The organism is Streptomyces sp. NBC_01433, assembly GCF_026340105.1.
Classification (GTDB): Bacteria; Actinomycetota; Actinomycetes; order Streptomycetales; family Streptomycetaceae; genus Streptomyces.
This window is the reverse complement of the sequence record NZ_JAPEPM010000001.1, coordinates 1262617-1377959: the sequence shown is the minus strand read 5'-3', so window position 1 is coordinate 1377959 and position 115343 is coordinate 1262617. Positions and strand designations below refer to the sequence as shown.

The window sequence follows — 115343 nt, the reverse complement described above, 5'->3', positions numbered from 1 at the left end:
CTCATCACCGACACGATCTACAGTGCCAACGGCACCATCGAACGCACCAACAACGGCTATTACGCCGAGGGCGGGCCGCAGTCCGTCATGTTCGAGGTCGACTCGGACTTCAAGATCCCGAACGCCACCCTGTACAAGTACGACGGCCAGGGCCGCATCCTCGCCGAGACGCCCTACGAGGCGGGCACCACCAATCCGGCCAAGGCCACCCGCTACGACTACGGTTACGACTGGTCCACCGTCATCCCGCCCACCGGCGGTGCCGCACAGCGCAGCTGGAGCGACGCTCTGGGCCGCACCGTCCGGGTCGACTCCTTCACCGACGCGGCGCGCACATCCTTCCGCTCGACGTCGTACTCGTTCGACGCGCGCGGTGACCGGATCAAGGCCGAGGACTCCTCGAAGAACGTCTGGTCCTGGACCTACGACGCGCTCGGTCGGCAGGTCACGGCCACGGACCCGGACACCGGGACCACCCGCACCGAGTACGACGTGCTGGGCAGGCCCGAGCTCACGACCGACTCCCGCGACGTGAAGGTCTGGACCGGTTACGACGCGCTCGGCCGTCCCGTCGCGCAGCGGCGCGACTCCTCCGAGGGCGAACTTCTTTCCGAGGCCGACTACGACAAGGTCATCGGCGGCATCGGCCTTCCCTCCTCCTCCACCCGCTACACAGACCAGAAGCCGTACATCTCCACGGTCACCGGATACACCGCCGACTACCAGCCGACAGGTTCGAAGCTGACCCTGCCGGCGACGGTCGCCGCCGCTTACGGGCTCCAGGAGACGTACTCGTACGCGTACGAGTACGGCAAGAGCGGCCAGCTCAAGTCGGCCTCCCTCCCGGCGGCGGGCGGGCTGGGGCCGGAGAAGATCGTCACCCGGTACAACGATGACGGCCTGCCGATTTCCACGTCCGGCCTCGACTGGTACACGGCGGAGACCAGCTACAGCGTCTACGGAGAAGTGCTCCGGGCGGTCACGGGCGAAAATCCGAACCGGGTCTGGACGACGAATCTGTATGACGAGTCAACCGGTGAACTGACGTCCTCGATCACCGACCGGGAGTCGAAGAGCGACACCTCGGCGGTGCTCGGCAACCGTGTCAACGCACGTTCCTACGCGTACGATCCGGCCGGAAACGTCACCAAGATCGAGGACACGGTCGACGCGTACACCGACCGCCAGTGCTTCAGCTACGACCCGCTGGGTCAGCTGACGCAGGCGTGGACCACGCACGACAGCGCATGCGGCGTGAAGACGGACGGCACGCCGAGCACGGTCACCATCGGCAAGTCCGCCGACGGTTACCGCAAGACCTACACGTACGACGCCATGGGCAACCGGAAGACGGAGGTCGACCACTACCTCGGTCTCGTCAACGGCAGCACGGCGGTCGACCCGGCGAAGGACGCCACCACCACCTACTCGTACGGCAAGGCGGACGGTTCACAGCCGCACACCCTGACCGGGATGTCCTCCACGTATGTGACGGACGCCGGAGCGAAGGTCACCGAGGCGTCGACCCGTACGTACGACAAGGCCGGCAATACCGAGACACGGATCGACGGCGGTGACGAACAGGGCCTGAAGTGGACCTGGGACGGAAAGCTGGAGAAGGTCACCGGCTTCGGCGAGACCGGGGCGGGGGCCTGGACCGGCCTCTCCGGCAAGTGCCTCGACCTGTCCTCCTCGTCCACGGTCGCCGGAACGGCACTCCAGCTCTTCTCCTGCAACGGCACCAGGGCGCAGCAACTGCGGATCGACGGCTCGACGCCGACCGACTCCTCCAAGGGCGCGCTGAAGGTCCTCGACCGCTGTGCCGTACCCAAGGGCGGTGCCGGCGCTGACGGCACACCCGTCGTGATCGCGGACTGCACGGGCGCGGCGGCCCAGGAGTGGACCGCCGTCGCCACCGGCCACAAGCTCAAGCACGTGGCCTCGGGCAAGTGCCTGGTGGTACCGGGCGCCAACCCCGCTGTCGGCACCGACCTCCAGCTCGGCGCCTGTGACACGAACGGCGCGTCCCAGTCGTGGGCCCCGGCGGACGAGACCACGTACGTCTACGGCCCGTCCGGCGAACGGCTGATGGCGCTCACCGCGAATACACGAACCCTGTTCCTCGGGGACACCACGGTCTCGGTCAACAGCGACGGGACGCCGGCCTACACCGAGCGCTACTACCAGCAGCCGGGCGCACCGGTCGTCATGCGGTTCAAGCAGGGCGGCGGCGCCGAGCAGGTGTCGATGCAGGTCACCGACCAGAACGGCACGGCCTACATCAACGTCCAGCTGGCGGCGGGCAACGCGGTCAAGTTCGACAAGACCGACCCGTTCGGCGCCAAGCGAAACGAATCCGCCAACTGGTCCTCGCACAAGGGCTACATCGGAGGAAACGACGACAAGGCCAGCGGTCTGATCCATCTGGGCGCGCGCGAGTACGAACCGGAGACGGGCCGTTTCCTCTCCGCCGACCCGGTCCTTGACCTGGCCGATCCGGTCCAGATGAACGGGTACGTCTACTGCGAGAACAACCCGGTGACGTTCGCCGACCCGTCCGGTCTGGCATCGGACGGCGGCGGCGTGTCCGGTTACGGCGGTGGTGGTGGCGTCGACAGTGCTGAGGAGGCGTGGGCCAAGAAGCAGCTGAACACGTCGCTGTCCGACATCATCCTGAACATCGGCTGGGCCGTGTTCAAGGAGTTCGTCGGCTGGAACGACGTCGTGAGCTGCTTCTCGCGCGGCGACATGTGGGCCTGCGGCTCGCTGATCATCGACGCCATCCCGTGGACCGCGGTCTTCAGCAAGGGCAAGAAGATCTGGCGCGCGGTCGAGATGACCTTCAACGCGATCAGCGCCTGGCGCAAGGCCCAGGAGAAGGCCCGAAAGATCATCGCGATGGCCAAGGCAGCCCGCGAGGCCGCGAAGAAGGCAGCCGCGGCGGTCAAGGCGGCGGCGAAGAAGGCCGCGCAGGCGAAGAAACGAGCACAGGAAGCGGCCACCAGACAGGTCAAGAAGGCGGCCGAGAAAACAGGCAACGCGGTCCAGAAGACCAAGAGAGCCGCCGCCAAGAGCAATGAGAAGCCAAAGAGCGCCGCGGCTCGCAGCAGCGGGAAGGAAGGCGGCGGCAAAAAGAGCGGCGGCAGCTGCGCGGTAGGCAACAGCTTCGTCCCCGGCACCCAGGTGGTGATGGCGGACGGGTCGACCAAGCCGATCGAGAAGGTCAAGAACGGCGACGAAGTTCTCGCGACGAACCCGGAGACGGGCGAGACGAGCGCCGAGACGGTCACGGCCGAGATCGAGGGCAAGGGCGTCAAGCACCTGGTCGGCGTCACGATCGACACCGACGGCGACAAGGGCGACGACACCGCCTCGGTCACGGCGACGGACGGTCACCCGTTCTGGGTCCAGGAGCTGGGCGAATGGGTCGATGCCGCCGACCTCAAGTCCGGCGAATGGCTCCGCACCAGTGCCGGCACGTACGTCCAGATCACCGAGGTCGAACGCTGGACTGCTCCGGACGAGACGGTCCACAACCTCACTGTCCGTGATGCTCATACGTACTATGTGGTGGCGGAGGCTACTCCGGTCCTGGTCCACAACTGTGGAAAGAAGCTCACCGATGTTGCCCTCGGAACGTCGGACAATAAGCTGGAGGAATGGGCGATTGAAAAAGGCTACACCCATTTCATGAGGGAGACGCGTGATGGTTCCATCTCGAGCGCCGCAGATGCGATGAATTACCACCCTGAGGCCACCATCCACGTACGTCTTGACGGATTCACGTTGGAGAACAAAAGGTCGGGAAATCCGGCGGAGGTATTCGACTACGCAGTGCAGCAGGGGCACGGCGACAACTGGTTTACGACGCAACGGGAGATGGCGTTCCTGGAGCGAGCTTTCCGGGTGGGGAACCTTGACAGCAGTCGACTCAGGTTTTACCTGGGGGGTAGTAATATCACATCGGAAGTCCTCAAGGGTTCCAAGTACCTAGGAGGTTCGTAGTGACCTTGGTCGCGGCCTGGGAGAGGCCGTTCCGCATGTGGCATTTCTCGGTGAGCTTCAACTCGCTGCTGCTTCGCAGCCTCCGCGATGACGCCTCTCCGGCTCGAGTGGATGTTCTTTTCTCGAACGTCTTCTTTCTTCAGATGCCCACGACGTGTTCGCAACTTGAGATTCGTACGGGAGAAGGCATTGATGCGCCGAAGGTGGAGATTCCGGCCGGTACTCGTGGGCAGTGGTACACCATCAATTCAGGGAAGGGGTACCTCTATGCCACCCATTGCGAATGGCACGAGGACGAAGGCACCGCGATGTCCCCGTCCCGCTTCGGTCCTCTGAGGAGGACGGACTAAACTGAGTCTCCCGAAGTCGCCTCGATCAAGAGGTGAGCAAGGGGGTCTGTGAAACGGGCCGCATCATGTCAGCAATGACATTATGCGGCCCGTCGGGCTTCGGCCTGCTGGTTCCGGGGCGGTCGGATTCGGGTGTCTGTCGTGATCCGTTTTCGATGAGCCGAATGGGCGTGAATCCATTACGGGGTTCATGGATTTCGCTCCTGGGGATGAAATAAATCTTCCCGGGTCTCGACTGTATATTGCTGACGGGAATAAGGGAACCGAGGAGATAAGGACCTGGGCATGCCTGTGCGGTCCCCTGAATCACTGCCGCTGGTGTCCTGGCTCGGCTGCTGGAGCGCTCAGGAGAGGGTCGATGCTTTGACGCTCTGATTGGGGAGGGTGAGGATGCGGGGCCTCTCTTCTTTCCGGCCGGGTCTACGCCTGACCTGGCGCCCCTTGAAGAGCTGGAACTGGGAGATCAAATTTTCACTCCGGTGGTACTTGGCGGTGGGCGGCAGGATAGGCATGCGAGCGTTTTGGATCTTGCTGTCGAGGGGAATCTTCGCACGCGGATCATGAGCGTGGGCTAGCCTTGATGCCGGCGGGTCGGCGTGGGGGATTGAGTGGTTCCTGTTTCAGGCCCTGAACGGTCATCTTTGGTAAAGTTCGCATATTTGTTTGTGATCTCTTCCGAGGGGTGATCTCCGAGAACGGTGAGGGATAGATTTTTTGGCGTGGAATCGTCAATAACCCGCCTGCTGCCCGCGGCAACAGCTTTGAGGACTTGTCAGGTGTGGAGTGAATTACCGAGGTCGTCGCAACACATGATCACTGACGTGTGGTGGCGAATGGCATCGACAGACGCTCGGCTTGGGATTCCCGGTCGAGCGTCTTGCGTAACGGCTGTTGAGTTCGGTGGCGACGGTATTCAGATGCTCACGGGCATGGGTGGCCAGGTTGGTGCCCTTGGGGACGTACTGTCGTGGTGGACCATTGGTGTTCTCGGTGTCGTCTTCCTCGTACAAGTACCTGGATGCGCCGGAAGCCGAAGCCTCCACTCGGTTCGGAGGCTTCGGCTTCCCTGTGGGCGGCGAGTGCCAGCCGTTGCGCGATCTCTTGCCGGTCCGCCGGTTGATGCCGACTATCCGGCCGGCCTCTCCGTTGCCGTAGCCCTGTGCATGAGCTGGAAGTATGCCTCCCGATCACCCGCCAGATGGCAGCCTCCGCCTACCTCCCGGTCATCCCGATTTTGAAGTCCACTACTTCCCCTGAATTGGGGTGTTGCGGCGATCACTGGAACTCAAGGCGCTCTGGTGGGCTTCCGCGTTGGGTGGCGGCAGTAATGGTCGGCAACGTCAGTGGATGAAGCTGGTGCAGGTGGCTGTTCATCGCTGTTTGGTTAGTCGTCTAGGCGGCCTGCGGTTCGGATCAACTGTTTTCCTTCTGGCCTCAGTTGGAGCGATCGCGGTGTCGTCGATGCTTGTCGGCAGGTGGCCCCGAGGTGGTAAGCCGAGCTGCTCATCCCTCGCGCCCAAGCCTGGCGGCTCAGCGTGTATCCCGCATCAGAACCCACCCTTGGCCGGAACCATCCTCTTGACCCGGCCATGTCACGACACGACCATATGCGCGTCGCACAGGTCCATCCCCCCACCCATCCGGACTCAGGAGACTCCAGCATGCGACTTCTCCACGCACGGAAATCCCGGCCGACGAGAACCAGGCGGAACGCCACCCTCGCCGTCCTGCTCGCCCTCGGACTCGCCGCTCCCGTCACCGCCGTCGCCAGTGCCGACACCTCGGCGCGCAGCGCGGTCGTCGCCGCGGACGAGCAGACCTCCCAGTACGAGATCACCGGGCGCACCACCGCCGCCGCCCGCACCGAGATCGCCCGCACCGGGGTCTCGATCGACGAGGTGCACGACCATGGCATCGTGATCACCGCGGACGCCGCCCAGGCCAGGAAGCTCCGGGCGCGCGGCCATGTGCTGGCGGCGCTGCCCGCGCCTCAGGCCGAACCGGTCGCGGCGGGTGACGCCGGGATCCTCGACTTTCCGCCGTCCGACTCCGGCTACCACAACTACGCCGAGATGAACGCGGAGATCGACGCGCGCATCGCCGCGTACCCCTCGATCATGAGCAAGCGGGTGATCGGGAAGACCTACCAGGGCCGGGACATCGTCGCGATCAAGGTCAGCGACAACGTCGGCACCGACGAGGCCGAGCCCGAGGTCCTCTTCACCGCCCACCAGCACGCCCGCGAGCACCTGACCGTCGAGATGTCGCTCTACCTGCTCCGCGAACTCGGTGAGGACTACGGCACCGACTCCCGGATCACCCAGGCGGTCAACGGCCGCGAGCTGTGGATCGTGCCGGACCTGAACCCCGACGGCGGCGAGTACGACATCGCGTCGGGCTCGTACCGCAGCTGGCGCAAGAACCGGCAGCCCAATTCCGGCTCCAGCTCCGTGGGAACGGACCTCAACCGCAACTGGGCCTACAAGTGGGGCTGCTGCGGTGGCTCCTCCTCCAGCACGTCGTCGGAGACCTACCGCGGGGCCGCGGCCGAATCCGCGCCCGAGACGAAGGTCGTCGCCGACTTCGTCCGCAGCCGGGTGGTCGGCGGGAAGCAGCAGATCACGGCGGGCATCGACTTCCACACGTACAGCCAGCTGGTGCTGTGGCCGTTCGGCTACACCTACGACGACACCGCCACCGGCATGACGGCCGACGACCGCAACGCGTTCGCCGCCGTCGGCAAGAAGATGGGTGCGAGCAACGGCTACACCGCCGAACAGTCCAGTGACCTCTACATCACCGACGGGTCGATCGACGACTGGCTGTGGGGTTCGCAGAGGATCTTCTCCTACACCTTCGAGATGTATCCGGGATCGGCCGGGGGCGGCGGCTTCTACCCGCCCGACGAGGTGATCGAGCGGGAGACCTCGCGCAACCGGGACGCGGTGCTCCAGCTGATCGAGAACGCGGACTGCATGTACCGGTCGATCGGCAAGCAGGCGCAGTACTGCTCCTGACGGCCGGACGGGCGCGGTACCGCGCCCGACGGCCGGACAGGCCGAAGCGCGGGGCGTGATCGGCTGCTCCTCGGGGCGCGTCCGGGACTTGCGGAACCGGTGCGTCCGAAGGGTGGCTGATCCGTCCCGCGTGCTCCTCCGCCTGTGAGGTGGCTGCGGCCTTTAGGGTGCCGATATGTGCGGAATCGTGGGTTACGTCGGTGGGCAGTCGGCGCAGGACGTCGTCGTCGCAGGTCTCAAGCGCCTCGAATACCGGGGCTACGACTCGGCGGGTGTCGCCGTTCTCGCGGACGGTGGGCTGGCCGCCGCGAAGAAGGCGGGCAAGCTCGTCAATCTGGAGAAGGAGCTGAAGGACCGGCCGCTTCCGGCCGGGCACACCGGCATCGGGCACACCCGGTGGGCCACCCACGGGGCGCCCAACGACATCAATGCCCATCCGCATCTGGACAACGCGGGCCGGGTCGCCGTCGTGCACAACGGGATCATCGAGAACTTCGCCGCGCTCCGGCACGAGCTCGTCGGGCGCGGGCACGCGCTGGGGTCGGAGACCGACACCGAGGTGGTGGCGCACCTGCTGGCCGAGGCGTTCTCCGGGTGCGGGGAGCTGGCCGAGGCGATGCGGCAGGTGTGCCGGAGGCTGGAGGGGGCCTTCACCCTCGTCGCCGTGCACGCCGATCAGCCCGACGTCGTGGTGGGCGCCCGGCGCAACTCGCCGCTGGTCGTGGGAGTGGGCGAGGGCGAGGTGTTCCTCGCCTCCGACGTCGCCGCGTTCATCGCGCACACCCGCGCCGCGATCGAACTGGGGCAGGACCAGGTCGTCGAGCTGAGCCGGGCGGGCGTCGTCGTCACCGGGTTCGACGGGCGGGCCGCCGAGGTGCGCGAGTACCACGTGGACTGGGACGCCTCCGCCGCCGAGAAGGGCGGCTACGACTACTTCATGCTCAAGGAGATCGCCGAGCAGCCCAAGGCCGTCGCGGACACCCTCCTCGGGCGGATCGACCAGGAGGGCTCCCTGCTGCTGGACGAGGTGCGCATCGCGCCCGGTGTGCTCCGGGAGATCGACAAGGTCGTCGTCGTGGCCTGCGGGACCGCGTTCCACGCCGGGATGATCGCCAAGTACGCCATCGAGCACTGGACCCGGCTGCCCTGCGAGACCGAGCTGGCCAGCGAGTTCCGCTACCGCGACCCGATCCTCGACCACCGCACCCTCGTCATCGCCATCTCGCAGTCCGGCGAGACCATGGACACGCTCATGGCCGTGCGGCACGCCCGCGAACAGGGCGCGAAGGTCCTCGCCATCTGCAACACGAATGGATCGACCATCCCCAGGGAGTCCGACGCCGTCCTCTACACGCACGCCGGACCCGAGGTCGCCGTCGCCTCCACCAAGGCGTTCCTCACCCAGCTCGTTGCCTGCTACCTCGTCGCCCTGTACCTCGGACAGGTGCGCGGGACGAAGTGGGGCGACGAGATCCGGACCGTCGTACGGCAGCTCTCGGCCATCTCCGAGCAGGTCGAGCGGGTTCTGGCGACCATGGAGCCCGTACGCGCGCTGGCGCGGTCCCTCGCCGACAAGAACACCGTGCTCTTCCTCGGACGCCACGTCGGCTACCCGGTCGCCCTCGAAGGCGCGCTGAAGCTCAAGGAACTCGCGTACATGCACGCCGAGGGCTTCGCCGCGGGCGAGCTCAAGCACGGGCCGATCGCACTCATCGAGGAGGACCTGCCGGTCGTCGTGATCGTGCCCTCGCCGCGCGGCCGCTCCCTGCTGCACGACAAGATCGTGTCGAACATCCAGGAGATCAGGGCCCGCGGCGCCCGCACCATCGTCATCGCCGAGGAGGGCGACGAGGCCGTCGCTCCGTACGCCGACCACCTCATCAGCATCCCCGTTACGCCTACGCTGCTTCAGCCGCTGGTCTCCACCGTGCCGCTCCAGGTCTTCGCCTGTGAGCTCGCGACGGCCCGCGGCAACGAGGTGGACCAGCCGCGCAATCTGGCGAAGTCCGTGACCGTGGAGTGAGACGGAGAGGGGCAGGAAGCATGACAAGGGGAGTGGCGAGGGTGAGCTCGTGATCATCGGGGTGGGGATCGACGTGGCCGAGATCGAGCGCTTCGGCGCGGCGCTGGAGCGTACGCCCCAGATGGCTCAGCGGCTCTTCGTGCAACGGGAGTTGACGCTGCCGAGCGGGGAGCGGCGCGGCGTCGCCTCGCTGGCCGCCAGGTTCGCCGCCAAGGAGGCCCTGGCGAAGGCGCTCGGCGCACCGGCCGGGCTGCACTGGACCGACGCCGAGGTCTGGGTCGAGGACTCAGGGCAGCCCCGGCTGCGGGTGCGCGGCTCGGTCGCGGCGCGCGCCGCCGAGCTCGGCGTACGGAGCTGGCACGTGTCCCTCAGCCACGACGCGGGGGTGGCGTCGGCCGTGGTGATCGCGGAGGGTTGACCGTATGCGACGTGCGTACAGCGTGGAGACCGTACGGGCCGCCGAGGCGGCACTCCTCTCACGGCTGCCGGAGGGCGCCCTGATGCGACGGGCCGCCGCCGGGCTCGCCGTGGCCTGCGGCGATCTGCTCCGGCGCAACGGCCGGGTGTACGGCTCCCGGGTCCTGCTCCTGGTCGGCAGCGGCGACAACGGCGGCGACGCGCTGTACGCGGGGGCCCGGCTGGCCAGGCGGGGCGCGGGCGTACGGGCCCTGCTGACCTCGCCGGACAAGGTCCACGCGGGCGGGCTCGCCGCGCTGGAGGCGGCCGGTGGGCGGGTGCTCGACAGCCCGGACGGACTCGGCGCCGTCGACCTCGTCGTGGACGGCATCACCGGGATCGGCGGGCGCGGCGGGCTGCGCCCGGAGGCCGCCGCGCTGGTGCGGGCGGTGACCGGGTCACGGGCCCCGGTCCTCGCGGTGGACCTGCCCAGCGGGGTGGAGGCCGACAGCGGGGAGATCCACGGGACGGCCGTGCGGGCGGACGCGACGGTCACCTTCGGCACGTACAAACCGGGTCTGCTCATCGACCCGGCCGCCGAACGGGCGGGCGCCCTGCGGCTCGTGGACATCGGCCTGGGGCCCGACCTGCCCGAGCCGCCGGACCTGGAGGCGTTGCAGTACGCGGACGTCGCGGCCCTGCTGCCGGTTCCGGGCGCCGAGAGCGACAAGTACCGGCGCGGGGTCGTCGGTGTCGTCGCCGGGTCGGAGCGCTACCCGGGCGCGGCGGTGCTCGCGGTCGCGGGCGCGCTGCGCGGCGGTGCCGGGGCGGTGCGGTACGTCGGACCGGGCGCCGACGCGGTGATCACCCGCTACCCGGAGGCGCTGGTGCACGCCGGGCCGCCGTCGAAGGCCGGGCGGGTGCAGGCCTGGGTGGTGGGGCCGGGGCTCGGGGACGGTACGGCGGCCGGGGCGGCGGTCGCCGACGTGCTGGCCTCGGACGTCCCGGTACTCGTCGACGCGGACGGGCTGCGGCTGATGGACGCCGACGCCGTCCGTACGCGCGGCGCCGCCACGGTGCTCACCCCGCACGCCGGGGAGGCCGCCGCGCTGCTAGGCGTACCGCGCGAGGAGGTCGAGGCGGGCCGGCTCGCCGCCGTACGGGAGCTGGCAGCCCGCTACCGCGCCACGGTCCTGCTCAAGGGATCGACCACCCTGGTCGCCGAGGCCCGTGACACACCCGTACGGGTCAACCCGACCGGTACCTCCTGGCTCGCCACCGCGGGCAGCGGCGACGTGCTCTCCGGGCTGACCGGGTCGCTGCTGGCCGCCGGGCTCGCCCCGCGCGACGCCGCGTCGGTGGGCGCGTACCTGCACGGCCTCGCGGCCCGGCACGGCTCGGACGGGGCACCGGTCGCCGCCCAGGACGTCGCCGACCGGATCCAGGCAGCCTGGCGCGACGTGCGGGCCGGGTGAGATGCGCGGGCCGGGTGGGACATGCGGGCTTGGTGGGACATGCGGGCAGGGTGGGACCGCTTCAGGGTGGGGGGAGCGGGGGCGGGCGGAGAGGCGGTCGGTGCGGTGAGCGGTTCGGACGCGGATTCCGTACGCGTACGCAGGGTCTACGACCCGCCCGAGGACGGTGACGGCACCAGGGTCCTGGTCGACCGGCTCTGGCCGCGCGGCGTGTCCAAGGAGCGGGCCGCGATCGATCTGTGGCTGAAGGACATCACCCCGTCGGACGAGCTGCGGTCCTGGTACCACCAGGACCGGTCCGGCGCCCGGTACGACGACTTCGTCGACCGCTACCGCACCGAGCTGGGCGACCCGGCCCACACGGAGGCCGTCGACCGGCTGATCGCCCTGGTGCGCGAGGGCGGACCGGTGACCCTGGTCACGGCCGTGAAGGACGTACCCGCCAGTCATGTCCCGGTCCTGGTCGACCATCTGGAGCACGCGCTGAAGTACCACTGACACCTCGACAGGGGCCTGCCGGAGCCTCGGAGGTGTCGTTCCGCACGACGGCGGGACCGGGGTTCGAACGGATGACCGGGAGACGGTTGACCGGGCGGGCGGACGGGCGGTGACGGGATGCCGCCGTACGCCTCTGAGAGACTGGGCGCGATGAACGAGACAGCGCCCCTGAGAGCCCGTGCCGAGATCGACCTCGCCGCGCTGCGCGCCAACGTGCGCGTCCTGCGCGCGCGGGCGGGCGGAGCGCACCTCATGGCCGTGGTGAAATCCGACGCCTACGGGCACGGCGCGGTGCCCTGCGCGAAGGCCGCCCTGGAGGCGGGCGCGACCTGGCTGGGCACCGCGACCCCGCACGAGGCGCTGGCCCTGCGGGCCGCCGGGCTCGGCGGCCCGCTCCTGTGCTGGCTGTGGACGCCGGGCGGCCCCTGGCGCGAGGCGATCGAGGCCGGCATCGACGTGTCGGTCAGCGGCATGTGGGCGCTGCGCGAGGCCGTCGCCGCGGCCACCGCGGCCGGCCGCCCGGCCCGTATCCAGCTCAAGGCCGACACCGGCCTCGGACGCAACGGCTGCCAGCCCGCCGACTGGCCCGAACTGGTCGCCGAAGCGCTCGCCGCCGAGACGGCGGGCCTGGCCAAGGTCACCGGACTCTGGTCCCACTTCGCCTGCGCCGACGAGCCGGGCCACCCCTCGATCGCCGCCCAGCTCGGCGTGTTCCGCGACATGGTCGCGTACGCGGAGAAGGCGGGCGCCGAGCCCGAGGTGCGGCACATGGCCAACTCCCCGGCCACGCTGACCCTCCCCGAGGCGCACTTCGACCTCGTCCGGACCGGGATCGCGATGTACGGCATCTCGCCCAGCCCCGAGCTGGGCACGTCCGCCGACTTCGGGCTGCGCCCCGTGATGACGCTCGCCGCGTCCGTCGCCCTGGTCAAGGAGGTCCCGGCCGGCCACGGCGTCAGCTACGGGCACCACTACACGACCTCCGCCGAGACCACCCTCGGCCTGATCCCCGTCGGCTACGCGGACGGCGTCCCGCGCCACGCCTCGGGCCGCGGCCCGGTCCTCGTCGACGGCAAGGTGCGCACGATCGCGGGCCGCGTGGCCATGGACCAGTTCGTCGTCGACCTCGATGGCGACCGGCCGGAGACCGGCGCGGACGCCGTGCTGTTCGGGCCGGGGGACCGGGGCGAGCCGACCGCCGAGGACTGGGCGGTGGCCTCCGACACGATCGCGTACGAGATCGTCACCCGGATCGGGGCACGGGTGCCCCGGGTGTACGTGAACGAGCGGGACGAGCCGCACGAGACCCCGACCGACAACGACTAGGAGCGCGGCACGGTGAGCGAGAGCAGCGCGGGGGACGTGGCGGCGGCGACAGCGGCCGCGGCGGCAGGCTGGCGCCGGGCGGGTGTCGCGGGGGCCGCGATAGGAGTGCTCGCCGCGGGTGCGGCGGCCGGGGTCGCGGTCGAGCGGCTCACCGTGGGGCGCGGCATGCGCAAGCGGGCCCGGCTGGCGCTGGACGCCACCGGCCCCTACGGCTCGCTGCGAGGCATGCCGGGTCGGGCCCTCGCGGACGACGGGACCGAGCTGTACTACGAGGTCGACGAGGTCGAGCCGCCCGCCCCGGAGACCGGGGCGGGCGGGAGCGGCACCGGTTCGCGGCGGCGACGGCTCTTCGGACGCAAGGCTCCCGGACCGGTCACCGTCGTCTTCAGCCACGGCTACTGCCTCAGCCAGGACTCCTGGCACTTCCAGCGGGCGGCGCTGCGCGGTCTGGTGCGTACGGTCCACTGGGACCAGCGCAGCCACGGCCGCTCCGAGCGCGGCCGGGCCCAGGCCGACGGCGTACCGGTCGGCATCGACCAGCTCGGCCGTGACCTGAAGGCGGTCATCGACGCGGCGGCCCCCGAGGGCCGGCTGGTCCTGGTCGGGCACTCGATGGGCGGCATGACGATGATGGCGCTCGCCGACCAGTACCCGGCCCTGATCCGCGACCGGGTGGCCGCCGTCGCGTTCATCGGCACGTCGAGCGGGAAGCTCGGCGAGGTGAGCTTCGGGCTGCCGGTGGCGGGCGTGAACGCGGTGCGCCGGGTGCTGCCCGGGGTGCTGAAGGCGCTCGGTTCGCAGGCGGAGCTGGTGGAGCGGGGGCGGCGGGCCACGGCCGACCTCTTCGCGGGGCTGATCAAGCGGTACTCGTTCGGGTCGAGGGACGTGGACCCGGCGGTGGCGCGGTTCGCCGAGCGGCTGATCGAGTCCACCCCGATCGACGTGGTCGCCGAGTTCTATCCCGCCTTCACCGAACACGACAAGAGCGGGGCGCTGCCCGCGTTCCGCGAGGTCCCGGTGCTGATCCTCGCGGGCGACAAGGACCTGGTGACGCCCAGCTCGCACAGCGAGGCCATCGCGGACGTGCTGCCGGACGCCGAGCTGGTGATCGTGCCGGACGCGGGGCACCTGGTGATGCTGGAGCACCCGGAGACCGTCACCGACCGGCTCGCGGACCTGCTGGTGAGGATCGGCGCGGTGCCCGCGGCGGCTAACGTTGGCGAGCATGGAAGCACCGCACAACAGCCCGGCCGCTGAGGTCCCCGAGGGCGCCGAGTCCCGCACCGCGGACGTGGAGCCCCGTACCGCGGACGGGCAAGCCGTCACCGTACGGATGACCGTCGAGTCCCCCGAAGAGATGCGGGAGCTGGGCCGCCGGCTCGCCCGCGTGCTGGCCCCCGGCGACCTGGTGATGCTCACCGGCGAGCTGGGCGCCGGAAAGACGACGCTGACCCGGGGCCTCGGTGAGGGGCTCGGGGTGCGCGGCGCCGTCACGTCCCCCACCTTCGTGATCGCCCGGGTCCATCCGTCGCTGGGCGACGGTCCCGCACTGGTCCATGTCGACGCGTACCGCCTGGGCGGCGGGCTCGACGAGATGGAGGACCTCGACCTCGATGTGTCCCTGCCGGATTCGGTGGTGGTCGTGGAGTGGGGCGACGGCAAGGTCGAGGAGCTGTCGGACGACCGGCTCCAGGTGCTCATCGGCCGGGCGGTCGGCGACACGGACGACGAACGCCGCGAGGTGACGCTGGTCGGGATCGGGGCGCGCTGGGCGGGGCTGCGGGAGGAATTGGCGTAAGGCGGCGGTGCGGGTGTCCCGAGGGGCTCTTTCCGACAGGCCGTCGGTAAATTGTTGCGCGGGGGACGGTGGGCGTGGTCACATGGAGAGGAGACCTGGTTAGGTCTACCTAACCAGGTCTCCTCAGCGGAGCCCAGGAGGCATCCATGCCGACGCCCGAGCGTGAAGAGCGGCCGCAGTCGTCCCCGTCCCCGTCACCCTCCACAACGTCACCGTCCACAACGACGACGTCGACAACGACGCCGTCCGCCCTGTCGATGAAGGATCTGCTGGCCTCGTGCGCGGCGGCGACCGCGGTCTCGACGCCGCCGTGCGCGCAGGACGAGCCGGACGAGGGTGCGCCGGACGCGGCGCCGGTTCGGCGCCGGGCCGCGTAGGGGGACCGGTTCCGCTCCGGGTCCACGGGACAGTTCCCGCTGCCGCTCCCGTTACGGGACGACGACGACCTTCGCGCTGACCGTCGCGAACGTCCACATCGCGTTGCCGTCCGCGCGCTTCATGCGTACGCCGCCGGTCTTCGTGGTCGGGTTCGGGCTCTCCATCGAGCCGTCCTGTGCCGCGCTGAAGCCCACGGACACGTCGCCGACGTTCGCGAAGCGCACCACGTGCTCGATCAGCACGCCGTCCGAGCCCTGGATGCTGCCGGAGCGCGAGGTGACCGCGTAGGTCCCGGGGAGCGGGCTGACGGTGCTCGGCATCACGGTGAACGTCCGGCCGGCCTTCTCACCGGCGTTCACCAGCCACACCCGGCGGTCCTTCAGCGCGTACACGACGCGCACCCCGGTGCCGGAGTCGGCCGGGATCGCGAGGGGGTCGGTCTTCGGGGCCTTGGGCTTCGCGGAGGGGTGGAGCGAGGCGGAGGAGGACGCCTTCGGGGTGACGGCGGCCACCGAATCCGGTGCGTTCGCCGATGCCTGGTAGGCGAGGAAGCTGACCGCGACGACAGCCGCCGCAGTGAGCCCGGCCACGATTCCCGAGCTTCCCCTTGCCACCGTGAGCTCCCCTTTCGGATGCGGACTGCCGCATGTCATACAAGCGTTTACGTCGTACCCGTGTATCCCCGGTGACGGTAGCAGCCGGGGCGGGGCAGTTCGGGACGACGTACGGACGCCATGCCTCCGTCGGCGGAGCCGTAGGCTGTTTGCGTGCTCTTGCTCGCCATGGATACCGCCACCCCCGCCGTCACCGTCGCCCTCCACGACGGGAGATCCGTCGTCGCGGAGTCCGGTCGGGTCGACGCCCGCAGGCACGGGGAGCTGCTGCTGCCCGCCGTCGACCGGGTTCTCGCCGAGGCCGGGGTGAAACTCGACGCCGTGACCGGTGTGGTCGTCGGCGTGGGCCCCGGCCCGTACACCGGGCTGCGGGTCGGCCTCGTCACCGCCGCGACCTTCGGCTCCGCCCTGTCCGTGCCGGTGTACGGGCTGTGCACGCTGGACGGACTCGCGTACGCCGCCGGGCTCGCCGGTCTGGAGGGTCCGTTCGCCGTGGCGACGGACGCGCGCCGCAAGGAGGTCTACTGGGCGCGGTACGAGGACGGACGTACCCGAATCGGTGAACCCGCCGTCGACCGGCCCGCCGACATCGCCGACCGGCTGGCGGGCCTTCCCGTGGTCGGGGCGGGCGCGCTGCTGTACCCGGACGCGTTCGGCGACGCCCGTGAACCCGAGCATGTGGCGGCCGGGGCGCTGGCCGCGCTCGCCGCCGAGCGGCTGGCCGCCGGGGCCGAGCTGCTGCCGCCGCAGCCGCTCTATCTCCGCAGGCCCGACGCGCAGGTCCCGAAGAACTACAAGGTGGTCACCCCGAAGTGACGACCGCGACCGCTGTGCTGCGCGAGATGCGCTGGTGGGACATCGATCCGGTGCTGGCGCTGGAGCACGAGCTGTTCCCGGAGGACGCCTGGTCGGCCGGGATGTTCTGGTCGGAGCTGGCGCACTCCCGCGGGCCGGGGGCCACCCGCCGCTATGTCGTCGCCGAGGACCCGGCCGACGGGCGGATCGTCGGCTACGCCGGTCTCGCGGCCGTCGGTGAGCTGGCCGACGTCCAGACGATCGGAGTGACCCGTGAGTACACGGGTGCCGGTCTCGGCTCCGAACTCCTCACCGATCTGCTGAAACACGCCACGGCCTTCGAGTGCGCCACGGTGCTCCTCGAAGTCCGCGTCGACAACACCCGGGCACAGAAGCTGTACGAGCGCTTCGGCTTCGAGCCGATCGGCTTCCGGCGCGGTTACTACCAGCCGGGCAACGTCGACGCGCTCGTCATGCGCCTTCACGTACAGGAACACGAGCACGTACAAGTAGACGAGCCTGTGCACGTACATGAGCACGTACAAGAACATGAGCACGTACAAGAAACTGAGACTGACTGATGGCTGACGAACCGCTCGTACTCGGCATCGAGACCTCCTGCGACGAGACCGGCGTCGGCGTCGTGCGCGGTACGACGCTGCTCGCGGACGCCGTCGCGTCCAGCGTCGACACGCACGCCCGCTTCGGCGGGGTCGTCCCGGAGATCGCCTCCCGCGCCCATCTGGAGGCGATGGTTCCCACCATCGAGCGTGCCCTGAAGGAAGCCGGGGTCGCCCCCCGCGACCTGGACGGCATCGCCGTCACGGCCGGTCCCGGGCTCGCCGGGGCGCTGCTCGTCGGCGTCTCGGCGGCGAAGGCGTACGCGTACGCCCTGAACAAGCCGCTCTACGGGGTCAACCACCTCGCCTCGCACATCTGCGTCGACCAGCTGGAGCACGGCCCGCTGCCCGAGCCGACCATGGCGCTGCTGGTCAGCGGCGGGCACTCCTCGCTGCTGCTGGCCCCGGACATCACGAACGACGTACGGCCGCTGGGCGCGACCATCGACGACGCGGCGGGCGAGGCGTTCGACAAGATCGCCCGGGTGCTGCACCTCGGCTTCCCCGGCGGCCCGGTCATCGACCGGCTGGCGAAGGAGGGCGACCCGAAGGCGATCGCGTTCCCGCGCGGGCTGAGCGGTTCGCGCGACCCGGCGTACGACTTCTCCTTCTCCGGCCTCAAGACCTCCGTCGCGCGCTGGATCGAGGCGAAGCGGGCGGCGGGCGAGGAGGTGCCGGTACGGGATGTGGCGGCGTCCTTCCAGGAGGCCGTGGTGGACGTGCTCACCCGCAAGGCCGTCCGGGCCTGCAAGGACGAGGGCGTGGACCACCTGATGATCGGCGGCGGGGTCGCGGCCAACTCGCGGCTGCGGGCGCTGGCCCAGGAGCGGTGCGAGCGGGCCGGGATCCGGCTGCGGGTGCCGCGGCCGGGGCTCTGCACGGACAACGGGGCGATGGTCGCCGCGCTCGGCGCGGAGATGGTGGCCCGCAACCGGCCCGCCTCGGACCTGGAGCTGTCGGCGGACTCGTCGCTTCCGGTGACCGAGCCGCATGTGCCGGGCCGCCACGGTGACGGTCACGGTCATACTCATGGTCACGACCACGATCACGTGCACGAGATCAGCAAGGACAACCTGTACTCATGAGCGAGCCGACCGTCGCGCTGATGTGGGAGGCCCGTGCCACCGAGGGCCGGGGCGCCGAGCTGCTGGAGTGGGCGCGGGCCCGGACGGGCGAGCTGTCCCGCGAGCCGCTGCGCAGCGAACTGCTCCGCGCCCCGCAGGACCGGGTCCTGGTGATCACGTGGTGGGTGGGGGAGTACGGCGACGAGCTGCCCGAACTCCCCGAGCCGGACGCCGGACTGATCACCCGGGCGGTGCACCGCTGGCGCTTCGAGTCCCTCGGCTGATCAGCCCGCTGATGATCGCGTCGAGTTCGTCGGCGACGTCGTAGTCGGCGGCGTACTCGTGCCACCGGTCCTTGACCGCGCTGAGCCGCGGCAGCGTGGCCGCGTCCTCGTCGGTGACCATCTCGGGGAAGTACTGGACGCGCGGCGGATTCTCCGCCCGGCGCGCCGCGGCCCTGCGGAAGATCAGGTCGCCGTAGACGTAGCTCCAGATCGTCCGGTAGGCGCGTACCGACCGGGCGGGGGAGAGCCCGCAGGCGAGGGCGGAGTCGAGGATCTCCTCCACCATCCACAGCGCGTTCTTGTCGGTGAGCCCGCCCAGCGCCAGGATGTCCAGCACCCATGGGAGCCGGCCGAGGATGTCGTGCATGTGCACGGACACGGCGAGCAGCCGCTCGCGCGGATCCGCGGGCAGTTCGGGCCGCGGGAATGAGTCCGCGGTGCCGGACAGGGTGAGCATCAGCAGCTCGTCCTTGTCCCGCACGTAGTGGTAGAGCGCCATCGGCGTGCTGCCCAGCTCCTTCGCCACCCGCCGCATGCTCAGGGCCGCCACGCCCTCCTCCTCGACGATGCGGCGCGCGGTGGCGACCATCACGTCGGGGTCCAGCTTGCGCGGCCGGCCCACGGATCGCTTCGCCGCCGCCGGTTTCTTCTCTGTGCCTGCCACCGGGGCATTGTCCCCCGCGCCCTTCGCCACTTCCGCGCCTCCCCGGCCATGTCCGCGTTCCGCAGCACCGGCGTACGCCGTTCCGCCATACCCCGCGCCTGTCGGTCCGCCGCACCGTGATTAATTTCTATACGCGTATAGTAATGATTCGAAGGGTGACAGCGAGGGAAGGGTAAATCGTGAACAATCAGGCGAAGCAGGTGCGTTGGCTGCTGGTGGTGGCACTCACCGTGCAGTTCATGGTGTCGTTGGACATGTCCGTGGTGAACGTCGCGCTGCCCGACATCCGCGGCGATCTCGGCTTCGGCCAGGACGGACTCCTGTGGGTGGTCAACGCCTACGCCCTCGCCTTCGGCGGGCTGCTCCTGCTCGGCGGCCGCCTCGCCGACCTGATCGGCAGCCGCCGCGTCCTGACGGCGGGACTGGTGCTCTTCGGCGCGGCGAGTCTGGCGGGCGGTCTCGCGCAGTCGCCGGGCGCGCTGGTCGCGGCGCGGGCCGTGCAGGGGGTCGGCGCGGCGGCGCTCGCCCCGGTGGCCTTCGCCCTGATCACCCTCGCCTTCCCGGCCGGTCCCGCCCGTTCGCGGGCCCTGGGGCTGTGGGGCATGGCGGGCGCGGCGGGCGGCGCCGTCGGGGTCCTGGCGGGCGGGCTGCTCACGGACGCGACGAGCTGGCGTTCCGTGATGCTGGTGAACGTGCCGATAGTCGCCTTCGCGCTCGCCGTGTCGGTGCGTACGGGACTCGCCGCCCGGCCCGTGCGGACCGGGGACCGGCTCGATGTGGCGGGGGCGCTGCTGGCCACCGTCGGTACGACGCTGCTGGTTCTCGGGCTCGTACGGACCTCGGACCACCCCTGGGGCTCCGCCACCACTCTGGGCACGCTCGGCGCCGCGGTGCTGCTGCTGGTGACCTTCGTCGCCGTCGAGCTGCGGACCGCGTCGCCCCTGCTGCGTCCCGGTCTGCTGAAGGGGCGGCCGGTGCTGACGGCGAACCTGATCTGCCTGCTGCTGGCCTCGGGGCAGTTCGCCGCGTTCTACTTCGTCTCGCTCTATCTCCAGCTGGTGCTCGGTTACGGGCCGACGGCGGCCGGTGCCGCGTTCCTGCCGTTCTGTGTGGGCGTCGTCGTGGGCTCGGTGATCGCCGCCCGTACGGTCACGGCGCTCGGCACCCGGCGGCTGCTGGCCACGGGCGCGGCGGTGGCCGCGCTCGGCATGGCCGGGTTCGCCGCGACGGCGACGGCGGACGGCGGCTTCCTCTATTCGATACTCGGCCCGTCCCTGGTGACGAGCGTCGGCGTCGGCCTCTGCTTCGTACCGCTCGGCACGGCCGCCACGACCGGTGTCGTGCCCGGCGAGACGGGCATGGCGTCCGGGCTGCTCAACAGCTCCCGCCAGGTCGGCGGCTCGCTGGGGCTGGCTTTCCTGGTCACCGTCGCCGCCCAGGTGACCGGCGGCGGCTCCGGCCGCACCGAACTGGCCTCGGGGTACTCGTCGGCGTTCTGGGTCTGCACGGGGCTGCTGGCACTGGCCGCGGTGACGGCGCTGGTGCTGCTCCCGGCGGGTGAGCGAGCGGTGGCCGCGGCGGAGCCGGAGGGGGCGACGGGCGTGTCCCGATGAGTCCGGGGGCCGTCACGGGTCTACCTTCCACAGCGTCCGGCGCCTGAGCGCCCGGTGCCCCGATGCGCGGCGCCTCGGCGTCCGGTGCCCCTCCGGACGGCTCTACGAGGAGAAGACCATGCAGAAGATCACGACCTTCCTGTGGTTCGACGGCCAGGCCGAGGAGGCGGCGAACCACTACGTCTCCATCTTCGGCGGTGACTCCCGGATCCTGGACGTCACCCACTACACCGCGGCGTCCCCCGGCGAGCCCGGATCGGTGATGACCGTCCGGTTCCGGCTCGCCGGCCAGGAGTACGTCGCCCTCAACGGCGGCCCGCAGTTCCCGTTCACCGAGGCGGTCTCGCTCTCGGTCGACTGCGAGGACCAGGCGGAGGTGGACCGCCTGTGGGCCGCGCTCACGGAAGGGGGCGAGGAGAGCATGTGCGGCTGGCTGAAGGACAAGTACGGCCTGTCCTGGCAGATCGTCCCGCGCGCCCTGGCCGAGGTGCTCGGCGACCCGGATCCGGCCAAGGCGGACCGGGCGATGAAGGCCATGCTCGGGATGCGGAAGCTGGACATCCAGGCGCTCCGGGACGCCTGACCGCCGCCCGACCTGCCTCCCCGGCCGCCCGGCTTTCCGCTGGTCCCGTCCCGTCCCGGCCCCGTCCCGGCGGTCAGGGGGAGGTCAGGAGGGCCAGCAGCCGGGCGGGCGCGTCCTCCTGGACCGTGTGGCCCGCGCCGTCCACCCAGATCAGCTCGGACCCCGGAATCCGGGCGTGCAGCCGCTCGGCGAACTCACCGACGAGGAGCCGGTCCTCGCGCCCCCAGATGATCCGGGTCGGCACCGACACCTCGCCGAGGAGCGGCTCGAACGCGTCGGACTGCGCCTGCTCCAGATCCCGGTACTGCCGGTAGAACGCCGCCTGGCCGACCGGCCCGCGCCAGGGGGCGAGATAGGCGTCGAGGACGCCGGGCCGGTATCCCGTATGGGTGGCGTACCGCAGGTGGCTCGTGACCAGTGCCTCGTGGGCGTAGTCGGGGAGCCGCTCGAAGACGCTCGCGTTCTCGCGGATGAGCTTGAAGAAGCCCGTGCCCCAGTCGCCGCCGCCCACGGCGTCGACGAGCGTGAGGTGCCGGTAGCGGGCGCCCTCCAGCAGCAGCGCCCGCAGCGCGACGGCGCCGCCGATGTCGTGGGCCACCACGTCCGGGGCGGACAGCCCCCAGTGGCCGAGGAGGGCGGCGAACCGCCGCCCCTGGGCGGCCAGACCGACGTCCTGGCCCGCACGCTGCTCCGAGCGGCCGTAGCCCAGCAGGTCGAAGACGAAGACCTGACGGGTGCGGGCGAGGGCCGGGGCGATGTCGCGCCAGATGTACGAGGAGAACGGGGAGCCGTGCAGCAGCACGACGGGATCCCCCTGCCCGAACGAGTCCCACCGGATGGCTCCGTCGGGCGTCTCGAAGGTCTTGCCGAGAGTCCAGGTCATGGGGTGGTGCCTCCTGCTTCGGGGATGCTCGACCACTTCGGTGAAGTTACCAGAAGAAGCGTTTAACAGGTAACGGTCGGAGGGGGTGGGAGTGACCCGCCGGTAGTGTCTGGGTCATGTCACGCCGTTCGCCGCTGCCGCCGTCCCCGCCGCCCGTGGAGATCCGCTCCTGGCCCGACCGTGAAGCGCTGCTCGCCGACCGGGACGTGGTCCTGGGCGAGCTGGTCAGGATGCATGTGGGGCTGGGGCGGCTCGGGTTGCTGTGGATGTGGGCGGCGCTCGCCGCGCTCGGCTGGTCCCTCGTGGGGACCGGGCTCATCATGTTCGAGGAGACGTACGACGTGGTCAGCGCCATCGGCGCACTCGTCAGCCTCGTCATCGGCGTCGCACTCCTGGTGCCGTCCGCCGTCTTCGTCCCGCTGGGCCTGGCCCGGGACCGGAAGGTCCGTCAACTGCTGCTGGAATGGGGCGCGCTGGACCGCGACCCGGCCCGCGACGTGCGGCTGCGCGGGCCCGGGGCCAGCCTCGCCTGGCTGCTGATGTCCTTCGTGCTGTGCGCGGTCGGCCTGTTCGCGTGTACGGCCGGACCGGCGGGTGCCACGGCGGGTGACCCGTACGGCCTGGTGGTCCTCGTCATGGGCGTCGGTCTCATCGCCTGGGTGACCGGCCTGATCGGCATCACCAAGGCGATCTCCCACCGCCGTTGGGTGGTACGGGTCCTGATCGGCGCCGTATCCCGGCCGCGGGTGCCGGCGGGCGGCGGCCCGCACCGCTGACACCTCACCACCTCACCGGCCCACGGGGTGGCCGATCAGCATCGTCGGGGCACCGGCCACCCGGGTCAGGAACACGGTGGCCGAGTGCGGCCCCCGAAGCTTCATGCGGCGGCGCAGCTCCTCCGGTTCGACCGCCGAGCCACGCTTCTTGACGGTCAGTACGCCGACCTCCCGCTCCCGCAGCAGGGCCTTCAGCTTCTTCATGCCGAACGGGAGCCGGTCGGTGATCTCGTACGCGGTCGTGTAGGGCGACACGTACGGCGTCTCGCTGGTGACGTACGCGATCGTCTCGTCGATCAGCCACCCGTCGCACCGCTCCACGATGTCGGCGACCAGATGGGCGCGGATGACGGCGCCGTCCGGCTCGTACAGATAGCGGGCGACGGGGCCGACGGGCGGGGCGGGGAGCGGGGCGTCGGCGACCAGAGTGGCCGCCGACGGCAGGAGCGTCGCCCGGAACGAGCCGGGCGCGAAGCCCTCGCCGAACCAGAGCACCGCCTCCTTCACATCGCCGCCGTCCGAGATCCACTCCGCCTCCGCCCGCGGCCCGATCGCCTCGTGCGGGACTCCGGGGGCGATCTTCAGCGCCGCCCTGGGGGCCTTCAGAGCGGCCGCGGTCGCCCAGGACAGCGGCGGTGAGTACGCCTCCGGATCGAAGATCCGGCCCCGCCCGCCGCGCCGCGCCGGGTCGACGAAGACCGCGTCGTACGGGGAGGTGTCGATCTCCGTGACATCGGCGCACCGCACCTCGATCAGGTCCGCCAGGCCGAGCGCCGCGGCGTTGGCGCGGGCGACCTCGGCGGTCAGCGGGTCGCGGTCCACGGCGAGCACCCGGATTCCGGCGCGCGCCAGGGCGATCGCGTCGCCGCCGATCCCGCAGCACAGGTCCGCGACGCTCCGTACGCCGCCGAGCCGCGCGAACCGTTCGGCGCGGTACGTGGCGACCGATGTACGGGTGGCCTGCTCGACGCCGTTCGGCGTGAAGAACATCCGGTGCGCGTCCTCGGCACCGAACTTCGCCACCGCCCGCTGCCGCAGCCGCGCCTGCCCCAGCGCCGCCGACACCAGATCCGCCGGGTGCGAACGGCGCAGCCGGGTCGCGGTGGCCAGCTCCCGCGCGGGGTCGTGGTCCCGCAGCCCGGCCAGGAGCTCGGCGCCCTCGGGCGTGCGCAGGGCGGCGAAGGCGGCGAGCGGGTCCGTGGGGCCGGCGGGACCGGTGGGGGTAGTTGCGTTCACCCGGTCCATTGTGAGCCAGGCGGGGGACCGGGCGAGTCCGGTGGCGGTGTCGGGGCGGGGGCCCGGTGACGGGCTGGCAGGATGCGGCGCCATGCAGCCAGTACGACAAAAGGAAAAATTGGTCATGAAGAGGCGCAGACCGGGTCACATGGTTCTGGCGGCCCTGCTGGTCGCCGCCGTCGGCTCCGGATGCGCCGCCGGATCGGACGGCGGTGGCGCGGGCGCCCCCGACAGGTCGGCCGAGCCCACAGCCGGACAGCGGGGCGGGCCGCCCGCCGGCCAGCCCGGCGGCCCGGCCCGGCAGGCCGGACCCTCCCGCGCCCTGGACACGTACGCCCAGGAACTCAAGCGCAAACAGGCGGCCCGGGTCGTCGCGGCGAAGAAGTGGGGGCTGGCCGCGGTGCCGCTGCCCGCCCCCGCGCCGCCCGCCGTGAAGCCGCACATCACCTCCCGCGAGGGCTTCGAGGTCGCGGACGGGGACGAGCTGCCGCCCGTCTTCACCACCGTGCCCACCAAGGAACGGATCGTCTTCCTCACCATGGACGACGGGGCGGAGAAGGACCCCGAGCTGCTGCGGATGATGACCGAACTCGACATCCCCTACAGCGCCTTCCTCAGCGACTACGTGATCAACGACAACTACGGCTACTTCGCGAAGATGCAGAAGCGCGGAGTCACCCTCAACAACCACACCCTCAACCACCGCTATATGCCGGGACTCTCCCGAGAGGAACAGCGGACGGAGATCTGCGACCAGCAGGCGAAGATCCAGAAGCGCTACGGGAAGCGGCCCACCCTCTTCAGGCCGCCGTACGGCAACTACAACCGCGACACCCTGGTCGTCGCGAAGTCCTGCGGGGTCACGGCCGTACCCCTGTGGTCCGCCGAGGCGTTCCCCGACCACATGGAGTGGCGCGAGTGGGACCGGGACCTGCACCCCGGCGACATCGTCCTGACCCACTTCCGGGGACGCGAGGACTGGGAGGGCTCCATGGCGGACATGGTCCGCCGGGTCATGAAGACGATCACCGACAAGGGATACGCGGTGGCCAGGCTGGAGGACTACGTATGAGCCGCGCGCACCGGCTGCTGGCCGGGCTGCTGACGGCCGGTGCGCTGTTCACCGTCACCGCGGGGTGCGCGCAGTCGGTGGACCCCATCGAACGGCTGGGGCGCAAGGCGGCGCAGAAGGTCGGCCCGCGGTCGCCGTCGCCCAAGGCCACCGTGCTCAAGGGCAGTCACGGCGCGTGCGGCCGGCGCCCCCTCTCCCTACGGCTTCCCGCACGACGCGAGGGTGGTGAATTGGCACTCCGCTTGACCGAGTGCTAATCGCGGTCATAGTCTCGGGTCTGGCACTCCCCCCTGGAGAGTGCCAGCACCACTGTGCGACAGGGCAGGTCCGGCACCCGCGACGACGGATCGACCTGGTCGCCGACCAAAGACTGTTAAACCCCGTGAGATCTCCGAAGGGGGAGACCGGATCGTGTCGACCACCAGCTCCAAGGTTGCGATCAAGCCGCTTGAGGACCGCATTGTGGTCCAGCCGCTCGACGCCGAGCAGACCACGGCTTCCGGCCTGGTCATTCCGGACACTGCCAAGGAGAAGCCCCAGGAGGGCGTCGTCCTGGCCGTGGGCCCGGGCCGCTTCGAGAACGGCGAGCGTCTTCCGCTCGACGTCAAGACCGGCGATGTCGTTCTGTACAGCAAGTACGGCGGCACCGAGGTGAAGTACAACGGCGAGGAGTACCTCGTCCTCTCGGCGCGCGACGTCCTCGCGATCGTCGAGAAGTAATTCACCCACGTTTGCTTCTGTTCTGCGCCCCTGGTCCCCTGCGAAATAACTAGCCGGGCGGCGAGGGGCGCAGTTCGTTCGAGAGGGAAAGATTCAGCCCATGGCGAAGATTCTGAAGTTCGACGAGGACGCCCGTCGCGCCCTTGAGCGCGGCGTCAACAAGCTTGCCGACACGGTGAAGGTGACGATCGGCCCCAAGGGCCGCAACGTCGTCATCGACAAGAAGTTCGGCGCTCCCACCATCACCAACGACGGTGTCACCATCGCGCGCGAGGTCGAGCTCGACGACCCGTACGAGAACCTCGGTGCCCAGCTCGTGAAGGAGGTGGCGACCAAGACCAACGACGTAGCGGGTGACGGCACCACCACCGCCACCGTGCTGGCCCAGGCGCTCGTCCGCGAGGGTCTGCGCAACGTCGCCGCGGGCGCGTCCCCGGCCTCCCTGAAGAAGGGGATCGACGCCGCGGTCAAGGCCGTGTCCGAGGAGCTCCTCGCGACCGCCCGCCCGATCGACGACAAGTCCGACATCGCCGCCGTGGCCGCGCTCTCCGCGCAGGACACCCAGGTCGGCGAGCTCATCGCGGACGCGATGGACAAGGTCGGCAAGGACGGTGTCATCACCGTCGAGGAGTCCAACACCTTCGGTCTGGACCTTGAGTTCACCGAGGGCATGGCCTTCGACAAGGGTTACCTGTCCCCGTACATGGTGACCGACCAGGAGCGTATGGAGGCCGTCCTCGACGACCCGTACATCCTGATCCACCAGGGCAAGATCGGCTCCATCCAGGAGCTGCTCCCGCTGCTGGAGAAGGTCATCCAGGCCGGCGCCTCCAAGCCGCTCCTGATCATCGCCGAGGACGTCGAGGGCGAGGCGCTCTCCACCCTCGTCGTCAACAAGATCCGTGGCACCTTCAACGCCGTCGCGGTGAAGGCCCCGGGCTTCGGTGACCGCCGCAAGGCCATGCTCGGCGACATCGCCACCCTCACCGGTGCGACCGTCATCGCCGAAGAGGTCGGCCTCAAGCTCGACGGCGCCGGTCTCGACGTGCTGGGCACCGCCCGCCGCGTCACCGTCTCCAAGGACGACACGACCATCGTCGACGGCGGCGGCGACTCGGCCGACGTCAAGGGCCGCGTCAACCAGATCAAGGCCGAGATCGAGTCCACGGACTCCGACTGGGACCGTGAGAAGCTCCAGGAGCGCCTCGCGAAGCTGGCCGGCGGCGTGTGCGTGATCCGCGTCGGTGCCGCCACCGAGGTGGAGCTCAAGGAGAAGAAGCACCGTCTGGAGGACGCCATCTCCGCGACCCGCGCCGCGGTCGAGGAGGGCATCGTCTCCGGTGGTGGCTCCGCTCTGGTCCACGCCGTCAAGGTCCTTGAGGGCAACCTCGGCAAGACCGGCGACGAGGCCACCGGTGTCGCGGTCGTGCGCCGCGCCGCCGTCGAGCCGCTGCGCTGGATCGCCGAGAACGCGGGCCTTGAGGGTTACGTCATCACCTCGAAGGTCGCCGAGCTCGAAAAGGGCCAGGGCTTCAACGCCGCCACCGGCGAGTACGGCGACCTGGTGAAGGCCGGCGTCATCGACCCGGTCAAGGTCACCCGCTCCGCGCTGGAGAACGCCGCGTCGATCGCGTCGCTGCTGCTCACGACCGAGACCCTGGTCGTCGAGAAGCCGGCCGAGGACGAGTCCGACGCCGGTCACGGCCACGGTCACTCGCACTAGTACGCACCCGGCACACCACCGAGGCCCGGTACCCCCGTCGCGGGGGCACCGGGCCTCGGTGCGTTCCACCCAACCGGGGGCGCTGCCCCGGCAACCCGGGGGCGCTGCCCCGGCAACCCGGGGGCGCTGCCCCCGGACCCCCCGCTCCTCAATCGCCGGAGGGCTGGGTTTTCGTGGGCTAGGCCCCCCTGAACCCCGCTCCTCGATCGCCGGAGGGGCTGGGTTTTCGGGCACGCTGCCCCCGGACCCCTGCTCCTCGATCGCCGGAGGGGCTGGGTTTTCGGGCACGCTGCCCCCGGACCCCCGCTCCTCAATTGCTGGGGGGCTGGGTTTTCGGGGTGCTCGGCCGATCAAGCCCGCCCGGCGATTGAGGGCATCTTTCAGCCTGTCCGGCGTTTGAGGACCGGGGTCCGGGGCGGAGCCCCGAGGGGTCACGCCGAGTGGCGGAGCGCTCCCGGCGTCACCGGGTCCGCGAACGGCAGCCCCCGGGCAAAGCGTTCCAGCTCGTCCAGCGACTGGTCGGCCATCCGATGCAGCTCATTGCCCAGCGACCCCGCGACGTGCGGGGTAAGCAGGACGTTCGGCAGGTCGTACAACGGAGACTGCGGCGAAGGAAGTTCGGGCTCCGTGACATCCAGCACCGCGTGCAGCCGCCCGCTCACCAGCTCCGGCAGCAGCGCGTCCTCGTCCACCAGCGAACCCCGCGCCGTATTGATCAGCGTCGCCCCGTCCGGCAGCAGCGCCAACTGCTCCGCGCCGATGAGATGGTGCGTGGCCGGGAGCTGCGGCGCGTGGACGGAGAGGACCGAGCTGTCCGCGCACACCTGCGCCAGCGACGCGGACCGGACCCCCAGCGCGGCAGCCTCCTCGGCACCGACGTACGGGTCGTAGAGAGTCACGTCCAGGTCGAACGGCCGCAGCAGTTCGATCACCCGGCGGCCGATGCGGGACGCTCCGACGATGCCGACGGTACGGCGGTAGTTGCCGGTGCCGTCCAGCTCGTCGAGCCAGTCGTGGTCGGCGCGCAGTTCGCGGTAGCGCCGGGCGGAGTGCAGGACGCGCTTGTTGGCGAAGAGCACCGCGGCCACCGTGTACTCGGCGACCGGCAGCGCGTTCGCCGCCGCCGCCGAGGTGACGGCGATCCCGCGCTCCCAGCAGGCGTCGGTGATGTGGTGCTTCACGGACCCCGCGGCGTGTACGACGGCGCGCAGCCGCGGGGCGGCGGCCAGTACCTCGGCGGTGAGCGGGGTCGCCCCCCAGCACGTGAACAGCACCTCGGCCTCGGCGAGCGCGGCGGCCACCTCGGGCGTCGGAGCGGCCAGGTCGTGGCCGACGAGGCGGGGATCCGTCCGGGTGAGGGCGGCCAGCCGGGTGCGGTGGTGTTCGGCGAGGAGGCGTTCGGCGATGCCGGGGGCCATCGCCAGCAGGGCCTTCGGCCGGTTGTCAGTGGCGTGGGGCATGGTGGGACTCGTACTCCTCAGGGCTCGCGCGGGCGGTCCGACGGTCACTTGACGCTTCCGGCGGTCAGGCCCGCCTTCCAGTGCCGTTGCAGCGAGACGAAGGCGACGATCAGGGGGATGACGGCGAGGAGGGAGCCGGTGACGACGAGCGGGTAGAAGCTCGGCTCGCCGTGGGTGTTGGTGTTCCAGGAGTACAGACCGAGGCTCAACGGGAAGAGCTTGCGGTCCGACAGCATCACCAGGGGGAGGAAGAAGTTGTTCCAGATCGCGGTGAACTGGAAGAGGAAGACCGTCACGAAGCCCGGCATGACCATGGGCAGACCGATCGACCAGAACGTGCGCAGTTCTCCCGCCCCGTCGATCCGGGCGGCCTCCAGCGCCTCGTTCGGGATGTAGCCGGTGCAGAACACCCGCGCGAGATACACGCCGAACGGGTTGACCAGCACCGGGATCAGCACCGACCAGTAGGTGTTGACCAGCCCGATCTCGGAGGCCAGGAGATACATCGGCAGGGCCAGCGCGGTGGTGGGCACCAGCACGCCCATCAGGACCAGGCCGAACAGCTTCTCCTTGCCCCGGAATTCGTACTTGTCGAAGGCGTAGCCCGCGGCGACACAGATCAGCGAGCAGACGATCGCGCCGCCACCGGCGTACAGGAGGCTGTTGAGATACCAGCGGAAGTAGATGCCGTCGCCGTAGGAGGCGAGGTTCGACAGGTTCTCGCCGAGGTTGAAGCCGTCGAAGGAGAAGGCGTTGCCCGCGAGCAGGCCGCCGGTGTCCTTCGTGGCGGCGGTGACCAGCCAGACGAGGGGGAAGAGCATGTAGACGACCGCGAGGAGCAGGAAGCCGTTGACCGCGGTCTTGGACATCCAGCGGCTGGGGCGAGTCGATGAGTTCATGCCTTCTTGCCCTTCCGGCCGGTGAAGCGGGTGACGACGAAGGAGAGCAGCGCGGCGGTGAGGGCCAGCAGGATGGAGGCGGCCGCGGCGAGCCCGTAGTCGTTGCGCTCGAAGGCCGCGGTGTACGCGTACATGTTCGGCGTCCAGGTGGAGGAGACGGCGGAGCCCGTTCCCTTGTTGAGGATCAGCGGTTCGGTGAACAGCTGGAGCGAGCCGATGATCGTGAACAGCGCGACCATCGCCACGGAGGCGCGGATCAGCGGGACCTTGATGGACAGGGCGATCCGCCAGGCGCCCGCGCCGTCGACCGTGGCCGCTTCGAGTACGGACCGGTCGATGGCCTGGAGCGCGGCGTAGAAGATCACCATGTTGTAGCCGAGCCACTCCCACAGCGCGATGTTCACGATGGAGGGGAGAGCGCCTTCGGGGGAGAAGAAGTCGAAGCCGATCCCGCCGGACTCCATGGCGCTGACGACCGGGCTGAGCTGGGGTGTGTAGAGATAGACCCAGATCAGCGCGGCGATGATGCCGGGCACGGCGTGCGGCAGGAAGAGCGCGAGCTGGAAGAACCGGCGGGCGCGGGCCAGCGTGGAGTCCAGCAGCAGGGCGAGGGCGAGGGCCCCGATGAGCAGCAGCGGAATGTAGAACAGGCAGTATCCGAGCAGGACGACGAAGCCCTCGCGGAAGGCCCGGTCGCCCAGCGCCGCCGCGTAGTTGTCGAGGCCGCTGAAGACGGTCTCGGTGCCGCCGAAGCCCAGTCCGGACTGCTTCTCGGTGAACAGGCTGAGCCAGACCGCGTATCCGATCGGCACGAGCATGGCCAAGGTGAACAGTACGAAGAAGGGCCCCAGCAGGACGGCGGCGGCTCTGGTTGTCCGGGCGCGCTTCATCAGCCGGCGTCCTTGACCTTCAGGCCACGCTTCTTGAGCTCGGCGACGGTGGCGTCATGGCCCGCCTGCACGGCTTCGGCGATCGTCGAACCGCCGCTGGCGACCTTGCCGAACTGGTCCTTGATCACGGTGTTGGACGTGCCGGTCGTCGGGCCCCAGGCCCAGTTCTGGCCGATGGACGTCGCGGCGCCCTCGAACACCTGGTAGATGTCCGTGCCGCCGTAGAAGCTTGCGTCGAACGCCTTCTTCGCGACGGGACGCAGCTCGGCCGCGGCCGGGAAGGCGCTCGACGTACCGGATTCGATGCGGGCCTTGATGCCGTCCTCGGTGGTGGACATCCAGGTCGCGAACTCGACGGCGGCCTTCGCCTTCTTGCTGTTCTTGGACACCGCGAAGGTGGAGCCGCCGAGCATGCCGCTGGCCGGCTTGCCGTCCCAGCTGGGCATCGGGGCGACCGCCCACTTGCCGCTCTGCTCGGGCAGTGTGCCCTTCAGGACACCCGCGCCCCAGGCGGCGCCGAGGTAGCCGACGGTGGCGCCGTTCTTGAGGGAGTTGGTCCACTCCGGGCTGAAGGAGGCGTTGGCCCGGATCAGGTCGTCGTCGAGCAGTCCCTGCCAGTAGTCGGCGACCTTGGTGGTGGCCGCGTCCTTGGTGGTGACCTTCCAGGTGTCGCCCTCGGCCTTGTACCACTGGGCCCCGGCCTGCCAGGCCATCGCCTGGAAGGTGGTCGGGTCGTCCGGGAAGAAGGTGCCGATGCGGGCCTTCTTGTCGGCCTGCTTGACCTTCTCGGCCGCCTTGCGGAAGTCGTCCCACGTGGTGGGGACCTCGACGCCGTACTTCTTGAACAGGTCCTGGCGGTAGTAGAACGCCTGCGGCGAGGCGTCGAACGGAACGGCCCAGTTCTTGCCGCCCAGCGTGGTCAGCTCCACCGCCTGCGGCAGCAGCTTCTTCTTGACGTCGTCGGTGACGTACGAGCTGATGTCCTGGAGGGCGCCCTGGCTGACGAACTCGGGCAGCTGCGGGTACTCGATGCTGACCAGGTCGGGGGCGTTGCCCGCCTTCACCGCGTTGGAGATCTTGGCGTAGCCGCCCGCGTTGCCGGAGGGGATCTCCTCGTAGACGACCTTGATGTTCTTGTGCGAGGCGTTGAACGCGTCAACGACCTCCTTGGATCCCTTGGTCCAGCCCCAGAAGGTGACGCTGACGGGCTTCCCGTCGCTTCCGGGTGCTGCGGAGTCGTCACCGCTGCCGCCGCAGGCCGTGAGAACGGCGAGGGCGGTGGCGGCGCCGACTATGACATGGGACGTTCTGCTCCGACTGCGGCTCACAGCGTGGCTCCTGAACAGGCGACGACATTGGCGTTGGCCGTGATCCTTGAACCAGCCGTGACCGAAGTCAAGAGCGAAAGATTGATTGATCGAAAAAAGATCAAATAAGTTACGAACGGAAGTGGTCGCGGAGGTACCCGGCGGCTTACCTCAGCGGGTCCCCGCAGGAGGACCTGACCCGCAGTTCGGGGAGCAGCGTCAGATGCCGGCGCGGTACGGCGCCACCCGCGCCGCGAGCCCGCGTCAGCCGCTCCACCAACAGCTCCGTGGCGTGCCGTCCCACCTCGCGCTTGGGCGGGGCCACCGCGGTGAGCGGGGTGTCGGCGAGCGCCGCCACCTCGTCGTCGTACGCGATCAGCGCCAGGTCGTCCGGCACCCGTACGCCCAGCTCGGCCAGTCGCTGCACCACCTGGATCGCGTCCACGTCGTTGTGGATCAGCGCGGCGGTGGCCACCCCCGAGCCGACCGCGTCGCGCAGTGCCAGCACCGCGTCCTCGAAGCCCTCCGGCGCCAGCTCCGCCGGTACGGAGTCGATCACGTCCTGCGGGGCGCGCAGCCCCAGGATGCGCAGCGCCTCCTCGTACCCGGACCGCACGGCGACCGCCGTCGGGGAGTCGGCGCGGGCCATCAGCAGCGGCGCCCCGTGGCCCAGGTCCACCAGGTGGCGGACGGCCAGCAGTACCCCGTGCCCATGGTCCGAGCAGACCCGGTCCAGGGCGTCGAGCGGGGAGCCGGCCGCGGGCTGCCGTTCCAGGAGCACGGTCGGCACGGGCAGCGAGGTGATCCAGTCGCCGAACGCCGCCGGGTCGCCGGGCCGCCGCCAGCCGGGCGCGACCAGCAGGCCCTCGGCGCCCGCCGCGAGCAGGCCCTCGGTGCGGGCGTGGTCCTCCTCGGGCCGGTAGTCGGAGATCCGCAGGATCAGCCGGGCCCCGGCCCGCGCTGCCGCCTCGTGCGCCCCGCGGATCACCTCGGCGAAGTAGTACGTCGCGGAGGGCGCGAGCATGCCGAGGACGAGGCCGCTACCCGCACCCGCGCTGCCGGGACCGGTGGCGCCCGGACCGGTGGCGGCGCCGGGCGGGGGAACGGCGTCCTGCGGCCAGGACACGGAACCGTGCACCCGGTCGAGCAGGCCCCGTACCGCCAGATCCTCGACGTCACGGCGGATCGTGACGGGGGAGACCCCCAGCTGGGAGGCGAGATCCGAGACCCGGGCCGAGCCCCGTTCGCGTACCAGCTCCAGCAGTCGGTCATGGCGTTCAGCAGCACTTTCGCGCACGGCAGCAGTCCCCTCGCAATGTGTGGCCCGGTCTCCGGTCCGGCCGCTCCCGGAGCCCTGGCCCGACCCTAGTCCAGCGTGATCGAACGATGGCAGTTTCGATCATTCAAACGCAATCCATTGACGTTCGATCAATCGGCGTCCAGGATTCCGGCGATGCCGACCGACCGAGCGAGCGATCCGAGCCAGCCGGCCGATTCGGCCTGATCGGACCGTCCGTCCGATCCGACCGTCCGTCCGATCCGACCGTCCGTCCGATCCGGACCGACCGACTGATCCGAACCGACCCTGACTGTTCGTACGGAGGAATTGTGAGACACCGCGTCACCGCAGCCGCGCTCGCTGCCCTGACCGCCGCCGCTGGCCTGACCGCCGCGGGAACGGGCACCGCGCAGGCTGCGCCCACCGGCCGTACCCACCACGTCGACTGCTCCGCCACCCCCGGTGCGACAGCGGCCGACGGCAGCAGGGCTCGGCCCTGGACCGGTCTCGGCGAGGCGAACGCCCAGACCTACGGCCCCGGCGACCGGCTGCTCTTCCGGCGCGGCGCCACCTGTACCGGCACCCTCGCCCCGCAGGGCGGCGGCTCCGCCCGCGCCCCGTTCACCATCGCCGACTACGGCCGCGGGTCCGCCCGCGCCAAGCTCGACGGCGCGGGCGCCCACGATGTCGTCCTGCTCTCCAACACGCAGTACGTCCATCTCAAGGCCCTGGAGATCACCAACGCCGACAACCCCGGCAGCGAGCGCAACGGCGTACGCCTCCGTCTCACCGACTACGGCACCGCCCGCGGCTTCAGCGTCTCGGGTCTCTACATCCACGATGTGCGCGGCGGCGACTTCAAGACGCTGACCGGCTCCAGCGCCATCCACATCGCCGTCGAGGGCAAGGCGAAGGCCAGCCGGTACGACGGTCTCGACATCGGCTACAACCGGATCGAGAACGTCGACCGAGAGGGCATCTACTTCAAGTCCACCTTCTCCAAGCGCGATCTGGTCGGCGAACAGCAGGACCCGAACGTCTATCCGGGGGAGTGGACGCCCAGTACCGGCGTCCGCATCCACCACAACACGCTGAAGTCCCTGGCGGGCGACGGCATGAAGCTGGACACCACCAGCGGCGCCCGCGTCGACCACAACAGGATCGACGGCTTCCAGCTCCGCTCGCCCTCCGCCAACGCGGGCGTCTGGACCTTCAACACCGACGACACGACCATCGAGTACAACGAGGTCTCGGGCGGCGGCAACACCCATGACGGCATGTCCTTCGACGCCGACGGCGCCTCGCGCAACACCGTCTTCCAGTACAACTACAGCCACGACAACAAGGGCGGCTTCCTGCTGATCTGCCCCTACAGCGGGGCCAAGACCATCGGTACGGTCGCCCGCTACAACGTCAGCCGCAACGACGGCGCGCGCCTCATCCAGAACTGCTGGGGCCCGATCCTCGACACCCGGATCTACAACAACACCTTCGTCAACAGCGCGGAGACGGTGCCCGGTTACCTTGTCCAGGACGACGCCGGAAGCCCCGCCACCACGCAGCACGAACTGTCCATCCGCAACAACGTCTTCGTGAGCGAAGGCACCGGCGGCTACGCCCTCAAGAACCCGACCGCCGGTCTCACCTTCGACCACAACGCGTTCTACGGCGTCGACATGACCCGCCCCGACCCCGGCGGCATCACCGCCGACCCGAAGCTGCGCCCCGACTTCCGGCTGGGCAAGGGCTCGCCCGCCCTCGCCGCCGGAACCGTGATCGAGAACAACGGCGGCAAGGACTACTTCGGCAACAAGCTGAAGCCCGGCGCTCCCAACATCGGCGCCTACGCGGGCCGCGGCATCAGGTAACGGGCCCCGCGCCCCAACCCGCAACGCGAGCAACACAGGTAACACCCGTAGCACCCGTAGCGCCCCTGGAACCAGTAACTGCCCACTCACCGCGCACTCACTGAGGTCCGTACTTGCGGCCTGTCCTGGCGGAGACCCCTCCGAGCAGGCCGCGAGGCGTGACCTTGACCAGCCCCATCAGCGCCTTGTAGCGCGGGTCCGGAATCGACACCGGCTTGCCGCGCGCCAGATCCGCGAGCGCCGACGCCACCACCTTGTCGGCGTCCAGCCACATCCAGCCCGGGATGTTGTCCGTCCCCATCCCGGCCCGCTCATGGAACTCCGTCCGCACGAAACCGGGACACAGCGCCATCAGCCGTACGCCGGACTCGGCGAGGTCCTTCGCCGCGCCCTGGGTGAACTGCACGACCCACGCCTTCGACGCACCGTACGTCCCGCGCGGCAGGAACGCCGCGACGGAGGCCACGTTGATCACCCCGCCCCGGCCCCGCTCCCGCATCCCGGCGGCGGCAGCCGAGGTCAGCCGCAGCACGGCCTCGCAGTGCACCTTCAGCATCGTCAGCTCATCGGCCATGGGCACATCCAGATAGTGCCCCTTGCTGCCGAACCCGGCGTTGTTGACCAGCAGATCGACCGGATGCCGGTGGTCCTCCAGCCGTGCCTCGACGGCCTCGATCCCGGTGTCCTCGGACAGATCGGCACTCAGCACCTCGGCCTCGATGCCGTGCCGGTCGTGCAGTTCGGTGGCCTGGGCCCGTAGCCGCTCGGTGTCGCGGGCCACCAGCACCAGGTTGTGCCCGTCACCCGCGAGCCGCCGCGCGAAGGCGGCCCCGATACCCGCCGTCGCGCCCGTAATCAGTGCAGTCGTCATACGCGGCACGTTAGTGCCCTTCACGCACCGTCGGATCACCCGCCCGGCCGCCTCTGGCGCCGCCCGGTACCACTCGAAGTGCGCTAGCCGGCCGCGGGCTGCTCGGCGTTCCCGGCGGCCTCGGCCGTCCCGGCCCTCGCGGCGTACTCCCGCGCCTTGCGCAGCGCTTCGGGGTGCAGCGCGTTCCCGGCGGCCAACAGGCCGGGCAACAAATCCCGTTCGGTCGTCACCGCCCGGAACTGCAGAGCCACCGTTACCTCGTGGTCCGGGCGGTGCACGATCTCGACCGGATCACCCGCCCGGATGGTGCCCGGTTCGATCACCCGCAGGTACGCGCCCGGGGCGGCCGCCTCGGTGAACCGCTTGACCCACCCCTTCTCGCCGAGGTGACCCGCGAACGTCCGGCACGGGATGCGGCCCGAGGTCACCTCCAGCAGCAGGCCGGAGCCGATCCGCCAGCGCTCCCCGATCTTCGCGCCGCTCACGTCGATGCCCAGGGTCGTCAGGTTCTCGCCGAACGCTCCGTTGGCCAGCGTCCGGCCGCCCAGCGCCCGCTCCCAGGCATCCAGTTCCTCGCGGGCGAAGGCGTACACCGCCTGGTCGCTGCCGCCGTGGTGCCGCAGATCGCACACCGCGTCCCCGTCGACCCCGCTGCCGCCGATGTGCTTGGGGCCGGGATCGGTGACCCGTATCGGCCCCTCGACAGGCCGTTTGTCGATCCCGGTGACGCCTTCGGAGTGCGCGGAGGCCCGGGGGCGGCCCACATTTACGGTCAGCAGCTTCATGCCACACACGCTAGCGAACCGGCCCCCAAAGCAACCAGCCATTAATTCGCTACTGCTACAAGATTCGCTTATGGTGGTGGAGTGATCGAAGCCCGTCATCTCCGTGTCCTGCGAGCCGTGGCCACCACCGGCTCGTTCTCCGCCGCCGCGCGCGAGCTGGGCTGCACACAGCCCGCCGTCAGCCAGCAGATGAAGGCCCTGGAGTCCTCCGCGGGCACCACGCTGCTGATTCGTACGGGCCGCGAGATGCGCCTCACCCAGGCGGGTGAGGCACTGGTGCGGCACGCCTCCGGAATCCTGGCCGGGCTGACCGCGGCCGAGGAGGAGGTCGCCGCGATCGCCGGGCTGCGGGCGGGCCGGGTGCGGCTCGTCTCGTTCCCCAGCGGCAGTTCCACCCTGGTCCCCGGCGCCCTCGCCGCGCTGCGCGCCGAGCACCCCGGCACCCGGGTCTCCCTGGTCGAGGCCGAGCCGCCCCGTTCGGTGGAGATGCTGCGCGACGGCGACTGCGACATCGCCCTCGCCTTCCGGTACGGGGCCTCCGGCGGCGAGTGGGACGACCTGGTCGTACGCCCGCTGCTCACCGACCGGCTGATCGGCCTGGTTCCGGACGGGCACCGGCTGGCCGGCGCGGAGACCGTGGGCATCGGCGAACTGGCCGACGAGCCGTGGATCGCCGGCTGCCCGCGTTGCCGCCGTCAGCTGGTGGAGGTCTGCGAGGAGTCCGGCTTCACCCCGCGGATCGACTTCGCCACCGACGACTACCCGGCGGTGATCGGCCTGGTGGGCGCGGGTCTGGGTGTGGCGGTCCTGCCGGAGCTGGCGATCGAGTCGGTACGCCCCAAGGGGGCCCGCACCATCACGGTGGAACCGGCCATCGAGCGCGAGATCGTGGCGCTGACCCTGCCCGACCTGGCCCGGGTGCCGGCGGTGGCGGCCACCCTGGACCAGCTGTCCCTGGCGGCCGCGCGTTGAACCGCCGTACGCCGGGCAGCGCGCACCGAACCGCCGAGCGCCGCAGGCCGGGCGACCGGTCATCGAGCGGCCATTCGTTCAGCGACCGTGCATCGAGCGACCGTCGACCGAGCGACCGGTCATGGAGCGACTGGGCGCCCGAGTGACCGGGCGATCGAGCGCTGAGCGACCGCTCCGGGCGGGCGGCGTCCGGAGAAACGTTTCTGCTTCAGTGGGGCGGGATCGGGTGTCAGGCGTGTCCCGGTCCTGAGACGACGCCCGACGGGGTCGCCGCGATCAGCCGGTTGCGTGCCCGGCCCATCAGCTCTTCGCGCTCGTCCTCGGTCAGGCCGCCCCACACTCCGTAGGGCTCCCGTACCGCCAGCGCGTGTGCCGCGCACTCGGCCCGTACCGGGCAGCGCATGCACACCTCTTTCGCCGAGGTCTCGCGAGCGCTCCGAGCCGCCCCGCGCTCACCTTCCGGGTGGAAGAACAGTGAGCTGTCGACCCCTCTGCACGCGGCCAGCAGTTGCCAGTCCCACAGGTCTGCGTTGGGTCCGGGAAGGCGGGAGAAATCTGCCATTGCTTGTCCCCTCGAAACCGTGCTGTGTCGGAAACGGCATCCTCGACCGTCCGGATCTTCGGCGGCCGGAGTTCCGACCGTACATCTACGGTCTTAGTAGATGTAAATATGACTGATTGCGAATCTAGCCATAGACACCAGCAAAAGGGAAGAAAACCCGCCAAATAGGGCATGCCTTCAGGTGAAGATTAGGTTGACGGGTGGACCATTCGCGCCGCTCTCCTCCGTGTCCGGCCCTTCACGTAGAGTGCCGAACCCGGCGGTCCGACCCGTAACTCTTTCGAGTGACCATCGTTGAGAGTGCGGAGGCGGTTGACGGAGATCGAGCTCGGGCACATGTCCGAGGGGGTCAACCGCACAGGTGACGACTTGTATCAGCCTGGAGGCTCAAGGTGACGCGCATCAGCTGCGGAGGACGGTCATGACATCCGTCCTCGTCTGCGACGACTCCCCGCTTGCCCGAGAAGCGCTCCGTCGCGCGGTGGCCACTGTGCCCGGCGTCGAGCGCGTGACGACGGCGGCCAACGGCGAGGAAGTCCTCCGCCGCTGGGGAGCCGATCGTTCGGATCTGATTCTGATGGACGTACGCATGCCCGGTCTGGGGGGTGTGGAGACGGTCCGGCGGCTGCTCTCCGCGGATCCCGGGGCCCGGATCATCATGCTGACCGTCGCCGAGGACCTGGACGGGGTCGCGCTCGCGGTCGCCGCCGGTGCCCGCGGCTATCTGCACAAGGACGCCTCGCGGGCGGAGTTGCGGGCCACCGTGACCCAGGCGCTGGCCGATCCGACGTGGCGGCTCGCCCCGCGTCGGCTGCGGTCCGCCGAGATGGGCGCGGCCCCGACGCTCACCGCGCGGGAGATCCAGGTGCTCGAAGGCATGAGTCACGGCCGTTCCAACGCGGAGATCGGGCGCGAGCTCTTCCTCTCCGAGGACACGGTGAAGACGCACGCCAGGCGACTGTTCAAGAAGCTCGGCGCCTCGGACCGCGCCCATGCCGTGGCGCTCGGCTTCCGCTGGGGTCTGGTCCGCTGAGGGCGGGCCGTCCTCAGTGGCCGAGGCCATCCCCGTCCGCACACCGGCGGACGGGGTGACGGGACCGGCGAGGGCCGTGAGCCCGTCGCCGGACCCTCCGTACCAGCGCTGTGTGACGCTTCCCGGCCGATGACGCATCCTTGAGTCGTGGAGTTCCTCAGGAACGATTCGGACGAGCGGAAGGGGAGGGCGCAGGACATGACATCCGGCGCACCCGCTCATAACGCTTCGGTGCACAACTCAGGACGCGGTGGAGCGGACCAGGCGGCACCAAGGCACCATGGTCCGATGCGCGACGACGAGACAACGGTGATCGGTGCTCTGGTGCACCGTGCCGTCGACGGCGACGCGCAGGCCACCCACGATCTGCTGGCCCATGTCCACCCCCTTGCCCTGCGCTATTGCAGGTCCCGGCTGAACCGGCTGCCCGGTGATGCTCGCCACTTCGTGGAGGACCTCGCGCAGGAGGTCTGCGTCGCGGTGCTGATGGCGCTGCCGCGCTACAAGGACACCGGTAGACCCTTCGAAGCCTTCGTCTTCGCCATCGCGGGCCACAAGGTCGCCGATCTCCAGCGCGCCGCCATGCGGCACCCGGGATCGACGGCCGTCCCCTCCGACGAGATGCCGGAGCGGCCCGACGATTCGCTCGGCCCCGAGGAGCGTGCGCTGCTCAGCAGCGATGCCGCCTGGGCGAAGAAGCTCCTCGCCAACCTCCCGGAGAATCAGCGCGAGCTGCTGGTCCTGCGGGTCGCGGTCGGGCTGACCGCCGAGGAGACCGGACAGATGCTCGGGATGTCGCCGGGCGCGGTCCGGGTCGCCCAGCACCGCGCGCTGAGCAGACTGCGGGCTCTCGCGGAGCAGTAGGGCCGCAAGGACCGGGACCGGGGCCGGGGGCGAGGGCATGTCACGGGACCGGAGATATGTCACGGGACCGGAGGCATGTCACGGGACCGGAGGCATGTCACGGGACCGGGGGCGCGTCACGGGGCCGGAAAGTGGGTCGCGACCCCGGAAGGCATGTCGTAGGAACTGACAAAAGTTCTAACTGATCTTGATCGTGGAATGAGACGCCCGTGGAGCCCGTTAGCATGGACATCCGCACCGATCAAGGCCATTTGGGGAAGGTGTCATGACTGCAAACGTCGACGGAGTGCCCGAGAAATTCGCGACGCTCGGGCTGACATACGACGACGTGCTGCTGCTGCCGGGCGCGTCCGACATGGCGCCCGATCAGATCGATACCTCCTCGTACATCTCGAAGAACGTGCGGGTGAACATCCCGCTGCTCTCCGCGGCGATGGACAAGGTCACCGAAGCACGCATGGCGATCGCCATGGCCCGGCAGGGTGGCGCGGGCGTACTGCACCGCAACCTCTCCATCGCCGACCAGGCCAACCAGGTCGACCTGGTCAAGCGCTCCGAGTCCGGCATGGTCACCGACCCGATCACGGTGCACCCCGATGCCACGCTCAGCGAGGCCAACGACCTGTGCGCCAAGTTCCGCATCAGCGGTGTCCCGGTCACCGACCCGGCGGGCAAGCTCCTCGGCATCGTCACCAACCGTGACATGGCCTTCGAGCCCGACCGTACGCGCCAGGTGCGCGAGGTCATGACGCCGATGCCGCTGGTCACGGGCAAGGTCGGCATCTCGGGCGTGGACGCCATGGAGCTGCTGCGCCGCCACAAGATCGAGAAGCTGCCGCTGGTCGACGAGTCGGGTGTCCTCAAGGGCCTCATCACCGTCAAGGACTTCGTCAAGGCCGAGAAGTACCCGAACGCGGCCAAGGACAAGGAAGGCCGGCTGCTCGTCGGCGCGGCCGTCGGTGTCGCGGGCGACGCCTACGAGCGCGCCCAGGCGCTCATCGAGGCGGGCGTCGACTTCATCGTCGTCGACACCGCCCACGGCCACTCCCGGCTGGTCGGCGACATGGTCGCCAAGATCAAGTCGAACGGGACGGTCGATGTCATCGGCGGCAACATCGCCACCCGTGACGGCGCCCAGGCGCTGATCGACGCCGGTGTGGACGGCATCAAGGTCGGCGTCGGCCCCGGCTCCATCTGCACCACCCGGGTGGTCGCCGGTATCGGCGTCCCGCAGGTCACCGCGATCTACGAGGCATCCCTCGCCGCCAAGGCGGCCGGTGTCCCGGTCATCGGCGACGGGGGCCTCCAGTATTCCGGTGACATCGCCAAGGCCCTGGTGGCCGGCGCGGACACCGTGATGCTCGGCTCGCTGCTCGCGGGCTGCGAGGAGTCCCCGGGCGAGCTGCTGTTCATCAACGGCAAGCAGTTCAAGTCGTACCGCGGCATGGGATCGCTGGCCGCGATGCAGACCCGTGGCGACCGCAAGTCCTTCTCCAAGGACCGGTACTTCCAGGAGGGTGTCGCCTCCGACGAGAAGCTGGTCCCCGAAGGCATCGAGGGCCAGGTGCCCTACCGGGGTCCGCTCTCCGCGGTCGTCCACCAGCTCACCGGCGGTCTGCGCCAGTCGATGTTCTACGTCGGCGGCCGCACCGTCCCCGAGCTCCAGGCCAACGGCCGGTTCGTACGGATCACCTCGGCGGGTCTCAAGGAGAGCCACCCGCACGACATCCAGATGACGGTCGAAGCGCCGAACTACAGCAGGAAGTAACGCATCACCGCAGGTGAGGGGCGGACCGGTGTTCCCGGGACCGCCCCTCACGTGTGTGTCGGGGATACTGGTCAGCGCAGACGTAGAGGGAAAGGCCACATCATCGTGACTGAGATCGAGATCGGGCGCGGCAAGCGCGGCCGCCGGGCGTACGCATTCGACGACATCGCCGTCGTACCGAGCCGCCGCACGCGCGACCCGAAGGAGGTCTCGATCGCCTGGCAGATCGACGCCTACCGCTTCGAGCTGCCGTTCCTGGCCGCTCCCATGGACTCCGTGGTCTCTCCGCAGCACGCCATCCGGATCGGCGAGCTCGGCGGCCTGGGCGTTCTCAACCTGGAAGGGCTGTGGACCCGGCACGCCGACCCGCAGCCGCTTCTCGACGAGATCGCCGAGATGCCCGTCGAGTCCGCGACCCGCAGGCTCCAGGAGATCTACGCCGCTCCCATCCAGGAGGAGCTGATCGGGCAGCGCATCAAGGAGGTGCGCGACTCCGGGGTCGTCACCGCCGCCGCGCTCTCGCCGCAGCGCACCGCGCAGTTCTCCAAGGCCGTCGTCGACGCGGGTGTGGACATCTTCGTCATCCGCGGTACGACGGTCTCCGCCGAGCATGTCTCGGGCGCGGCCGAGCCGCTCAACCTGAAGCAGTTCATCTACGAGCTGGACGTCCCGGTGATCGTCGGCGGCTGCGCCACGTACACCGCGGCCCTGCACCTGATGCGTACCGGTGCGGCCGGTGTCCTCGTCGGCTTCGGCGGCGGCGCCGCGCACACCACGCGCAACGTCTTCGGCATCCAGGTCCCGATGGCGACCGCGGTCGCCGATGTGGCCGGGGCCCGCCGTGACTACATGGACGAGTCCGGTGGCCGGTACGTACACGTCATCGCGGACGGCGGCGTCGGCTGGTCCGGCGACCTGCCGAAGGCCATCGCCTGCGGTGCGGACGCCGTGATGATGGGCTCCCCGCTGGCCCGTGCGACGGACGCCCCGGGGCGTGGCCGGCACTGGGGCATGGAAGCGGTCCACGAGGACGTGCCGCGCGGCAAGCTGGTGGACCTGGGCTCGGTCGGGACGACGGAGGAGGTCCTCACCGGGCCTTCGCACACCCCCGACGGCTCGATGAACATCTTCGGCGCGCTGCGTCGTGCGATGGCCACCACGGGTTACAGCGACCTCAAGGAGTTCCAGCGCGTCGAGGTGACGGTGGCGGACTCGCAGCACCGCCGCTGACGCCGGACACGCCTCCGGGAGTACGCGAGGAAGGGCCCGGACCGCCGCGAGGTGGTCCGGGCCCTTCCGTATGCCGAGTGCCGTATGCCGTGCGCCGCCGTCCGGGGGCGCGCTGCTGTGCCGCCGGTCCGTCCGGGTGTGCGGTGGGTGCGCGGCGGGTGTCAGCCGGCCTTCTTGGCGCCACCGATCGCGGCGATCGGGCCGAGTGCGAGGAAGAGGTAGGTCATGAAGTCGGACTCTTCCTTCCAGAGCCTCGTCACCACGTCGAAGTGGTCGAAGAAGACCTCGGAGAAGGACATGCCCGCCACGTCCGCCATGATCATCGACATGCCGACGAGCTGGCCGAGGTAGACGCCGCCGAGGGAGAAGAGGGCCGCCGCGCCGATGACGGCCGGGTTGCTCCCGCCGACCTTGCTCGCCGCGAAGCCGACGAGGAAGCCGACGCCGACCGCGGCGTAGCCGACCTCGCGCTCGATGGAGCCCGCGATCACGCCGTACAGGATGCCCGCGAGGATCGCGGCGCCCAGCGCGGTGAGCACACCGAGCCCGATGTTGTTGCGCGCCGGGGGTGCCGGGGCGAAGGGGGTGCCGCCGCCGAACTGGCCGGGCTGCTGGCCCGCGAAGGGGTTGCCGGTGGGAGCGGGCGGCTGCTGGCCGTACGGGTTGCCGGTCGGGGCGCCGGGCTGCGGCTGGCTCGCGTACGGGTTCCCGTCGGCGGGCTTGCCGCCGTAAGGCTGCTGGGGCTGGTTGGGCGGTGGCACGGGCTGGCTCACGGTGGTTCTCCCCCTGGGGACGTATCCGCACGACTGTGCGAGATGTGACGCCGCAGGCTAGCAGCAGCTTCCGACAACGCCCACCGAAATCGTTGGGGCGGCTGGCCAGGAAGGGGCTCGGTGTCCGTCAGGGGCCGTTTCAGAGCCGGTGCGCGGCTCCGGCCGGAGTGGCGCCCCGGGTGTCCAGGAGGAGTTGGGCCTTCACCGCGAGGCCCTGGAGGTCGTACGTGCGGTGCTGCTGGAGCAGCAGGGTCAGGTCGGCGCCGGCGGCGGCCTCGTACAGCGAGTCGGCGCGCGGGACGGGGAGTTCGCGTACCCGCCAGTCCAGGACGTGCGGGTCGTGGTAGCCGATCTGCGCACCCATGTCCATCAGCCGTGTCGCGATCTCACGGGCGGGTGACGCCTCCTGGTCGGCGCTGTCCGGCTTGTAGGTGACGCCGAGGAGCAGGATCCGGGCGCCGCGTACGGACTTGCCGTGCTCGTTCAGCAGGGTCGCGCAGCGCTGGATCACGTAGCTCGGCATCCGGTCGTTGATCTCCTGGGCCAGCGAGACCATGCGCAGCGGGTGGCCGGGGGTGCGGGTGTTGTACGGGAGGTAGCCGGGATCGACCGGGGAGCCGTGGCCGCCGACGCCTGGGCCGGGGCGGAAGGGCTGGAAGCCGAAGGGCTTGGTCTCGGCGCACCGGATGACGTCCCACAGATCGACGCCGAGGTCGTGGCAGAGCACCGCCATCTCGTTGACGAGGGCGATGTTGACGTGCCGGAAGTTGGTCTCCAGGACCTTCGTCATCTCGGCCTCGCGCGGGCCGCGGGCCCGGACGACCTTGTCGGTGAGCCGGCCGTAGAAGGCGGCGGCCGACTCGGTGCACGCGGGGGTGAGGCCGCCGATGACCTTGGGGGTGTTGGCGTAGACGTGGGTGCGGTTGCCGGGGTCGAGCCGGCTGGGGGAGCAGGCGAGGTGGAAGTCGCGTCCGGCGCGCAGGCCCGAGCCCTCTTCGAGGAGGGGGAGCAGGAAGTTCTCGGTGGTGCCCGGGGGGACGGCCGATTCCAGCAGGACGGTGGTGTGCGGGCGCAGCCGGGCGGCCAGCGCGCGGGCCGCGTCGCCGAGCGCGGTGAGGTCGAGGGTGCGGTCGGCGCCGAGAGGGGTCGGGGAGCAGATCACGGCGGTACGTACCCGGCCCAGTTCGGCCGCGCTGGTGGTGGGCCGGAAGCCCCCGGAGAGCATCCGGCGGATGTCGGAGGCGGTGAGGGAGCCCTCGACGGGGGTGCGGCCCGCGGCGAGTTCCGTGCACGGGCGTGGGTCGGTGTCGTAACCGACGGTGTCGATGCCGGCGGCGACGGCGGCCTGGGCGAGGGGCAGGCCGAGGTGACCGAGTCCGATGACGGCGAGGTCTGCGGGCATGTCGAGGCCGTCCTTCCCTAAGACCAAGAAGACAGAAAGCGCAACTGCTGGGACAGTGCAATGTCAGACTAGGCGTAAATATGACCTATATGTCGCATTGTGTGGCTCCGATCGCCGGGGTGTTGTCCACAGGCGGTGGCTGAAGTCGCCGACCGCGGACAGAATCGAGAGGTGGGCACGGACGCCCCGGCCTCCCCGGCCGGGCCGCACCTCCGCGCCCGACCACCCCGATCTACCGGGAGGCAGCAGTGAGGACAGCGACACTGGGACCCGCGGAGCGTGCCACGGCGCTCGCCGCGCTGGCCGAGCGCGAACTGGACGTGCTGGTCGTGGGGGCGGGCGTGGTCGGCGCCGGGACGGCGCTGGACGCCGTGACCAGAGGGCTCTCGACGGGCCTGGTCGAGGCGCGTGACTGGGCATCCGGCACATCGAGCCGGTCGAGCAAACTGATCCACGGCGGGCTGCGCTATCTGGAGATGCTCGACTTCGCGCTCGTGCGCGAGGCGCTGAAGGAGCGCGGACTGCTTCTGGAGCGGCTCGCCCCACACCTGGTGAAGCCGGTGCCCTTCCTCTATCCGTTGCAGCACAAGGGCTGGGAGCGGCTCTACGCGGGCTCCGGCGTCGCGCTGTACGACGCCATGTCCGTCTCGTCGGGCCATGGCCGCGGGCTGCCGGTGCACCGCCACCTCTCCCGTCGGCACGCCCTGCGGGTCGCGCCCGCGCTGAAGCGGGACGCCCTGGTCGGGGCCCTGCAGTACTACGACGCGCAGATGGACGACGCCCGCTATGTGGCGGCCCTGGTGCGCACCGCCGCCGGATACGGCGCCCATGTGGCGAACCGGGCGCGGGTGATCGGCTTCCTGCGGGAGGGCGAGCGGGTCGTAGGGGCGCGGGTGCAGGACGTCGAAGGGGGCGGTGAGTACGAGGTCCGGGCCAAACAGGTGGTCAACGCGACCGGGGTGTGGACGGACGACACCCAGGCGCTGATCGGCGAGCGCGGGCAGTTCCACGTCCGGGCGTCGAAGGGCATCCACCTGGTCGTTCCCAAGGACCGGATCCACTCCTCGACCGGGCTGATCCTGCGTACCGAGAAGTCCGTGCTGTTCGTGATCCCGTGGGGCCGCCACTGGATCATCGGGACGACGGACACCGACTGGGACCTCGACAAGGCCCACCCGGCGGCGTCCAGCGCCGACATCGACTATCTGCTCGAACACGTCAACTCGGTGCTGACCACCCCGCTGACCAGGGACGACGTCCAGGGTGTCTACGCCGGGCTGAGGCCGTTGCTGGCCGGTGAGTCCGACGCGACCAGCAAGCTCTCGCGCGAGCACACGGTGGCGCACCCGGTCCCCGGACTCGTGGTCGTCGCGGGCGGCAAGTACACGACGTACCGGGTGATGGCGAAGGACGCGGTGGACGAGGCGGTGCACGGCCTCGACCAGCGGGTCGCGGCCTGTGTCACCGAGGACATCCCGCTGCTGGGTGCCGAGGGCTACCGGGCCCTGTGGAACGCCCGCGCCAGGATCGCGGCCCGGACCGGCATCCATGTCGCCCGGGTGGAGCATCTGCTGAACCGGTACGGCTCAATGGTCGAGGAGCTTCTGGAGCTGATCACGGCGGACCCCTCACTGGGGGAACCGCTGGCTGCCGCGGACGACTATCTGCGGGCCGAGATCGTCTACGCCGCCTCACACGAGGGGGCCAGACATCTCGACGACGTACTGACCCGGCGCACCCGGATCTCCATCGAGACCTTCGACCGGGGCACCCGCTCCGCACGGGACTGCGCGGAGCTGATGGCGCCGGTGCTGGGCTGGGACGAGGGGCAGATCGACCGGGAGGTCGAGCACTACGAGAAGCGGGTGGAGGCGGAGCGGGAGTCGCAGCGGCAGCCGGACGACCTGACGGCGGACGCGGCACGGCTCGGCGCTCCGGACATCGTGCCGATCCAGTGACCTGAATCAGCGATTCCGCGACGGGGCTTCCGCTGGGAAAGGGCCGATGCGGGGAGCGGGGTCAGCCGCAGCGGAACTCCGCTTCCGGCAGGGCCGGTTCCAGCGTCGGCCCACCGTCGCGACGAACGTCCTGGTGATGCTCCCCGCCCGGAATCGGGCGTCGGGCCGGATGCCGGGTCCGGCCGAGGCGTACACCGGGTGAGAGAGGAGGAATTCCGGGCCGGCGGGGCCGCCGCCGGGCCTCGCCCTGGACGACGAGGCGGGGCAGGTAGGAGGCTGCGGGCGTGAGGTGTGGTTCGCTGGGCAGGCTCGCCGTTCCCAGGACGAGTGGAGAAAACACCGGCGGGGCGGTGAACAACGCCCTGCGTATCGGCATGACGGGGGATCGCTTTCCTCCGGCCACATCATGGCGGACCACGGACCCGGCACCAGGACCGGTCCCGGGGTGAGGGACAATGAACGCTCTGCCAGGGCGGGTTGATCGCAGAGGGGACGCATGTCGGAGGCGGAGCAGGCACGGGAGCCCCAACGGGACAAGGAAGGTCGTCTTCTCGCGGGGCGTTACCGGCTCGGGGAGGTGCTCGGCCGGGGCGGCATGGGCACGGTCCACCGCGCTGCCGACGAGACGCTGGGCCGCACGGTCGCGGTCAAGGAGCTGCGCTTCCCGTCGGCCATCGACGACGAGGAGAAGCGTCGTCTGATCACGCGCACCCTGCGTGAGGCGAAGGCGATCGCACGGATCCGCAACAACGGCGCGGTGACCGTCTACGACGTGGTCGACGAGGACGACCGGCCATGGATCGTCATGGAACTGATCGAGGGCAAGTCGCTCGCCGAGGCGATCCGCGAGGACGGGACGCTGACACCCAGGCGCGCCGCGGAGGTCGGACTCGCCATCCTCGACGTGCTGCGCTCGGCGCACCGCGAGGGCATCCTGCACCGCGATGTGAAGCCGTCCAACGTGCTGATCTCCGAGGACGGCCGCGTCGTGCTCACCGACTTCGGCATCGCCCAGGTCGAGGGCGACCCGTCGGTCACCTCGACCGGCATGCTCGTCGGCGCCCCTTCGTACATCTCGCCGGAGCGGGCCCGCGGTCACAAGCCGGGGCCGCCCGCCGACCTGTGGTCGCTCGGCGGACTGCTGTACGCGAGCGTCGAGGGCTGCCCGCCGTACGACAAGGGGTCGGCGATCGCGACCCTCACGGCCGTGATGACCGAACCGGTCGACCCGCCCAAGAACGCGGGCCCGCTGGAGAAGGTCATCTACGGCCTGCTCGCCAGGGACCCCGACCAGCGGCTGGACGACGCCGGGGCACGGGCCCTGCTCAACGACGTGATCAACGCTCCGGACCTCCCGGTGCCCCCGCCCGCCGACTCCACCCAGGTCATGGCGCTGCCGGTGGACGTCGACGCCGGGAGCGCCACCAGGAAGCCGCCGAAGCCGCCGAAGGTGCCCAAGCCGGCTGCCAGGTCCGGTGAGTCCGGCGAGGGCGCCCGCGACCGGCTGCGCGGAGCCCTCCGCTCCGTGCGGAAGCCGACGCCGGGCGTCGCGGCGGGAGCGGGAGCCGGAGCCGCGGCCGCCACCGCCTCGGCGTCCGGCACGGCCGGCGCGGCCACCCCGGCCGAGCCGTCGACGAAGCCCGGGACCGGCCCCCGGAGCCCCGCGACGGCTGCCGCGGCATCGCCCGCCGCGGCTCCGACGCCCGCCCCCAAGACCCCCGCGAAGCCCCCGAAGGCGCCGGTCACCGCGGCAGCGGTACCGCCGCAGCGCCCCCCGGCCCCGTCGGCCGCCCACGCCGTCCGCGCGTCCATCACGGACGTGGTGCCCCGCCGTACGCTCGCGATCATCGCGGCGGTCGTGGCGCTCGCCATCCTCGGTACGGTGCTCGCGATCGCCCTCTCCGGGGGCGACGACAAGGACAGCGGGAGCGGCGGCTCGGGCAAGGCCGACACGTCCGCCTCGGCGGGCGGTTCCGGTGAGGGCCAGGGGGACGGCCAGAAGGAGGGCCAGGGCCAGAGCGACGGCAAGCCTTCCGAGCAGTCGTCCGGGGACCCGGCGACCGAGGACCCGAAGACGGACGCGCCGCCCCCGGCCGACGCCCTGCCCGCCGGGTACGAGAAGGTCACCGACAAGCGGTTCCACTTCGCCATGGCGATGCCCGAGGACTTCAAGCGTGACGCCATCGCGGGGCGGAACTCCGGCGGGATCTACAACGCCGACGGCGGTTTCCCGCGCGTCCAGGTCGACTTCAACGACTCGCCCAAGGACGACGCGGCCGCGGCATGGGCGGGGGCGGTGGCGGGTACCAGAGCCCTCAGTAACGGTTACAAGCAGCTCGGCATCAAGAAGGTCGACTTCAACGGCTACCCGACCGTCGCCGACTGGAGTTTCGAACGCGATCAGAAGGGCATCCGGGTCAGGGTGCTGAACCGCGGCTTCAAGGTCGACGCCAAGCGCGGCTACTCGATCATGATCAGCTGCAAGGCGAGCGAGTGGGACGACACGGAGTGCCGGACGCTGCGCGAGACGGCGTTCGCCACGTTCAAGCCCACGGGCTGACCATCGGACGGCCGGGTTGCCGCGACCCGGCCGCGTGGCCCCGGCTTGCCACGTATCGTAAGAGACAAGGGACCGTACGCAGCCGGAATGATAGGTCAATTGTGCGGCAACTGACCGTAATTGACTGATTCATGCGGCCCTGGTGACCGGGGGCAGCGCGCTCTGGGGAGGCGTCGTGGACGACTACGCGGGTCGGGTGCTTGCCGACCGCTACCGCCTTCCCTTGCCTCCTTTCGACGGTTACGAACTGGTCGAGACCCGGGCGTTCGACACATACAGCGGGCAGGAAGTCCTGATACGTCAGGTCCCGTTGCCCGAGATCGTGGAAGCCGAGGTCCTCGACGCCGACGGCCTGCCCGCAGCCGCCGGACGCGTCCCCGGACGCACCACGGGACGTGCGGTACGCCGTCCCACGGACCCTGCGGTCCGGCGTGCGATCGAGGCCGCCCAGGCGGCCGCCCAGGTGCCCGACCACCCACGGCTCGACCAGGTCTTCGATGTGTTCGCCGAGGCGGGATCGCTCTGGATAGTGAGTGAACTGGTCGCGGCGCGCACGCTGGCCGCCCTCCTCGCCGAGCGCCCCCTCAACCCGTACCGGGCCGCCGAGATCGGCTCCGATGTGCTGGCGGCGCTGCGGGTGCTGCACGCGCACGACTGGACTCACCGGAACATCACCGTCCGTACCGTCCTGATCTGTGACGACGGCCGCGTGGTGCTGACCGGACTGGCGGCCGGGGCCGCCGAGGAGGCGCTGTGCGGGTACGTCACGGCGCCGCTGCCCGACGATGACGATGACGTCGATGCCGTGCACGACGACGACGCCGCGCACGGCGCCGGAGACGGGTACGACGGCGGAGACGGCGACGACGGTCACGGCGACGACGGGTACGGGGGCGACGGGCGCGGCTCGGAAAGCCCGTACGGCACCGAAGGCACGCACACCACGTACAACACGTACGGCGCGGACGTGGCGCCCGCGGCGGCTCACGACGCGTACGCGGACCCGTCACCCATGCCCCCGGACAGCCAGGAGCTCGTCCCGCGACCCGCCGCACCCGCCGTCCCGTACGCCGGTGCGCGGCCCCTTCCCGAGCCGGGCGCCGTGCAGCCCGGTGCCGCGAGCGCCGCACAGTTGCGCGCCGCGCGCGCCGGGGCGATCGCCGCCTACCGCGCGGGCGCGCGCGCTGCCGCCCGCGGCAACGTCGAGGATCAGCACCACACCGGGAACGACACCGAGAGCGCCTCCGGCGGCGCTCCCGACGCCGAGGACACGGCTCTCCTCCCGGTCCAGCGCCCGGCCCCCCGCGACTCCCTGCTCCCCGGCGCCTGGAGCGGCGCGGCGGACGACCCGTACGCCGGGGACGACCCGTACACCGAGGACGACCCGTACGCGGCGGACGACCCGTACACCAAGCGCGACGAGCGTGACGACGAGCACGACGAGGACGGACGCGGCGAGGGCGACGGCGGCGACCGGCCGCCCGGCCGCCGGGTCCATCTGGCCGGCAGCTGGGACGACGGGCCGGGCTCCGGCCGCCCCGTCCCCGCGGGCGGCTCGGGCGAGGACGCGCTGCGCGCCGACTCCCGCCGCCCCGGCAACACCCCCGTACCGGCCGGGCGGGCCGCGCGGCCCGCCGCCGTGACCGCGTCGGGCGGCTGGGACGAGGTCGTCGCGGGCGGCCGGGGGACCCCCGCCTACCGCGGCCCCGCCACCCCGCTCGCCGCCGAACGTGCCCGGCAGGCCCGGATCGCCGTCGTCGGCGCGGTCACCGAACGCTGGGCGCCCGAGCAGGCCGGACCGGTCCACGAGAACTGGCAGCTCGCACCGCCCATCGGCCCCGCCACCGACCTGTGGGCGCTCGGCGCCCTGCTCTACCGCGCGGTCCAGGGTCACGCCCCCTACCCCGAGGAGAACGCGGCCGAACTCGTCCAGATGGTCTGCGGCGAGCCGCCCGCCTTCGCGGAGGAGTGCGGCGCCCTGCGCCCCGTGGTCGAGTCGCTGCTGCGCCAGGACCCCACGGAGCGCCCCGATGTCGAGGAGCTGAGCGGCTGGCTGCGCTCACTGGTGCGGTCCGCCCCGGAGCCGGAAGCGGGCACGGACGTCGTCCCGCTGCCCTCGGCCGATGAGACCCGCCTGCCCGTCGTACGCCGCAAGGGCGAGCTCGTCCGCAGGCGCCGGGGCCGGCGGCTGGGCGGCGGATCGGCGCACGGCCGGCACCGCCAGGGCAAGCAGAAGCCGCACCTGGAGAAGCCGCGGCGGGAGCCCGCCGGGCTGCCCGAGGAACCGCGCGAGAGCGCCGAGTCCTGGGAGACCCCGCCCTCCCGTCCCCCGCGCGCCCCCCGCGCACCGCGCGAGCCCAAGGGCCCCAAGGTGCTGCGGGAACCCGCGCGGCAGCGAGAGGGGAAGGCACCGCGCAGCCTGGGCCGGATGCTGCTGGTCCTCATACTGCTGGGCATGGCCGCAGCGGTCGCGTACGCCCTGATCTTCATGTCCGAGGACGACCCCGGCACAGGAACGGCGCCGTCCGGTTCGGCGACCCCCGCCGGGCCCGGCGCGCCCGAGCCCTCCGGCGGCGCCTCCGGTACCCCTGGTTCCCAGCAGCCGCAGACCAGCCGTTCCGCCGTCGCGCTCGCCCGGGGCTACGTACTGCGCAAGGACACGGAGGGCTTCGAGGTCGGCGTACTCAAGGGCTGGCAGCGCAGCCCCGCCAACGCGGACCGTCAGATCCGGTACGGCAGCGACGGGTTCAGCCTGCTGATCGTGCCCGGCCGCGACACCGTCAAGGCCAACGGCGCCGACCCGCTCGCCTATCAGCGGGACAAGGAGCCGGAGCTCCAGCCGTTCCGGGACTCCAGCTGGTCCTCCGCGGTCGGTCTGCGCCGGGTCGACGTCGGCCGACAGGCCATGGCGGAAGGCCAGTTCACCTGGCAGGACGGCAACGGCCGCGAGGTGTACGTGCGCAACCTGGTGATGGTCGTGGACGGCAAATACCACATCATTCAGGCGCTCGGCCCGCAGGGCGACCGGGACAAGGTCACCGCCATCTACGAACAGGCCATCGCCTCCTATCGCGTCGGCTCCTGACCCGGAGTCACCATCGCGTCGGCTCCTGACCCGGTGTCACCGCCGAGGCGGGTCGGGTGACGCGGGCCCGCGAACCCGTGGCGCTTCGGAGCGACAAGCATCACAGTGCGGTCTCGTGGGGCGATCCGAGGTTCCATGCCCACACGTCCCCTCCGTAATCTGGCAGCCGAGGAACGGGGCGGGACTACACGTGGATCAATCACAGGGCACGGGCAGGGGCACGGGCGCGGGACTGGTGCTGGCCGGGCGGTACCGGCTGGGCGAGGTCCTCGGCCGCGGCGGCATGGGCAAGGTCTGGCGCGCACACGACGAGGTGCTGCACCGCACCGTCGCCGTCAAGGAGTTGACCGCAGGACTGTACGTCGCCGAGGCCGACCGGCTCGTCCTGCACGCGCGTACCCAGAAGGAGGCGCGCGCGGCGGCCCGCATCACGCACCCCGGAGTCGTCACCGTCCATGACGTCATCGAGTACGACAACCGCCCCTGGATCGTGATGCAGTACGTCGACGGGCCCTCGCTCGCCGACGCCGCCAAGGAGAACGGCGAGATGGCACCGCGCGAGGCGGCCAGGATCGGCCTCCATGTGCTCAGCGCCCTGCGCGCCGCGCACAGTGCCGGGGTGCTCCACCGGGACGTCAAACCCGGCAACGTCCTGCTGGCCCGCGACGGGCAGGTGCTCCTGACCGACTTCGGGATCGCCGCGATCGAGGGCGACTCCACCATCACCAGGACCGGTGAACTGGTCGGCTCCATCGACTATCTGGCGCCCGAACGGGTACGCGGCGGCGACCCGGGCCCGTCCTCCGACCTCTGGTCGCTCGGCGCCACCCTGTACACCGCGGTGGAGGGACGCTCCCCGTTCCGCCGTACGTCACCGATCTCCACCATGCAGGCGGTGGTCACCGAGGAGCCGCCCGCGCCCGCCAACGCCGGCCCGCTGACCCCCGTGATCACCGCGCTGCTCCGCAAGGACCCCGCGGACCGGCCGTCGGCCGCCGAGACCGAACGGATGCTGCTGGACGCCATGGAGGGCCGGGAACCCCGGGCCGCCCAGGCGTTCGTACCGACCCAACGGGTCACCGAAGAGGCCCTGCGCGGAATCGCGGCCTCGGAAGGCACCCCGGACCGGCTGTCGGCCGACGCGCCGGCCGACACCTCGCACACCCCAGCCGTCCCCGTCCCCGTCCCGGCTTCCGCCCCCGCCCCCGCCCCCGCCCCCGCCCCCGCCTCCGCGCCGGTGACGCGGCGTGGCGGATCCCGGTGGCGCACGCGGCTCGTGGTCATCGCCGTGGCCGCGGTGCTCGGTGGCGCGGCGGGTCTGGCCGCGATGAAGTACGCGGACGGCGGCGGTTCCGGCGACGGGGGCAGGTCACCGCAGGTGCCCGCGACCGCGGAGCCCGCGCCGTCCGTCTCCTCGGGGGGACGGGACACGGAAGCGGAAGCGGAACGGGACCCGAAGCCGCCCGCCAAGGCGATACCCGACGGCTGGAAGAGGGTCGAGGACCCGAAGGGCTTCAGCCTGGTCGTACCGGACGGGTGGGAGCGCCGGATGGAGGGCAACCAGATCGACTACACACCGGACAACGGGGCCCACCGCCTCCGGATCAGCATCGATCCGGAACCGGACTTCGACAGTTCGTACAGGCACATGCTGAATCTGGAGAAGGACCTCGCCAAGCGGCTGCCCGGCTACGAGCGCGTCAGCCTTCAGTCGAACATCTACCGCGACCGGCCGGGCTCCCTCTGGGAGTTCACCTGGGTCGAGTCCAAGGACCATCCGGGCCCGCGTCGCGGCATCGACCAGATGTACTACGGCGAGGCGGGCGGGCCCGAGTACGCGCTGTACTTGACGGCGCCGGACGAGGACTGGGAGACCAGCCGGGAGCAGTTCGACACCATGCTGCGCAGCTGGAAGGCCCCGGAGGCGGCGAACTGAGGATGCCCGCCCCGTCCGGATGCCGACGGGACGTCTTCCGTGGAGCCCGCCGGGACGCCGACGGGGCCCCCGGCCGGATCCCTGTCCGGATGTTCGTCCGGACGCCTGTTCGGAAGTCGACGGGCCGCCGCCGGGGAGATAGCCACTGATCAGCGGATATGCGGCCAGCGATCACTGGCGAGTTCGCGGGGCGGGTTGTAGGGAGTGTGAAAACCTATTACCCACGGGTACCCAAAGTCTGCGGGTGGACATACTCTCGCCCTCATGACGGACTCGCAGGCCCCTGTTGCCCCCCTCGGTACGAACCCCGTCGCGGCCGCCCCCGCAGGCGTGCGCACGGCCGCCGATGTGGTCACCCCCGAGGTGATCGCCCAGCTGACCCGCGGCGTCGTCGGCTCCGGCCGTACGGCGAACCACACCCCCTTCACCGGGGAGAAGCTGGCGGACCTGCCCGAGTCCACCCCCGAGGACGTGGCGACCGCCTTCGAGCGGGCCCGCGCCGCCCAGCCCGCCTGGGCCGCGACCCCCGTACGGACCAGGGCGGCCGTCCTGCTCCGCTTCCACGACCTCGTGCTCAGCCGCCAGTCGGAGGTCCTCGACCTCATCCAGCTGGAGACCGGCAAGGCCCGGCTGCACGCCCACGAAGAGGTGCAGGCCGTCGCCGTCGCCGCCCGGCACTACGGCCGCAAGGCGTCCTCGTACCTGCGGGCGAAGCGGCACACCGGTGTCGTACCGACCCTCACCAAGGTCACCGAGCTGCGTCAGCCGCGCGGGGTCGTCGGCCAGATCGCACCGTGGAACTACCCGCTCGAACTGTCCGTGGGCGACGCCCTGCCCGCGTTCGTCTCCGGCAACGCCGTGGTGATGAAGCCCGACACGGAGACCGCGCTGACCGCGCTCTGGGCCCGTGACCTGCTCATCGAGGCCGGACTGCCCGCCGAGGTGTTCCAGGTCGTCCTCGGCGAGGGCCCCGTCGTCGGCCCCGAGGTCGTCAGTCACGCCGACTACGTCTCCTTCACCGGCTCCACCCGCACCGGCCGCGAGGTCGCCCAGGGCGCCGCCGCCCGCCTCGTCGGCGTCTCCCTGGAACTCGGCGGCAAGAACGCCATGCTGGTCCTGAAGGACGCCGATGTGGAGAAGGCCGCCGCGGGCGCGGTGCGTGCCTGCTTCTCGTCCGCGGGACAGCTCTGCATCTCCATCGAGCGGCTGTACGTCCACGAGTCGATCGCCGACGACTTCGTGGCCCGGTTCGCCGCCCGTACGAAGGCGATGCGGCTCGGCAGCTCCCTCGCGTACGGCGCCGACATGGGCTCCCTCGTCGGGGAGCGCCAGCTGGAGACCGTCACCCAGCACGTCGCCGAAGCCGTCGAGAAGGGCGCCACCGTCGTCGCGGGGGGCGTCGCCCGGCCCGACATCGGCCCGCTGTTCTACGAGCCGACCATCCTGGACGGCGTCGAGGCGCCGATGGCCGTCTGCACCCAGGAGACCTTCGGACCGGTCGTCTCCATCTACCGCTTCAGCGACGAGGACGCGGTCATCGACCTCGCCAACGCCACCCCGTACGGACTGAATTCGAGCGTCTGGACCACGGACGGCAGGCGCGGCCACCGGGTCGCCGCCCGGCTGCGGACCGGCACGGTCAACATCAACGAGGGGTACGCCCCCGCGTACGGGAGCGTGCAGTCCCCGATGGGCGGCATGAAGGATTCCGGTCTCGGCCGGCGGCACGGTTCGGAGGGCATCCTCAAATACACCGAGGCCCAGACCGTCGCCCAGCAGCGGCTGATTCCGCTCGCCCCGTCCTTCGGGATGGACGACGAGAAGTACGCGGCGTTCATGAGCCGCAGCCTGAAGGCGATGAAGGCGTTCCGCCTGCGCTGACCCGGCCACGGCGTACGCGATTCCGCAGCACTTCTGCCCTTTTCGCACGGAGGAGAGCCATGCCCCAGGACAGCCCTGCCCAGAATCGGCCCGTGAACCCCGTGAACCCCGTGAACCCCGTGAACCCCGTGAACCCCGTGAACCCCGTGAACCCCGTGAACCCCGTGCCGGCCGAGGACGACGCCGCGTACGACTACGACGTCCTCGTCGTGGGCTCGGGCTTCGGCGGAGCGGTGTCGGCGCTGCGGCTGACCGAGAAGGGCTACCGCGTCGGGGTCCTGGAGGCGGGCCGCCGCTTCACCCCCGGCACGCTCCCCAAGACCTCCTGGGACATCCGGAACTACCTCTGGGCCCCCGCGCTCGGCCTCTTCGGCATCCAGCGCGTGCATCTGCTCGGCAACGTCATGGTGCTGGCCGGGGCGGGCGTCGGCGGCGGCTCGCTCAACTACGCCAACACGCTGTACGTGCCGCCCGCGCCGTTCTTCGAGGACCGTCAGTGGGCCGGGATCACCGACTGGCAGGACGAGCTGAAGCCGTACTACGACCAGGCCAAGCGGATGCTGGGGGTCCGGCTCAACCCGACCATGACCCCCTCCGACGTCCACCTCAAGGCCGCCGCGCAGGCGATGGGCGTCGGCGACACCTTCCACCTCGCCCCCGTCGGGGTCTTCTTCGGCGACGGCAAGGACGCCGACGGCACGGCGAGGGCGAAGCCCGGCGGTACGGTCCCCGACCCGTACTTCGGGGGCGCGGGCCCCGCCCGCAAGGCGTGCACCGAGTGCGGCGAGTGCATGACGGGCTGCCGCCACGGCGCGAAGAACACCCTCAACGAGAACTACCTCCACCTCGCGGAGAAGGCCGGAGCGGTCATCCGTCCGATGACGTCCGTCGTCGCGATCACGGACGACCCGGAGGGCGGCTACCACGTCACGACCGTCCCGACCGACCGCCGCAGGAAGGGCAGGTCCACCCTGCTGCGTGCCCGCAAGGTGGTCGTCGCGGCGGGCACGTACGGCACCCAGACCCTGCTGCACACCATGAAGGACCAGGGGCTGCTGCCCCGGCTCTCGGCGCGGCTCGGCGAACTGACCCGGACCAACTCCGAGGCGCTCGTCGGCTCGCAGACCAGCGACCGCCGCTACCGCAGGAAGCACGGCACCCCGAAGGCCGACTTCACCCAGGGCGTTGCCATCACGTCCTCGATCCACCCGGACGCCAACACGCACATCGAGCCCGTCCGCTACGGCAAGGGCTCCAACGCCATGGGCGCCCTGTCCATCCTCCAGGTGCCCTACGGCGGCCGCCGGGTGCTGGGCTGGCTGGGCAACATGGCCAAACACCCCACGCTAGCGGTGCGTTCGCTCTCCAACCACCACTGGTCCGAGCGGACCATCATCGGCCTGGTCATGCAGTCGCTGGACAACTCCCTGACGACGTACCGCAAGCCGGGCGGCCTCGGGAAGGGCCTGCTCACCGCCCGGCAGGGGCACGGCGCGCCCAACCCGACGCAGATAGCCGAGGCGACCCGCAGCGCCTCGCTGCTCGCCGACGAGATCCACGGCTTCGCCGGTTCCAACGTCGGGGAGCTGATGGGGACGCCGCTCACCGCCCACTTCCTCGGCGGCTGCCCGATCGGGGCGAGCGCCGAGGACGGGGTCATCGACCCGTACCACCGGTTGTACGGCCACCCGGGAATCTCCGTCGTCGACGGCTCGGCCGTCTCCGCGAACCTCGGCGTCAACCCGTCGCTGACGATCACCGCGCAGGCGGAGCGGGCCATGTCCTTCTGGCCCAACAAGGGCGCGCGGGACCCGCGTCCGGAGCCGGGCGCGGCCTACGAGCGGCTGGCTCCGGTGGAGCCGCACGCGCCGACGGTGCCGAAGGAGGCGTTCGGCGCGCTGCGACTGCCGTTCCTGGGCATGCCCGCGCTCCCGCCCAGGAGCGACGGTGCGGTCCGGGCGGAAGGCGACGCCGTACCCAATCCGTGATCTTGCTCAGGGCAACTCTTCGGACAACTGCGTGGTCGAACCGGTACTGCCTCACAGCAGTCACAGCTCCTGTCGAGTCCCAGAGGTTCGCGATGACACGCCTTTCCCCGAGAACCGCGCTGCGCCGTACGGCAGGCGGTCTCGCCGCCGCCGGTCTGCTGGCCGCCGGTTCGCTGGCCGCGGGCTCCTTCGCCTCGGCCGCACCCGTACCGGCGGCCGGCCCCGTATTCACGCTGGGCGGTCCGGCCGGGACGGGGCTGTACCCGTATCCCGCGAGCGGCTCCCCGAAGAAGTCCACCGCCGCGATCACCGTCGTCAACCCGACCGAGGACGACGAGAGCGGCGGCTTCCAGGGCAGGGTCACCTACACCTTCGACCTGTCCGGCGTCGCGGGCGTCGCCGACATCGGCTTCGACGGCGAGGCGGGCGGGGACTGCAAGGTCACCGGAGCCACCGCCGTCTGCCACGACTCCGGAGTGTGGCCCGGCCTCAACGGCGTCGCCGACCTGGAGATCAGCGCGGCCAAGGGCAGCGAGGACGGCGACTCGGGCACCATCAAGGTGACCGGTGCGGCCGAGGGCGCGACCTTCAAGCCGTTCACGACGAAGGTCACCGTCGGCGGGCCCGACCTCGTGATGAAGCAGCTCCCGTTCGAGCAGGAGCCCGCTCCGGGCGAGAAGCAGAAGGCCCCGATCACCTTCACCAACAACGGCACGCGGGCCGCCGACGGGGTGCTGCTCACCCTGATGTACTCGCGCGGCCTGGACCTTCCCCAGCGCTACTCCAACTGCGAGTACCTGGAGAACAGCGTCCCGGAGGCGGGCGACTTCGCCTGGTCCACCGCCCTCTGCTCCATCGACGGCTCCTTCGAGGCGGGCGAGACGTACACGCTGGAGACCCCGCTCACCGTCGAGTCCACCGAGCGCGCGTACTACGACACCTTCATCTACCGCATCCACGAGGGCGGCGCCGCCCAGCGCGCCGCCCAGCGCGCGGGCGCCCGCTTCGACAAGGGGAGGGGCCCCGCCCTCGCCCTGAAGAAGGTGGCGTCCACCCGCGGCGTGGACCTCAACCCCCACGACAACCAGCAGGAAGTCGACTTCCGTACGAAGAACACCGCCGACTTCGTGGCGTACGGCGACAAGGTGTCCGGCGCCGAGGGCGACACCGTGAAGGCCGACATCGGCTTCCGTAACGAGGGACCCGCCTGGATCGGCTACATCCGGTCCGGGGAGAACGTCGCCACGGTCGACTTCACCGTCCCCCAGGGCGCGACCGTCACCGCCAAGCCCGCCTCCTGCCGGGGCGTGTCGGCCGGGGGCAACCACCGCGACGAGCAGCTCGGCGCCCCGCGCTACTTCTGCGACACGTCGATGACCGTGCGCGAGGACGCGGATGTCCCGCTGCCCTTCGAGCTGAAGATCGACGAGCAGCTGATCGGCTCCTCCGGCAAGGTCACCGTCCGCAACACCTGGCTCTCGGACCCGGCACTGCCCTTCGACCCGAAGCCGGCCAACAACACCGCGCAGCTGGTGCTGAACGGCGACGACTCCGGCTCCGAGGACTCCGGCGGTACGACGGCGGGGTCGGCGGGCTCCACGAAGGGAAGCACCGAGGGCGCGACGTCCAGCACGGCGGGTACGTCCGGCTCCTCCGGTGACGCGTCCGCCTCCGGCACGTCGGGCGCCACCGGCACCTCAGGGACCACCGGCTCGTCCCAGGGCGGCAGCCTCGCCTCCACGGGCTCCGTCGCTCTGGCGGCCTCCGGCGCCGCCGCCGTCGCCCTGGCCGCGGGCGGCGTGCTGTACGCCACGGCCCGCCGCCGCATACAGCAGCGCTGATCCCCGCGTCCGGTGAGCACCGAGGGCCCCGCCGACCAGGAACGGTCCACGGGGCCCTCGGCTGTCGGCACCGACGTCCGGGGCAGCGCGTCGGTACCGATGAGCGGCGCCGGGGGGTGCGCCGCGGGAGGAAGGTCTGTCGGTCGGCTCCCGGCGTACAAGGGAGCGCGAGATCGCCGGTGGCCCGGATGAGGGCCGGTGGCGGAAGAGTGCGGGACGGGACAAGTGGGGGCGGGCCGGGACGAACGGTGGGGTGCCCTTCGCATCGTGCTGGACGGACCGCTCCCCGCACAACCGTTTCGACCGGATGAGGCCGGATGCGGCCGGCTCGGGCGTCCCCGAGGCCGACCGCACATGGGGTGACCGGGCTGCTGTCCCCTGCCGTCCGGTCACGTGCGCCGGGACGCGGTCCCACGACGTACCTGCAGTACGTCACACGTCCCGGCGGAGCCACGCGTGGTTTCCTACCGCTGCCGCCCCTGGTTGGCACGGACACCCGGACCAACGAAGCCGCGGCGGCCCCGGTCACGCGCCGTACGGGTGAGACCGGGACCGAACGCAGATACGGCCGTACAGTCCCGCAGGGACGCACCCGTCACACCCGGCCGCGGGACAGCTCCAGCAGCGTCATCGCGAGCGAGGTGCCCGGCCTGCCCAGCGCGTCCCTGAAGTGGCCGAGCACGTCCATCTCGCGGGAGAGATTCACCCGCCGGCCCCCCGAGGTGATCCTGGCCTCCTGGATGACCGCCGAGACGGCCATCCGTTCCTGGACGAGGCCGATGATCCGGTCGTCGAGCGCGTCGATGCGCGCGCGGGCGTCGCCGATCAGCGAGGCGGCCTCGTCGGTGTGCGCGCCGGTCCGCTCGGCGGCGGTCTTCGTGGTGGCGGTGCTGTTGCTCATGACGTGACTCCTGGTGGGGTACGGCCCCCGGAGCGACACGGCCCGCAACGCAGAGCGCCCCGGGCCTGTCGGCCCGGGGCGCCTGGAACGTTGCTTGTCAGTAGCTCAAGCAGCACGACCATGGCAGCCGGCGGGCCGGGTGCCATAGGTAAAGACGAAGGTCGTGTGCTGACGCATGGGGGACAGTATGGCCCCGGCCCCGCGGTCCCACCAACGCCGGGCCCGGATGCTGAGACGCGGGTGGCGATCTCACCGGGCGGGGGACGGTGCCGCACGGCCGGTAGAATCGACAGAACAGCCCCCTTTTCACCGCCGGAAGGCCGCCCCCGTGCCAGCAGCACCCCCCGCCGCCCCCGACACCACGGCCGACGTGGTCCTCGTTGTCGACTTCGGCGCGCAGTACGCCCAGCTCATCGCCCGCCGCGTCCGTGAGGCCCGGGTCTACAGCGAGATCGTGCCGTCCACGATGCCGGTGGCCGAGATGCTGGCCAAGAACCCGCGCGCGATCATCCTGTCCGGCGGTCCGTCCTCGGTGTACGCGCCGGGCGCGCCCACCCTGGACCGTGCGCTCTTCGAGGCCGGGGTCCCGGTGTTCGGCATGTGCTACGGCTTCCAGCTGATGGCCACCACTCTCGGTGGCACCGTCGACGACAACGGCGCCCGTGAGTACGGCCGTACCGCGCTCACCGTCTCGAAGACCGGATCCACGCTCTTCGAGGGCACCCCCGCCGAGCAGCCGGTGTGGATGTCGCACGGGGACGCCTGCTCCGCCGCCCCCGAGGGATTCACCGTCACCGCGTCCACCGACGTCGTACCGGTCGCCGCCTTCGAGAACGACGAGAAGAAGCTCTACGGCGTCCAGTACCACCCGGAGGTCCTGCACTCCACCCACGGCCAGCAGGTCCTGGAGCACTTCCTCTACCGCGGCGCGGGCATCGAGCCGAACTGGACGACGACCAATGTCGTCGAGGAGCAGATCGCGCTGATCCGCGAGCAGGTCGGCACCAAGCGCGCCATCTGCGGTCTCTCCGGCGGCGTGGACTCCGCGGTCGCCGCGGCCCTCGTACAGAAGGCCATCGGCTCCCAGCTGACCTGTGTGTACGTCGACCACGGGCTGATGCGCAAGGGCGAGACCGAGCAGGTCGAGAAGGACTTCGTGGCCGCCACGGGCGTCAAGCTCAAGGTGGTCGACGCGGAGAAGCGCTTCCTCGACGCGCTCGCCGGGGTCTCCGACCCCGAGCAGAAGCGGAAGATCATCGGCCGCGAGTTCATCCGCGTCTTCGAGCAGGCCCAGGCCGAGCTCGTCGCCGAGGCGGGCGCGGAGGGCGAGGACGTCGCCTTCCTGGTCCAGGGCACGCTCTACCCGGACGTGGTCGAGTCCGGCGGCGGCACCGGCACCGCCAACATCAAGTCCCACCACAACGTGGGCGGCCTGCCCGACGACATCGAGTTCCAGCTCGTCGAGCCGCTGCGCCAGCTGTTCAAGGACGAGGTCCGGATGGTCGGCCAGGAGCTCGGCCTGCCCGAGGAGATCGTCCAGCGCCAGCCGTTCCCCGGCCCGGGACTCGGCATCCGTATCGTCGGCGAGGTCACCAAGGAACGGCTCGACCTGCTGCGCGAGGCCGACGCCATCGCCCGCGAGGAGCTGACCGCGGCCGGTCTGGACCGCGACATCTGGCAGTGCCCGGTGGTCCTCCTGGCAGACGTCCGCTCGGTCGGCGTCCAGGGCGACGGCCGTACCTACGGCCACCCGATCGTGCTGCGCCCGGTCTCCTCCGAGGACGCCATGACGGCCGACTGGTCGCGCCTGCCGTACGAGACGCTGGCGAAGATCTCCACCCGCATCACCAACGAGGTCGCCGACGTCAACCGCGTCGTCCTTGACGTCACGAGCAAGCCGCCGGGCACCATCGAGTGGGAGTAACCCCGTAGCGGGTACTCCCCGCAGTCGGGACCATGCCGATGCCGCCGCCCACGCGTTCCGGGCGGCGGCATCGGCGTACCTGGCCGGCGGCTTCGTCGTACCGCGGCCGATGGCTTCGGAGTGGCGTGTCCGGCCGCTCCGGCGTAGCGCGGCCGACGGCGTCGGAGTACCGCGGTCGGCGGCCGTAATTCGGTGGCGGGGCCTTTCCGCCCGTGCGAGGCTCCGCGACCATGTCCGCCGAAGAGATCCGCCCGCTCATGTCCGCACCCCACAACCACCGTCTGACCTGGAACACCCCGCTCTCCGAGGAACACGCGGCCCTGCTGGTCGCCGCCTGTGCGACCGCGCCCGAGGCACGGATCGCCGACTTCGGCTCCGGCTGGGGCGAATTGCTGATGCGCCTGGCGGAGTCGGCACCCGGCTCCACCGGGGACGGGGTCGAGACCGACCCGGACGCCGTGGCACGCGGTCGCGAGCTGGCCGCCGGGCGGGGGCTCGCGGAACGCGTGCGGTTCCACGAGGTGCCCGCGGCCGAGTGGACCGGGGACGGCTACGACCTGGCCGTGTCCATCGGTGCCTCCCACGCCTGGCCCGGTTCGACGGCGGAGGCGCTGCGGGCCCTGCGGGCCGCGGTGAAGCCCGGCGGGCGGGTGCTGTTCGGCGACGGGGTCTGGCTGCGGGAGCCGACCCCGGCGGCGCTCGACGGGATCGGGGCCGAGCCGGGCGACTTCGGCTCGCTGCTCGAACTGATCCGGCTGGCGGAGTCCGTCGGACTGCGCGCCCTCCAGGTCACCGTCGCCGACGAGCGCGAATGGGATGTCTTCGAGTCCAACGGGCCGATCGGGCGCGGCCGGCGCTGGGCGCTGGAGAACCCCGGCCACCCGCTGCACGACGAGGTGATCGCCGAGGTCGACGCCCGTCGCACCGGCTACTACGGCGGCTACCGCTCCCTGTTCAGCCTCGCCTACCTCGTACTCAGCGCCTGATTACGTCGGCGATGGCACTGGCCACCTGGGGCAACCGGCGGTAACTTCCGATCCCGTACGCCGCCCGGGAGTCCGAGGAGCCGCCATGTCCGAGCCCACCGCCGTGCCACCCGCCGTGCCGCCCGCCCCCGTACCCGCGCCGATACCCGTCGAGCAGCTGCGGTTCGCGATGCCGCCCGTGCACACGACGCCGGGCGAGGAGCGTGCCCACCGCCGGGAGCGGCTGGCGGGGGCGTTGCGGCTCTTCGGGCAGCACGGGTACGAGGAGGGCGTCTCCGGGCACATCACCGCGCGGGACCCGGAGCTCGCCGACTGCTTCTGGGTCAATCCGTTCGGGGCACCCTTCGAGGACATCGCGCCGCAGGACCTGATCCTGGTCAACGGCGAAGGACAGGTGGTCCAGGGGCGGTTCCACGTCAACCAGGCGGCGTTCGCCGTACACGCCCAGGTGCACCGGGCCCGCCCGGACGCCGTGGCCGTGGCGCACACGCACTCCGTGCACGGGCGGGCCCTGTCCGCGCTCGGCGAGCTGATCGAGCCGATCACCCAGGAGTCCTGCGCGTTCTACGAGGATCATGCCCTCTACGACGCATATACCGGGGTCGTCGTGGACGAGGACGAGGGGCGCCGCATCGCCGCCGCGCTCGGCCCCCGCAAGGCGATCATCCTGCGCAACCACGGGCTGCTGACCGTCGGGGACTCGGTGGACGCGGCGGCCTGGTGGTTCCTCACGATGGAGCGCTCCTGCCAGGTGCAGCTGATGGCGCGGGCCGCCGGGAAGCCCGTCCTGATCCAGCACAGGGACGCCGTGAGCACCCGTGAGCAGCTCGGCAGCGACCTGGTGGCGTGGATCAACTACCAGCCCCTGTGGCAGCGGATCAGTCGCACATTCTGACGACACGCGCCCCCGGCCCGCCCCGATGCGGCCGGTGGCCCTCCCGTACGGCACAATTCGCAGAAATCACAGGTGAGTTGGCTGTACCGGGGCGGGAAAGGGCGGAATTCTCCGTGGCGTTGGACGAGGCGAGGGCGAGCAGCACGCACGGCGGAGGCTGTACGTGCGGCGACTGCCCGCACGGAGCACGCGAAGGGCACCGGCGCGCGGTGGCCGCCTTCCTCGCCAAACGCGACGAACTGGCGGCGGGCAAGGGCCTGCCAGCGGGCGTCGCCCAGTCGGCCTCCGCGTCCCGGCAGTGGGTCTCCGACGAGCTGACCGAGTCGGCCCGCGCCGTCGCCGAACGCGGCCGCGACGCGGGGGACGCCTGGCTCCACCAGGTCTGGCAGCGCACCCTGCTCATCGTCTGGGGAGGCGTCGCCGTGCTGGTCCTCGGCGAGAGCGTCACCGCGATCGGTGCGGGCTGGTCCACCGCCCGCACCGCGGGCCTGGTAGCCGGACTGGCCACCGCGGCCCTGCTGACCGGCGCCGCCCGCCTCCACCGGGCCCGCGGCGGCCTGCTCGCCCCGCTCATCGGGGAGGACAACCGGCTCTCCACCTCACGGACGGTCGCCGCCGCCTGGGTGCTGCTCGCCGTGTTCTCCGTGCTCGTCCTCTCCCTCCAGCTGGCGGGCGCCTCCGACCACGGGGACCGGGACGCCCTGATCGAGGGTCTGGACCTGGTGCGGTCCGCCGGAGTGCTCACGGTGCTCGCGCTGGTCTGCGCCGTGGCCGTCGTCGTACGCCAGGTCGTGACCGTACGGGTGCTGGGCCAGCGGCTGCAGAAGCTGCGGGCCGACCGGCCGCGCGCCGCCGATCTGCTGACCGACGACTCGGGCCGCGGCAGCTTCACCGATGTGCAGTACGTGCTGGTCAGCGCCGTCGCCGTACTGTTCGCCGGAGTCCGCCTGGCCCGCCGCCCCGAGCAGCTGCCCGACCTGCCGTGGGGCCTGGCGCTCCTGGTCGCGGTGTCCGCGGCGACCTACTTCGCCGGGAAGTACGCGGAAGGCGGCCGTCCGGTCGTCCTGTCCGTCGTCCGGACCCGGGAGGCCGGGGACCTGGACGCCCCTATCCGTACCGGGGACGACATCGAGATCCGTGGCGCCGGCTTCGTACCGCCCGGCGCGGGCAGCCCGGACCGGCTGGCCCGGATGGTCGTCCGGATCGGCCGCGTCCATGTCCATGTCCCGCTGATCCCGGTCGCCGGGGGGTTCGACAATCCGACCGACACGGTGCTCACCGTGCCGGTGCCGGTGGAGGTCGAGCCGGGCGTGGTGGACGTGCAGGTCGTCACCGCCGCAGGGGTGGAGACCAACCGCTTCCCGATCGACGTCACGGACTGACGCCACGGATCACGTCACGCACTGACCTCACGGATCACGTCACGGGCTGACGCCCAGCCCCTGGTACCCCCTCCGGACCGGTGCCTCCCGACTTTCGGGTGCGTCCGGTTGAACCGCCTCCCTGGTGAGCCTCGCGTTTCCGGCGTACGTATGGTCTGGTGACGGGCAATCGGAGAGTGGGGCAGTGATGCATGGCTACGGCGGCAATACGTACGGTCTGAGCGAGCCGAGGACCCTTCGCGAGCGGGCACGGGAGTACGCCCTGCTGCCGCTGCGGGTCTTCCTCGGTGTCACCTTCATCTACGCGGGGCTCGACAAACTGACGGACAGCGCGTTCATGTCCGCGAGCGGCGCCGGATCCATCGGCGAGACGATGAACGCGGTGCGCGACTCCGCCGCCGTCCCGGGCCTCGTCGACCTGGCGCTGAAGAGCCCCGAGGGCTTCGGATACGCCATCGCGATCGGTGAACTGGCCGTCGGCCTCGGCACCCTCGTCGGGCTCTGGGCACGGCTGGCCGCGCTCGGCGGCGCGCTGATCTCGCTGAGCCTCTGGCTGACCGTGAGCTGGCAGACCACCCCGTACTACTACGGCAACGACCTGGTCTACCTCATGGCCTGGCTGCCGTTGGTGCTCGCGGGCGCCGCCGTGTTCTCCGCGGACAGCTTCCGCGCGTCCCTGCGCCGCCGAAACCTGTAGGCCGTCCACGTCACGGTGGCGGCCAGCCACAGGCCACCGAAGAACAGCGGGAAGAAGAAGGTCCAGGGGACGTTCCAGGCTCCCGCCGCGTCGGCCGCGTAACCGCCGGCCAGGCCGAGCATCGCCAGGCCCGCCACCGCGCGGCCGGGCCGGAATTCATGAATCAGCACGGGTTACCTCCACCTGTCCGATGCCCACGTCCAGTCTCAGCTCGACCGTGCCGGCCGGCTCGGCGCCCTTGGGCGGGGCGAAGGTGCGCGCGGTCTTCAGGTCCGACTCGATGCGCACGCCCTCGCGCGGTCCGGCCCGCATCAGCCGGATGTCCCCGAGGCCCGCCTCGGCGTGCACCTTCACCGTCACGCCCTTGGGTACGACGACGGCGGCCCGGCCCGCTCCGACCTCCAGCCGGGTGCTCAGGGTGTCGCCCCGGGCGACCGTGACCCCGGACAGATCGAGCCGGGCGTCACCCGTGCCCAGCTCGTAGCGCGGCTGGACCGCGGCGACCGAGGCGGGGTTCCACTCCTTGCGGATCCAGTCCGTGCCGATGTCCTTCGGCACCGCAGAGGCGCCCGCCAGCAGCCCGGCGGTGATCATCGCCATCATGATCGTGCCGAAGCCGGTCCGGCCGAGGAACGAAGCGACCACCAGGCCGAGACCGAACACCGCGAGCGCGGCGGCGAACCCGACCTCCAGGGCCGTCCCCAGCGGCTGGGAATCCCAGCTCAGCCCCGTACCCAGGCCCCCGGCGATCAGGGCCAGGAGGAGGACGAGACCGCCGATCGAGCGTGGGCCGCGGTTGCCGGGAGCCTGCCCCGGCGGCCGGAACGGCGCATCCGCCGTCGCCCGGCGCGGCCGCGCCGCCCGGGAGTCGAGGGCCGTGTCCGCCGGACCCCACAGATATCCGGCCCCCACCGGCCCGGAGGTGCCGTCCTTGACGATCGGGTCCCGCCACCAGGACGGGCTGCCCGGCGTCGGCGGCGCCTTCACCTCGGGCGGCGCCGTACCGAGGCCACCGGCGTGCGGGGCACCGGCGGCCGGACTCTGGGCACCCGCCGCGTCGAGCGGGTCCTCCGGCGCCGCGGTCCTGCGGTGCTGCGTCCACACCGCGAAGCCGACGACGGCCAGCGACAGCATCGAGGCGAACGCCAGCACACCGCCGTTGCCCAGCATCGACAGGAACAGCCCGCAGCCGATCAGCGCCAGCAGCAGCGCGACCAGCGACGCACCCTCGACCCGGCCCGAAAGAAGCCTGCGCGCCTCGTTCTCCTCCTCGCCCTCCACGGGGAGCAGCAGCCAGGCGAAGCCGTAGAAGATCAGGCCGATACCGCCGGTCACCGCGAGCACACCGAGCACGATCCGGAAGATCACCGGGTCCACGTCGCAGTACCGCCCGAGGCCGCCGCACACCCCGGCCACCACTTTCTGCCGCGGGCTGCGGCGCAGCTGCGGTTTCGGTTCGCCTGGGGGTGCGACGCCGGGTGCGGCGTCCTGAGGAGCGGTCATGGCTCCATGGTGACGTCCCGGGTGCCCCGGCGGCACCCGCGCCTACCCTGGCCGATCCCTGATTTTGGCCGGTGCGGCCCCTGAGGGGCGGCACCGGAGCGTACGGGGGACGGGGGCCGGGGCCGTGTCGGGGCGGTCGCGCGGCGCAGGGGGCCTCACGGGGCGGGCCTCAGGGAGCGGGCATCAGGGTCGATTGGGGGGCGACCCTGATGCCCCGCCCGGTGCGCACGTGTGACGATCGAGGCATGCCAGCCGCCCCCACCCGAGCCGCCAGCTCCCTCGCCTCCGACCCGGAGGAGCCGCCGCCGCGCAAGCTCTACCGCAGCGCCGACGGACGGCTGCTCGGCGGTGTCGCGCGCGGGCTCGCCGGGCATCTCGGGCTGCCCGTCGCCTGGGTGCGGTTCGTCTTCCTCGGACTGTTCTTCGCGGACGGCCTCGGCGCCCTGCTGTACGCCGTGTTCTGGATCGTTGTCCCGCTCGGTGTCGGCGGAGTCGACGCACCGCGCTCGGTCTTCGAGACGGCGCCCGACGGCCGGCGCAGACTCCGCAAGCCCGACAAGGGCCAGGTGTTCGCCCTGGTCGCCCTGCTCTTCGGCGCCCTGATCTTCGTCGGCAACGTCGACATGGGCGGCGAGGCCGACCGTTACATCTGGCCCACGCTGCTGATCGGCGCGGGCTCCGTCCTGGTGTGGCGGCAGGCCGACAACGCCCGGCGCGCCCGCTGGATGGAGGTCGGCCGCAGCCGCCGCGTGCTGCAACTGGCCCGCGGCCTCGCCGGTGTCGCCCTCGTCGGCCTCGGCCTCGCCGTCTTCATCGTGGTCCGCGGCTCGGCCGCCCAGCTGGGCAACGTCCTGACCGCCGCCATCGCCGTACTGACCGGAATCGCCCTCCTCGCGGGCCCCTACCTGGTCCGGATGACACAGGACCTCTCCGAGGAACGGCTGATGCGCATCCGGGCCCAGGAACGCGCCGAGGTCGCCGCGCACGTCCATGACTCCGTCCTGCACACCCTCACCCTGATCCAGCGCAACGCGGACGACGGCAACGAGGTCCGCAGGCTGGCCCGCGCCCAGGAACGCGAGCTGCGCAACTGGCTGTACAACCCCGAGGGCACCGGCAAGGACGAGGACGACGAGCCGTCGAGCCTCGCCGAGGCGGTCAAGCGCGCCGCCGCCGAGGTCGAGGACAAGCACGGCGTACCGCTGGAGGTCGTCGTCGTCGGCGACTGTCCCCTCGACGACCGGCTCGCCGCCCAGATGCAGGCCGCACGCGAGGCGATGGTCAACGCCGCCAAGTACGGTGGCGAGGGGGGCGCCGTCCAGGTCTACGCGGAGGTCGAGGGCCGCACGGTCTTCGTCTCCGTACGGGACCGGGGTCCGGGATTCGACCTGGACTCCGTACCGGGCGACAGGATGGGCGTACGAGAATCAATCATCGGCCGGATGCAGCGCAACGGCGGTACGGCCCGGCTGCGTTCGGTGCCCGGTGGGGGCACGGAAGTCGAGCTGGAGATGGAAAGGGCGAGCGAATGACCGAGAACACCGAAGCCACCGGGGGCCCGGAGCGACGGGTACGGGTCGTGCTCGTCGACGACCACCGGATGTTCCGCACCGGAGTCCAGGCGGAGATCGGCCGCACCGAGGAGACCGGGGTCGAGGTCGTCGGCGAGGCCGCCGACGTCGACCAGGCGGTCACCGTCATCACGGCGACCCGCCCCGAGGTCGTCCTCCTCGACGTCCATCTGCCCGGCGGCGGCGGCGTCGAGGTGCTGCGCCGCTGCGCCTCGATGATGGGGACCGCCGAGAATCCGGTGCGCTTCCTCGCGCTGTCGGTCTCGGACGCCGCGGAGGACGTCATCGGGGTCATCCGCGGCGGTGCCCGGGGCTACGTCACCAAGACGATCACCGGCACCGACCTGGTCGACTCGGTCTTCCGGGTCCAGGACGGCGACGCGGTGTTCTCCCCGCGGCTGGCCGGCTTCGTGCTCGACGCCTTCGCCTCGACGGACGCGCCGCCGGTCGACGAGGACCTGGACCGGCTGACCCAGAGGGAGCGCGAGGTGCTGCGGCTGATCGCCCGGGGTTACGCGTACAAGGAGATCGCCAAGCAGCTCTTCATCTCGGTGAAGACGGTCGAGTCGCATGTCTCGGCGGTGCTGAGGAAGCTCCAGCTCTCCAACCGGCACGAGCTGACCCGATGGGCGACGGCGCGACGGCTGGTCTGAGCGGGGCGCTCCGGGGAGGGGCCGGGGCGAGGCGGGCCGGCACGGGGCTCTGTCCGCGCGGCGGTCCTTGCGCGGTGGTCTTTGCGTGGCGGTCGCTCCTGGCCGTGCGCCACGCGTCCGTCCGTCGGGTCAGCCGGCCGCCGGGGTGAGCGAGATGTTCAGCTTCTCGCCGATCCGGCGGTAGCCGACGCTCGCGTAGATCCGCTCCACGTCGTCGTCGCCCGGCTCCAGCCAGACGGTGCGGCAGCCCCGGTCGAAGGCCGTCGCCGTCAGCCAGGCGGAGAGCGCCGCGCCGATGCCGCGGCGCCGGAAGGCGGCCGCGACGGCCAGACCGGCCAGTTCGCTGAGACCGTCGACCACGATGGAGCAGCCGCCCGCTCCGGCGGGGTCCGGGCCGAGCGTGGCCAGGGCCACGACGCCGCCGTCCGACGCCGCCGTCCGCAGCCAGCCGGTCATCCCCTCCTCGGGTTCGCCCTCGCCGCCGAAGCCCTGGTGCTGGACTCGGGCGGCGTCGGTGAACTCCGCGTCGGTGACCGGCACCGCGATCCGGAGCCCGTCCACCGGCTTGGGCGGGAGCAGCGCACCGGGGGCGCAGGCCAGGATCGGGGCCCGGTTCTCCACGGTGAAACCGGCGGCCAGCAGCGCGGGTTCGACGGCCGGTGCCCAGTCCGGCAGGAATTCGAGCCGCGGCATCCGCTCCCGCTCGCGGAACGCGCCGATCAGGGCCGTCACCTCCGCCGCGGTCGGTTCGGCACCCCGGTCGGGGATGGCGTAGTTGGCGTACTTCAGCTCCCAGAGCGGGTTGTGCCGCACGGTGAAGGGACCCACCCGGTAGTGGTCGGAGGAGCGGAGGGCGAGCGTACGGGCGTAGTCCTGGACTTCGATGTCCATCGGCGTACGGGAGTCATGCGGCGTGCGGGAGTCCATCGACGTGCGGGAGTCCTTCGGCATACGGGAGTCCTTCGGCGGGTCCGGTGTCGGCGCCGGGAGACTATGCCACCCGGGTGGCTCCCGCGAAAGGCATTTGATCGATGGGCGCGACGCGGACCGGGGCGCCGGGGCGCGGCGCGTGGATCATCCGGCCGCCGCCGATGTAGAGCCCGACATGGCTGATCCCGGAGTAGAAGAACACCAGGTCACCGGGGGCCAGTTCGGAGCGCGAGACCCGCTGTCCGGCGTTGATCTGGGTGTACGTGGTGCGGGGCAGCGAGACACCGGCCGAGCGCCAGGCGGCCTGGGTGAGGCCGGAGCAGTCGAACGAGGAGGGGCCGGTGGCGCCCCAGACGTACGGCTTGCCGATCGCCCCGTACGCGAAGCCGACGGCCTGCGCGGCACGGGCGTTGGGGGCCGTGGCCGAGCCGCGCGGGATGCCGCGATCGGCGGTGCCGCCGTGGCGGGCGTCCGCCGAGCGCTCGTAGTCGGCGCGCTGGGCGCCGGTCAGGGTGTCCAGGAGCCGCTGGGCGTCGGCCAGTTTGGTGCGGATCGCCGCCTTGTGCTTCTTCAGGTCCGCCTGGCGGGCGGCCAGGGTGCCGAGCTCTTCCTCGGCCCTCGCCCGGACGTGGGCGACCTCGGTGATCTGCCGTCGGATCCCGTTGAGCACCCCGGCCTGCCGGTCGCCGGCCCGGTCCAGGAAGGCGGCGCGTTGCAGGTACTGGTCGGGGTCGGAGGAGAGCGCCAGCTGGACGGCCGGGGAGAGGCCGCCGGTGCGGTACTGCGCGGCGGCCAGCGAACCGAGTTCCTGGCGCGAGGTGTTGAGGCGTGCGGTCCGGCGGGCGGCCTCGTCGCGCAGGGCGTCGACGGACTTCGCGCTCGCGGTCGCCTGCTCCTTCGCCCCGTTGTACTTCTCGGTGGCGACCTCCGCGTCGTGGTACAGCCGGTCCACCTTGGCGTTGACCTGGGCCGCGGTGGTGAGGGGCTCGGCGTGAGCGGGGGCGGTGGCGGTGGTGGCGGTCGCCGCCCCGGCGAGCGCCAGGGTGGCTGCGGTGCGGGCAGCAGAGCCGCTGAACAGGCGCTGCTTGGGTTTCCGGTGCGCGGCCACGAGGGCTGCATCCTTCCTGTCGGCTGCCCGCCGGGGGCTACCGGCGGGCCCGCGAGGTCCGGCGGCGGAACACCACAGGGAAGTGGCCCGCCGCCGGATCTCGCGGCGCGGTGACCGGATGCCGCCCCGGACACGAAGCGGCGCTGGAGTGCCGGTCACCTGGAAGGGACGCTAAGCCCGGGGCACGGAAAAGGTTCGCCATGACAGTTATTGCCCACATGTGGCGTTTCGTTATGGTCAAGCGACCGGAGATACTGCCACAGAGGCAGGCAATTCGTACTGGTTCGGGCGAAGTTCGCAAGGAAGCGGCAAAGGATGCCGCACCTGGGTGCGAGGTGGTGATATGGCCAGGGCTAGGCTGCGGAGCCATGGACGTACTCATCAATGCCTTCGTCGCCCTGCACATCATCGGTATCGCCTCGCTGCTGGGCGGCTTTCTGACCCAGATGAAGGCGATGGGCGCGGGCACGGCCCGTTTCGTGCCGGCCATGCTGCACGGCGCGCTGACGATGCTGGTCACCGGTATAGCCCTGGTCGGGCTCAATCAGGCCGACGACCAGACGGTGAACAACATCAAGATCGGCGTGAAGATGCTGATCCTGGTCGTCATCCTCGCGCTCGTCTACATCAAGCGGGACGAGGAGAAGGTCGACAAGGGCGCGTTCGCCGCGGTGGGCGGGCTGACGGTCGCCAATATCTTCATCGCCACGCTCTGGACCTGAGCGGCGTGTCCCGACCTGTCCCGACCTGACCTGACCTGTCCTGATCACAACATGACCGGCCCGACCCGGCGGCCTCGCCGGGCCTCGCCGGCCGGACCGGTCAGGGCGTGATCAGGCGGGGCGCACGCTGCCGTAGATCGGCATGTAGTAGATCGACTCCTCGCGCACGTTCGCGCCCGGTTTCGGCGCGTGGATCATCATGCCGTCGCCCTTGTAGATGCCGACATGGCTGATGTCGTCGTAGAAGAAGACCAGGTCCCCCGGCCGCAGATCCGCGGTGGCCACCCGGGTGCCGACCTTGACCTGGTCCCAGGTGGTGCGGGGAAGGTCGACCCCCGCCGCCTTCCACGCCGCCCGGGTCAGCCCGGAGCAGTCGTACGAGGCCGGACCCGTAGCGCCCCAGACGTACGGCTTCCCGATCTGGGCACGCGCGAACGCGAGGACCTTCTCCGCCTTGGCGGCATAGCCGCTGTCCGACCCCGAACCGGTTCCCGTGCCGCCGCCGGTCCCGCCGCCGCCGTCCTTCTTCGCGGCCTCTTCCCCGGCCTTGCGTTCGGCCTCCGCCTCGGCGGCCTGCTGGCGGGCCAGCTTCTCCGCCTTGATCCTGGCCTCGGCCTTCTTCTTGCGCTCCAGCTCCGCCAGCCGGGCCTTCTCCTCGGCGGTCAGCTTCGACAGCAGGGTGCGTGCCTCGGTCAGCTTGGCCTGCACGTTCCGTTTGCTGGACCGCAGCGTGGCCTGCGACTCGGTGAGCGTCTCCAGGCTCTTCACGGCCTCGGTGCGCTTCGTCGCCGCCTCGGACTGCTGCGTACGGAAGTCGGCGACGGCCTTCTGCTGCTGGCCCGTCATCCGGTCCATCAGCTGGTCCTGGTCGAAGTACGCCTGCGGGTCGTCCGCGAGGAAGAAGGTAGCGGTCGGGGCGATTCCGCCGGTGCGGTACTGCGCCGCCGCGTAGTTCCCGAGGGTGCGGCGGGCCTCGTTGAGCTTGTCGGTGCGCCTGGCCGCGTCCTCCAGGAGGGCGTCGACCTTGGCGCGCTGGGTCACGGAGGCGGACTTCGCCCGGTTGTACTGCTGGGTCGCGGTCCCCGCCTGCCGGTAGAGGTCGTCGACCTTCGTCCGGACTTCCTCGATCCCGGGCCTGGGCTCCGCGGGCGCGGCCGTCGCGCTCTGCGTGGAGAGCAGGGTGACGGAGGCCAGTGCCACTGTCGTCAGCCCGACGGCAGGGGTGGTGGTGCGCACCTTCGTGCGCGGTTTGCGATGCGAGGCCAAGGCCGGCATCTCCTTCCGTGGACCGCCTACCGGGTTAGCTGTCGGGTTCGGGCGGAACGGAAGGCTGCCCTACGGTCCCGTGGGGGAGGACCGATTCACCCCGGTGCTGCTGGTGGGTCCCCGGTTCCGGACAGCCGTGAGGGCAGTACGGATTCGGCGGGGGCGTCCGCTCGGCGTGGTTCGCCTCAAGGGGGTACGGGGCGCCCGACGGAGCACGCTAGCCAACCCGTGGTGCCGCTGTGAAGGTTGATGTTCGATATGCCCGATACATTTTCGTGACCTTGATGGATCGGGTCCGCCGACACCGGGCGCCGCCCCGTTTCCCTCACGCGGCGTGGCCGCGCGCTCTCCTTGCGTGCCCGCCCGGGAGGTCTCGTACCCGAAGCGGCCACGGGCTGTCAGTGGGGCGGCCTAGACTCGTCAAGCGATGAGCAGCCTCTTTGACGACAGTTTCCTGACCGGCCTCCAGAACTCGGAGGAAGGGCCCCCGCCGCCTCCCGAGGACCACGCACCCGAAGCGGTGCCGGAGGGTCTCTTCGAGGGCGTCTTCGACGCGCCCCCGCCGCCCCGCGACGGCTACTACCGCGACGGTGCCCCGCGGCCGGTCATCGACGCCGCGGCGCTGCTCGACGGGTTGAACACCGAACAGCGCGCCGCCGTGGTGCACGCCGGTTCGCCGCTGCTCATCGTCGCCGGTGCCGGCTCCGGCAAGACCCGGGTGCTGACCCACCGGATCGCCCATCTGCTCGCCGAGCGGGGCGTGCACCCCGGCCAGATCCTCGCGATCACCTTCACCAACAAGGCCGCGGGCGAGATGAAGGAGCGCGTCGAGCAGCTCGTCGGACCGCGCGCCAACGCCATGTGGGTCATGACCTTCCACAGCGCGTGCGTACGGATCCTGCGCCGCGAGTCGAAGAGGCTCGGCTTCACCTCGTCGTTCTCGATCTACGACGCCGCCGACTCCAAGCGGCTGATGGCCCTGGTCTGCCGCGATCTGGACCTCGACCCGAAGCGCTACCCGCCGAAGTCGTTCACGGCCAAGGTCTCCAACCTGAAGAACGAGCTGATCGACGAGGAGACCTTCGCCGGTCAGGCCGCCGACGGCTTCGAGAAGACCCTGGCCCAGGCGTACGCGCTGTACCAGGCGCGGCTGCGCGAGGCCAACGCCCTGGACTTCGACGACATCATCATGACGACGGTCCACCTGCTCCAGGCGTTCCCGGACGTCGCCGAGCACTACCGCCGCCGCTTCCGGCACGTCCTGGTCGACGAGTACCAGGACACCAACCACGCGCAGTACACGCTCGTACGCGAACTGGTGGGCCCGTCCGGGGAGGCCGACGCACCCGCCGAGCTGTGCGTCGTCGGTGACGCGGACCAGTCGATCTACGCCTTCCGCGGCGCGACCATCCGCAACATCCTCCAGTTCGAGGAGGACTACCCGAACGCGACCACGATCCTGCTGGAGCAGAACTACCGCTCCACGCAGACGATCCTCTCCGCCGCCAACGCGGTGATCGAGCGGAACGAGAGCCGCCGCCCCAAGAACCTCTGGACGAACGCCGGCACGGGCGCCCGGATCACCGGCTATGTCGCCGACACCGAGCACGACGAGGCGCAGTTCATCGCCGACGAGATCGACCGGCTGACCGACGCGGGCGACGCGAAGGCGGGTGACGTCGCCGTCTTCTACCGGACGAACGCCCAGTCCCGTGTCTTCGAGGAGATCTTCATCCGGGTCGGCCTGCCCTACAAGGTCGTCGGCGGGGTGCGCTTCTACGAGCGCAAGGAGGTCCGGGACGTCCTGGCCTACCTCCGGGTCCTCGCCAACCCCGAGGACACCGTCCCCCTGCGCCGCATCCTGAACGTGCCCAAGCGCGGCATCGGCGACCGCGCCGAAGCGATGATCGACGCCCTGTCGCTGCGCGAGAAGATCTCCTTCCCGCAGGCGCTGCGCCGTGTCGACGAGGCGTACGGCATGGCGGCCCGCTCGGCGAACGCCGTGAAGCGGTTCAACACGCTCATGGAGGAGCTGCGCACGATCGTCGAGTCCGGCGCCGGGCCCGCGGTCGTCCTGGAGGCGGTCATGGAGCGCACCGGCTATCTCGCCGAGCTCCAGGCGTCCACGGATCCCCAGGACGAGACCCGTATCGAGAACCTCCAGGAACTGGCCGCCGTCGCGCTCGAATTCGAGCAGGAGCGCGGCGACGAGGAGGGCGCGGGCACCCTCGCCGAGTTCCTGGAGAAGGTCGCGCTGGTCGCCGACTCGGACCAGATCCCGGACGAGGACGAGGACGGCTCCGGCGTCATCACGCTGATGACCCTGCACACGGCCAAGGGCCTCGAATTCCCCGTGGTGTTCCTGACCGGCATGGAGGACGGCGTCTTCCCGCACATGCGGGCGCTCGGCCAGGCGAAGGAGCTGGAGGAGGAGCGGCGGCTCGCCTACGTCGGCATCACCCGCGCCCGTGAGCGGCTCTATCTGACCCGGGCCGCGATGCGCAGCGCCTGGGGCCAGCCGTCGTACAACCCGCCGTCGCGGTTCCTGGAGGAGATCCCGGACCAGCACCTGGAGTGGAAGCGGAAGGGGCCGATGGCGGCTCCGGCCGGGCCGACCTCCGGCATCACGTCCTCGCTGTCCTCGTCCCGCTCGCGCTCCGGCCCGTCGGGCTTCGCCACCCGCCGCAGTGCGGACAAGCCGGTGGTCACGCTGGTGGTGGGCGACCGGGTCACGCACGACCAGTTCGGGCTGGGCACGGTGACGGCGGTCGAGGGATTCGGCGACCAGGCGAAGGCGACGGTGGACTTCGGCGACGAGCGGCCCAAGAAGCTGCTCCTGCGGTACGCACCGGTCGAGAAGCTCTAGGGGCTCGTGGGCGGTGACAGGCCCGCGGGCCTGTCACCACGTCACATCAGGTCGGGGACGTCCCCTCAAGGGCGGGACGTCACATCAGGTCGGGTTGACGCCGTGGCTGCGGAGCCACGCCAGCGGGTCGATCGACGCGCCGCCGCCGGGCCGTACCTCGAAGTGCAGATGTGCGCCGGTGGAGTTGCCCGAATCCCCGGCGTACCCGATGACGTCACCGGCCTTCACCGGGCCCGAGCGGATCCTCGTGCTGCTGAGGTGGCAGTACCAGGTCTCCGTGCCGTCGGCCATGGTCACGATCGCCATGTTGCCGTAGGCGCTGTTCCACTGGGTGCGCACGGTGCCGTCGGTCGCGGCCATCACCGGAGTGCCGTACGAGACGGGGAAGTCGATGCCCGTGTGGACGGACATCCAGTTGACGCCCGCCTGGCCGTAGTAGGCGCTGAGACCGTGCTGCTTGACCGGCAGGACGAACTTGGGACGCAGCGCCTCACGGCGTGCCGCCTCGTCCGCGCGCTTCTTCTTGTCGGCGGCCTGGCGCTCCTTCAGGTCGATGCGCTCCTGGGTGCGGCTGGCGCGGTCCCGGAAGTCGTCGGCATCGGCGCTGAGCCGGGCGAGCTGGGTGTCCAGCTTGTTGTTGGAGGCCACGGGCTTGACGGTGCTGGGGTCGGCGGCCGCCATCGAGACGGTTTCGTCCTGCTTCTCCTCGCCGCCGCCGAGTCCGCCGACGGAGGCGGCCGCGATGCCCGCGACACTCATGACACAGGCGGAGGGGACGGCGACGGTGAGCAGTGCGGAACGCTTGGCGGGCGTACGCCGCCGGGCCCGGCCGCGGTTCGCGGAACGGCCCGCGGGCCGGGGGGAGTCGACGGCGTACGAAGCGGTCACGGGATCACGCTCGTCGGCGCCGCCCCCGCTCGTGCCGCTCTCCGGCGCCTCGGTGTCCAGGACGGCGAACTCGGCGGTCTCGGGTGCCTGGTGTGCCTCGGACGCCTCGGGTGCCTCGGGAAGAATCTCCAACGCCTCGGTCATGTCGGGCGTGTCGGACGTCCCGGGCGATTCGTGGGAGGCCGTCCCCTGTTCGTACAGCGAGTACGACGTCTGTTCGGGGTCGTACGGCGCGCTCTCGGGCGTGGCGCCGGAGTTCCAGGCGGTGGCGTCGTAGGCGCCGGTGTCGAAGGCGGCGTCCCCGTACGTACTCGTCGTACCGGAGTCATGGGCGCCGGTCGCGAAGCTGCCGGTGCCGTACGCAGGCGTGCTGTCGTACGTACCGGTCGCGTAGGCACCGGTGTCGTACGTGCCGGTCGCGTACGTGCCGGTGTCGTACGAGGCGGTGCTGAAGGTGGTGGTGGGGAACGCGCCCGTGTCGGTCGCCGCCCACTGGCCGGTCTGCTGCTCACCGGTCTGCTGCCACGTGGTGGTGTCCCACTGGCCGGAGGTGTCCGGAGCGCCCGCCTGGCCCGGGATGCCGGGCTCGGAAGTCCAGGTGGCCGCGGTGTCGTACGGCTGCTGGACCTGCGCCTGGGCGGTGTACGCGTCGTACGGGGCGGTCGGGTGCGCGCCCGTGTCCCACTGGGCGGAGTCGTACTGGCCGCTGTGGTCCGGCTGTCCGGTGGCGTACGTGGTGTCGTAGCCGCCGACGTAGGAGCCGTTGTACCCGGGCGCGTAGCCCGTGTCGTAACCGCTTTCCTGGTCGCCCGGAAGAGCACCGAAGAGCGGATCGGTGTCGAAGCTGCCGGTGGACTGACTGTCGTATCCGACGTGTCCGGCGTGGGGGTGCTGGTCGTTCACCAACTTCTCTCTCGCCTCGGCGGCAGGACCTGCTCTGGGCTCCGGTGGAGGGATCCCAGGGGGAAAGCAGTGGCCGCGACTGTACCCGGCGGTACGTGACGACGACAATCTTCGGCAGGTTTTGGGCCCTCAGGAAACGGGCAATCGGCCGCCTTTCGGTGGAGTGCTGATGCATCCTTGGCGATTTGTTCGAAACGCGTTCTATTTGTGGGCGGGGCATTGTCTCTTCGAGCCACTCAAGCCACGCGGGCCACTCAAGCCACTTGCTCCACTCGCGCCACTCAGGCCACCGACGCCGTTCCGGAGGAGGGGGCCGCGGGCGCCTGCGCCTCAAGGGCGGCGCGGACGGCGGCGGCGACCGCGGGGTGCGCGATCAGGGCGAGGTGACCGATGCCGCTGACGCGCACGTTCTGCGCGTCGAGGTCGGGATGGCCGATACGGGCCGTCCCGACCGGGACCATCATCTGGTCCAGCTCGCTCCAGAAGCTCACGAACCGCGTCCGGCAGCCGGGGGCGGGTCTGCGCAGCTCCTCGATCACGGAGGAGTCGCCGCGCATCTGGCGCACGATGGGGTGAGCGCTGGCCGCCGGGGCGACGGCGGTGCCGCCGTGCGGTGTGCCGAGCGTGACCAGGGTGCGCACCCGGTGGTCACCGCCCAGCCGTTGTACGTAATACCGGGCGATCAGTCCGCCGAGGCTGTGCCCGACGATGTCGACCTCATGGTGCCCGGTGCGGGCGCAGATCTCCTCGATGTGGCGGCCGAGCAGCTCGGCCGCCGTGCGGATGTCGCGGGTCAGCGGCGAATAGTTGAGGGACTCCAGATGGCGCCAGCCGTGCCGGGAGAGGGAGCGGCGCAGCAGGACGAAGACGGAGCGGTTGTCGATGAGTCCGTGCAGCAGGACGACGGGTGGCCGGGTCGGACCGGCGGCCGGCAGGGCGGTGGCCCCGGTCGACGGAGCGTCCGGTTCGCTACCGGGCGTTGGGACAGCGCCAGGCGGTGGGACGGGCCCGGGCGTCGGAACGGGGCCGTGGCGCTCCTGGGTGAGGCCGAGCGGGTAGATGAGCAGATGCCCGGCGAGGATCGCGAGCTCCAGTGCCGCGGCGCCGAGCACCGCGGACGACAGCCGGGGGCGGAGGGGACGCAGGGGGCGGCGGGGGACCGAGCGGCGCGGCAGTGGGAAGAACAACAGAGGGAGGACCTTCATCGCCGACCTCCTGTACCGGCACGTGGGGAGGCGGCTGCGACTCTCCGTATGCCCTCATGGAGTGTCGGAGGCACCGTCGTCCGACGGAGCGGATTCCGGTGGGCCGTACCACCGTGCCGTGCGGCTGGCGGCACGGTGGTACGGCGACCTCGTAGCGGCTCCCCTCGCGTCCGTCCTCGCGCGGCGGGTGTGCCGAGTGGTGCGGGGAACGACGCGTAGCGAACATGTCCCACATGTGATTTCCCCCTCCCCGTCCACCGCGAAACGGTGGCTTGCGGGATGCTGTGGATAACGTTCGTTCACATCCCCGGCCCTTCAGGCGCGGGAGACCATGTGGAGGCAGTGATGGGTGTGACCGGTCCGATTCGTGTGGTGGTCGCCAAGCCGGGGCTCGACGGCCACGACCGTGGAGCCAAGGTGATCGCGCGGGCGCTGCGGGACGCCGGTATGGAGGTCATCTATACCGGGCTCCACCAGACGCCCGAGCAGATCGTGGACACGGCGATCCAGGAGGACGCCGACGCCATCGGTCTCTCGATCCTCTCCGGGGCGCACAACACGCTCTTCGCGAAGGTGATCGAACTGCTGAAGGAGCGCGAGGCGGAGGACATCAAGGTGTTCGGCGGCGGCATCATCCCGGAGGCGGACATCGCACCGCTGAAGGAGCAGGGCGTCGCGGAGATCTTCACCCCCGGAGCGACGACGGCCTCGATCGTCAACTGGGTGAACGCCAACGTCCGTCAGCCCGCGGAAGCCTGAACCGGTCGGCCGGACTGGCCCCTCAAGCCAGTTCGGCGTCCATCGCCGCGCGCAGACGCAGGGTGGAGACCAGGCGCTGGAACGCCTCCGACCAGTAACCGCCCGCTCCGGGTGACGCCCCTTCCGGCTCGTCCTGAGCGGTCGTGAGGACCTCCAGGTGATCCGCCTCCGCCGGGTCCAGGCAGCGCTCCGCGAGGCCCATCACTCCGCTGAAGCTCCATGGGTAACTCCCCGCGTCCCGGGCGATGTCGAGCGCGTCGACCACCGAGCGGCCGAGCGGCCCGGCCCACGGCACCCCGCAGACGCCGAGCAGCTGAAAGGCCTCGGACAGCCCGTGCGCGGCTATGAAGTCCGCCACCCAGCCCGCGCGTTCGTCGCCGGGCAGGGTGGCCAGGAGCTTGGACCGTTCGGCGAGAGAGGCCGTACCGGGACCGTTGGACGGGGGCGTCGCGGGGGAGCCGAGCAGCGCGCGGGCCCATTCCGGGTCCCGCTGCCGTACCGCTGCCCGGCACCACGCGGCGTGCAGCTCCCCGGCCCAGTCGTCGGCGACGGGCAGGGCCACGATCTCCTGTGCCGTACGCCCCCCGAACCGCTTGAGCCAGATGGCGAGCGGGGCGGCCTCCACCAGTTGGCCGAGCCACCAGGACCGTTCCCCGCGCCCGGTCGGCGGGACCGGCACCACACCGTCGCGCTGCATTCCGGTGTCGCACTCGTGCGGTGCCTCCACGGCTATGCGCGCACCGCCGCCCGTACGGTCGGGATTCACGCAGGTCGCCGCGCGGGCCGCCATCCGTCCGGCCAGCGCCGAGCCGGGGAGCGCGGACAGCAGTTCGGCGGCGGTCGACCGGACATTGCGGCTTCGGTCGGACAGCGCCTGTTCCAGGAACGGCTCGTCCGCCCCGGACAGACCGGTCCGCAGCGAGTCGAGGAACATCAACCGGTCCTCGGCCCGCTCCGTGGACCAGGTGGTGGCCAGCAGGGCGAGCGCGGCACCGGGATCCCGCATCCGTACGGCGTCCAGCAGCGCGACCCGCTCCGCGAACAGGCCCTCCTCCCACAATCGGCGCACCGTGTCCGGGTCCGAGGCGGCGGGCCGGACCGAGCCGCCGGAGGAACCGCGCAGGGCGAACTTCCACTCGGGATTCAGCGCGGCCAGCCACAGGCCGAGCGGCCCGGCGAAGGTGAGCGCCTGCGGGCGCAGATCCGTACGCGCCCGTGCCGCGTCCAGCAGCGGCGGAAGCAGCGCGGCCGGGGCCCGGAAGCCCCGCAGATTGGCGGTGGCCAGCCACTGGGGGATGAGTTCGGTGAGGTCGGGTGCCGTGCCGCGCCGCCCGCCACCGGATGGTGCGGCACGGTCGGCGAGCAGCTGGGCGAGCCTGCGCCGGGCGGCCTCGGGAAGCGGCGGGCGCGGATCGGCGGGGGCGGACTCCGGCCGGGCGCCCGGACGCGCGGGCAGCAGACCGGCCCGCCGCCGCACGGTGTGCAGCGCGGCGGCGTCCAGCAGCGCCACCGGACCGTTCGCCGGAGCGGGGCCCGCCGTCCCGGTTGCCGGGGGGCGTCGGTCGGTCCCCAGCAGCGCCGACGTGACGAGCTCCTCCCACGACGTCACGGATGCGTTCGCGGGCGGCGTCGTGGATGCGGTCACAGATGCGGTCGTGGACGAGGTCGTATTCGTACGGGGCATCGGTCCCCCTCCAGGGTCGGGAGTCGCAGCGGTCAAGAACGCGCGCCGGGGCGTGCGGCCGGGGGTCAGATGAGCGGCACGGTCTCGCCGGGGCCCGCGCTCTCACCGCCGGGACCCGCGCTCGGGCCGCCAGGGCCCGCCCCGGGTCCCGCGCTCCAGGCCGCGAACGGGTCGAAGCCGCGATGGCCGATCTCGCCGAAGACGGTGACGGGGCCGCCGCCGGAGAGTGCGACGAGCTTCCACAGGCCCGGCCGGGACAGCGCCGCCGGGGCCACCGGCACGGCGGACTCGGCGTGGGCGTCGGCCAGTTGCCACCCGTCCCCGGACGGCACGGGTATGACCTCGCGCAGCGTGACCGGCCGGGCGTCCAGCCACGGATCGTCCCGAAGGGCGTGCCCGTACGCGGCGAGCGCGGCGGCCGTACCGGCTCCCGGCGGAGGCGTCCCCCCAGGTGCGGGCGTACCGAACTGCCGGCCCAGCTCGGCCCGCAGCTGTCCGGCACCCGGATACGGCGTGAGCTCCGCGTCCAGCGTGACGCCCACCGGCAGGGCCTGACCGGGCGAGCGCCCCGCGGCTCCGAAGGAGAGCAGCAGCGCGGTGCGGCCCGACTCCCTCCCGTACAGCCAGATCCGGCGGGTGACGATCTTGCCGTCCGGGGTGTCGTACTGCGCGAGGACCAGCCAGTGGTCGCGGACCGGGGGCCCTTCGGCGGGCGAGGCCAGCCCCACTCTCGTACGCACGGTCGCGGCCAGGGGCGCCGACAGCCGGTCCAGGCCCAGCCAGGCCGTGTCCAGCAGGTGGAGCAGCGCGCACTCCTCCAGCAGTCGCACCGGCCAGCCCGGACCGGACGCGGGTATCGCCCCCAACTCCCGCACCCGGCCCGCCAGTCCCGGCGCCTGGGCATCGACCATGCGGGCCGCGGTCTCCTCCCACAGCCCGTACCCCGCCTGATCGGCCGCCGCGAGCCCGCCCCGCAGCAGGTCGGTGAGGCGCTGTTCCAGCTCCTGGGCGCCCCCGGTGATCCGCTCGGCCCGCCGCTCGGCGCGCTTCCTGGCGGCCTCCCGGTCGGCCGGGCCCGGCGCCCCCGCCGCCTCCGTCGAAGACTCCTGCCCGGCGGCACGCCTGCGACGGCCTTCGAGCCATTCCCCGGCCCAGTCCGCGGTCTCGCCGCTCCGGAGCTCCGGGGTGCCGCCCGCCCAGAGCAGGAGGAGCCCCAGCGCGTGCTTGCACGGGAACTTCCGGCTCGGACAACTGCACGTGTACGCCGGTCCTGCGGTGTCCACCGCCGTCCGATACGGCTTGCTTCCGCTTCCCTTGCACAGCCCCCACACCGCGCCCGAGCCGTCGAGTCCCGCGTCGGACCACCGGTCCGCCGAACCGAGCTTGCCCCCGGCCTTGCGTGACGCTTCGTCAGGAGCCAGGGCCAGTACCTGCTCCACCGTCCAGCGCGCCGCCGGACCGGCGGCGCGCGAGGGTTCTCCCCCGTGAGATAGCAGCATGGGAACGACGGTAGGGCGCCCCACTGACAATCGGCCGTGACCTGCGATCCAGCCGGTGCGGTCAGGATTTGACTTTACCTTTCCTTTGCGTTTCTCTGCGAGCTCCGGCATTCGGAGTTCGACCCAGGGGGATCCCAGATGAACCGCACCACCCGCACGTCCCGTTCCGTCCGTACGGCGTTCTGCGCCGTCGCGGTGACCGGTCTCGTGTTCGGCCTCGGCGCCTGCTCCTCCGAGTCGGTCGACAAGGCCGTCGACAAGGCTGTCGACAAAACGGTGAACGAGAAGTACGAGGTCACGTACGAGGTCACCGGCACGGGCGTCGACGAGATCCAGTTCCACGGCGGCTCCGGCGACGCCATGGACCCGAAGCTCGAAACGGTCAAGTCGCCCACGCTGCCGTGGAAGAAGACCGTGACGCTGACCGGCATCATGCCGCCCGCCGTCATGCCGATGGCGCTGGACGCGGGCGGCGCCGACATCGCCTGCACCATCACGTACGAGGGCAAGGTCATCAAGGAGGGCAAGGGCGAGGGCATGGTCGCGGCCGGCGGTTGCGTCGCCGTCTCGCCGATCGTCGGCTGACCCCTCCTCAACTGCCGCCATATCGGCCCTGACCAGCGGTCGGGGCCGATTGTCAGTGGCATGGTGCACGGTGGAACCACATCAGGTCGACCGATCTGGAGGGGGATCCATGACCGTGCCCGAAACCACCGCAGCCACCGCGACCGCCGGAGCCGGAGCAGCCGAAGCCGCCGCCGTCGAAGCAGCCGGGACAGGAGCCCGCCCCGAGGTCCTGCGGCCGCACGCCGAGGACGCTTTCGCCGGTGAACTCAAGGCGCTCGCAGCCGCCGACGACCGGCCGAGGCCCGTCCGCTGGCGCCTCTCGCCGTGGGCCGTCGCCACCTATCTGCTGGGCGGGACGCTCCCCGACGGGACGGTGATCACACCCAAGTACGTGGGCCCGCGCCGCCTCGTCGAAGTCGCCGTGACCACACTCGCCACCGACCGCGCCCTGTTGCTCCTCGGTGTCCCCGGCACCGCCAAGACCTGGGTGTCCGAACATCTCGCCGCCGCCGTCAGCGGCGACTCGACGCTGCTCGTCCAAGGCACCGCCGGGACCCCGGAGGAAGCCGTCCGCTACGGGTGGAACTACGCGCAGCTGCTAGCCCATGGACCGAGCCGGGAAGCGCTGGTGCCCAGCCCGCTCATGCGGGCCATGTCCGAAGGCATGACCGCCAGGGTCGAGGAGCTGACCCGCATTCCGGCCGATGTGCAGGACGCGCTCATCACGATCCTGTCGGAGAAGACGCTCCCCGTGCCCGAACTGGGCCAGGAGGTCCAGGCCGTCCGCGGGTTCAACCTCATCGCCACGGCGAACGACCGGGACCGCGGAGTCAACGAACTATCCAGCGCGCTGCGCCGCCGGTTCAACACCGTTGTCCTGCCGCTGCCCGCGACACCCGAAGCCGAGGTGGACATCGTGTCCCGGCGTGTCGACCAGATCGGCCGTTCGCTCGATCTGCCGGCCGCCCCCGAGGGAATGGCCGAGATCCGGCGGGTGGTGACCGTCTTCCGGGAGCTGCGCGACGGCGTCACCACCGACGGGCGAACCAAGGTCAAGTCCCCGTCCGGGACGCTCTCCACGGCCGAGGCGATCTCCGTCGTCACCAACGGACTGGCCCTCGCCGCCCACTTCGGCGACGGCATCCTGCGGCCCGCCGACGTCGCGGCCGGAATCCTCGGCGCCGTGGTCCGCGACCCGGTGGCGGACCGGGTGGTCTGGCAGGAGTATCTGGAGACCGTGGTCCGCGAGCGGGACGGCTGGAAGGACTTCTACCGCGCCTGCCGCGAGGTCTCCGGATGACCGGGCGCACCGCGGCCACCGGGCCGCTGCTGCTGGGGGTGCGTCACCACGGCCCCGGATCGGCCCGCGCGGTCCTCGCCGCGCTGGAGGCCGTCCGGCCGGGTGCGGTGCTCGTCGAGGGGCCGCCCGAGGGGGACGCCCTGCTCCCGCTCGCCGCCGATCCGCGGATGCGGCCGCCCGTCGCGCTGCTGGCGCATGCGGTGGACGACCCGGGCCGAGCGGCCTTCTGGCCGCTGGCGGAGTTCTCGCCCGAGTGGGTGGCGATCCGCTGGGCGCTGTCCAACGACGTCCCGGTGCGCTTCGTCGACCTGCCCGCGGCACACTCACTGGCGCTGAAGGAGACCCCGGACGGCCCCCGCGACCCCGCTGCCGGGGGAGACCCGGAAGGCCGGGACGGCGAGGGCACGGGGGACGGCGGCGGTGCGGTGGACTACCGGCCTGGCGAGGGCGCCGGGGACGGTGACGGTGGGGTGGGCAGCCGGGACGGCGAGGGTGCCGCAGACAGCGAGGACGCAGGGGCCAGCGACGGCGCGGCGTACAGCCGGATGCCGTTCCGGCCCGCCGTCGACCCGATCGGCGTCCTCGCCGAGACCGCCGGTTACGAGGACCCCGAGCACTGGTGGGAGGACGTCGTCGAGCACCGCGCACCCGACGGCACCGCGGGCGACCCGTGTGCCCCGTTCGCCGCGCTCGCCGAGGCCATGACCGCGCTGCGCGAGGTGTACGGGGACGGCGGGCACCCCCGCGACGCCGTTCGGGAGGCGTACATGAGAATCCAACTGCGCACCGCGCGCAAGGAGTTCGGGGACGACATCGCCGTCGTCTGCGGCGCCTGGCACGTCCCCGCACTCGCCGCCAGGACCACCCTTGCCGCCGACAAGGCGCTGCTCAAGGGGCTCCCGAAGGTCAGGACCGAACTGACCTGGGTGCCATGGACCCACCGCAGGCTCGCCCGGCACAGCGGATACGGTGCCGGGATCGACTCGCCCGGCTGGTACGGCCACCTCTTCGGCGCCGCCGACCGGCCGATCGAGCGGTGGATGACCAAGGTCGCCGGGCTGCTGCGCGACGAGGACCGCTTCGTCTCGACCGCCCATGTCATCGAGGCCGTCCGGCTCGCCGAGACGCTCGCGGCGATGCGGGGCCGGCCGCTCGCCGGGCTGAACGAGACCACCGACGCCGTACGGGCCGTGATGTGCGAGGGCTCCGACGTGCCGCTCGCCCTCGTCCGGGACCGGCTCATCGTCGGCGAGACCCTCGGCGAGGTCCCGGACAGCGCCCCCGCCGTCCCGCTGCAACGCGACCTGGCCCGGCAGCAGCGCACGCTTCGGCTCAAACCGGAGGCGCTGGAGCGGCAGTTGGAGCTCGACCTCCGCAAGGACACCGACGCCGCGCGCAGCCGCCTGCTGCACCGGCTCCGGCTCCTCGCCGTCGGATGGGGCGAGCCCGCCACCGGCCGGGGCAGCACGGGCACGTTCCGGGAGAGCTGGCGGCTGAGCTGGGAGCCCGAGCTGTATGTACGGATCGCCGAAGCCGGAGTGTGGGGCACCACCGTGCTCTCCGCGGCCACGGCGAAGGCCGAGTCGGAAGCCGTGTCGGCCACCGCCCTGTCCGAGGTGACCGCCCTCGCCGAGCACTGCCTGCTGGCCGAACTGACCGAGGCCCTGCCCGTCGTGATGAAGGCGCTCGCCGACCGTGCCGCACTCGACGCGGACGTCGGCCACCTCGCCGAGGCGCTGCCCGCTCTCGCCCGCTCCCTGCGGTACGGGGACGTACGGTCCACGGACACGGCGGCGCTCGGCGAGGTCGCCGCCGGGCTCGCCGAGCGGATCTGCGTCGGCCTGCCCTCCGCCTGCACCGGACTCGACGCGGACGGCGCCGACGCGTTGCGCCGCCAGGTGGACGGTGTACACACCGCGATCGGCCTGCTCGCCGGAGCCGTACCCGCCGAGGGCCTGCGGGAGCGCTGGGCCGCCGTCCTGCGCAAGCTGGCCGACAGGGACACCGTCGCCGGTGTCATCCGCGGCCGTGCCGCCCGCCTGCTGCTCGACGAGGGGCGACTGGCCGAGGACGACGCGGCGCGCCTCATGGGCCTCGCGCTCTCGCTCGGCACCCCGCCGCCCGACGCCGCGGCCTGGATCGAGGGCTTCGTCGGCGGAGCGGCGGGCGGCGGCATGCTGCTCGTCCACGACGAGCGGCTGCTCGGCCTGGTCGACACCTGGCTCACCGGTGTCCCCGCGGACACCTTCACCGATGTGCTGCCACTGCTGCGCCGTACGTTCTCCGCGTACGAACCGGGTGTACGGCGCACCCTGGGCGAGCTGGTCCGCCGCGGACCGGCCCGCGAAGGACCGCACCACAGCGGCACGGACCCGGCCGCGCCCGGCTTCGGCCCCGGTCTCGACGGCGCCAGGGCGGACGCCGTGACGCCGGTGCTGCGCCTGCTCCTCGGCCTCACCCCCGAGTCGGCCGCACAGGACGAAATGCAGGACGGCAAGCAGGGCGGGGACGGCGTCGCGGCGCTCCAGGAGCAGGAGGCAGCCGAATGACGACGCACGCGGCGAGGGACACCAGCGAGAGGGAGCGGGAGCCGGTGGCGGGGACGACGGTGGTGGGGACGACAGACGTGGGCGTGACGGCCGTGGGGGCGACAGCCGTGGGTACGGCGGGGGCACAGGCCGACGACGAACGGCTGCGGCGCTGGCGGATGGTGCTGGGCGCGGACAGCGCCGAGAGCACCGGACGCACGCTCACCGGCCGTGACGTCGCGATGGACGGCGCGCTGAACGCGCTCTACGGCGGCGGGAAGAAGCCCGGCGGGCGGGGCGGAAGCGAGCGCTCGGCGGGACTCGGGGCCTCCGCGCCGTCCGTCGCCCGCTGGCTCGGTGACATCCGTACGTATTTCCCCAGCTCCGTCGTCCAGATCATGCAGCGCGACGCGATCGACCGCCTCGGCCTGTCGGCGCTGCTGCTGGAGCCCGAGATGCTGGAGGCCGTCGAGGCCGACGTCCATCTCGTCGGCACGCTGCTCTCGCTCAACAAGGCCATGCCGGAGACGACGAAGGAGACCGCGCGAGCCGTCGTCCGGAAAGTCGTCGAGGACCTGGAGAAACGCCTCGCGGGCCGCACCCGGGCCACCCTCACCGGAGCGCTGGACCGTTCGGCGAGGATCAGCCGGCCCCGCCACCGGGACATCGACTGGGACCGCACCATCCGGGCCAACCTCAAGAACTACCTGCCCCTTCCGGGGGAGGACGGCGCCGGAACGGTCGTGCCCGAACGTCTCATCGGGTACGGGCGCGCGGCCCGGTCCGTGAAGAAGGACGTCATCCTCTGCATCGACCAGTCGGGCTCGATGGCCGCGTCCATCGTCCACGCCTCCGTCTTCGGGGCGGTCCTCGCCTCCATGCGCACCCTGGCGACCCGGCTCGTCGTCTTCGACACGGCGGTGGTCGACCTCACCGATCAGCTCGACGACCCCGTCGACGTCCTCTTCGGCGTTCAGCTCGGCGGCGGTACGGACATCAACCGGGCGCTCGCCTACTGCCAGTCCCGCATCACCCGCCCCGCCGACACCGTCGTCGTCCTCATCAGCGACCTCTACGAGGGCGGCATACGCGACGAGATGCTCAAGCGGGTCGCCGCGATGAAGGCGTCCGGGGTGCAGTTCGTGACACTGCTCGCACTCTCCGACGAGGGCGCGCCCGCGTACGACCGTGAGCACGCGGCGGCGCTCGGTGCACTCGGCACGCCCGCGTTCGCCTGCACGCCGGATCTCTTCCCCGACATCATGGCGGCGGCGATCGAGAAGAGACCGCTGCCCGTACCGGACAGGGAGCCCGCTAGGTGAGTTCGCCGACACCGCGCCCGCCGACCGCGCTCGGCGGGCCCGCCCCGGCGGGTCTCCGCACCCGCGCCGACGTGGCGTTATGTCCCTCGCGGCGCGGCCACCGGCGCGATCTGTGACCGTAATCACCGCTCAGGTGCGATCTGCGATTTAGGGTCCTGCGGAGCGCGGGGATAACCTGCCGGATGGACATGCCGCGTACTCGGACACCGTGTACGCCTCCCTAGTGACAGCGCAGTCACGTTGCCCTTCGCGGCACGCCCACGCAGAAAACCAACCGCGAGACCACTAAAAGGGACGGACGCGCGTGGACCTGTTCGAGTACCAGGCGAGGGACCTCTTCGCCAAGCACGGTGTACCGGTGCTGGCCGGTGAAGTCATTGACACGCCTGAGGCAGCCCGCGAGGCGACCGAGCGGCTGGGCGGCAAGTCTGTCGTCAAGGCCCAGGTGAAGGTCGGCGGCCGAGGCAAGGCAGGCGGCGTCAAGCTCGCCGCCACCCCGGACGAGGCGGTCGCCCGTGCGACCGACATTCTCGGCATGGACATCAAGGGCCACACGGTCCACAACGTGATGATCGCCGAGACCGCGCCGGAGATCCTGGAGGAGTACTACGTTTCGTACCTCCTCGACCGCACCAACCGCACCTTCCTGGCCATGGCCTCGGTGCAGGGCGGCATGGACATCGAGGAGGTCGCGGAGAAGACCCCCGAGGCCCTCGCGAAGGTCCCGGTCGACTCCAACTCCGGCGTCACCATCGAGAAGGCCCGCGAGATCGTGGCCCTGGCGAAGTTCCCGGCCGAGGTGGCCGAGAAGGTCGCCGAGGTCCTGGTGACGCTGTGGGACACCTTCGTCGCCGAGGACGCGCTCCTCGTCGAGGTGAACCCGCTGGCCAAGGTGGTCTCCGGCGACATCATCGCGCTGGACGGCAAGGTCTCGCTCGACGAGAACGCCGACTTCCGCCAGCCCGGCCACGAGGCTCTTGAGGACAAGGCCGCGGCCAACCCGCTCGAGGCTGCCGCCAAGGCCAAGAACCTCAACTACGTCAAGCTCGAGGGCGAGGTCGGCATCATCGGTAACGGTGCCGGTCTGGTCATGTCGACCCTGGACGTCGTCGCGTACGCCGGTGAGAACCACGGCAACGTGAAGCCCGCCAACTTCCTCGACATCGGTGGCGGCGCCTCCGCAGAGGTCATGGCGAACGGCCTGGAGATCATCCTCGGCGACCCGGACGTCAAGTCCGTCTTCGTCAACGTCTTCGGTGGCATCACCGCCTGTGACGAGGTCGCCAACGGCATCGTCCAGGCTCTGGCGCTGCTTGAGTCCAAGGGCGAGAAGGTCGAGAAGCCGCTGGTCGTGCGCCTCGACGGCAACAACGCGGAGCTGGGTCGCAAGATCCTTTCCGACGCCAACCACCCGCTCGTGCAGCGTGTGGACACCATGGACGGCGCGGCCGACAAGGCCGCCGAGCTCGCCGCGGCTGCGAAGTAAGGGACGAGGGACTCCAACACCATGGCTATCTTCCTCACCAAGGACAGCAAGGTCATCGTCCAGGGGATGACCGGCGCCACGGGCATGAAGCACACCAAGCTCATGCTGGCTGACGGCACCGACATCGTCGGCGGCGTGAACCCGCGCAAGGCCGGCACGACCGTCGACTTCGACGGCACCGAGGTCCCGGTCTTCGGTTCCGTCAAGGAAGCGATGGAGAAGACGGGCGCGGACGTCTCCGTCCTCTTCGTGCCGCCGGCCTTCGCCAAGGCCGCCGTCGTCGAGGCGATCGACGCCGAGATCCCGCTCGCGGTCGTCATCACCGAGGGCATCGCCGTCCACGACTCCGCCGCCTTCTGGGCGTACGCGGGCTCGAAGGGCAACAAGACCCGGATCATCGGCCCGAACTGCCCGGGTCTCATCACCCCCGGCCAGTCCAACGCCGGCATCATCCCGGGTGACATCACCAAGCCCGGCCGCATCGGTCTCGTGTCCAAGTCCGGCACGCTGACCTACCAGATGATGTACGAGCTCCGTGACATCGGCTTCTCGTCCGCCGTCGGCATCGGTGGCGACCCGGTCATCGGTACGACGCACATCGACGCCCTCGCGGCGTTCGAGGCCGACCCCGAGACCGACCTCATCGTGATGATCGGCGAGATCGGCGGCGACGCCGAGGAGCGTGCCGCCGACTTCATCGCGAAGAACGTCACGAAGCCGGTCGTCGGTTACGTCGCGGGCTTCACCGCCCCCGAGGGCAAGACCATGGGCCACGCGGGCGCCATCGTCTCCGGCTCCTCCGGCACCGCCCAGGCGAAGAAGGAGGCCCTTGAGGCCGCCGGCGTGAAGGTCGGCAAGACGCCGACCGAGACCGCCAAGCTGGCGCGCGAGATCCTCGGCGCCTGATCGCCGCGCCGAGGCCGTTCCACCGCCTCGGCACAGCGTCACCGCACGGACGGCGCGGGCCCGTACCCCGGACAGGGGTACGGGCCCGCGCCGTTCTCGCGTTCTCGCGTTCCGGGGAAGTTCCGGCCGTCCGGGATCCGCTCTCCCGCCGTCAGGCGGAGGAGGCAGATCCCGGTCGTCAGGGGATTCGGGGCACCAGTCGTCCCGGGCCGTTCGCGAACTCCTCGCGCAGCGCCCGCTGGAGCCTCAGATCCTGGGAGGTGAGCTTCTGCGGTCCACCGCGCGGCGGAACACCGCCGACCCGCTCGGCGGGCGAGAGCGGCTGCTCGTACCGGGTGGGGGCCGTGTGCAGGGTGAACCCCGTCACCCCGATCAGCAGCGCGGCCAGGGCGATCGCCGCCCGGGTCCAGAGCTGGGCCTTGCGCTCACTGCCGGTGCGCACCACGCGGGGCGGCGGCAGCGCGGGGGCGTGGTCGGCGAGGGCGAGCGCGCCCAGCCTCTCGTGCAGCAGCGCCGACTGATCGGCCGGTGAGGTGGGGCCCGCCAGTTCGGGCAGCCGTTCGGCGACGGCGGCCCGTGCGTTCATCAGCCGGCCCGCCGCCGCCGGGGTGCTCGCCTCGGTCTCGGCCGCGGTCTCCGGCAGATCCAGACCCACGCCGTCGTAGAGCAGCAGCGTGCGGCGGTACGAGGGGGGCAGGTCGAGCAGCGCGTCGCGCAGCGCCCGCCGGCCGGGCTCGGCGGGCGGCGCGTCGGGGTGCCGGTGGGCGCGGCGCAGCCGGTGCCAGGGCGACATCGCGTACTCGTACGCGGCGGCCCGCACCCAGCCCGCCGGGTCACGGTCCACGGCGACCTCCGGCCAGCGTTGCCAGGCCAGCTGGAACGCGCGCTCGACGGACTCGCGGGAGAGACTCCGGCGCCCGGTCAGCAGATACGTCTGGCGGACGAGGCTCTGCCCGTGGTGGCTGTACAGGGCGTCGAACGCCTCGTGGGGAGAGAGCGCCGCGACGCCCCCCGCCTCGTCGCCGGGGTCGGCGCCCGGTGCGGCGTCCGGCGGCGGGCTCGCCGCGGGTCTCGCTGCGTGGCCGGGCTCGGGGCCGGATCCGATGCCGGGCTCGATACCGGGCTCGACGCCGGGCTCGGTCGGGGACATGGCGGTGCTCCCGGTGGCTGCGACGGAGGGCGGGGGAGACACCGAGGGCGCGGGAGGTGCCGCCGGTGCGAGTGCGCGGGCGGGGGTGGGGGTGGTCGCGGGGGCGAGCCTGTCCGGTTCGGACAGCTTCGGGACCCCCGAGGGCGTCGGTGGCCGTGCCGCCCCCTTCGCGGCGGGCCTCGGCCGGGTGGTCGCGTGGCTCGGCGCGGCGCGGGTGGTCGGAGCGGCGTGCGGGTCGTCCTCGGCGCAGGCGCCGATGAACCTGGCGTACGCCGCGCGCTTGCGCCCGCGGGGGCTCGTGCGCCCCGTCTCCCAGGAGCGCACGGTGGCGCGCGTGACGCCGATGGCCGCCGCGACCTGATCCTCGGTCAGTGACTTCGCCTCACGCAGTCTGCGGCACTCCTTGGGGGAGGGCAGCGGGGCGGCGGCGGCCGTATCGGTCGTGCTCCGCGTCATGAGTGGCCCCCGACAGCGCTGCAATGGGTGAAAAAGTACATAAACGTATATTGAGCGACACAGCGGCCGTTCGCCCGTTACACGGAATAAGCGCGTGTCGTTGGCAGCATGGCGGCGTGACCCAAGTGACCGAGCGCAGCCCGATGTTGTCGGCCGAGCGGGGCAGGTCCACCGCTCTGGCCTCCGCTTTTCTACGGGGAGTGATCGCGGCGGGGCTCGGGCTCGGCTCGCTCGCCGTGCTTGTCATGGTGCTGTGGATCAGCTCTCCGTACCCGGACAGCGGGCCCGGTGGAGCCCTGCACGTCGCGGCCGGGATCTGGCTGCTCGCGCATGGCGCCGAACTCGTCAGAACCGACACCCTCAGCGGTGTCCCGGCCCCCGTGGCGACCGTGCCGCTGCTGCTCGTACTGCTGCCGGTATGGCTGGCGCACCGGGCCGCCCGCGATGCGGCGGATCCCGACGAGGGGCGTGCCCGGCCCTCGCCGGCCGGCGCGTTCTGCGCGGTCACGGCCGGATATCTGCTGGTCGCGGCGAGTGCCGCGGCCTACGCGCGGGGCGGGTCGCTGAGTGCGGACCCGGACACGCTGGTGTTCCCGGCGGCCTTCGTGGTGGCGGGTTCGGCGGCGGCCGGGGTGTGGACGGCGGCCGGGCGCCCGCTGGGGTCCGTGCCGTCCTGGGCGCCGTTGTGGCTCCAGGAGGCCGTCGCGCGCACCCTCTTCCGGAACCGGGTCGAGGCGCTGTGGCGGTCCGCCGCGGCCGGGGTGATGGTGTTGCTCGGCGGCGGTGCCCTGGTGGTGGCGGTGGGACTGGTGTGGCACGCGCAGGAGACCCAGCAGTCGTTCCTGGCGCTCTCCGGCGACTGGGCGGGGCGGTTCGCCGTGCTCCTGCTGGCCCTGGTGCTGGTGCCGAACGCCGCGCTGTGGGGTGCCGCGTACGGCCTCGGCCCCGGATTCGCGCTCGGTACGGGGGCCACGGTCACCCCGCTCGCCTTCGCCGGGCAACCGGCTCTGCCCCACTTCCCGCTGCTGGCGGCGGTACCGGACCAGGGGCCCGGGTCGCTCGCGAACTGGGCGGCCGCGGTGGTCCCGGTCGCGGCCGGTCTGGCGGTCGCCTGGTTCACCGTACGGAGGGCGGTGCCGGTCCCCGCGGTGCGCGAGGGGTGCTGGAGCCCGCGGGAGACGGCGCTGGTGACGCTGCTGGCCGCGGTGGGCTGCGGGGCCGGTACGGCGGTGCTCACGGCGATGGCCGGGGGGCCGCTCGGGACCGGGGCGCTGGCGGACTTCGGGCCCGTGTGGTGGCTGACGGGCCCGGCCGCACTCGCGTGGACGGTGGTCATCGGCGTACCGCTGGCGCTGCTGCTACGGGTGTGGCGGCTGCGGGAGCCCGGGTGGGCGTGGCGGCGGACCGCGACGGAGGAACTCCAGGAGCCCCAGGAGCCCCAGCAGCCTCAGGTGGAGACGCGTCCCGGCAGCGACGCGAGCGGCGGCGGCAGCAGCGACGAGACCGCGAAGGAGACCGTGCAGGAGAGTGCCGGGCGGCGGCGCTGGTGGAAGCCGACGTGGAAGCGGAAGGGCAAGGCTGGGGACGGAGCGGACGAGGCCGCCGTGCCAGGAGCCATGCCCGGCTCCGGCTCGGCATCCGGCGTATCCGCGCCCGTGTCCGTGTCTGCTTCCCGTCCGGGGGGTACGTCCCGTGGGGCGGCAGGGGCGGCAGGGGCGGACGGGGCGGAGGCGGGCTTCGAGCCCTACGACTTCCTGCCGACCGACCCGTGGCACGACCCGGAGGCCAGGGAGGCTCGATGGGCCTCGCTCAAGCAGGGTTCCGGCGGACTCATGGCCGACTTTCCGCCGGATGTCCCGTCCGACCGGGCTCCGGAGCCCTCGCGGTCCCCGGAGCCCGGCCAGGGGGCTACTCCTTGACGCCGAAGAAGGGTTCCAGCGGCTTCGGCAGCAGATCGTTGCAGGCCAGTGCCCCGGACTTGGTCAGGGCGTCGTTCACGCAGGTGTAGTAGTCGCGGTAGACCAACTGGACCGTGAACGTCGTCGCGACGATCGACAGCGCGAGCAGGGCGGTCACCAGCCCGCTGACCGCCGCCGTGGTCAGCGGCCTGTTGCTGCCGCCCTGCGCGGTGGCGGGAGGAGCCCCGGGCGCGGGCGGTGTCGCGGGGCCCGCCGTCCCTCCCGTACCGGTCGCCGCGGTGGCGCCCGTACCGGCGCCCGCCCCCGCGGCTCCTGCCGCCCCGCCCTTCGCGGACGGGCTGCCGGGCTTGGCGCGCAGGGCGCTCAGCGCCCAGTAGACGGAGAGCGCGCCCAGGAGCAGGGCGACCTCCGGGAAGTCGAAGAGTGCGAAGAAGAACGCCCACATGCCGCCGAGCACCGCGTACCGGGCGCGCCGCTGGGCGGGGTCGGTCGGGTCCCAGCGCAGTCCGCCCGGGTTGCGCTCCGGTCCTCCCTGCCCGCCGGTGCCGCTGCCACCGGGGCGGCTGCCGAACCCGCCGTTGCCCCGGCCTGGCTGCTGGTCGCTCCACTGGCTGCCCCAGGCCGGGCGGTCGCCGGAGGAGCCGTCGCCCTTGCCGTTCTTGTCACCGTCCGAGGACGAGGACGAGGACGGGTGGCGCGGCTGCCACGGCTGGTCGGGCCGGTCCACGGGCGGCGTCGCGAACGGATTGTCGTCGGAGGAACCGGAGGAACCGGAGGAACCTGAAGGACCAGAAGTACCCGAAGGGCCAGAGGAACCAGGGGCACCAGAGGAACCAGAGGAACGAGAAAGGCGGAAGGCGGTGCGGTGGCGTCGGTCCGGCATGTGGTGAACGTCTTCCCCATCTCGTCATGTCCGTCCCGAGGACGGTTCGTCCGCCCGGTGGACGGCTCGCTGTCCCCTGACGCTACCTCCCGGTCACGCCCCCGTCCCGTGGGGGCCGCTGGGTGTGCCGGTATCGTTGCTGACGGTCGGCTCGTTCGTAGAGTTCCCCGTATCGAGGGGCGAGATTCTTTCGTACGACCGTACAAAGAGCACCGCAAGCACATCGCACCTGAGTTACCACGCGAGAAAGGGCCCAGCTGTGGCCTCCCCGCCCCCCTCCGCCGCTCCGGCCCGCCTCGTCGTGCTGGTCTCCGGATCCGGTACGAATCTCCAGGCCCTGCTCGACGCCATCGGTGACGACCCCGAGGGCTACGGCGCCCGGGTCGTCGCGGTCGGCGCGGACCGCGACGGCATCGTCGGTCTGGAGCGTGCCGAGCGTGCCGGGTTGCCCACGTTCGTGTGCAAGGTCAAGGACCACGCCACCCGCGAGGAGTGGGACGAGGCGCTCGCGGCCGCCACGGCCGCGCACCGCCCGGACCTCGTCGTCTCCGCGGGATTCATGAAGATCGTGGGCAGCGCGTTCCTCGCCGCGTTCGGCGGCCGGTTCATCAACACCCACCCCGCCCTGCTCCCCAGCTTTCCCGGTGCCCATGGGGTGCGTGACGCGCTCGCGTACGGCGTCAAGGTCACCGGCTGCACCGTCCACTTCGTCGACGACGGCGTCGACACCGGTCCGATCATCGCGCAGGGCGTGGTCGAGGTGACCGAAGAGGACACGCCGGAGGGCGAAGCCGCTCTCCATGAACGCATCAAGGAAGTCGAGCGCAAGCTGCTCGTCGAGGCCGTGGGGCGACTCGCCCGTGACGGCCATCGCATTGAGGGACGAAAGGTTCATCTCGGTCATGTCGGTGAATAAGCCCATCCGCCGCGCCCTGGTCAGTGTCTACGACAAGACGGGGCTCGAAGACCTCGCCCGCGGTCTGCACGGGGCGGGCGTCGAGCTCGTCTCCACCGGCTCCACCGCCGCGAGGATCGCCGCCGCCGGCGTGCCGGTCACCAAGGTCGAGGAGCTCACCGGTTTCCCCGAGTGCCTCGACGGCCGCGTGAAGACGCTGCACCCCCGCGTGCACGCCGGCATCCTCGCCGACCTGCGCCTGGACACCCACCGCGAGCAGCTCGCCGAACTCGGTGTGGAGCCCTTCGACCTCGTCGTCGTCAACCTGTACCCGTTCAAGGAGACCGTCGCCTCCGGCGCCTCCGACGACGAGTGCGTGGAGCAGATCGACATCGGCGGCCCGTCGATGGTCCGCGCCGCCGCCAAGAACCACCCGTCCGTGGCCGTCGTGACGAGCCCCGAGCGGTACGCCGACGTCCTCGCCGCCGTCGAGGCGGGCGGCTTCGACCTGAGCGCCCGCAAGCGCCTGGCCGCCGAGGCCTTCCAGCACACCGCCGCGTACGACGTGGCCGTGGCCTCCTGGTTCGCCGCCGATTACGCCGCCGCCGACGACTCGGGCTTCCCCGACTTCTTCGGTACGACGTACGAGCGCGGCAACGTCCTGCGCTACGGCGAGAACCCGCACCAGCCCGCCGCCCTCTACACCTCGGGCGCCGGTGGCCTGGCCGAGGCGGAGCAGCTGCACGGCAAGGAGATGTCGTACAACAACTACACGGACACCGACGCCGCGCGCCGGGCCGCGTACGACCACGCCGAGCCCTGCGTCGCGATCATCAAGCACGCCAACCCGTGCGGCATCGCGATCGCCGACGACGTTGCCGAAGCGCACCGCAACGCGCACGCCTGTGACCCGATGTCCGCGTTCGGCGGTGTCATCGCCGTCAACCGTCCGGTGACCGTCGCCATGGCCGAGCAGGTCGCGGAGATCTTCACCGAGGTCATCGTCGCCCCGGCGTACGAGGACGGCGCGGTCGAGGTGCTGGCCCGCAAGAAGAACATCCGTGTGCTGCGCTGCCCCGACGCCCCGGCCGCCGAGGTCGAGGTCAAGCCGATCGACGGCGGTGCGCTGCTCCAGGTCACCGACCGGCTCCAGGCCGACGGCGACAACCCGGCGAACTGGACCCTCGCCACCGGTGAGGCCCTCTCCGAGGACGAGCTCAAGGAGCTCGCCTTCGCGTGGAAGGCATGTCGCGCGGTCAAGTCCAACGCGATCCTGCTCGCCAAGGACGGCGCCTCGGTCGGTGTCGGCATGGGGCAGGTCAACCGTGTCGACTCCGCCAAGCTCGCCGTCGAGCGGGCGGGCGAGGAGCGGGCGCGCGGGGCGTACGCCGCCTCCGACGCGTTCTTCCCGTTCCCCGACGGCCTGGAGATCCTCACCGCGGCCGGTATCCGGGCCGTGGCCCAGCCCGGCGGATCGGTCCGCGACGAGCTGGTCGTCGAGGCCGCGCGGAAGGCGGGCGTGACCATGTACTTCACCGGCACGCGCCACTTCTTCCACTGAGTCGGCCCGTTCCGGCGCGGTCGAGTCGTTCCGCGTCGGCGCAGTGCGGGCCGTACCCTCTCCGGGGGTGCGGCCCGCACCGCGTCCGGGGGGTCCCGGGGTATCCCGGAATTCAGGACTTCGTCGCCCCTCTGTTCTAATAAACGGCCGTTGGGAATCCGTAGCGGGGGCGTCGTGCTTGATCTGAACAAAGGGAAACCGGGCCGGTCCGGCGCGGATGGCGACGGTCCGGCGTCCGGCGTGCCGGCCCCCGGTGGACCGGTGTTCGACGCGACCGCGGACGCGGCGGACACCGCAGGCACCGCGGACGCTTCGGGGGGCGTCGACACCGTGGGGGACGCCGACGGCAGCCGTGTTCCGCTGCGCCCGTACCTGATCGCCGCGGCCGTCCTGTGCGCGCTCTACTTCCTCTACTCCCACCTCCAGTACAGCCGGTTCGGCTCGCCCTCCTGGGACCTGGGGATATTCGAGCAGGAGGTACGGGCGTACGCCGGCCTGAACGCCCCCGTCGTCGACATCAAGGGCCCCGGCTATCTGATCCTCGGCGATCACTTCAGCCCGGTCGTGGCGCTGCTCGCCCCGCTCTACTGGATCTGGCCCTCCGCCGAAGCCCTGCTGTTCGCGCAGGCGGCGCTGTTCGCCGCCTCCGCCGCGGTCGTCGGGCGCACCACCCAGCAGATCCTGGGCGGCCGCTCGGGCCTGTGCGTCACCGTCGCGTACGGCCTCTCCTGGGGCCTCCAGGAAGCGGTGAAGTCCGACTTCCACGAAATCGCCTTCGCCGTACCGCTGCTCGCCCTCGTCTGCCGGGCCCTGCTCACCCGGCGATGGACCGCCGCCGTCCTCTGGTCCCTGCCGCTGGTCCTCGTCAAGGAGGACCTGGGCGCCACCGTCGCCGTCGTCGGCTTCCTGCTCTTCCTGTACGGCCGCAGGCTCCACGGCGCCCTGCTGGCGGCCTTCGGCGTACTGGCCTTCGTCGTCACCGTCCTCGTCCTCATACCGGCGGCCAGCAGCGCGGGGACGTACGACTACTGGACGAAGATCGACAAGAACGGCGAGCAGGACGTCTCCCTCTTCGACTCCGTCCTCGGCGCCCTCAACTCCTCGGTCAAGATCGAGATGCTGGTCTTCCTGGTCGGCGTCACCGCCTTCATGGCGCTGCGCTCGCCCCTGATCCTGCTCATCCTGCCCACGCTCGGCTGGCGCCTGCTGTCCCAGGACTCCTACCACTGGGGCATGGTCTGGCACTACAGCGCCATCCTGATGCCGGTGCTCTTCCTGGCCATGGCGGACGGCATCCGCCGCAGCCGCGCCTCCGCGCGCCCCTGGCTCGCCTCGTACGCGAAGGTCGCCGTCCCCGTCGCCACCGCGATCGCCGTGGCCCTCACCCAGCATCTGCCGCTGCGCGACCTGCTGCGTCCCGAGACCTACCGCACCGACGCGCGCACCCACGCGGCCCGGGAGGCGCTGGAGGCCATCCCCGCGGGGGCACGCGTCGAGACGGACATCACGCTGATGGCGCACCTCACGGGCGACCGCACCGTCTACTGGGTCGGCGGAGCCCCCGGTACCGCCCCCGACATCGTCGCCATCAACCTGGACTTCGGCTGGGCGCAGCCGATCACCGACCCGGTGGCGTACGCCCAGCAGCTCCACCCCGAGGCGCGTTACCGGCTCAAGCACCGGTCCGGGAGCTTCGTGGTCATGGAGCGCACCTCCCCGGCCCCGGCGGAGATCCCCGGGCGCTGAACCGCCCCGCCGCCCGTACGGGGTGGGGAGAGGCGACCGTCGGGACGGGCGGGACCATCGGGACGGGCGGGAAAACGCGCGGAGGCCGCCCCCGGTGAACGGGTGCGGCCTCCGGCGCGAGCGGGGCGGTTCAGCCGGCCTTGACGACCACCGACGAGCAGACCTTGTCCGCGAACGTCTGCTTCTTCGAGTCCCACAGCGGCCACAGCCAGCCGATGTAGCAGGCGACGCTGTCCAGGAAGTGGGCCAGGCGGCGCCCGAAGGCCATGCCGAAGCCGAGCGGACGGCCGTCGGCCTCGCGCAGCAGCCGGATGCCCACGGCCTTCTTGCCGACCGTCTGGCCCGTGGTGCCTTCCTGGTAGCACTGCCAGAGGGCGACGGCGATCATCGCGACGAAACCGATGACGGCGAGCACAACCCCCACGATGTCACCGACGCCTCCGCCGATGATGGCCACCATGTACGGAACCATGAGGATCAGGCCGTCGATGATGAACCCGCCGAGGCGCAGGCCCCAGTGGGCCAGTTCGGGCATGCCGCTGCCATAGCCCGGCTGCTGCTGCGGGTAGCCGCCGCCGTAGGGCTGGCCGGGCTGCTGCTGCGGGTAGCCGTAACCCTGCTGCGGGACACCCTGCGGAGCCTGCTGCGGGTAGCCGTAACCGGGCTGCTGGCCCTGGGGCGGCTGGCCGGGCTGCTGCCCGTACGGATTGTTCGGGTCGCCGAAGCTCATGGGGTGTTCCTTACAGCAGACGTGCGGGGACGGATGCGGCCGCACGGAGGAAGGAACAGCTCAGCGGTCCGCCCCCCGTACTACCGCGGCACTGCGACCATAATCGTTATAAGTCGCACGTAAGTTTGTCCAGTCCGGGTCACCAGGTGTTGTGCAAGTGCAACCTTGTGTCCACGCGGTGACCCGCAATTGGTATGCGGGCGGGGTCATCCGCGAGGATGGGAACATGACTGCCCAGATTCTCGATGGCAAGGCCACCGCTGCCGCGATCAAATCCGATCTGACCGTCCGTGTGGCGGCCCTCAAGGCCCAGGGCATCGTCCCCGGCCTGGGAACCCTGCTCGTCGGGGACGACCCGGGCAGCCGCTGGTACGTGAACGGCAAGCACCGTGACTGCGCGCAGGTCGGCATTGCCTCCATCCAGCGCGAACTGCCCGACACCGCGACCCAGGAGGAGATCGAGGAGGTCGTGCGCGAGCTCAACGACAACCCCGAGTGCACGGGTTACATCGTTCAGCTCCCCCTCCCCAAGGGCATCGACACCAACCGGGTCCTGGAACTGATGGACCCGGCCAAGGACGCCGACGGCCTGCACCCGATGAGCCTGGGCCGGCTGGTCCTCAACGAGACCGGCCCGCTGCCCTGCACGCCCCAGGGCGTCGTCCAGCTGCTCCGCGCCCATGGTGTGGAGATCAACGGGGCGCATGTCGTGGTCGTCGGACGCGGCGTCACCATCGGCCGCTCGATCCCGCTGCTGCTGACCCGTAAGACCGAGAACGCCACCGTCACCCAGTGCCACACCGGTACGCGTGACCTCTCCTCGCACCTCAGGCAGGCCGACATCATCGTGGCCGCCGCCGGTGTGCCGCACCTGATCAAGCCCGAGGACGTGAAGCCGGGCGCCGCCGTGCTCGACGTCGGCGTCAGCCGCGACGAGAACGGCAAGATCGTCGGAGACGTCCACCCCGGCGTCGCCGAGGTGGCCGCCTGGGTCGCCCCGAACCCCGGCGGTGTCGGCCCGATGACCCGCGCCCAGCTGCTGGTCAATGTGGTCGAGGCCGCCGAGCTGATGGCCGCCGAGGCCGCCGACGCCGCCGCGACCGCGGGCTGACCCGGACCGGAAGGAACCCCATGGGTGCTGGTACGAGTCAGGCCGAACCCGCTCCCGCCCGCCGGGAGTCGGGGGCGTCGGGGGAGCAGGGGAAGCCGGGGGAGCCGGGCGTGGCGACGGACGACGGAGCGGGCGGCGCGGTGGGCGACGGAACTGACGCGGTGACGAGCGAGGGCTCCGGCGGGACGGCCGGTGCCGGACTCGGTTCGGGTGCCGGCGCCGGTGCGGACGCCGGTTCCGAAGCCGAAGCTGTTTCCGGAGCCGATTCCGTTTCCGAAGCTGATGCGGAAACCGGTTCCGTTTCTGGTTCCGATTCCGGGCGCGCCGCTCCCCGTAGGTCGCGGCGCTTCCCGTCGCTGACCCGCGACACGGCCCGCCCCGAGGGCGGCGGCAGGGCGGCTCCGGGTGACGCGCCCGCCCCGGCGCGGCAGTGGCCGCTGCTCACCGTGCTCTGCACGGCCGGCGTGGGGCTGCTGATCGTCGCCACGGACCCGTTCGACCAGGCGTTCCGGATCGGCACGATGCTGATCGGGTTCGCGCTCGTCGCCGGGGCCGTGCTGCGCTGGGTGGTCCCCTCGGTCGGCATGCTCGCCGTGCGGTCCCGGTTCACCGATCTGGTCACGTACGGGCTGATGGGGACCCTGATCGTGATGCTCGCGCTGATGGCCCAGCCCAAGCCGTGGCTGGACATTCCGGTGCTGGAGGACGCGGTCCACTTCGCCATCCGCTGAGCCTGTTCCGACGGAGTGTCCGTCCCCTCCCCGAGGAGGACAGACACCCGTGGCCGGGGCTCAACCGAAGCGAGAAGCTCAGGTATGCGGTGATGTGCGTGGCCGTGCCTCGTCCCGCGTTCAGTCGTCGCGCAACGGTGGCAGACTGGCACGGCGCACGGTACGGAGCGCGGCGCACGACAAAGCGCGCCGCAGTCCGAATGCTTCTGTGCGCTCCCTCGTCAGGAACTGACACCCTGGCTCCGCACATCCCCTTGGGCAGCCCCGGAAACGGAAGACCGCCGAACCGGGCGTGGGGGCACGGAGCCGGTCGGCAGCGGGGCACAGCAGACACGTCCGGGGGAAAACGATGGGGGGAGAGAGGCCATGCCTCGCTGGAAGCCGCTACCGGAGGAACTCGACCCGCAGATACGGGAGTTCGCCAGCCAGTTGCGCAGGCTCGTCGACCGCGGCGGCCTGAGCATCGCCGCGGTGGCCGACCGCACGGGTTACAGCAAGACGTCATGGGAGCGGTATCTCAACGGGCGGCTGCTCGCGCCCAAGCGTGCCGTTCTCGCCCTCGCCGAGGTGACGGGCACCGACCAGAACCACCTGAGCGTCATGTGGGAGCTGGCCGAACGCGCCTGGAGCCGCTCCGAGATGCGCCACGACAGGACGATGGAGACCATCCGGATCACGGAAGCGCGCGCGGCGCTCGGTGAGTTCGGTACGGTCCCGGCGGCGGGCGCGGGCGGCCGGGGAGGCCGCTCCGGAAGCGGCAAACACGGTTCCGGGCGGTCCGGGAACGCCGACAGATCCGGGAACGCCGACAGGGGAGTCTCCACCGCGGCGGGCGCGGGACCCGGCGCGCACGCGTATGACGCGGCGCGCTCGCCGTCCGTACCCGTCCAGCGCGGCACGGTGCCGCAGATTCCGCGTCAGCCGCAGTCGCCGTACCACTCGCAAGCACAGCCCGGCCCCCAGTCGGGCCCCCCGCCGCAGCCGCCGAACCACAACGGCCGTCGGGGCAAGCCCGCGGGCCGCCGCAAGCCGGCCGTGGTCGTCGCGGGCGTCGTCGGCGTACTGCTGGTGGTGACCGCCGCGGTGCTCCTCACCGGCCTGGGCGGCGACGACGGTGAGAAGAAGACCGCCACGCCCCCGTCGGCCGCACCGACAACAGGCGCGGCGGAGCTGCCGGACGGCGTCGAGTGCAGCGGCGCCGACTGCACGGGACAGGACCCCGAGGCCATGGGCTGCGGCGGCCAGTACGCCCGTACGGTGTCCAGTGCCGTGGTCGGCGGCAGCCGGGTCGAGGTGCGTTACAGCGAGCCCTGTTCGGCGGCCTGGGCCCGGATCACCGAGGCCACCGCGGGCGACACCGTGCGGATCAGCGCGGGGAAGGCCGAGCAGGAGGGCACGGTGGACGCGGACAAGGACGCGTACACCTCGATGGTCGCGGTGAAGAAGGCCGACGACGCGAAGGCGTGCGTGACGCTCGCCTCCGGCACGAAGGGGTGCACCGTCCCCCAGGCGTGAGGGTGCGCCGCGCGGTCTGCCGGTGTGCGCGGTGCGTGCCGTGCATGCGGTGCGTGACCGGTTGTGTGCCGTGCCACAGGGGGGCGGGCGGCCGGGCGCGCGCGGGTCGGATAGCCTGACCGCTGGATATCTCTTCACATCAAGATTCAGAGGTGTCCAGCACCAGGGGACCGGCACGAGGGGTCGGGACCCCCACCGCCAGCTGTCTAACGGAGATCGCCATGACCCGCACTCCCGTGAATGTCACCGTGACCGGCGCAGCCGGCCAGATCGGCTACGCGCTGCTCTTCCGCATCGCCTCCGGCCACCTGCTCGGCCCGGACGTGCCGGTCAACCTGCGTCTCCTGGAGATCCCGCAGGGCCTCAAGGCCGCCGAGGGCACCGCGATGGAGCTCGACGACTGCGCCTTCCCGCTGCTGCGCAACATCGAGATCACGGACGACGCCAACGTCGGCTTCGCCGGTGCGAACGTCGCCCTGCTGGTCGGCGCACGCCCGCGCACCAAGGGCATGGAGCGCGGTGACCTGCTCGCCGCCAACGGTGGCATCTTCAAGCCGCAGGGCAAGGCCATCAACGACAACGCCGCGGACGACATCAAGGTCCTCGTCGTCGGCAACCCGGCCAACACCAACGCGCTCATCGCGCAGGCCGCCGCCCCGGACGTACCGGCCGAGCGCTTCACCGCGATGACCCGCCTGGACCACAACCGCGCGATCTCGCAGCTGGCCGCCAAGACCGGTGCCGCCGTCTCCGACATCAAGAAGCTGACGATCTGGGGCAACCACTCGGCCACCCAGTACCCGGACATCTTCCACGCGGAGGTGGCCGGCAAGAACGCCGCCGAGCTCGTCGCCGACGAGGCGTGGCTGGCCGACACCTTCATCCCCACCGTGGCCAAGCGCGGCGCCGCGATCATCGAGGCCCGTGGCGCGTCCTCGGCCGCCTCGGCCGCCAACGCCGCCATCGACCACGTGCACACCTGGGTCAACGGCACCGCCGCGGGCGACTGGACCTCGATGGGTATCCCGTCGGACGGCTCCTACGGCGTGCCCGAGGGCATCATCTCGTCGTTCCCGGTCACCACGAAGAACGGCACGTACGAGATCGTCCAGGGCCTGGACATCAACGAGTTCTCCCGCGCGCGCATCGACGCGTCGGTGAAGGAGCTCACCGAGGAGCGCGACGCGGTGCGCGAGCTCGGCCTGATCTGATCGGATTCCGGCCCCGGTCGGATCCGCCCGCCGTACGTCGAAGCGCCCCCGCAGCCTCCGCTGCCGGGGGCGCTTCGCCGTTTCGTCCCGGTCCGCGCCCAGCCCGCGTCCGGTTCGGGGCATACCTGAACGATCCGTCGCACGTGTCGGCGCGATGGCCTGCAAATCGCCTCCACCCGGCGGCGCGATCCAGGTATGTTGTCCCCTTTCCATCACCGACTCGCGTCACTGCCAAGCGGGTTGGGGTCAGCAAGGGGGAACCGGTGACCCAGAGTGCCGTGCCGCGGCCGTCGCGGGGCCAGGACGATCTGCTCGGGAAACCGCCCGTGCCTCCGGCCGCGAGCGAGGCGTGCAGACTGCTCTGCGCCGGGGTCTATCTGCACGACGGCTACCGCGATGCCGTGATCGACCAGCTCTACGTGCAGGAAGAACGGATCGCCGCCCCGTCGACGGGCTTCGACGCGGCACGGGTGCTGGCCCACGCCCTGCGGGCGCGCCGTGCCGAACTCTGGTGGGCCGCGGGCATCCTGTGCGCCTGGCTGCTGGGTGTCGTGCTCACCAGAGGTGGCATCGCCGCCCTGGTGATGCCGTGCGTCCTCCTCGCCCTCGCCCCCTTGATCCGGGGGTCCGCGCGCAATCCGCCGGTCTACCGGCGGATCCCGGCGTTCCTGATGCGCTGGTACGGGCGGCTCCTGCTGTTCACCTTCGTGCTCTGGATGGCCGGCGGCACCCTCTACGGTCTCTTCGGCGACGACGATTCCGAGGGCTACGGCCTCTCCGTACTGACCGGCGGTTTCACCTCCGGTGAGTCCGGCTCGGGCGCCGCTTGGGGAGCGCTGGCCTTCTTCGCCCTGATCGCCGCGCTGGTGGGGCTCCGGCGCGGTCAGTTCGCCCGGGTCATGGCCGGTGAGCTGGCCAGGAAGAACTTCGCCGACCTCGCCGCCGACCCGGCCGAACACGCCGTGGGCGGCCGCTTCCGGCGGCTCCAGCAGCGGATCAGGCTGGAGCAGCACGCCCCGTTGATCATGTACAGCGCCAACGACCCGTTCTGCGGCGCCGGGGTCCCGTACCACCCGTGGAATCTGGCCGTCGAGCTCCGGCCGAGCGAGGACGGCCCGACCGAGCCGATCGACAACGCGCGGATCCTCCGCCGGATCGTGCCGCTGCTGGAGGCGCTGCGGGTGCCGTCCGCGCACGGTTCGCCGGAGGCCGCCGATGCCGTACGGGACCGGCTCCGTGAGCTGCTGATCGACGAGTGCGTGTTCCTGCCGGTCGTGGGCATGCCGCGGCGCGAGGACGCCCCGTACGGCCCCCAGGGCTTCGAAACCCACCGGCTGGGCGCCGTCGAGGAGGGCGGCGAGAGCCGCAGGCACTTCCTGCGCATCCGGGTCGGCGGGTGGAACGAGGAGGTCGTCGTCACCGTCTTCGTCCGGGTCCACACCCAGGGCGGGATGCTGATGCTGGAACTCGCGCCGCACGTCCTGATGCCGGTGCACCCGCTGTTCCAGGAGGCCGACCGGACCGCCCACCGGCACCGCAACAACAACTGGTTCGGGAAGGCCGCCTGGGCGGTGGCCCGCACCCCTGGCTCGCTGGTGCGGTCGGTCATCACTCTGGGGCGCGGCGCGGTCAGTGGCTGGACGCTGCTCACGGCGGGCAACAGCGGTGCGCTCCCGGACGGGCCCGCGATGTCGATCCGGCAGCTGGGCGCGGACGACGAGGCATCGCTGTTCCAGGACATGGACATCAACCGGTATCTGAAAAGCATTCAGGACCGGGTGACCGGTGGTGTACGACTGGCCCTGCGGGAAGCGGGCTGGCAGACCGACGAGTTCGAGCAGAAGGTCGTGAACATCGGTGCGGGCGGGGTCTTCATCGAGTCCGCGAAGGACAGCGCGATCGGCATCGGGGACCACAACGCCATCACGCACACCGACAAGCGGACCGCGGCGAACCCGAACACGGCCGCCGGGGCGAAGCCCGGCACGAAGCAGGGGCCCGGCGCGCCGAAGCCCCCGCCGAAGGCGTCCGGCCCCGGCCCCGGACCCGCGCCGCGCACCTACCAGCACCCGAACAGCGGAGGTAAGTGATCATGGAGACGCCCGACGGGCAGGAGCCGGGCCGACGGACCGTCCACGTGGGGTCGGTGACCGGCAGCGCGTTCGCCATCGGTGACCACAACACCGTCACGCAGCACCAGCACGCCGCCCCCGCCGACGAGAGCCAGGCCGAACTGCTGCGTGCCGTGCGGCTGCTCCGCGCCGACCTCGAACGGTTCGTCCGCTCGGACACCACGGAGATCCTCGACGCCGAACTGGTCTCGGTCGAGGAGGAGATCGAGACCGGTGGCGCCGCCGCACCCGGCCGGCTCGCCCGGCTCCAGGAGGCGTTGGCGGCGGCCGGTGCCCTCACCGGGACGCTGGCGTCCGGTGTCGCCGTGGGACAGGCGCTCGCCGCCCTGCTGGGAGGCTGAACGATGACCGGGGGCGGCGGACCGCGCTGGAACGACGAGACACAGAGCTGGGAGACCGAGGAGCGGCGCGCCTACACCCCGCCGCCCCCGCCGCTGCCCTCCGTACCGCCCGTGGTGCCCGGGGTGCCGGCGGTGCCTGCTCCGCCCGTACCGCCGGGTCCGCCCGGTCCGCCCGGTCCGGCGGACACGTACAACAACATCACCGGGACCTTCGTCGCGGGCGGCGCGAAGTCCTTCCGGGAGCGCGTCACCCCGCTGACCGCCGGTCTCGCCGTGGCCGTGCTCGCGGTGGGCGCGGCGACGCTGTGGTTCACGCTCGGCGGCGAGGACGATGACGGCCGCGAAGGTGCGCAGGGCCCCAGCGCCACGTCCACCGAGTCCGCGGCCACCGGTGGCGGGGGTACCGGCGGCCAGGAGACCACCGGCACGGACAGCCCGCCGCCTCCCGACGCCTCGGCGTCGGAGTCCGTGTCGCCGTCCGGCGCCCTGGAGGCGGGCTATACGGAGGCCGACGACGAGGAAGGCTTCACGATCGCCGTTCCGGAGGAGTGGGACGTGCGCACCGAGGAAGGCAACGGGGTGTTCTACGAGCCGGCGGGCGGGGCGGAGCTGCTCCAGATCTTCCGGGTCTCGGAGCCGTCCATGACCGCGTTGAAGGCGGTACGAGCGGCCTCCGACGAGCGCAGCGTCAACCCGGGTTTCGAGGAGGTCCGGATCGGCGCGGTGGAGAACACCGGAGGCGGTGAGGCGGCCGAGCTGGTCTACGCCTACGACAGCGAGGAGACCGGTGGCCGGCGCCAGGTCGTCGAGCGCGTGTTCACCGCCTCGGACGGACGGCTGTACGCGGTGCTGGTCGCCGCACCCGACACGGCCTGGCCACGTCAGGAGGAGATCCTGGACGTGGCCGTGAGGCACTTCGATCCGTACGGCAACCCTTTCTGATCCGTACGGCAACCCTTTCCGACGGGGGGCACCGCGCCTCGCTCAGTGCTTGATGTCGCCGGGCGTGTAGTGGCCGGGGACCTGGCGGGTGGCCACCCCGAAACGGTTCCAGGCGTTGATCACCGTGATCGCGGCGAGCAGCTGCGCGAGCTCCGCCTCCTCGAAGTGCTCGGCGGCCTTCGCGTACACCTCGTCGGGGACGAAGCCGTCTGTCAGGACGGTGACGGCCTCGGTCAGCTCGATCGCCGCCAGCTCCTTCTCCGTGTAGAAGTGCCGCGACTCCTCCCAGGCGCTGAGCTGGATGATCCGCTCGACGGACTCGCCCGCGGCGAGCGCGTCCTTGGAGTGCATGTCCAGGCAGAGGGCACAGCGGTTGAGCTGCGAGGCCCGGACCTTCACCAGCTCGACCAGGACCGGGTCCAGTCCCTTCCGGGAGGCGATGTCCAGCCGGACCATGGCCTTGTAGACATCGGGGGCGAGCTGGGCCCAGGGCAGGCGGGCCGGGTGTTCGGGGGCGTACCCGGAGGGGGCATACGCGGAGGGGGTGTGGTCGGCGGCGGTGTGGCCGGAGGCGGTGTGGTCGTGCGCGTGTGTCGTCATACCGGCGACATTACGGGCACGGTGGCGCAGCTGTATGGTCCATTTCCATGACGGATTCCTGGGCCACTTTCGGCGCCGACCTGCACCTCGACCGGGTCGGCGGGGGCCTGCGCAGCGGGCTGATGGAGGCGTTGCGGAAGGCCGTACGCACCGGGCGGCTGGCCCCCGGAACCCGCCTGCCGTCCTCCCGTTCGCTCGCCACGGACCTGGGCATCGCCCGGAACACGGTCGCCGACGCGTACGCCGAACTGGTCGCCGAGGGCTGGCTCACCGCCCGGCAGGGCTCGGGGACCCGGGTCGCGCCGCGGTCCGCGCCGCGCGAGGCGGACCGGGCCGCGCCCCTGTCCCGTCCGCCGCGGTCCGGGCCCGCCCACAGCCTGAAGCCCGGGTCACCGGACCTCTCCGCCTTCCCGCGCACCGAGTGGCTCAAGGCGGCCCGCCGCGCGCTGACCGATGCCCCCAACGAGGCGTTCGGGTACGGCGATCCGCGCGGACGCGTCGAGCTGCGCACCGTACTGGCCGGCTATCTGGCGCGGGCCCGCGGCGTGTACGCGGCTCCGGAGCGGATCGTGATCTGTTCCGGGTTCGTCCACGGGCTGATGCTGCTGGGCAAGGTGCTCGGGCAGCGCCGGGTGCGGGAGGTCGCCGTCGAGTCGTACGGGCTCGATGCGCACTGGAACCTCCTGACGGAGGCCGGTCTTCGCACCCCGTGCCTGCCGATGGACGCGCGCGGCTCCAGGACCGGGGAGCTGGCCGGGATGCACGGTGCCGGGGCGGTCCTGATGACGCCCGCGCACCAGTTCCCGACGGGCGTCCCGCTGCACCCGGACCGGCGGGCCGCCGCGGTGGACTGGGCCCGGTCCACGGCGGGGCTGATCCTGGAGGACGACTACGACGGGGAGTTCCGCTACGACCGGCAGGCGGTGGGGGCGCTCCAGGGGCTGGATCCGGAGCGGGTCGTCTACTTCGGGACCGCCAGCAAGTCCCTCGCGCCCGGCCTCAGACTGGGCTGGATGGTGCTGCCCCAGGGCATGGTGGCGGAGGTGGCGCGCGCCAAGGGGGTATCCGACTGGATGACGGGTGCGCCGGACCAGCTGACGCTCGCGGAGTTCATCGCCTCGGGGGCGTACGACCGGCACGTGCGGTCCATGCGGCTGCGCTACCGGCGCCGCCGCGACCAGCTCGTCGCGGCGCTCGCCGAACGCGCGCCGGACATCCGGGTCGGCGGCATCGCGGCCGGGCTGCATGCGGTCCTCGAACTCCCCGAGGGCAGTGAGCGCGCGGTGATCCAGGCGGCGGCCCGGCAGGGGCTGGCCCTGGAGGGCCTCGCCCGCTTCCGGCACCGCGACGCCCCGGCGGGCCGCGACGCGCTGGTGATCGGTTACGGCTCCCCACCCGACAGCGCCTGGGCGGGCACGCTGGACGCCCTGTGCCGGGTCCTGCCGTAGAACCGCCGCGTCCGCGCTCCCGCGTACACCCGCGCTTGCGGGGTTACGTCGCGTCGCGGGGCCCCGCCCTGCCGCGCCCGCCGGTCACACCGGCCCGCCCGCCGGTCACACCGGCCCGCGTGCCGCTCACACCGGCCCGCGTGCCGCTCACACCGGCCCGCGTGCCGCTCACACCGGCCCGCGTGCCGAACGCGCCGCGTATGCGCGCCGAACGCGCGCCGGTTACGTCGGGTCCGCCGCCCTGTCCACCGGCGCCTCGCCGAACCGGGCCAGGGCCAGCGCCCCCGCGACGGCCACCGCGAAGCCGGTGACGGCCAGCCAGCCCAGGCCGTTCCGGGTCTCGTCGCCGAGCCAGACGACGCCCACGAGCGCCGGTCCGATCGTCTCGCCGAGCACCATCCCGGCCGTCGCGGTGGTCACCGAACCGCGCTGCAGGGCCGACGTGAGCAGCAGGAACGCCGAGCCGCCGCCCAGCAGCAGGGCGTACGTCGCGGGGTTGGCCACCAACGCGCCCGGAGCCACGTCGTCGATCAGCCGGACCGCGACCTCGACCACCCCGAAACCGCACCCCGCCCCGAGCCCCAGCGCGAGCGCCCGGGGCCGCTCGGGGAGCCGTCCGGCCGCCGCGCCGACGAGCAGTACGCCGCACGCGATTCCCAGCATCGACCAGCGCAGCGCGGCCGAACCCGTCAGATGCCCCTCCGAGCCGGAGGCGAGCCCCAGCATGCCGAGCCCGGCGACCACCACACCGACCGCGCCCCATTCGGTGCCGGTCAGCCGGACGTCGAGGAGGCGGGCGGCCACCACGGCGGTGACGGCGAGGCTCGCGGCGAGCGCCGCACCCACCGCGTAGATCGGCAGCGAGCGCAACGCGATGATCTGGAAGACGAAACCGAGCCCGTCCAGGCCGAGTCCGGCGACGTAACGCCACTGCCGCAGCGCCCGCAGCAGCAGCGCCGGATCGACCCCCGCGTCGGAGCCGGGCCGTGCCGCGGCGCGGGCCGCGACGGCCTGAAGGACGGAGGCCGTACCGAAGCAGACCGCGGAACCGAGCGCGCAGATCATTCCAAAGAGCACATAGGGACTCTACTGGCGTGTGGTTGACCCACCGGGTTCCGGTCGAGTGGATCAGCCATCTAATCTGACGAGCGGTCTGATGGTGGGCCGAACAGGACACGGCAGGGCGACGGGGGAGCGGAACATGGCCAAGCGCCGCAGGCTGAGGTCGAGCACAGTGGTGCTCGGCGGCATGGGAGTGCTCGCGGCGACGATCACCTCCTGCGGTTCGGATCCGGACCGGCGGTGCGTCGACCCGCTGACCCAGGACACGCTGCCGAGTTACGAGTGCAGGGGCAGTGGAAGCAGCGGGGGGAGCGGTGGCAGTGGCAGCGGCTCGTACTACTACGGCGGCCGCACCGAGAACGGCAAGGCGACCGGCGGCAGCTTCGACAAGTCCGCGGTCGACCGGGGCGGCTTCGGCAGCTCCGGGACGGGCGGCGGCTGAACGTCATGCAGCGCCGCACCATCGAGCCGCGCCCCGGCTGGCAGGAGACCGTCGAGGAACAGGGCCTGGTCTACCCGCTCACCCGCTACCCGGACGGATCGCTGCGCCCCTACTGGGACGAGAGCGCCTACTACGCCTTCTCGCTTCCCGAGGTGGAGGCTCTCGAAGAGGTGGTCGAGGAACTGCACACGATGTGCCTGGCCGCGGCCGCGCACATCGTGGAGCGGGACCGGTTCGCCGATCTCGGCATCACCGACCGCCGACTGACCGCGCTGATCGCCGAGTCCTGGCGGCGCCGCGCCGAACTGCCCTCGCTGTACGGCCGGTTCGACCTGTGTTACGACGGTACGGGCCCGGCGAAGATGCTGGAGTACAACGCCGACACCCCGACGTCGCTGGTGGAGGCGGCCAGTCCGCAGTGGTTCTGGATGGAGGACCGTTTCCCCGGCGCGGACCAGTGGAACTCCCTCCACGAACGCCTTGTCGACGCCTGGAAGCGGCAGGCGCCCCTGCTGCCCCCGGGACCGCTGTACTTCGCCCACTCGGACGGTGACGAGCTCGGCGAGGACCTGATGACGGTCGCGTATCTGCGCGAGACCGCTCAGCAGGCCGGGATCGACACCGAGGCGCTGTCCGTCGAACAGATCGGCTGGGACCGGCTGGCCGGGCGCTTCGTCGACGAGCGGCTCCGCTTCATCCGGAGCTGCTTCAAGCTCTACCCCTGGGAGTGGCTGGCGACGGACCGCTTCGGACCGCATGTGCTGGACACCCTCGACAACGGCGGCGGCACCGGCACCACCTGCTGGATCGAGCCCGCCTGGAAGATGCTTCTCTCCAACAAGGCGCTGCTGGCCGTCCTGTGGGAGCTGTACCCGGGGCACCCCAACCTCCT

At 71.4% G+C, this 115343-nt stretch carries 94 protein-coding genes, 1 pseudogene and 1 riboswitch (2 of these 96 only partly in view); of the genes and pseudogenes, 65 read left to right on the top strand and 30 right to left on the bottom strand.

Going from position 1 to position 115343, the window contains the following annotated elements; all coding sequences use genetic code 11:
• Both OG413_RS05925 and OG413_RS05920 read left to right on the top strand, forming a co-directional pair.
• On the top strand, nt 1-4005 hold the 3' portion of the coding sequence (locus tag OG413_RS05925) for a polymorphic toxin-type HINT domain-containing protein (protein ID WP_266803357.1). It extends 3759 nt beyond the left edge of the window; only the last 4005 of its 7764 coding nucleotides appear in the window; the start codon falls outside the window, past its left edge; the stop codon is at nt 4003-4005.
• Nucleotides 4005-4355 carry a hypothetical protein gene (locus tag OG413_RS05920; protein ID WP_266803356.1) on the top strand — a complete coding sequence of 117 codons (351 nt, stop codon included), beginning with the start codon at nt 4005-4007 and terminating at the stop codon, nt 4353-4355. Before OG413_RS05925 ends, OG413_RS05920 begins: the two co-directional genes overlap by 1 nt.
• A gap of 813 nt (nt 4356-5168) precedes the next feature.
• Here the strand turns inward: OG413_RS05920 and OG413_RS46865 are convergent.
• Nucleotides 5169-5344: pseudogene (locus OG413_RS46865) on the bottom strand (IS30 family transposase); the annotation flags it as partial.
• A gap of 672 nt (nt 5345-6016) precedes the next feature.
• Here OG413_RS46865 and OG413_RS05910 point away from each other — a divergent pair.
• The 9 genes from OG413_RS05910 (at nt 6017) to OG413_RS05870 (ending at nt 15265) form a co-directional block, all read left to right on the top strand.
• Nucleotides 6017-7372 carry a M14 family metallopeptidase gene (locus OG413_RS05910; RefSeq protein WP_266803355.1) on the top strand — a complete coding sequence of 452 codons (1356 nt, stop codon included), beginning with the start codon at nt 6017-6019 and terminating at the stop codon, nt 7370-7372.
• Between the two features lie 175 nt (nt 7373-7547).
• The gene (gene glmS / locus OG413_RS05905) at nt 7548-9395 is read left to right on the top strand and encodes a glutamine--fructose-6-phosphate transaminase (isomerizing) (protein ID WP_266803354.1); all 1848 of its coding nucleotides are present in this window, start codon (nt 7548-7550) and stop codon (nt 9393-9395) included.
• 49 nt (nt 9396-9444) lie between these two features.
• Nucleotides 9445-9813, top strand: coding sequence for a holo-ACP synthase (locus OG413_RS05900; protein WP_266803353.1), 369 nt, complete (start codon nt 9445-9447; stop codon nt 9811-9813).
• 4 nt (nt 9814-9817) lie between these two features.
• Nucleotides 9818-11266 carry an NAD(P)H-hydrate dehydratase gene (locus tag OG413_RS05895; RefSeq protein ID WP_266803352.1) on the top strand — a complete coding sequence of 483 codons (1449 nt, stop codon included), beginning with the start codon at nt 9818-9820 and terminating at the stop codon, nt 11264-11266.
• A 105-nt stretch (nt 11267-11371) separates the two neighbouring features.
• Nucleotides 11372-11764 carry a DUF488 domain-containing protein gene (locus OG413_RS05890; RefSeq protein WP_266803351.1) on the top strand — a complete coding sequence of 131 codons (393 nt, stop codon included), beginning with the start codon at nt 11372-11374 and terminating at the stop codon, nt 11762-11764.
• A 150-nt stretch (nt 11765-11914) separates the two neighbouring features.
• The gene (gene alr, locus OG413_RS05885; RefSeq protein WP_266803350.1) at nt 11915-13090 is read left to right on the top strand and encodes an alanine racemase; all 1176 of its coding nucleotides are present in this window, start codon (nt 11915-11917) and stop codon (nt 13088-13090) included.
• Nucleotides 13091-13102: 12 nt separating this feature from the next.
• On the top strand, nt 13103-14347 hold the full coding sequence (locus OG413_RS05880; protein WP_266803349.1) for an alpha/beta fold hydrolase: 1245 nt from the start codon (nt 13103-13105) through the stop codon (nt 14345-14347).
• Nucleotides 14316-14888 (top strand): tRNA (adenosine(37)-N6)-threonylcarbamoyltransferase complex ATPase subunit type 1 TsaE, encoded by a 573-nt coding sequence (gene tsaE, locus OG413_RS05875; RefSeq protein ID WP_266803348.1) that lies wholly within the window; start codon nt 14316-14318, stop codon nt 14886-14888. The genes OG413_RS05880 and tsaE overlap by 32 nt, the downstream gene beginning before the upstream one ends.
• 146 nt (nt 14889-15034) lie before the next feature.
• Nucleotides 15035-15265 (top strand): hypothetical protein, encoded by a 231-nt coding sequence (locus OG413_RS05870; RefSeq protein ID WP_266803347.1) that lies wholly within the window; start codon nt 15035-15037, stop codon nt 15263-15265.
• A gap of 51 nt (nt 15266-15316) precedes the next feature.
• Here the strand turns inward: OG413_RS05870 and OG413_RS05865 are convergent, their stop codons facing one another.
• A complete protein-coding gene (locus tag OG413_RS05865) occupies nt 15317-15856 on the bottom strand; it encodes a hypothetical protein (RefSeq protein WP_266809925.1) in 540 nt (179 codons plus the stop codon).
• A gap of 192 nt (nt 15857-16048) precedes the next feature.
• Between OG413_RS05865 and tsaB the strand changes: the two genes are divergently transcribed.
• From tsaB to OG413_RS05845, 4 genes are read left to right on the top strand one after another with little or no spacing between them, the layout of a single operon-like run.
• Nucleotides 16049-16696 carry a tRNA (adenosine(37)-N6)-threonylcarbamoyltransferase complex dimerization subunit type 1 TsaB gene (gene tsaB, locus OG413_RS05860; RefSeq protein WP_266809923.1) on the top strand — a complete coding sequence of 216 codons (648 nt, stop codon included), beginning with the start codon at nt 16049-16051 and terminating at the stop codon, nt 16694-16696.
• On the top strand, nt 16693-17256 hold the full coding sequence (rimI, locus tag OG413_RS05855) for a ribosomal protein S18-alanine N-acetyltransferase (protein ID WP_266803346.1): 564 nt from the start codon (nt 16693-16695) through the stop codon (nt 17254-17256). The genes tsaB and rimI overlap by 4 nt, the downstream gene beginning before the upstream one ends.
• The gene (tsaD, locus tag OG413_RS05850; protein ID WP_266803345.1) at nt 17256-18380 is read left to right on the top strand and encodes a tRNA (adenosine(37)-N6)-threonylcarbamoyltransferase complex transferase subunit TsaD; all 1125 of its coding nucleotides are present in this window, start codon (nt 17256-17258) and stop codon (nt 18378-18380) included. The genes rimI and tsaD overlap by 1 nt, the downstream gene beginning before the upstream one ends.
• The gene (locus OG413_RS05845; protein ID WP_266803344.1) at nt 18377-18643 is read left to right on the top strand and encodes a hypothetical protein; all 267 of its coding nucleotides are present in this window, start codon (nt 18377-18379) and stop codon (nt 18641-18643) included. Before tsaD ends, OG413_RS05845 begins: the two co-directional genes overlap by 4 nt.
• Here the strand turns inward: OG413_RS05845 and OG413_RS05840 are convergent.
• On the bottom strand, nt 18600-19307 hold the full coding sequence (locus OG413_RS05840; protein WP_266803343.1) for a TetR/AcrR family transcriptional regulator: 708 nt from the start codon (nt 19305-19307) through the stop codon (nt 18600-18602). The genes OG413_RS05845 and OG413_RS05840 overlap by 44 nt on opposite strands.
• 239 nt (nt 19308-19546) lie before the next feature.
• On the opposite strand from OG413_RS05840, the gene OG413_RS05835 reads away from it, so the two are divergent.
• Both OG413_RS05835 and OG413_RS05830 read left to right on the top strand, forming a co-directional pair.
• Nucleotides 19547-20920, top strand: coding sequence for an MFS transporter (locus OG413_RS05835; protein ID WP_323137907.1), 1374 nt, complete (start codon nt 19547-19549; stop codon nt 20918-20920).
• A 118-nt stretch (nt 20921-21038) separates the two neighbouring features.
• Nucleotides 21039-21503, top strand: coding sequence for a VOC family protein (locus OG413_RS05830; protein WP_266803341.1), 465 nt, complete (start codon nt 21039-21041; stop codon nt 21501-21503).
• 73 nt (nt 21504-21576) lie between these two features.
• Here OG413_RS05830 and OG413_RS05825 read toward each other — a convergent pair whose 3' ends face one another.
• Nucleotides 21577-22386, bottom strand: coding sequence for an alpha/beta fold hydrolase (locus OG413_RS05825; RefSeq protein ID WP_266803340.1), 810 nt, complete (start codon nt 22384-22386; stop codon nt 21577-21579).
• Between the two features lie 116 nt (nt 22387-22502).
• Between OG413_RS05825 and OG413_RS05820 the strand changes: the two genes are divergently transcribed.
• On the top strand, nt 22503-23162 hold the full coding sequence (locus tag OG413_RS05820) for a hypothetical protein (protein ID WP_266803339.1): 660 nt from the start codon (nt 22503-22505) through the stop codon (nt 23160-23162).
• Between the two features lie 12 nt (nt 23163-23174).
• On the opposite strand, the gene OG413_RS05815 is transcribed toward OG413_RS05820, so the two are convergent.
• Nucleotides 23175-24407: a class I SAM-dependent methyltransferase gene (locus OG413_RS05815; RefSeq protein WP_266809921.1), complete on the bottom strand. Its 1233-nt coding sequence runs from the start codon at nt 24405-24407 to the stop codon at nt 23175-23177.
• 115 nt (nt 24408-24522) lie between these two features.
• Here OG413_RS05815 and OG413_RS05810 point away from each other — a divergent pair, with 115 nt between their 5' ends.
• The 4 genes from OG413_RS05810 to groL all read left to right on the top strand — a co-directional run bounded on the left by OG413_RS05810 (nt 24523) and on the right by groL (nt 27913).
• The gene (locus tag OG413_RS05810; RefSeq protein WP_266803338.1) at nt 24523-25470 is read left to right on the top strand and encodes a polysaccharide deacetylase family protein; all 948 of its coding nucleotides are present in this window, start codon (nt 24523-24525) and stop codon (nt 25468-25470) included.
• Nucleotides 25467-25727, top strand: coding sequence for a hypothetical protein (locus OG413_RS05805; RefSeq protein ID WP_266803337.1), 261 nt, complete (start codon nt 25467-25469; stop codon nt 25725-25727). The genes OG413_RS05810 and OG413_RS05805 overlap by 4 nt, the downstream gene beginning before the upstream one ends.
• A 154-nt stretch (nt 25728-25881) precedes the next feature.
• Complete coding sequence (gene groES / locus OG413_RS05800; protein ID WP_003966899.1) at nt 25882-26190, top strand: co-chaperone GroES; 309 nt, start codon at nt 25882-25884, stop codon at nt 26188-26190.
• 100 nt (nt 26191-26290) lie between these two features.
• Nucleotides 26291-27913, top strand: a complete 1623-nt coding sequence (groL, locus tag OG413_RS05795) for a chaperonin GroEL (protein ID WP_266803336.1) — start codon at nt 26291-26293, stop codon at nt 27911-27913.
• Nucleotides 27914-28344: 431 nt separating this feature from the next.
• Here groL and OG413_RS05790 read toward each other — a convergent pair whose 3' ends face one another.
• The 5 genes from OG413_RS05790 to OG413_RS05770 all read right to left on the bottom strand — a co-directional run bounded on the left by OG413_RS05790 (nt 28345) and on the right by OG413_RS05770 (nt 33766).
• Nucleotides 28345-29373, bottom strand: a complete 1029-nt coding sequence (locus tag OG413_RS05790; protein WP_266803335.1) for a hydroxyacid dehydrogenase — start codon at nt 29371-29373, stop codon at nt 28345-28347.
• Between the two features lie 44 nt (nt 29374-29417).
• Entirely contained in the window at nt 29418-30272 is an 855-nt protein-coding gene (locus tag OG413_RS05785; RefSeq protein ID WP_266803334.1) for a carbohydrate ABC transporter permease, read from the bottom strand.
• Nucleotides 30269-31162, bottom strand: coding sequence for a carbohydrate ABC transporter permease (locus OG413_RS05780; RefSeq protein ID WP_266803333.1), 894 nt, complete (start codon nt 31160-31162; stop codon nt 30269-30271). Before OG413_RS05780 ends, OG413_RS05785 begins: the two co-directional genes overlap by 4 nt.
• Nucleotides 31162-32490, bottom strand: coding sequence for an ABC transporter substrate-binding protein (locus OG413_RS05775; protein ID WP_266803332.1), 1329 nt, complete (start codon nt 32488-32490; stop codon nt 31162-31164). Before OG413_RS05775 ends, OG413_RS05780 begins: the two co-directional genes overlap by 1 nt.
• A gap of 145 nt (nt 32491-32635) precedes the next feature.
• Complete coding sequence (locus OG413_RS05770; protein ID WP_266803331.1) at nt 32636-33766, bottom strand: substrate-binding domain-containing protein; 1131 nt, start codon at nt 33764-33766, stop codon at nt 32636-32638.
• Between the two features lie 311 nt (nt 33767-34077).
• Between OG413_RS05770 and OG413_RS05765 the strand changes: the two genes are divergently transcribed.
• Nucleotides 34078-35616: a right-handed parallel beta-helix repeat-containing protein gene (locus tag OG413_RS05765; protein WP_266803330.1), complete on the top strand. Its 1539-nt coding sequence runs from the start codon at nt 34078-34080 to the stop codon at nt 35614-35616.
• 97 nt (nt 35617-35713) lie between these two features.
• Here OG413_RS05765 and OG413_RS05760 read toward each other — a convergent pair whose 3' ends face one another.
• Together OG413_RS05760 and OG413_RS05755 are read right to left on the bottom strand one after the other, a co-directional pair.
• Nucleotides 35714-36487, bottom strand: coding sequence for an SDR family oxidoreductase (locus OG413_RS05760; protein ID WP_266803329.1), 774 nt, complete (start codon nt 36485-36487; stop codon nt 35714-35716).
• An 83-nt stretch (nt 36488-36570) separates the two neighbouring features.
• Nucleotides 36571-37272 carry an MOSC domain-containing protein gene (locus OG413_RS05755; protein WP_266803328.1) on the bottom strand — a complete coding sequence of 234 codons (702 nt, stop codon included), beginning with the start codon at nt 37270-37272 and terminating at the stop codon, nt 36571-36573.
• Between the two features lie 81 nt (nt 37273-37353).
• Between OG413_RS05755 and OG413_RS05750 the strand changes: the two genes are divergently transcribed.
• Complete coding sequence (locus OG413_RS05750) at nt 37354-38244, top strand: LysR family transcriptional regulator (protein WP_266803327.1); 891 nt, start codon at nt 37354-37356, stop codon at nt 38242-38244.
• Nucleotides 38245-38473: 229 nt separating this feature from the next.
• Here OG413_RS05750 and OG413_RS05745 read toward each other — a convergent pair whose 3' ends face one another.
• Nucleotides 38474-38806, bottom strand: a complete 333-nt coding sequence (locus OG413_RS05745; protein ID WP_266803326.1) for a WhiB family transcriptional regulator — start codon at nt 38804-38806, stop codon at nt 38474-38476.
• Nucleotides 38807-39227: 421 nt separating this feature from the next.
• On the opposite strand from OG413_RS05745, the gene OG413_RS05740 reads away from it, so the two are divergent.
• From OG413_RS05740 to OG413_RS05725, 4 genes are all read left to right on the top strand, one after another.
• Entirely contained in the window at nt 39228-39839 is a 612-nt protein-coding gene (locus tag OG413_RS05740; RefSeq protein WP_003948568.1) for a response regulator transcription factor, read from the top strand.
• 288 nt (nt 39840-40127) lie between these two features.
• Nucleotides 40128-40703: a sigma-70 family RNA polymerase sigma factor gene (locus OG413_RS05735; RefSeq protein WP_030084428.1), complete on the top strand. Its 576-nt coding sequence runs from the start codon at nt 40128-40130 to the stop codon at nt 40701-40703.
• A gap of 265 nt (nt 40704-40968) precedes the next feature.
• Complete coding sequence (gene guaB, locus OG413_RS05730; protein WP_266803325.1) at nt 40969-42471, top strand: IMP dehydrogenase; 1503 nt, start codon at nt 40969-40971, stop codon at nt 42469-42471.
• Between the two features lie 105 nt (nt 42472-42576).
• Nucleotides 42577-43701 (top strand): GuaB3 family IMP dehydrogenase-related protein, encoded by a 1125-nt coding sequence (locus OG413_RS05725; protein ID WP_003966886.1) that lies wholly within the window; start codon nt 42577-42579, stop codon nt 43699-43701.
• A gap of 161 nt (nt 43702-43862) precedes the next feature.
• Here OG413_RS05725 and OG413_RS05720 read toward each other — a convergent pair whose 3' ends face one another.
• Nucleotides 43863-44474, bottom strand: coding sequence for a hypothetical protein (locus OG413_RS05720; protein WP_266803324.1), 612 nt, complete (start codon nt 44472-44474; stop codon nt 43863-43865).
• Between the two features lie 139 nt (nt 44475-44613).
• Nucleotides 44614-45876, bottom strand: coding sequence for a nucleotide sugar dehydrogenase (locus OG413_RS05715; protein ID WP_266803323.1), 1263 nt, complete (start codon nt 45874-45876; stop codon nt 44614-44616).
• Nucleotides 45877-46124: 248 nt separating this feature from the next.
• Between OG413_RS05715 and OG413_RS05710 the strand changes: the two genes are divergently transcribed.
• The 7 genes from OG413_RS05710 (at nt 46125) to OG413_RS05680 (ending at nt 61125) form a co-directional block, all read left to right on the top strand.
• Nucleotides 46125-47834, top strand: coding sequence for a glycerol-3-phosphate dehydrogenase/oxidase (locus tag OG413_RS05710; RefSeq protein WP_266803322.1), 1710 nt, complete (start codon nt 46125-46127; stop codon nt 47832-47834).
• 496 nt (nt 47835-48330) lie between these two features.
• Nucleotides 48331-50394 (top strand): serine/threonine-protein kinase, encoded by a 2064-nt coding sequence (locus tag OG413_RS05705; RefSeq protein ID WP_266803321.1) that lies wholly within the window; start codon nt 48331-48333, stop codon nt 50392-50394.
• 175 nt (nt 50395-50569) lie between these two features.
• Nucleotides 50570-53479 (top strand): protein kinase, encoded by a 2910-nt coding sequence (locus tag OG413_RS05700; RefSeq protein ID WP_266809919.1) that lies wholly within the window; start codon nt 50570-50572, stop codon nt 53477-53479.
• A gap of 190 nt (nt 53480-53669) precedes the next feature.
• Nucleotides 53670-55415 (top strand): serine/threonine-protein kinase, encoded by a 1746-nt coding sequence (locus OG413_RS05695; RefSeq protein WP_266803320.1) that lies wholly within the window; start codon nt 53670-53672, stop codon nt 55413-55415.
• Between the two features lie 264 nt (nt 55416-55679).
• Nucleotides 55680-57296, top strand: a complete 1617-nt coding sequence (locus OG413_RS05690; protein WP_266803319.1) for a succinic semialdehyde dehydrogenase — start codon at nt 55680-55682, stop codon at nt 57294-57296.
• 59 nt (nt 57297-57355) lie between these two features.
• Complete coding sequence (locus OG413_RS05685; RefSeq protein WP_266803318.1) at nt 57356-59284, top strand: GMC oxidoreductase; 1929 nt, start codon at nt 57356-57358, stop codon at nt 59282-59284.
• A 92-nt stretch (nt 59285-59376) separates the two neighbouring features.
• Nucleotides 59377-61125, top strand: a complete 1749-nt coding sequence (locus OG413_RS05680; protein WP_266803317.1) for a peptidase — start codon at nt 59377-59379, stop codon at nt 61123-61125.
• Between the two features lie 595 nt (nt 61126-61720).
• Here OG413_RS05680 and OG413_RS05675 read toward each other — a convergent pair.
• Entirely contained in the window at nt 61721-62026 is a 306-nt protein-coding gene (locus OG413_RS05675) for a chorismate mutase (protein ID WP_266803316.1), read from the bottom strand.
• Between the two features lie 328 nt (nt 62027-62354).
• Here OG413_RS05675 and guaA point away from each other — a divergent pair, with 328 nt between their 5' ends.
• The 5 genes from guaA to OG413_RS05650 all read left to right on the top strand — a co-directional run bounded on the left by guaA (nt 62355) and on the right by OG413_RS05650 (nt 67910).
• The gene (gene guaA / locus OG413_RS05670) at nt 62355-63950 is read left to right on the top strand and encodes a glutamine-hydrolyzing GMP synthase (protein WP_266803315.1); all 1596 of its coding nucleotides are present in this window, start codon (nt 62355-62357) and stop codon (nt 63948-63950) included.
• A gap of 230 nt (nt 63951-64180) precedes the next feature.
• Nucleotides 64181-64936, top strand: a complete 756-nt coding sequence (locus OG413_RS05665; RefSeq protein ID WP_266803314.1) for a cyclopropane-fatty-acyl-phospholipid synthase family protein — start codon at nt 64181-64183, stop codon at nt 64934-64936.
• Nucleotides 64937-65021: 85 nt separating this feature from the next.
• A complete protein-coding gene (locus OG413_RS05660) occupies nt 65022-65831 on the top strand; it encodes a class II aldolase/adducin family protein (protein ID WP_266803313.1) in 810 nt (269 codons plus the stop codon).
• Between the two features lie 113 nt (nt 65832-65944).
• The gene (locus OG413_RS05655) at nt 65945-67213 is read left to right on the top strand and encodes a hypothetical protein (protein WP_266803312.1); all 1269 of its coding nucleotides are present in this window, start codon (nt 65945-65947) and stop codon (nt 67211-67213) included.
• Between the two features lie 187 nt (nt 67214-67400).
• Nucleotides 67401-67910, top strand: a complete 510-nt coding sequence (locus OG413_RS05650) for a DoxX family protein (RefSeq protein WP_266809917.1) — start codon at nt 67401-67403, stop codon at nt 67908-67910.
• Here OG413_RS05650 and OG413_RS05645 read toward each other — a convergent pair.
• Together OG413_RS05645 and OG413_RS05640 are read right to left on the bottom strand one after the other, a co-directional pair.
• Entirely contained in the window at nt 67817-68080 is a 264-nt protein-coding gene (locus OG413_RS05645) for a hypothetical protein (protein ID WP_266803311.1), read from the bottom strand. The two genes, OG413_RS05650 and OG413_RS05645, sit on opposite strands and share 94 nt — an antisense overlap.
• Nucleotides 68067-69413 carry a PspC domain-containing protein gene (locus tag OG413_RS05640; RefSeq protein ID WP_266803310.1) on the bottom strand — a complete coding sequence of 449 codons (1347 nt, stop codon included), beginning with the start codon at nt 69411-69413 and terminating at the stop codon, nt 68067-68069. Before OG413_RS05640 ends, OG413_RS05645 begins: the two co-directional genes overlap by 14 nt.
• A gap of 245 nt (nt 69414-69658) precedes the next feature.
• On the opposite strand from OG413_RS05640, the gene OG413_RS05635 reads away from it, so the two are divergent.
• Nucleotides 69659-70945: an ATP-binding protein gene (locus OG413_RS05635; protein ID WP_266803309.1), complete on the top strand. Its 1287-nt coding sequence runs from the start codon at nt 69659-69661 to the stop codon at nt 70943-70945.
• Entirely contained in the window at nt 70942-71637 is a 696-nt protein-coding gene (locus tag OG413_RS05630; RefSeq protein WP_266803308.1) for a response regulator transcription factor, read from the top strand. Before OG413_RS05635 ends, OG413_RS05630 begins: the two co-directional genes overlap by 4 nt.
• 129 nt (nt 71638-71766) lie before the next feature.
• On the opposite strand, the gene OG413_RS05625 is transcribed toward OG413_RS05630, so the two are convergent.
• A complete protein-coding gene (locus tag OG413_RS05625) occupies nt 71767-72528 on the bottom strand; it encodes a GNAT family N-acetyltransferase (protein ID WP_266809916.1) in 762 nt (253 codons plus the stop codon).
• A 100-nt stretch (nt 72529-72628) separates the two neighbouring features.
• Complete coding sequence (locus tag OG413_RS05620) at nt 72629-73675, bottom strand: C40 family peptidase (RefSeq protein ID WP_266803307.1); 1047 nt, start codon at nt 73673-73675, stop codon at nt 72629-72631.
• A gap of 368 nt (nt 73676-74043) precedes the next feature.
• Between OG413_RS05620 and OG413_RS05615 the strand changes: the two genes are divergently transcribed.
• Entirely contained in the window at nt 74044-74397 is a 354-nt protein-coding gene (locus OG413_RS05615) for a hypothetical protein (protein WP_073718278.1), read from the top strand.
• A gap of 111 nt (nt 74398-74508) precedes the next feature.
• Here the strand turns inward: OG413_RS05615 and OG413_RS05610 are convergent, their stop codons facing one another.
• Complete coding sequence (locus OG413_RS05610; RefSeq protein WP_266803306.1) at nt 74509-75672, bottom strand: C40 family peptidase; 1164 nt, start codon at nt 75670-75672, stop codon at nt 74509-74511.
• A riboswitch (cyclic di-AMP (ydaO/yuaA leader) is annotated at nt 75671-75832 on the bottom strand. It overlaps the preceding gene by 2 nt.
• 258 nt (nt 75833-76090) lie before the next feature.
• Here OG413_RS05610 and pcrA point away from each other — a divergent pair.
• Complete coding sequence (pcrA, locus tag OG413_RS05605) at nt 76091-78529, top strand: DNA helicase PcrA (protein ID WP_266803305.1); 2439 nt, start codon at nt 76091-76093, stop codon at nt 78527-78529.
• A gap of 84 nt (nt 78530-78613) precedes the next feature.
• On the opposite strand, the gene OG413_RS05600 is transcribed toward pcrA, so the two are convergent.
• Nucleotides 78614-80320 (bottom strand): peptidoglycan DD-metalloendopeptidase family protein, encoded by a 1707-nt coding sequence (locus OG413_RS05600; RefSeq protein WP_266803304.1) that lies wholly within the window; start codon nt 80318-80320, stop codon nt 78614-78616.
• A gap of 281 nt (nt 80321-80601) precedes the next feature.
• Complete coding sequence (locus tag OG413_RS05595) at nt 80602-81525, bottom strand: triacylglycerol lipase (protein WP_266803303.1); 924 nt, start codon at nt 81523-81525, stop codon at nt 80602-80604.
• 345 nt (nt 81526-81870) lie between these two features.
• Between OG413_RS05595 and OG413_RS05590 the strand changes: the two genes are divergently transcribed.
• Entirely contained in the window at nt 81871-82284 is a 414-nt protein-coding gene (locus OG413_RS05590; protein WP_266803302.1) for a cobalamin B12-binding domain-containing protein, read from the top strand.
• A gap of 22 nt (nt 82285-82306) precedes the next feature.
• On the opposite strand, the gene OG413_RS05585 is transcribed toward OG413_RS05590, so the two are convergent.
• Both OG413_RS05585 and OG413_RS05580 read right to left on the bottom strand, forming a co-directional pair.
• Entirely contained in the window at nt 82307-83968 is a 1662-nt protein-coding gene (locus tag OG413_RS05585) for a DUF5691 domain-containing protein (RefSeq protein WP_266803301.1), read from the bottom strand.
• A gap of 65 nt (nt 83969-84033) precedes the next feature.
• Nucleotides 84034-85467 carry an SWIM zinc finger family protein gene (locus tag OG413_RS05580; protein ID WP_266803300.1) on the bottom strand — a complete coding sequence of 478 codons (1434 nt, stop codon included), beginning with the start codon at nt 85465-85467 and terminating at the stop codon, nt 84034-84036.
• Nucleotides 85468-85605: 138 nt separating this feature from the next.
• On the opposite strand from OG413_RS05580, the gene OG413_RS05575 reads away from it, so the two are divergent.
• The 6 genes from OG413_RS05575 (at nt 85606) to sucD (ending at nt 93576) form a co-directional block, all read left to right on the top strand.
• Nucleotides 85606-86052 (top strand): MmpS family transport accessory protein, encoded by a 447-nt coding sequence (locus tag OG413_RS05575; protein ID WP_266803299.1) that lies wholly within the window; start codon nt 85606-85608, stop codon nt 86050-86052.
• 109 nt (nt 86053-86161) lie between these two features.
• Nucleotides 86162-87334: an AAA family ATPase gene (locus OG413_RS05570; protein WP_266803298.1), complete on the top strand. Its 1173-nt coding sequence runs from the start codon at nt 86162-86164 to the stop codon at nt 87332-87334.
• A complete protein-coding gene (locus OG413_RS05565; protein ID WP_266803297.1) occupies nt 87331-89883 on the top strand; it encodes a DUF5682 family protein in 2553 nt (850 codons plus the stop codon). Before OG413_RS05570 ends, OG413_RS05565 begins: the two co-directional genes overlap by 4 nt.
• A gap of 158 nt (nt 89884-90041) precedes the next feature.
• Entirely contained in the window at nt 90042-91184 is a 1143-nt protein-coding gene (locus OG413_RS05560) for a VWA domain-containing protein (protein WP_266809914.1), read from the top strand.
• 304 nt (nt 91185-91488) lie between these two features.
• Nucleotides 91489-92670 (top strand): ADP-forming succinate--CoA ligase subunit beta, encoded by a 1182-nt coding sequence (gene sucC / locus OG413_RS05555; RefSeq protein WP_266803296.1) that lies wholly within the window; start codon nt 91489-91491, stop codon nt 92668-92670.
• A gap of 21 nt (nt 92671-92691) precedes the next feature.
• Entirely contained in the window at nt 92692-93576 is an 885-nt protein-coding gene (sucD, locus tag OG413_RS05550) for a succinate--CoA ligase subunit alpha (RefSeq protein WP_073718267.1), read from the top strand.
• 178 nt (nt 93577-93754) lie between these two features.
• Here sucD and OG413_RS05545 read toward each other — a convergent pair whose 3' ends face one another.
• Entirely contained in the window at nt 93755-95182 is a 1428-nt protein-coding gene (locus OG413_RS05545; protein ID WP_266803295.1) for a helix-turn-helix domain-containing protein, read from the bottom strand.
• Nucleotides 95183-95307: 125 nt separating this feature from the next.
• Between OG413_RS05545 and OG413_RS05540 the strand changes: the two genes are divergently transcribed.
• Nucleotides 95308-97101, top strand: coding sequence for a DUF6350 family protein (locus tag OG413_RS05540; RefSeq protein WP_266809912.1), 1794 nt, complete (start codon nt 95308-95310; stop codon nt 97099-97101).
• On the opposite strand, the gene OG413_RS05535 is transcribed toward OG413_RS05540, so the two are convergent.
• Nucleotides 97091-97984, bottom strand: a complete 894-nt coding sequence (locus OG413_RS05535; protein WP_266803294.1) for a hypothetical protein — start codon at nt 97982-97984, stop codon at nt 97091-97093. The genes OG413_RS05540 and OG413_RS05535 overlap by 11 nt on opposite strands.
• A 259-nt stretch (nt 97985-98243) precedes the next feature.
• On the opposite strand from OG413_RS05535, the gene purN reads away from it, so the two are divergent.
• The 3 genes from purN (at nt 98244) to OG413_RS05520 (ending at nt 102186) form a co-directional block, all read left to right on the top strand.
• The gene (gene purN / locus OG413_RS05530; RefSeq protein WP_266803293.1) at nt 98244-98900 is read left to right on the top strand and encodes a phosphoribosylglycinamide formyltransferase; all 657 of its coding nucleotides are present in this window, start codon (nt 98244-98246) and stop codon (nt 98898-98900) included.
• Nucleotides 98887-100440 (top strand): bifunctional phosphoribosylaminoimidazolecarboxamide formyltransferase/IMP cyclohydrolase, encoded by a 1554-nt coding sequence (gene purH / locus OG413_RS05525; protein ID WP_266803292.1) that lies wholly within the window; start codon nt 98887-98889, stop codon nt 100438-100440. Before purN ends, purH begins: the two co-directional genes overlap by 14 nt.
• Nucleotides 100441-100614: 174 nt before the next feature.
• Nucleotides 100615-102186 carry a DUF2079 domain-containing protein gene (locus OG413_RS05520; RefSeq protein WP_266803291.1) on the top strand — a complete coding sequence of 524 codons (1572 nt, stop codon included), beginning with the start codon at nt 100615-100617 and terminating at the stop codon, nt 102184-102186.
• Between the two features lie 130 nt (nt 102187-102316).
• On the opposite strand, the gene OG413_RS05515 is transcribed toward OG413_RS05520, so the two are convergent.
• Nucleotides 102317-102916: an RDD family protein gene (locus OG413_RS05515; protein ID WP_266803290.1), complete on the bottom strand. Its 600-nt coding sequence runs from the start codon at nt 102914-102916 to the stop codon at nt 102317-102319.
• 226 nt (nt 102917-103142) lie between these two features.
• Here OG413_RS05515 and OG413_RS05510 point away from each other — a divergent pair, with 226 nt between their 5' ends.
• From OG413_RS05510 to OG413_RS05480, 7 genes are all read left to right on the top strand, one after another.
• Nucleotides 103143-104027 carry a bifunctional methylenetetrahydrofolate dehydrogenase/methenyltetrahydrofolate cyclohydrolase gene (locus tag OG413_RS05510; protein WP_266803289.1) on the top strand — a complete coding sequence of 295 codons (885 nt, stop codon included), beginning with the start codon at nt 103143-103145 and terminating at the stop codon, nt 104025-104027.
• Between the two features lie 20 nt (nt 104028-104047).
• A complete protein-coding gene (locus OG413_RS05505; protein ID WP_266803288.1) occupies nt 104048-104758 on the top strand; it encodes a DUF3017 domain-containing protein in 711 nt (236 codons plus the stop codon).
• Nucleotides 104759-105124: 366 nt separating this feature from the next.
• Nucleotides 105125-106273, top strand: a complete 1149-nt coding sequence (locus tag OG413_RS05500; RefSeq protein ID WP_266803287.1) for an XRE family transcriptional regulator — start codon at nt 105125-105127, stop codon at nt 106271-106273.
• Nucleotides 106274-106494: 221 nt separating this feature from the next.
• On the top strand, nt 106495-107484 hold the full coding sequence (locus OG413_RS05495) for a malate dehydrogenase (RefSeq protein WP_266803286.1): 990 nt from the start codon (nt 106495-106497) through the stop codon (nt 107482-107484).
• Nucleotides 107485-107747: 263 nt separating this feature from the next.
• Nucleotides 107748-109574, top strand: coding sequence for a hypothetical protein (locus OG413_RS05490; RefSeq protein WP_266803285.1), 1827 nt, complete (start codon nt 107748-107750; stop codon nt 109572-109574).
• Nucleotides 109575-109576: 2 nt separating this feature from the next.
• Nucleotides 109577-109957 carry a hypothetical protein gene (locus OG413_RS05485; protein WP_266803284.1) on the top strand — a complete coding sequence of 127 codons (381 nt, stop codon included), beginning with the start codon at nt 109577-109579 and terminating at the stop codon, nt 109955-109957.
• Nucleotides 109958-109960: 3 nt separating this feature from the next.
• Nucleotides 109961-110899: a PsbP-related protein gene (locus OG413_RS05480; protein WP_266803283.1), complete on the top strand. Its 939-nt coding sequence runs from the start codon at nt 109961-109963 to the stop codon at nt 110897-110899.
• A gap of 42 nt (nt 110900-110941) precedes the next feature.
• On the opposite strand, the gene OG413_RS05475 is transcribed toward OG413_RS05480, so the two are convergent.
• A complete protein-coding gene (locus OG413_RS05475; protein WP_266803282.1) occupies nt 110942-111499 on the bottom strand; it encodes a carboxymuconolactone decarboxylase family protein in 558 nt (185 codons plus the stop codon).
• Nucleotides 111500-111546: 47 nt separating this feature from the next.
• Between OG413_RS05475 and OG413_RS05470 the strand changes: the two genes are divergently transcribed.
• The gene (locus tag OG413_RS05470; RefSeq protein ID WP_266803281.1) at nt 111547-112947 is read left to right on the top strand and encodes a PLP-dependent aminotransferase family protein; all 1401 of its coding nucleotides are present in this window, start codon (nt 111547-111549) and stop codon (nt 112945-112947) included.
• 222 nt (nt 112948-113169) lie between these two features.
• On the opposite strand, the gene OG413_RS05465 is transcribed toward OG413_RS05470, so the two are convergent.
• The gene (locus OG413_RS05465; protein WP_266809910.1) at nt 113170-114012 is read right to left on the bottom strand and encodes a hypothetical protein; all 843 of its coding nucleotides are present in this window, start codon (nt 114010-114012) and stop codon (nt 113170-113172) included.
• Between the two features lie 136 nt (nt 114013-114148).
• Between OG413_RS05465 and OG413_RS05460 the strand changes: the two genes are divergently transcribed.
• Both OG413_RS05460 and OG413_RS05455 read left to right on the top strand, forming a co-directional pair.
• Complete coding sequence (locus tag OG413_RS05460) at nt 114149-114451, top strand: hypothetical protein (RefSeq protein ID WP_266803280.1); 303 nt, start codon at nt 114149-114151, stop codon at nt 114449-114451.
• A 5-nt stretch (nt 114452-114456) separates the two neighbouring features.
• On the top strand, nt 114457-115343 hold the 5' portion of the coding sequence (locus OG413_RS05455) for a glutathionylspermidine synthase family protein (RefSeq protein ID WP_266803279.1). Its footprint extends 301 nt past the window's final position; only the first 887 of its 1188 coding nucleotides appear in the window; its start codon is at nt 114457-114459; the stop codon falls past the right edge of the window.

Bases quoted from the DNA above. Each gene is read 5' to 3' on its own strand.
- OG413_RS05910 (WP_266803355.1), top strand. From the start codon at position 6,017: ATGCGACTTCTCCACGCACGGAAATCCCGGCCGACGAGAACCAGGCGG.
- glmS (WP_266803354.1), top strand. From the start codon at position 7,548: ATGTGCGGAATCGTGGGTTACGTCGGTGGGCAGTCGGCGCAGGACGTC.
- OG413_RS05895 (WP_266803352.1), top strand. From the start codon at position 9,818: ATGCGACGTGCGTACAGCGTGGAGACCGTACGGGCCGCCGAGGCGGCA.
- alr (WP_266803350.1), top strand. From the start codon at position 11,915: ATGAACGAGACAGCGCCCCTGAGAGCCCGTGCCGAGATCGACCTCGCC.
- tsaE (WP_266803348.1), top strand. From the start codon at position 14,316: ATGGAAGCACCGCACAACAGCCCGGCCGCTGAGGTCCCCGAGGGCGCC.
- OG413_RS05870 (WP_266803347.1), top strand. From the start codon at position 15,035: ATGCCGACGCCCGAGCGTGAAGAGCGGCCGCAGTCGTCCCCGTCCCCG.
- tsaB (WP_266809923.1), top strand. From the start codon at position 16,049: ATGGATACCGCCACCCCCGCCGTCACCGTCGCCCTCCACGACGGGAGA.
- tsaD (WP_266803345.1), top strand. From the start codon at position 17,256: ATGGCTGACGAACCGCTCGTACTCGGCATCGAGACCTCCTGCGACGAG.
- OG413_RS05845 (WP_266803344.1), top strand. From the start codon at position 18,377: ATGAGCGAGCCGACCGTCGCGCTGATGTGGGAGGCCCGTGCCACCGAG.
- OG413_RS05835 (WP_323137907.1), top strand. From the start codon at position 19,547: ATGGTGTCGTTGGACATGTCCGTGGTGAACGTCGCGCTGCCCGACATC.
- OG413_RS05830 (WP_266803341.1), top strand. From the start codon at position 21,039: ATGCAGAAGATCACGACCTTCCTGTGGTTCGACGGCCAGGCCGAGGAG.
- OG413_RS05825 (WP_266803340.1), bottom strand. From the start codon at position 22,386: ATGACCTGGACTCTCGGCAAGACCTTCGAGACGCCCGACGGAGCCATC.
- OG413_RS05820 (WP_266803339.1), top strand. From the start codon at position 22,503: ATGTCACGCCGTTCGCCGCTGCCGCCGTCCCCGCCGCCCGTGGAGATC.
- OG413_RS05815 (WP_266809921.1), bottom strand. From the start codon at position 24,407: ATGGACCGGGTGAACGCAACTACCCCCACCGGTCCCGCCGGCCCCACG.
- OG413_RS05810 (WP_266803338.1), top strand. From the start codon at position 24,523: ATGAAGAGGCGCAGACCGGGTCACATGGTTCTGGCGGCCCTGCTGGTC.
- OG413_RS05805 (WP_266803337.1), top strand. From the start codon at position 25,467: ATGAGCCGCGCGCACCGGCTGCTGGCCGGGCTGCTGACGGCCGGTGCG.
- groL (WP_266803336.1), top strand. From the start codon at position 26,291: ATGGCGAAGATTCTGAAGTTCGACGAGGACGCCCGTCGCGCCCTTGAG.
- OG413_RS05790 (WP_266803335.1), bottom strand. From the start codon at position 29,373: ATGCCCCACGCCACTGACAACCGGCCGAAGGCCCTGCTGGCGATGGCC.
- OG413_RS05785 (WP_266803334.1), bottom strand. From the start codon at position 30,272: ATGAACTCATCGACTCGCCCCAGCCGCTGGATGTCCAAGACCGCGGTC.
- OG413_RS05780 (WP_266803333.1), bottom strand. From the start codon at position 31,162: ATGAAGCGCGCCCGGACAACCAGAGCCGCCGCCGTCCTGCTGGGGCCC.
- OG413_RS05760 (WP_266803329.1), bottom strand. From the start codon at position 36,487: ATGACGACTGCACTGATTACGGGCGCGACGGCGGGTATCGGGGCCGCC.
- OG413_RS05755 (WP_266803328.1), bottom strand. From the start codon at position 37,272: ATGAAGCTGCTGACCGTAAATGTGGGCCGCCCCCGGGCCTCCGCGCAC.
- OG413_RS05745 (WP_266803326.1), bottom strand. From the start codon at position 38,806: ATGGCAGATTTCTCCCGCCTTCCCGGACCCAACGCAGACCTGTGGGAC.
- OG413_RS05740 (WP_003948568.1), top strand. From the start codon at position 39,228: ATGACATCCGTCCTCGTCTGCGACGACTCCCCGCTTGCCCGAGAAGCG.
- OG413_RS05735 (WP_030084428.1), top strand. From the start codon at position 40,128: ATGCGCGACGACGAGACAACGGTGATCGGTGCTCTGGTGCACCGTGCC.
- guaB (WP_266803325.1), top strand. From the start codon at position 40,969: ATGACTGCAAACGTCGACGGAGTGCCCGAGAAATTCGCGACGCTCGGG.
- OG413_RS05715 (WP_266803323.1), bottom strand. From the start codon at position 45,876: ATGCCCGCAGACCTCGCCGTCATCGGACTCGGTCACCTCGGCCTGCCC.
- OG413_RS05705 (WP_266803321.1), top strand. From the start codon at position 48,331: ATGTCGGAGGCGGAGCAGGCACGGGAGCCCCAACGGGACAAGGAAGGT.
- OG413_RS05690 (WP_266803319.1), top strand. From the start codon at position 55,680: ATGACGGACTCGCAGGCCCCTGTTGCCCCCCTCGGTACGAACCCCGTC.
- OG413_RS05685 (WP_266803318.1), top strand. From the start codon at position 57,356: ATGCCCCAGGACAGCCCTGCCCAGAATCGGCCCGTGAACCCCGTGAAC.
- OG413_RS05680 (WP_266803317.1), top strand. From the start codon at position 59,377: ATGACACGCCTTTCCCCGAGAACCGCGCTGCGCCGTACGGCAGGCGGT.
- OG413_RS05675 (WP_266803316.1), bottom strand. From the start codon at position 62,026: ATGAGCAACAGCACCGCCACCACGAAGACCGCCGCCGAGCGGACCGGC.
- OG413_RS05665 (WP_266803314.1), top strand. From the start codon at position 64,181: ATGTCCGCCGAAGAGATCCGCCCGCTCATGTCCGCACCCCACAACCAC.
- OG413_RS05660 (WP_266803313.1), top strand. From the start codon at position 65,022: ATGTCCGAGCCCACCGCCGTGCCACCCGCCGTGCCGCCCGCCCCCGTA.
- OG413_RS05650 (WP_266809917.1), top strand. From the start codon at position 67,401: ATGCATGGCTACGGCGGCAATACGTACGGTCTGAGCGAGCCGAGGACC.
- OG413_RS05640 (WP_266803310.1), bottom strand. From the start codon at position 69,413: ATGACCGCTCCTCAGGACGCCGCACCCGGCGTCGCACCCCCAGGCGAA.
- OG413_RS05635 (WP_266803309.1), top strand. From the start codon at position 69,659: ATGCCAGCCGCCCCCACCCGAGCCGCCAGCTCCCTCGCCTCCGACCCG.
- OG413_RS05630 (WP_266803308.1), top strand. From the start codon at position 70,942: ATGACCGAGAACACCGAAGCCACCGGGGGCCCGGAGCGACGGGTACGG.
- OG413_RS05625 (WP_266809916.1), bottom strand. From the start codon at position 72,528: ATGGACATCGAAGTCCAGGACTACGCCCGTACGCTCGCCCTCCGCTCC.
- OG413_RS05615 (WP_073718278.1), top strand. From the start codon at position 74,044: ATGGACGTACTCATCAATGCCTTCGTCGCCCTGCACATCATCGGTATC.
- OG413_RS05610 (WP_266803306.1), bottom strand. From the start codon at position 75,672: ATGCCGGCCTTGGCCTCGCATCGCAAACCGCGCACGAAGGTGCGCACC.
- pcrA (WP_266803305.1), top strand. From the start codon at position 76,091: ATGAGCAGCCTCTTTGACGACAGTTTCCTGACCGGCCTCCAGAACTCG.
- OG413_RS05595 (WP_266803303.1), bottom strand. From the start codon at position 81,525: ATGAAGGTCCTCCCTCTGTTGTTCTTCCCACTGCCGCGCCGCTCGGTC.
- OG413_RS05590 (WP_266803302.1), top strand. From the start codon at position 81,871: ATGGGTGTGACCGGTCCGATTCGTGTGGTGGTCGCCAAGCCGGGGCTC.
- OG413_RS05585 (WP_266803301.1), bottom strand. From the start codon at position 83,968: ATGCCCCGTACGAATACGACCTCGTCCACGACCGCATCTGTGACCGCA.
- OG413_RS05580 (WP_266803300.1), bottom strand. From the start codon at position 85,467: ATGCTGCTATCTCACGGGGGAGAACCCTCGCGCGCCGCCGGTCCGGCG.
- OG413_RS05575 (WP_266803299.1), top strand. From the start codon at position 85,606: ATGAACCGCACCACCCGCACGTCCCGTTCCGTCCGTACGGCGTTCTGC.
- OG413_RS05570 (WP_266803298.1), top strand. From the start codon at position 86,162: ATGACCGTGCCCGAAACCACCGCAGCCACCGCGACCGCCGGAGCCGGA.
- OG413_RS05565 (WP_266803297.1), top strand. From the start codon at position 87,331: ATGACCGGGCGCACCGCGGCCACCGGGCCGCTGCTGCTGGGGGTGCGT.
- OG413_RS05560 (WP_266809914.1), top strand. From the start codon at position 90,042: ATGGTGCTGGGCGCGGACAGCGCCGAGAGCACCGGACGCACGCTCACC.
- sucD (WP_073718267.1), top strand. From the start codon at position 92,692: ATGGCTATCTTCCTCACCAAGGACAGCAAGGTCATCGTCCAGGGGATG.
- OG413_RS05545 (WP_266803295.1), bottom strand. From the start codon at position 95,182: ATGACGCGGAGCACGACCGATACGGCCGCCGCCGCCCCGCTGCCCTCC.
- OG413_RS05535 (WP_266803294.1), bottom strand. From the start codon at position 97,984: ATGCCGGACCGACGCCACCGCACCGCCTTCCGCCTTTCTCGTTCCTCT.
- purH (WP_266803292.1), top strand. From the start codon at position 98,887: ATGTCGGTGAATAAGCCCATCCGCCGCGCCCTGGTCAGTGTCTACGAC.
- OG413_RS05515 (WP_266803290.1), bottom strand. From the start codon at position 102,916: ATGAGCTTCGGCGACCCGAACAATCCGTACGGGCAGCAGCCCGGCCAG.
- OG413_RS05510 (WP_266803289.1), top strand. From the start codon at position 103,143: ATGACTGCCCAGATTCTCGATGGCAAGGCCACCGCTGCCGCGATCAAA.
- OG413_RS05505 (WP_266803288.1), top strand. From the start codon at position 104,048: ATGGGTGCTGGTACGAGTCAGGCCGAACCCGCTCCCGCCCGCCGGGAG.
- OG413_RS05500 (WP_266803287.1), top strand. From the start codon at position 105,125: ATGCCTCGCTGGAAGCCGCTACCGGAGGAACTCGACCCGCAGATACGG.
- OG413_RS05495 (WP_266803286.1), top strand. From the start codon at position 106,495: ATGACCCGCACTCCCGTGAATGTCACCGTGACCGGCGCAGCCGGCCAG.
- OG413_RS05485 (WP_266803284.1), top strand. From the start codon at position 109,577: ATGGAGACGCCCGACGGGCAGGAGCCGGGCCGACGGACCGTCCACGTG.
- OG413_RS05480 (WP_266803283.1), top strand. From the start codon at position 109,961: ATGACCGGGGGCGGCGGACCGCGCTGGAACGACGAGACACAGAGCTGG.
- OG413_RS05475 (WP_266803282.1), bottom strand. From the start codon at position 111,499: ATGACGACACACGCGCACGACCACACCGCCTCCGGCCACACCGCCGCC.
- OG413_RS05470 (WP_266803281.1), top strand. From the start codon at position 111,547: ATGACGGATTCCTGGGCCACTTTCGGCGCCGACCTGCACCTCGACCGG.
- OG413_RS05465 (WP_266809910.1), bottom strand. From the start codon at position 114,012: ATGATCTGCGCGCTCGGTTCCGCGGTCTGCTTCGGTACGGCCTCCGTC.
- OG413_RS05460 (WP_266803280.1), top strand. From the start codon at position 114,149: ATGGCCAAGCGCCGCAGGCTGAGGTCGAGCACAGTGGTGCTCGGCGGC.